We start from the raw sequence: 115,343 nt of genomic DNA on the forward strand, positions 1-115,343 counted from the left end.
GCGGTGGCAGGGTGGGGTCGTGTGGCGCTGCCGGTTGCGGCGCAGGGGCGGACGCGGTTTTGCTCAGGGTCACGGGCGCAGCGCTCGCAGACTCTGGGTGTGCGACGGGAGCGGTACTGACAGGTGGCTCGGTGGGCGTTAACGGCTTCACAGCGTCCTGCAGCGGAGCCAGAATTTTCTTGGCTTCCTCTTCCATCGACAGGATATGTTCGTTGTGCAGCTGCCGACGTATTTCGTCCGCGCCGATTTCCCGTTCAACTTCCTGTTTGATCGCATTAAAGCTGCGTTTCAGGCGCCCGATCCACAGGCCCGCCGTGCGTGCAGCACCCGGCAAGCGCTCGGGGCCGAGCACCAGCAGGGCCACCAGGCCGACGAGCAGCAGTTCACTGAAGCTGATACCGAACATTAGTTTTGGCTCACACGTCTTTGCGGGTCGGCTCTTCGACTTTTTGCGCCTGCACGTCGATGGTGTGCGGCTCGTTCAGGGTCGAAGTGGTGTGCGGCTGCGGCGCGGCGGTTGGCTGCGCAGGTGGAACCACGGGCTCGGCAGGTTTTTCGTCGTCGTTCATGGCCTTGCGAAAGCCCTTGATCGATTCGCCGACATCCGTGCCCAGGTTTTTCAGTTTTTTGGTGCCGAAGACAAGGACTACGACTACCAGAATGACGATCCAGTGTTTCCAGTCAAAAATGCCCATGATCTGTTCCTTTGCAAATAAGGGTTAGGTGGACGGCCGCGAGGCTTTTTCCACATGGCCGGAGGTGCCGATACGACGTTCCAGTTCATCCAGTACGGCCTGAGGATGCTGCCCCAGCTGGGCCAGCATGATCATGCTATGGAACCACAGATCGGCTGTTTCGTAGATGACATCGCTGCAATCACCGCTGATGGCAGCGTCCTTGGCGGCGATGATGGTCTCGATCGACTCTTCGCCGACCTTTTCCAGAATCTTGTTCAGGCCCTTGTGGTACAGACTGGCCACATAGGAGCTGTCCGGGGTTGCGCCTTTGCGCGCTTCGAGCACTTGGGCTACGCGGCTCAGAGTGTCAGTCATGGGAGTGCCCTGCTTGGTAAATGGCGTGCGGATCTTTAAGTACCGGGTCGACGATCTTCCACTCGGCGTTTTCGTACACGCGGTAGAAGCAGCTCTGACGGCCGGTATGGCAGGCGATATCACCGATTTGTTCGACCATCAGGATGATCACGTCGGCGTCGCAGTCCAGGCGCATTTCATGCAGCTTTTGCACATGGCCGGACTCTTCGCCCTTGCGCCACAGCTTGCCACGGGAACGTGACCAGTAGATGGCACGGTTCTCGGTTGCCGTCAGGCTCAGTGCCTCGCGGTTCATCCAGGCCATCATCAGTACGCGCCCGGTTTTGTGGTCCTGGGCAATCGCCGGCACCAGGCCGTCGTTGTCCCATTTGATCTCGTCCAGCCAGTCTTTCATGTTCGACTCCGACAACCTGCCTCAGCCCTGTGGCTGAGGCCTGGTGAATTAACAGTTTGCCAGCCTCGACCGGGGCTGGCTATCGGCGCACGATCAGATACAAGCCCACGGCCAGCATTATGCCGGCAGGCCAATAGCCTGCAGTGTGTAGCGGGCCAATACTGGCCAGTAATGCGCCAGCGGCCAGATGCCCGGCACCGATCAGGCGCAGGAACCAGCTGTCACGGGGTTCGCGCACGACCAATTGTTTGTTATGGGCATGGGGCTGGGACATGCGTTCGAGCAAGTCGCGGGTCATGCCGGCCAGATGCGGGATCTGCTCGACCTGGCTGTGCAGGTTGCGCAGCAGGGTCTTGGGGCTGACGCGCTCACGCATCCAGCGCTCAAGGAACGGCTGGGCGGTACTCCACAAATCCAGGTCGGGGTACAGCTGGCGGCCCAGGCCTTCGATATTGAGCAGGGTTTTTTGCAGCAGCACCAACTGTGGCTGAACTTCCATATTGAAGCGTCGCGCAGTTTGGAACAGGCGCATAAGCACCTGGCCAAAGGAAATCTCCTTCAGCGGCTTTTCGAAGATCGGCTCACAGACGGTGCGGATCGCCGCTTCAAACTCGTTGAGCTTGGTGTGCGCCGGTACCCAGCCTGAATCGATGTGCAACTGCGCCACGCGCCGGTAATCGCGCTTGAAAAAGGCGAACAGGTTGCGCGCCAGATAGTCCTGGTCCTCGGGGGTCAGGCTGCCGACAATGCCGCAGTCGATGGCGATGTATTGCGGGGCCCACGGGTTCACGGTGCTGACAAAAATGTTGCCGGGGTGCATGTCGGCATGAAAGAAGCTGTCGCGGAACACCTGGGTGAAGAAAATCTCCACGCCACGTTCGGCCAGCATTTTCATGTCGGTGCGCTGATCGGCCAGGGCCGCAAGGTCGGTGACCTGGATCCCGTAGATGCGCTCCATCACCAACACTTTCGGGCGGCACCAGTCCCAGTAGACTTGCGGCACATACATCAGCGGCGAGCCTTCGAAGTTGCGCTTGAGCTGGCTGGCATTGGCCGCTTCACGCAACAGATCGAGTTCGTCGTAAATGGTTTTTTCGTAGTCACTGACCACATCCACCGGATGCAGCAGGCGGGCGTCTGCGCTCAAACGCTCGGCAGTGCGGGCGAGGATAAACAGCCAGGCCAGGTCGGAGCCGATGATCGGCTTGAGGCCCGGGCGTACAACCTTGACCACCACTTCTTCGCCGGTCTTGAGTTTGGCCGAGTGAACCTGGGCCACCGAGGCCGAGGCCAGTGGTTCGATATCAAAACGGCTGAACACTTCACTGATCCGGGCGCCGAGCTGTTCTTCGATCAGCTTGACTGCCAACTGCGGGTCAAACGGCGGTACGCGGTCTTGCAGCAGCATCAGCTCATCGGCGATATCGGCGGGCAGCAGGTCGCGGCGGGTCGAAAGGATCTGGCCGAACTTGATGAAAATCGGCCCCAGATCCTGCAACGCCAGGCGCAGGGCGGCACCGCGGCTCAGCTCCAGTTTTTTGCGCGGGAACCAGCGCCACGGCAGTGCATAGCGCAGGGACAACATCCACCACGGCAAGGGCAGGGCGAACAGCAGGTCATCGAGCCGGTAGCGAATGACGACGCGCTGGATGCGGAACAAACGGCGTATGGCAAGCAGCTTCATGCGTTATCGCTGGAATTGAGGGATCGGCAAAGGCGCTCAAAGCGCGCTTCAAGGCGATCCAGGTCGAGTTTGAGTTGGTCCAGCTCGTCAAAGCGCGCTTGCGCCTCACGTTCTCCGACCAAAGTGCGGGCTTCTTCGCTCAGGTATTCGGCCAGGTTCTGGTTGATGCTGGCGAAACCTTGTTGATACCAGTTGGCGCGGCTGCGTACATGGCCACCGATCAATGCCGTTGCCACAGGCCCGATCCAGTTCGAAAGTTCATACTCCCAATCCAGTTCCAGGTCTTGCAGCACCGCCGCCAATTCCATCAACACAGCGCTGTCGCCTTCGAGTTCGACTTCAGGGCTGTGCAGGATGGCGCTCTTGTCCTTGCTCAGAGCAAGGCGCAACAGGCTGGAGGCAGGCGCGCGCAGGGTGCAGTCAGGCTCGGCTGCCCATTGGCTCGCCAGCATCAGGCCTTCTTCGCTGGGCAGAATAAACAGGTGCAGCGAGGGGCTGGCGCAATCGACGGCAATCAACTTGCCGGTCAAGGGGCGCAAACGCGCCAGGGCCGTGCTGTCCAGCCGCAATACGCGGTTGACGCCGTGTTCGACGCTGGCGAGAAGGCCGCGCAGCAACATCAGGGCTTGATGCCGCGATGCAGGGCGACGATACCTGAGGTCATGTTGTGATAGGTCACGCGGTCAAAACCGGCCTCGACCATCATCGACTTCAGGGTTTCCTGGTCCGGGTGCATGCGGATCGATTCTGCCAGGTAGCGATAGCTTTCCGGGTCGTTGAGGATCAGCTTGCCCACCATCGGCATGAAAGCGAACGAGTAGGTGTCGTAGACCTTGGACATCAGCGCGTTGGTCGGCTTGGAGAACTCCAGTACCAACAGGCGGCCGCCCGGCTTCAGCACGCGCAGCATGGAGCGCAGGGCGTCTTCCTTGTGGGTCACGTTGCGCAGGCCGAAAGCGATGGTCACGCAATCGAAATAGTTGTCCGGGAACGGCAGCTTTTCAGCGTCGGCCTGAACGAACTCGATATTGCCGGCTACGCCCTTGTCCAGCAGGCGGTCACGGCCGACTTTGAGCATGGACGCGTTGATATCAGCCAGCACGACCTGGCCGGTAGGGCCAACCAGATGGGAGAACTTGCGGGCCAGATCGCCGGTACCGCCAGCGATGTCCAGCACCTTGTTGCCCGGGCGTACACCGGACAGCTCGATGGTAAAACGCTTCCACAGACGGTGCATGCCGCCTGACAGAACGTCGTTCATCAGGTCATATTTGCCGGCTACAGAGTGGAAAACCTCGGCGACTTTCTCGGCCTTCTGGCTTTCCGGTACGTTTTTGAAGCCGAAGTGAGTGGTGGGTTCGGCATCGCTGCCTTTGCGCTGATCAGTCATATCGCTGTCACCAAAAGAGAATGCTGGCCATTCTAATCCCGGTGGCCGGCTTTGTCTTGGCGAGGGTGAATGTATAGTGGCGGCTTTATTTATCAGGAGCCACGCCATGGCGCGTATCAGCGTTGAACGTACCCACAGTCTGGGCCTTGAGGCCGCACGGGAAAAAGCCCGGCCTTTGGTCGAGAAACTGGCCAGCCAGTACGGCCTGACCCCTACCTGGGCGGGCGACACGGTAAAACTGAAGCGCTCGGGAGTGAATGGCACCCTGCTAATCAGCGACAACAACGTCAAGGTCGATGTGGAACTGGGCCTGTTGATGTCGGCGATGAGCGGCATGATCCAGTCGGAAATCGAACGCTCGCTGGATAAGGCGCTGGCGTAGTCGTGTTGCCGGTCTAATAGCGGCCGCGCCCTTGATACAAGGCGGTTTAACGTCTAAACCTGATGCAGGTGAGCACCTTTGTTCATCTTGATGATTCGACGATCCTGCTCACCGGCGTCGCGACATGACATTAAGGGGAACACGATGGCTGCGAAAAAACCGACTGCTAAAGACAGCAACACCTGGGTAGGCAAGGTGGAAGAGTACTCACGAAAAATCTGGCTCGCAGGTTTGGGTGTGTACTCGAAAATTGATACCGATGGCAGCAAGCTCTTCGACACCCTGGTCAAGGATGGCGAAAAGGCCGAAAAACTGGCCAAGGATGCCGGGCACAAAGTGGCCGAGGGCGTTAAATCGTCGACATCGTCTGCGCGTTCCAGGGTTGAAGATGTCAAGGATCTGGCCCTGGAAAAGTGGGGCGAGTTCGAAGAAGCTTTCGACAAGCGCCTTAATAGCGCCATTACCCGCTTGGGTGTCCCCAGCCGTGATGAGGTCAAGGCGCTGCATGCCAAGGTCGAGACCCTGACCAAGCATATCGAGAAGCTGACTGCGGCGGCTGCCAAAGTTGCGGCCAGCAAGGCGCCGGTTGCGAGCAAGGCGGCACCGGCCAAGGCTGCGGCAAAACCTGCGGTTGCCAAAGCGGCTGCCAAGCCTGCGGCCAAACCTGCAGCCAAGCCCGCTGCTGTTAAAGCTCCTGCGGCCGCGAGCAAGCCAGCAGCCGCCAAACCGGCCGCCAAAAAACCAGTAGCGCCTAAAGCGCCAGCGGTTGATGCCAAGGGAACGACTTCCACTTTGTAGCCGCTGACGAGCCGCGCGAAGCTGCGCCCGGCGGCGAAGCCGTCGTAAATCCGGTAAACGCAGTGCATCTGAATAACCGGAGTGGATGGTTCTACGACGGCTTCGCCGCCGGGCGCAGCCTCGCTACGCGCGCCTCAGCGGCTACAAAAAAGCTGCAGCCGGCTCAGAGCATCAATTTGACCACCGACACCGAAGGGTCGCGGGACTTGCCGGCTTTTTTCAGTTCCTGCAAGTAATCCGCCCACAGCTCTTGCTGGCGCACGCCGAGCTGGTAGAGGTAGTCCCAGGTAAACAGCCCGCTGTCGTGACCGTCATCGAAGGTCAGTTTCAACGCGTACTGGCCTGCGGGTTCGATCTTGCTCAAGCCGACATTGATCTTGCCAAATTGCAGAATCGGATTGCCGTGGCCCTGGACCTCGGCAGACGGCGAGTGCACGCGCAGAAACTCGGCCGGCAGGTGGTGCTCTTCGCCGGACGGGTATTTGAGGGTGAGGGTCTTAGAAGCTTTGTGCAGGTTGATGGCACTGGGGATCATGGTCATAACCTTAGGTCATTGCACAAGCGCTGTAGCCGCTGAGAGCGGCTACAGGTGCAAAGGGCTTACAAGATGTAGCGCGAGAGGTCTTCGTTCTCGGCCAGTTCGCCCAGGTGGCTGTTGACGTATTCGGCGTCGATGCGGATAGGCTCCTCATTCTGCGCACTGGCGATATCACCGGCGCTGAAGGACACCTCTTCGAGCAAACGTTCAAGCAGCGTGTGCAGGCGGCGGGCACCGATGTTCTCGGTTTTCTCGTTCACCTGCCAGGCAATTTCGGCCAGACGCTTGATGCCTTCAGGCATGAACTCGATGTTCAGGCCTTCGGTTTTCAGCAGCTCGCGGTATTGCTCGGTCAACGAAGCGTGCGGCTCGCTGAGGATGCGTTCGAAATCCTGTGGCGACAGCGCCTTGAGTTCAACGCGGATCGGCAGACGGCCTTGCAGCTCGGGCACCAGGTCGCTTGGCTTGCTCAGATGGAACGCACCGGAAGCGATAAACAGGATGTGGTCGGTCTTGACCATGCCCAGTTTGGTATTGACGGTGCAACCTTCGATCAGCGGCAGCAGGTCGCGCTGCACACCTTCGCGGGACACATCGGCGCCACCGACATTACCGCGCTTGGCCACTTTGTCGATTTCATCGATAAACACGATACCGTGCTGTTCGACCGCTTCCAGGGCCTTGGCCTTGAGTTCTTCGTCATTAACCAGGCGACCGGCTTCTTCGTCACGCACCATTTTCAGGGCTTCTTTGACTTTCAGCTTGCGGCTCTTGCGCTTGCCTTTGCCCATGTTGGCAAACAGGCTTTGCAACTGGTTGGTCATTTCTTCCATGCCAGGCGGCGCGGAGATGTCCACACCAACAGCATCGGCGACTTCGATTTCGATTTCCTTGTCGTCCAGCTGGCCTTCACGCAGACGCTTGCGGAACAGCTGGCGAGTGTTGGAATCCTGCGGTACGGCGGCTTCTTCGCCGAATGTGCGGGCAGGAGGCAGCAGGGCGTCGAGGATGCGCTCTTCGGCGGCGTCTTCGGCACGGTGGCGAACCTTTACGATTTCCTGTTCGCGCAGCAGCTTGATTGCAGCATCAGCCAGATCACGGATGATCGACTCGACGTCGCGGCCTACATAGCCAACTTCGGTGAACTTGGTCGCTTCAACCTTGATGAACGGTGCGTTGGCCAATTTGGCCAGACGACGGGCGATTTCGGTTTTACCGACACCCGTGGGGCCGATCATCAGAATGTTTTTTGGCGTCACTTCAACGCGCAGTTCTTCCGGCAGTTGCATCCGGCGCCAGCGGTTACGCAGCGCGATGGCAACGGCGCGCTTGGCGTCGTCCTGGCCGATGATGTGGCGATTGAGTTCGTGGACAATTTCGCGGGGAGTCATGGACATAATAATTGGCGTTCCTCTAGCAGAATCAAGGTTCACAAACGGGCCGTTGAAGCGGCCCGGCAGGTGACTTATTCAGCGAGGTCCTGCTCCTCAATAGTGATGTTGTGGTTGGTGAATACGCAGATATCGCCAGCAATACCGAGTGCTGTTTCAGCGATTTCGCGGGCCGACAGTTCGGTCTTCATCAGCAGGGCACGGGCCGCTGCCTGGGCGAATGCACCGCCCGAACCCATTGCGATCAAGCCGTCTTCAGGCTCAACCACGTCACCGTTGCCGGTGATGATCAAGGATGCGTCCTTGTTGGCTACGGCCAGCATGGCTTCCAGGCGGCTCAGCGAGCGGTCGGTACGCCATTCTTTGGCCAACTCGACAGCGGCGCGAACCAGATGGCCCTGGTGCTTTTCAAGCTGGCCTTCAAAGCGTTCGAACAGGGTGAATGCATCAGCGGTGGCACCGGCGAAACCGGCGATGACCTGGCCGTGGTATAGGCGACGGACTTTTTTCGCGTTGCCTTTCATCACGGTATTGCCAAGAGAAACCTGGCCGTCGCCAGCCATGACGACTTTGCCGTGGCGGCGTACTGAAACGATGGTGGTCAAGGGAGAGTCTCCACGCAGCGGGGCGAAAATGCCTGATGGAAATACATATGGGGGTTGTCGCGGATTTTTCAACAGCGGGGAGGGAATGGGGATGAACGGGGAGGCAGGATTTGGCGAAGATGCTGTGGGAGCGGGCTTGCTCGAAATGCAGACGACCCGAAGTGTCAGGCTGATCGCGGTGATGCCATCGCGAGCAAGCCCGCTCCCACAGGGTGTAGCGTAATCCCGTGGGAGCGGCTGCTGTCAGCGGCGCTGTTGCAACAACAGGTTGTTGAAACCGCCGCCCGCCAATTGCTTTTGGGCCACCGTCAACTGGTCGCGATTGCTGAACGGGCCAACCAGCACCCGGTACCAGGTTTCGTCTTTCACCGTGCCGGCTTCAACCGTAGCGGTCTGGCCCAGCAGGATGATTTGCGCGCGTACTTTTTCGGCATCGGCCTGTTTGCGGAACGAGCCCGCTTGCAGGAAGAACTTGGTAACCGGTGCCGCCTTGACGACAGGTGGCGCTGGAGGCGGAGTGATTCCGCTCAAGGCTGCCTGGGCGCGGGCGGTGTCGATTTTGGCTGCTTCAGCCGGTGTTACCGGTGCCAGCGGCGCGGTTTGTGGTGTAGGCAGGGTCTTCTCGGGCACGGCTTCTGGCGGCACGAGCACTTCAGACTCGGGCAGCAAGGTATAGAAGTCGTACTTGGGCTTGGCCGGCTGAGTCGGGCTCGGCGCGGTCTTGTTGGCTTCGGCCACTTTCGTGGCTTTCTGCTGCTCCTGCTTGACCCGTTTGACGTCATCACCCTGGCCGGGTTCGAGCTTCATCAGAAACACGATAAAGGCGCCCACGGTCAGGCCGATGGCCATCCATAGCCAGCCCGGGATCGGCTTTTTGGCGGGCGCCTGATACCGGCTGGCACCACGCTTGGGTACTGGTTTCTTCTTGGCGGCCAACTTACATGCGCTCCAGGGTTTCCAGACCCAGCAGTTCCAGGCCTTGCTTGAGGGTACGGCCTGCCAGTGCCGCCAGACGCAAGCGACTCTGTTTCTGTGCTTCGTCTTCGGCGCTCAGGATCGGGCAGTTCTCGTAAAAGCTGGAGAACAGGCCGGCCACTTCGTACAGGTAAGTACAGAGGGTATGAGGCGTGCCTTTTTCGGCCACGTTGTTCAGCACCTCGCCGAACTGCGCCAGCTTGGCAGCCAGTTCCTGTTCTTGCGGGGCTTCAAGCACGATCTGGCCCTGCACTTCTTCAAAGCCCTTGCCCAGTTTGCGGAACACGCCCGCAACGCGGGTGTAGGCGTACAGCAGGTAAGGTGCGGTATTGCCTTCAAAGTTCAGCATCAAGTCGAAGTTGAAGCTGTAGTCGCTGGTGCGGTGCTTGGACAGGTCGGCGTATTTCACCGCGCCAATGCCGACAACTTTGGCGATGGCACGCAGTTCGTCTTCAGGCAACTCCGGGTTTTTCTCTTTAACCAACGTGTAGGCACGTTCTTTGGCTTCGTTGAGCAGGTCAATGAGTTTAACCGTACCGCCATCACGGGTCTTGAATGGACGGCCATCGGCGCCGTTCATGGTGCCGAAGCCCATGTGTTCCATTTCCATCGGATGGGTGATGAAACCGGCCTTGCGCGCAACCGCAAACACCTGCTGGAAGTGCAGGGCCTGGCGCTGATCGACGAAGTACAGGGCGCGATCGGCTTTCAATACGCCGCTGCGATAGCGGATGGCTGCCAAGTCAGTGGTGGCGTATAGATAGCCGCCGTCAGCTTTGACGATGATGACGGGCAGCGGTTCGCCTTCGGCATTCTTGAACTCGTCGAGGAACACGCACTGGGCGCCGTTGCTCTCGACCAGCATGCCCTTGGCCTTGAGGTCGTTGACCACGTTGATCAGGTCGTCGTTGTAGGCGCTTTCGCCCATTACGTCAGCCATGGTCAGTTTAACGTTCAACTGCTCGTAGATTTTCTGGCAGTGCGACAGTGAGATGTCTTTGAACTTGGTCCACAGTGCCAGGCAGTCCGGGTCACCGGCTTGCAGCTTGACCACCAGGCTACGGGCACGGTCGGCGAACTCCGGGGACTCGTCAAAGCGTTTTTTCGCGGCGCGGTAGAAGTTTTCCAGATCGGACAGCTCGTCGCTGGTGATCGGGTTTTCTTCCAGATAGGCCATCAGCATGCCGAACTGGGTGCCCCAGTCGCCTACGTGGTTTTGGCGAATCACCTCGTCGCCGAGGAATTCCAGTACACGGGCCACGCCATCGCCAATGATGGTGGAGCGCAAGTGGCCCACATGCATTTCTTTGGCCAGGTTGGGCGCGGACATGTCGATCACGGTACGCATGGCCGGGGTGGCCTTGCGTACACCGATTTTCTCGTCAGCCAGGGCCGCGTCGAGGCGCGAAGCCAGGGCCTGGGTGTTCTGGAAGAAATTCAGGAAGCCAGGGCCGGCGATTTCGGTTTTGCTGATCTGCTCATCGGCGGGCAGTGCCGCGATGATTTTTTCAGCCAGATCACGGGGTTTCATACCCGCAGGCTTGGCCAGCATCATGGCGATGTTGCTGGCGAAGTCGCCGTGGGTTTTGTCACGGGCGTTTTCCACCTGAATCGCTGGCGTCAGGCCTTCAGGCAACACACCTTCTGTGACGAGTTGAGCTAGGGCTTGTTGAATAAGCTGGCGAATGGTGTCTTTCATGGTCTTCTCTTTCGACCGCAAGCGCGGTAGCGCTTCAGTGCGCAGGTGGAAAAACTGGGTATTATCCGTTGCAAGGTCGGCCTTGCCAACCTTAGCAGGCGGGTTATGGATCTGCGGTGTTCGGTTATTACGTCAAAACGGTGGGCGCGAGCTTGCTCGCGATGGCATCGCTGCGGTTTTCAAGTTGTACCGCGTCGTCTGCATCGCGAGCAAGCCCGCTCCCACGGGGTCATGAGGTGACTCAATAAAGGTCTACCGGGTCCACGTCCAGCGACCAGCGCACCTGACGACCGCTGGGCATTTGCTCAAGGACCAGCAGCCATTGGCTCAGTAAACGATGCAGCGGTGCACGGGCATTGGCCTGTAATAGTAGTTGAGCACGATAGCGTCCGGCCCTGCGCTCCATTGGCGCAGGCACGGGGCCGAGCAACTCGATACCCCCCAGGTTCAGCTCACCCAGCAGGCGTTCAGCCTCGCTGCAGGCTTCATCCAGAAAACCTTCGGCTTGTCCCGGTTTGTGGGCTTCTGCGCGCAGCAGCGCCAGATGGGCGAAAGGCGGCAGCCCTGCCGCCCGGCGTTCGCTCAGGGCCTGTTCGGCGAAGGCGAAGTAACCCTGCTCGGTCAGTTGGATCAGCAGCGGGTGGTCGGCCAGATGGGTCTGGATAATCACCTTGCCCGGCTCTTCAGCCCGGCCGGCCCGGCCCGCGACCTGAACGATCAGCTGGGCCATGCGCTCGCTGGCGCGGAAGTCGCCGGAGAACAGGCCGCCATCGGCATCCAGGATCGATACCAGCGTCACCCGGGGGAAGTGATGGCCTTTGGCGAGCATTTGTGTGCCGATCAGTATGCACGGCTGGCCCTTCTGGATCGTGGCAAACAGTTGGTTCATCGCGTCCTTGCGCGAGGTACTGTCTCGATCTACCCGCAGTACCGGGTAGTCGGGGAACAGAATCCCCAGCCGCTCTTCGGCGCGCTCAGTCCCGGCACCTACTGGCCGCAGGTCGACTTTGCCGCATTGCGGGCAGTTGCGCGGAACGCGCTCGACGTAGCCGCAGTGATGGCAGCGTAGCTCGCCAGAGCGCTGATGAACGGTCATGCGCGCATCGCAGCGCTGGCATTCAGACATCCAGCCACAGTCATGGCACAGCAATGTCGGCGCGAAGCCTCGACGGTTCAAAAACACCAGTACTTGCTGGCCTGCAGCGAGGGTTTGGCCGATGGCCTGTTGCATCGGCCCGGAAATGCCGCTGTCCAGGGGACGGCTTTTCACATCCAGGCGCAGAAAACGAGGCTGTTTGGCCCCGCCAGCACGTTCGTTCAGGCGCAGCAAGCCGTAACGGCCGGTGTAGGCGTTGTGCAGGCTTTCCAGTGATGGCGTTGCGGAGCCGAGTACGATGGGGATATTTTCCTGCCGGGCACGCACCAGTGCCAGGTCGCGGGCGTGGTAGCGCAAACCTTCCTGCTGTTTATAAGAGCCGTCGTGCTCTTCGTCGATAATGATCAGCCCCGGGTTTTTCATCGGGGTGAACAGCGCTGAACGCGTGCCAATAATAATGTCGGCTTCGCCATCACGGGCTGCCAGCCAGCTTTCCAGGCGCTCGCGGTCATTGACCGCAGAATGCACCAGCGCAATACGGGCATTGAAGCGTTGTTCGAAGCGGGCCAGGGTTTGCGGACCCAGGTTGATTTCCGGGATCAGCACCAGCGCCTGCTTGCCGGCCTGGAGGGTTTCACGGATCAATTGCAAATACACTTCGGTCTTGCCGCTGCCAGTGACCCCGGCCAGCAGGAAGGCATGGAAGTGGTCGAAACCTGCGCGAATCGCTTCGTAGGCAGCGCGTTGCTCGTCGTTGAGCGGCAACTCGGGCTGAGCCAGCCAATGTTCATGGCGCTCACTGGGTGCATGGCGGCGAATCTCGACAGTGACCAGCTCCTTGGCCAGCAGCAGGTCGAGGCTGTCCTTGCTCAGCATCAACTTGCTTAACAGTTGATGCGCCACGCCGTGGGGGTGCTGGGCGAGGGTGGCCAGTGCTTCACGCTGGCGTGGAGCGCGGGCAACACGGGGGTCGTCAAGCCGGGCGCCCGGGGCAATCTGCCAGAATCGTTCCTGGCGCGTTTCGGCCAGCTCACCCTGGCGCAGCAATACTGGCAACGCCCAGCTCAGGGTGTCGCCCAGGCTGTGCTGGTAGTACTGCGACGTCCACAGGCACAGCTTGAATAAAGAGGCGGGCAGCGGCGGCGTGGCGTCGAGCAGGGCGATGGCGGGCTTGAGCTTTTCGGCTGGTACTTCGCTGTGGTCGACCACCTCGACCAGTATGCCAATCATCTCCCGTCGTCCGAACGGTACCCGCAGGCGCATGCCGGGCTGTAATTGACTGCGCAGCACGCCAGCAGGCGCCCGGTAATCAAACAGGCGGCGCAAGGGGGAAGGCAGGGCAAGGCGCAAAATGGCGTCGGGCACGCGGGGCTCTCAAGTGATGAACGGCAAAGATGGCCCGGAGCCTAGCAGACAACGCCGCGCGGGACTAAAAGGCAGGTCAATGAACTGTGAAACTTGCAGGCGGATCATGCTTTGCCGCTTGCGTCAATGCAAAGGTCTGGTATTATCGGCGCCCTAATTTTACGTGCGGTATTCAACAATGGTGTTGAGTGGCGGCACGCTAGAGGAATACCCCATGAAAGCCGATATCCATCCAGCGTACGAAACAATCCTGGTAACTTGCAGCTGCGGCAACAAGTTCGAAACTCGTTCGAACCTGTGCAAGCCACTGGGCACCGACGTATGCAACGAGTGCCACCCGTTCTACACCGGTAAGCAGAAAACTCTGGACGTTGGCGGTCGTGTTGATCGCTTCAAAACTCGTTTCGGTGCTTTCGGCGCTACGAAAAAAGCCGCCGAGTAAGGCGCATGACCATGGGCAGGCTTTTGGGTCTGGCCAGGTTATTGAAAAAGGCGTCCCTTGCGGGCGCCTTTTTTGTGCCTGCGATTTGGCTGGCCAGTGTTTCGGCCGCGCCGCTGTGCCCGGCGCCAGGGGCTGTGGCCTACGCCACGGTGGAGCGGGTGACCGATGGCGACACCCTGCGTCTCAAGGATGGCCGCAGCGTGCGCATGATCGGCCTCAATGCCCCGGAGACGGGCAAAAAAGGCCGGCCCGCCGAGCCCTTTGCCGAGGCGGCGCGCAAGCGCCTGCAAACGCTGGTGGCGCAGAGCGATGGCCGTGTCGGGTTGCTGCCAGGTAAACAGGCCCGGGATCGTTATGGTCGCACCCTGGCCCATGTATTTGGTGCCGATGGCAGCAACCTTGAAGCCCGATTGCTGGCTGACGGCCTGGGATTTCAGGTGGCTATCGCGCCGAATGTAGCGCTGCTTGACTGTCAGCAAGCCGCCGAGCGCAGTGCGCGCAAGGCTCGTCTGGGCCTTTGGCGGCAGTCGCCGGTGCTGGCGCCGCAACAAATCCGTCGCTCGGGTTTCGCCCTGGTGAGTGGCACGGTCAGTCAGGTCCGGCGCAATCAGGGCGGGCTCTGGATCGACCTGCAAGGCGGCCTGGTGTTGAACATTGCGCTCAGGCAATTGCCCACTTTCGATCAAAAGCAACTGGCCAGGTTGCAAGGTGCGCAAGTCGAGGCCAGAGGTTGGGTTCTGGATCGTTCGCAGCGTGCAGGCGTGAAGGCCGGGCAGGCACGCTGGATGTTGCCTTTAACTCATCCGGGAATGCTTAAAGTCATTGCCCGCTAAAAATTGTAGACAATTTTAAATACAGATTGTGGACACTCCAGCCCTTATGGGGCGCGGCTCTTGGGCCAAAGTCGTAAGGTAAAGGCCTTGACACTGCTGACTGGTCAGTCTTGTCGGGACTTTGCGACACGCGTATGCTCGGCGATTCGTCTGTCCAACAGCAAAAAAAGCGGAATGCCCACATGTCTGATTTGAAAACTGCCGCTCTCGAATACCATGCCCAGCCACGTCCAGGCAAACTGAGTGTCGAGCTTACCAAACCTACCGCTACTGCCCGCGATCTAGCGCTGGCATACAGCCCGGGTGTAGCCGAACCAGTGCGCGAAATCGCCCGCGACCCTGAACTGGCCTACAAGTACACCGGCAAGGGCAACCTGGTAGCCGTGATCTCTGATGGCACCGCTATCCTGGGCCTGGGTAATCTCGGCCCATTGGCCTCCAAACCTGTTATGGAAGGCAAAGGCGTGTTGTTCAAGCGCTTTGCCGGTATCGATGTTTTCGACATCGAAGTTGATTCCGAGAGCCCACAGGCTTTCATCGACACCGTAAAACGCATCTCCATCACCTTCGGCGGCATCAACCTCGAAGACATCAAGGCACCTGAGTGCTTTGAGATCGAACGTGCTCTGATCGAGCAGTGCGATATCCCTGTATTCCATGATGACCAGCACGGCACCGCTATCGTGACCGCGGCCGGCATGATCAACGCCCTGGAAATCGCTGGCAAAACCCTGGCGCAAGCCAAGATCGTTTGCCTGGGCGCCGGTGCTGCTGCCATCTCCTGCATGAAATTGCTGGTGAGCATGGGCGCAACCATCGAAAACATCTACATGATCGACCGTACCGGTGTGATCCACTCCGGCCGTGACGACCTGAACCAGTACAAGTCGGCATTCGCCCATGCTACCGAGAAGCGCACCCTGGCTGATGCCATGGACGGCGCAGACGTGTTCGTTGGCCTGTCGGGTCCGAACCTGCTGAGCGCTGAAGACTTGCTGCGCATGGCGCCTAACCCGATCGTGTTCGCGTGCTCGAACCCGGATCCGGAAATCTCCCCGGAGCTGGCTCACGCCACCCGTAACGACGTGATCATGGCCACTGGCCGTTCGGACTACCCGAACCAGGTCAATAACGTGCTGGGCTTCCCTTTCATCTTCCGTGGTGCCCTGGACGTTCGCGCCAAGCGCATCAACGAAGAAATGAAAATCGCTGCAGCCAACGCATTGCGTGAACTGGCCAAACTGCCAGTGCCACAAGAAGTGTGTGACGCTTACGGCGGTATCAAGCTGGAATTCGGTCGTGAATACATCATCCCGAAACCAATGGATGCACGCCTGATCACTCTGATCTCCGATGCAGTGGCCAAGGCTGCCATCGAGACCGGTGTTGCAACCCTGCCATACCCGAAAAACTACCCGCTCAAAAGCGTGGATGACGTCTTCAACGGCTAAGGCTGTGTAGCGTCATAAAAAAGCCCCGGCGCTGTAAAGCGTCGGGGCTTTTTTGTTTTTTGCGAAACGGGCACGAAAGGATCTACAAAATAAGCCTAACCCTTCTACAAAATAGGAATTGTCTTACATTAATTTTTTCGAGCCTCCGTTAATTTCATTCCTTTGTTCCGAGGGGAGCCTGTTCTGAATTCTGAAGAATTCTGAAGTGTGCCCTCTGTTTTATAGGACGTTTTATAGGAATCACGGATGTTCACTCGCCTTCGTCAAAGCCGTTACAGTCAGACCCGCTTTCAACTGATTGACGACCAGGGGGTGAGTACCGCCTATGCAGGGCTGGCCTTTGAGCTGGTTGATCAGCGAGGTAGACGGCACGGCGGTCGTCTGGATGCCTCGGGGGTTGGCAGGGTGCGCAAGGGCGTTGAAGGGCCATTTGCGCTTATGTTCAGGCAGTTGCATGACGCCAGCAATGGCCTGTATTCGCGGTTGATGGGTCGAACGCATTACCCTCTCAAGATTACCGAGCTTCAGGTCAGGGCGGAGCGCACCCGCTTCCTCGACAGGAGCGGTGCGCGCCCGCAGAGCAAGCCGCCATGCATTGATCCCGACAGTGACTATTACCAGATTGAAGTGCGGCATCTGGTCGAGCATGTTTCTCATTTGCCGCCTGAGGCCGGGAGCCTGTTCCCGGTCGAGCGTGGCCCGCTCGGTGTGCATATTGCAGAGGGGCGTCATACGGTGCTGCAGGTGCGTCCCTTGCGGGCCTTGTGCCCGCTGCTGTCCACGGACCCGCAGTTTTGTGCGCTCAATCTCTATCAATTGGCGTTGATGGCCACCCTGGGCAACTGCTCATTTGCTGGGCCGGCCCGCATGTCGCGTGTGCAAGATCCCTTTGGGGAGGCAAGCATGATGGGCTGGCGGGCCAGCCCGGAACAGGCAAAGTCCTATTACCCTTTATATGAAGATGTGCCGTATTCGGCGCGTTTGGAAATTGTGCCTTTCGACCCCGTGCTGTACCCGGCCAATGACCCGCTTTGCGGAATGGCTCAGGAAACTCCGTCTTCAGTGCATTATCGCGGAGATATCCGTTTTGGGGCTCAAGGCGCAGGTGCACAAGTTTTTGTGAGCCATAACGATAAAGTTGTCTTGGTTGCCGTTCATAGCACCTGTACCTGGTCTGATTTGTCACAGGATGCAGAGGCCCCTCAAGTACCCTTTGAAGAGGGTGAGGGCCAGGTACATGGCGGTTTTTACGACGCCGCCAGGCAGGCTTACGAGCTTGTTGACAGGTACATGGACAAGTTCCACTGGGGGCAAGCCGTACTGATTTGCGGACACAGCCAGGGCGGGGCTATCGGTTTGATCCTTGCCCAAATGTTGATCCAGCTGAGGGCCTGTGAGGTGCAGCTCTACACGTACGGAGCCCCTCGCGCAGCGGACGCAACCTTTGTTCGCGCGGCACAGGGGCTGGTGCATCAGCGCATGGTTAACCATAACGATCCTGTCCCCGGGGTGCCCGGCAGCTGGATGAACCGCCCATTGTCGGCCTGTTGTGCAGGCACGGTACTCAGTTTCGTGAACGTACCCGCAGGTTTTGGCGTGTTTGTGGCGGGCCTGAGCCGTTTGCTCGCAGAGCCTTATCAGCATCACGGAACCTTGCGCCACTTTATGCCGCTGGAGTTTGCTCAGGAGATGAGGTCGCATGTCCTGTGGGATCCGCTTAGCAAGACGATCACCCAGCATGCCGTCAGCCATGCGGTACTTGAGCAAAACAGTGCAGCACCCGAATCAGAGGGTGGGCTCAAGCCACGGGTCGATGCAGGCCAGCCGTTTATGATCGACAGTTATATTCCCAGTTGCTGGGCGGTTTTGCGCCGCAGCCAGCAAGCGCTGCAGGCCCGGTGTTCACTGGTGACCGAGCGTGAGGTGTTGTTCGTGGATCAGGCGCTTGAACACGTCGCGCAGCAACTGCGGGTTAAGTACCGTGAGGTAATGACCTGTGCGGGCGGTACGTTTGAAGAGCAGGTAGAAGCCATGAACCTGCTCATGCGCGAAATGAGCAATGTCCATAAAACCCGCAAGCGCTTGTACCTGCTGAGGTTTCGGGTGCCGACCCGGGCAGATGTGTATGGGCAGTATGCGCAACAGCCCGGTGTGCTGGCTGAAAGTCTGGAGCGCTGGGAGTCTCACAGCGAGAGCACGCGTATCGATCAACTGGCGATGGCGCCGATCGATGAGCTGTTTGCAGGGGGTGTGCCTGTGGATCACCTGCTTGCTTGAGCCTGCCAGGCTGCACGTTGCAAGCGCTCGGGCGCTCTGCAACGTGCAGCCCTGTTGATCAGAACAGGTCTATTGGGGCGCCGTCATCTGCCGGCAGCGGGCTGCCCGGTGCTACGTTGTTGCCCAGTTCGCTGTTGGTGGGCGGTGTGTCTTCGCTCTTGAACAGTTCAAAGTAGGCGCCAGGCGTGCCTGGAGACGCGATACGGCCGCTGGACGGATCAATCCGCAAGCTGAGGATGCCTTCGGGTTCTGGCTGCGTATGCGCAGGCTTGTCTTTGAGCGCGCCCCCCATGTACGTCATCCAGATCGGCAGCGCGACGGTGCCGCCGTATTCGCGACGGCCCAGGCTTTCGGGCTGGTCGAAACCGGTCCAAACAGTGGTCACATAGTCGGCGTTGTATCCTGAGAACCACGCATCCTTGGATTCGTTGGTCGTACCGGTTTTACCTGCCAGATCGGTGCGGCCCAGCGCCAGGGCGCGGCGGCCGGTGCCGAGCTTGATCACGTCCTGCAGCATGCTGGTGAGGATGTACGTGGTGCGCCCGTCGACAATCCGCTCGGCTACTGCTTGCGTCTCGACAGTGGGCAGGCCCGGTGCGGCATTGATGGTGTCAACGGTCAGCGCTGCGGCTTCAGGCGGCACATCCTTGCTGTCGGCTTTAGGCACGCTTGGCGGGTTGGCCACGAACAGGGTCTCGCCATTGCGGCTTTCGATTTTGTCGATCAGATACGGCGTGATCTTGTAGCCGCCGTTGGCGAATGTACTCCAGCCGGTGGCAATCTCCATTGGCGTCAGGGTGGCAGTACCCAGGGCCAGCGACAGGTTGCGCGGCAAGTCCTGTTTGTTGAAACCGAACTTGCTGATGTAGTCGACGGTGCGGTCGACACCCAGGCTTTGCAGCAAGCGGATGGAGACCAGGTTGCGCGACTTGTACAGTGCTTCACGCACGCGGATCGGGCCGAGGAAGGTGTTGGTGTCGTTCTTCGGGCGCCAGACCTTGTCCAGATATTCATCGACAAACACGATGGGTGCGTCGTTGACCAGGGTGGCGGCGGTGTAGCCATTATCCAGTGCGGCGCTGTAGATGAACGGTTTGAAACTGGAGCCCGGTTGGCGCTTGGCCTGCATCGCCCGGTTGTAGTTGCTTTGCTCAAAGGCGAAACCGCCCACCAGCGCGCGAATGGCGCCGTTGTCCGGATCCAGGGATACCAGTGCGCCTTGCACGGTGGGCACCTGGCTGAATTTGTAGCTGCCGTCGGTCTGCGGTTGTACGCGAATCAGATCACCGACCTGGGCGACATCCGAAGGCTGTTTGGGCATCGGCCCCATGCTGTTGGTGTTGAGGAACTTGCGTGCCCATTTCATGGTGTTCCAGGCGACGTGCGCCTCACCGGTGCGAGTCAGTACTTGAATGCCGTCCTTGTCGACCTGGGTCACGATGGCCGGTTCAAGACCGCTGATCGGGCGCTGCTTGGCCAGTTCCTGAGTCCATACGGCCAGGGTCTTGCCCGGCAGGCGTGACTCGGGGCCACGGTAGCCGTGACGCTGGTCGTAGGCAATCAGGCCTTCATGAACGGCGGTGTTGGCCAGTTCCTGAAGGTCACTCGGCACCGTGGTAGTCACACGGAAGCCTTCGGTGTACGCCTCGCTGCCATAACGGCCGACCATTTCGGCACGGGCCATTTCGGCGATGTAGGGGGCGCTCACTTCCGGCGTTGGCACGTGATAGCTGGCGTTGACCGGCTCGGCGATCGCCGCTTGATAGCTGGCCTGATCGATTTTACCCAGCTTGTACATACGCCCCAGGATCCAGTCGCGGCGCTCTTTGCTGCGCACCGGGTTGGCCAGCGGGTTAAACCGTGAAGGGGCTTTGGGCAGGCCGGCGATCATCGCCATCTGCGCCAGGCTCAGGTCGCGGATCGATTTGCCGTAGTAAACCTGAGCTGCGGATTCGATACCGTAAGCGCGGTTGCCCAGGTAAATCTTGTTCACGTACAACTCAAGGATCTCGTCCTTGGTCAGCTCGCGTTCAATTTCGAGAGCCAGCAGGATTTCGTTGGTCTTGCGCGAAAAGCTTCGCTCGCTGGAGAGGAAATAGTTCTTCGCCACCTGCATGGTGATGGTGCTGCCACCTGATTGTATGTGTCCGCTTTTTACCAACTGGGTAGCGGCACGCATCAGGCTGCTGGGGTCGACCCCGTAATGATTGGCGAAATTGTCATCTTCTGCAGAAAGCAGGGCATTGATGAAATTGGGCGGAATGTCGGCGAACTTGATCGGTGAGCGGCGCATTTCGCCAAACTCTGCGATCAACTTTCCGTCGCTGGTGTAGACCCGCAAAGGAATCTGCAACTGGATGCTTCTCAACGACTCTACAGACGGCAAGCCAGGACTAAGATAGAGAAACGCGCCGCTCAACACGAGCAACAGCCCGCAGAACACGGCAACGAAAGACCACCCGAAAAACTTCAGCAGACGAATCAAGGCTTTTGGATTTCCAGATCAAGAAATGGGTTTGCACGTCAGGGTAGTGCGCAGTTGCGCCGGGTCGACGATACGGAAAAAACGCCCGGCATTATAAGCATTTTTCGCTCATGAACGTCATGAGCCGCATGTCAGAACAGGTTTTGAACGGATCTCATTTTTTACCCTCCGTAAGTTACGGATTGCATTAGGGAAAACAAAGGTGCCCGGATTATTTCCTCAAACACGTCAGCGCTGTGTCGGCGTACAAATCGGCCAGCAGTCGATCAAGCTCGTCGAGCTGAGCCGTTCACAGGGCCGGTTCAAGCTACAGTCCTATGCCATGGAACCCCTGCCAGCCGGGCTTGTGAATGATCAGACCGGCGCAGAGGCCAAAAGTGTCGTCCCAGTGCTTCTCAGGGCGCTGGAAAAGGCCCAGGTAATCGCCAGGGACGCCATTATCGCGATGCCCGATGGTCAGGTTATCTGCAAAAGCCTGGAGGTGGAGGCAGGCTTGAGCGAAGTCGAGCTTGAGTTTCATGTGCGGTTTGAGGCTGAGCAGTACATACCTTATGCACTGGATGACATGGCACTGGATTTTGAGCTCCAGGATCACCCGTCGAACCATACCGGGCCGGCCCGCGTGCTGATGGTGGCGTGCCGCCAGGAAGCGCTGGAGTGGCATTGTTCGGTCTTGACCGGTGCGGGATTGGTCCCGCGGGTGGTTGCCGTGCAGGCTCATGCCCTGGTGCGGGGCGTTGAGGCAATGACTGCAGGCCAGGCACTGAACGGGGCCGTGGCAGTGGTCGATTTTGCACCCCATACAATCCTGCTGAGCATCGTGCAGCAGGGTCAGGTCATTTACGTCCGGGAGCTGCTTTGCGGGCAGGCCACTGCAGGGGCGCAAGCATTCAAAACCACGATTGTCGAAGAGCTGGAGCGAGAGCTTGGGCTGTTTGCCGACTCCGGAGTTGATGGGCGGATCGGCCTGATCGTATTGGCCGGTGAGGCTGCCATGGATCCGCTGCTGGCTCAGCGGGTTGAATCCCGTCTTGGCACACCGACACGCATCGCCAACCCGTTTGCGCTGATGGACCTCGATCCCTCACTCACCCCTGAAGCCTTGCTTTGCGATGCCCCTGTGTTGTTGACTGCCTGCGGTCTGGCCTTGAGGGGGTTTGATTAATGGCGAGAATCAATTTGTTGCCCTGGCGCGCGTTGTTGCGTGAAAAGCGGCGCAAACGTTTTTTGATGGTGCTGGTGGCCCTGTCTTTGCTGGCGGTGGCCGGCCTGTTTGCTGCTGACCACTTTATCGACACCTTGGTAGAGGAGCAGATGGAGCGCAATGACCTGATCCGCAGTACCACGTTCCAGCTGGATGGGCGTGCGGAGCAGATCGACCAGTTGAAAGTGCGCCGGGAGCAATTGCTTGAACGCATGCAAACCATAGGCATGTTGCAGAGCAGCCGCTCGAGCAGCGGGATCATTTTGGAACAATTGGCGCGCAGCTTGCCGGAAGGTGTGCATTTCACCGACGTGAAAATGACCGAGGGCACCATTGTCATCACGGGGATTGCCCAGTCCAACAACCTTGTCGCCCAGCTGATGCGAAATCTCGATGCTTCGCACTGGCTGGATACGCCGCAACTCAATGACGTCAAGGCAGACCCTGCCCAGGCTGGCGGGCAGGAGCGCCTGTTTCAGATGACGGTGCGTGAGGCCCGACATACCCCTTCCGGGGGGGCATTGTGATACCTGCGCACTGGCTCGTTAGCCTGCGCAATTTCGACCTGCGCGAACTGGCCCCGGGTAACATGGGCGCCTGGTCGCCAGCCCGCAAAACAACCGTGGCTCTGGTGTGGCTGGGCCTGGTGCTGGTGTCGGGTCATGCGCTGCTGCTTCAACTGCCTTCTTCCCGGCTGCAACAGTTGCACGAGACTCAAACCACGCTGAAGGCGGAGTTTGAATCCAGGGTCGCACAGGTTGCCAATCTGGATGCTTATGTGATGCAAGTTCACAGGCTGGAAGCCGGGTTCAGTGCGTTGCTCAAACAACTCCCCGCTCAGGCACAAGTGCCCGAATTGCTGGATGAGATTTCGCGGTTGGGTCTGAGCAATGGTCTGCTGGTCGAGCACATTCAGTGGCTCCCTGAAGTCCTGCAAACGTTCTATGCCGAACTGCCACTACAGATGACCCTCGTCGGGGGCTATCACGAACTTGGCCTCTTCGTCAGCGCCATGGCCAGCCTGCCGCGCATTGTCACCTTGCATGACCTCAGCCTTGCGCCGAGCAACGGTACCGGTGATGGTCAACTGCGCATGACGCTGCTGGCAAAGGCCTACCGAACCACGATCAAGGACTGATCCCATGGGTGTTTGTTTGCGAGTGTTTGGCGCCGGATTGCTGGCAAGCCTGGCAGGGTGTGACAGCCCGCAGACTACCGCAGACCTGCACAGTTATTTACAGGCTACGCAGGGGCATGCGAGCAACGCCATTGAGCCGCTTCCCGTGATCAGTGTCGGGCCTGTGTTTGCCTATGGATCGATGGGTTTGCGCAATCCTTTTCAGGCTATAGGGGGGGGAGGGGACGGCAGTTGGCAGGTCAGCCTTGCCGGCGATGAACTTGACGCGGACCGGCCCCGGCAGTTTCTGGAAGGCTTTGATCTGGAGCAGTTCGAGATGGTTGGCATGCTGTCCAGTGAATCGCAGGCAAATGCCTTGCTGCGGGCCAATGGTGTTATTCATCGCTTGAAAGTGGGGGATTACCTGGGGCGCAACAATGGCCAGATTGCTTCGATCCAGGCGCACCAGATTGAAGTATTTGAACTGATTTCCGATGGTCGGGGCGGTTGGTTGGAAAGGTCCCTGACGATTCCTTTAAATCAACAGTCTTAACGGATAAACACCATGAAAAGGATTTCACCGGTCTGCGTACTGGCGCTATGGAGTGCGCTGAATTCGCAGTCAATGCTGGCGGCTGGGCAGGCCGCACCATCATCCGTCAAGCGCTCGCAGTATGTGGGCGAGCCCATGTCCCTGAGCGTGCAGAATCTTGATGTACGCACGGTACTGCAATCGCTGGCGGACTTTACCGGGTTCAACCTGATGGTCAGCGACACCGTAAAGGGCAGCATAACCCTCAGTTTGCAGGATGTGCCTTGGGATCAGGCGCTGGAGCTGGTGCTTGAGAGCAAGGGGTTGGGCAAGCGTCTTGAAGGTAATGTGTTGTTGATCGCGCCCCTGGAAGAGATCGCAGCCCGCGAGCGCCCTGAGCCTGCGCCTTTGCGTCGGGAGTTGGTGCAAGTCAATTACGCCAGGGCGGCAGATATCGTCATGCTGTTCCAGTCAGTGACCGGCGGGCAGCCCGGCATCGAGGGGCAGGGCACGATCACGGTGGATGAACGCACCAATACCATCATTGCTTATGAATCGAGTGAACGGCTGGAGGAGCTGCGGCGCATCGTGGCTCAACTGGACGTGCCAGTGCGTCAGGTGATGATCGAAGCCTGGATTGTCGAGGCAGGCGTGGACTTCGAAAAAAGCCTGGGTGTGCGTTGGGGGGGAGCGCTAAACAATGGTGGCCTCTGGAAAGCCGGTGGTATTACCCAGCCTGCGGCGTCCGGGGCTGCCCCGGGCAACGTTAGTGCGCCCTTTGTTGATTTGGGTGTTTCGCGAAATACCTCGGGCTTGGGCATCGCCTTCATCACCAACAATGTGTTGCTGGACCTGGAACTGACGGCCATGGAAAAAACCGGTAATGGGGAAATTATCTCGCAACCCAAAGTGGTTACTGCGGATAAGGAAACCGCCAAAATTCTTAAAGGCACCCAAATTCCTTACCAGCAGGCCAGCAAAACCGGGGCTACATCGGTTTCGTTCAAGGAAGCCTCATTGTCACTGGAGGTGACGCCGCAAATCACTCCGGACAACAGCGTCATCATGGCCGTCGTAGTGACCAAGGATGAGCCCGATTACATGAGCAGGCTGCAGGATGTACCGCCCATCAAGAAGAACGAGGTCAGGGCCAAGGTGCTGGTCAAGGACGGTGAAACCATCGTGATTGGGGGAGTGTTCTCAAAAACTCAAAGCAAAGTGGTAGATAAAGTGCCATTTTTAGGCGATCTGCCGTATGTTGGCCGACTTTTCCGTAGAGACGTTGTCCTGGAAAAAAAATCCGAACTGCTGGTGTTCCTGACTCCGCGTATCATGAACAACCAGGCGATTGCTGTGAGTCATTGATTCTGTGCGAAATTTGATTCTTGTTGGGCCAATGGGGGCTGGAAAAAGCACCATCGGACGTTTGCTGGCCAAAGAGCTGCACCTGCCGTTCAAAGATTCCGATAAGGAAATTGAAGTGCGCACGGGTGCCAATATCCCGTGGATCTTCGATAAAGAAGGCGAGCCGGGCTTTCGCGATCGTGAAACAGCCATGATTGTCGAGCTGTGCCATGAAAATGGCATTGTGCTGGCCACCGGTGGTGGCGCGGTCATGCGCCCGGAAAACCGGCAAGCGCTGCGCAATGGTGGGCGCGTGGTGTATTTGCACGCCTCCATCGAGCAGCAGGTGGCGCGCACCTCCCGTGATCGCAACCGGCCCTTGCTGCGCAATGCCAACCCGGAAAAAATCCTGCGCGACCTGCTGGCTGTGCGCGACCCGCTTTATCGTGAAATTGCTGACCTGGTGGTTGAAACCGATGAGCGGCCGCCGCGCATGGTGGTGCTCGATATCCTCGAGCGCCTGGCCCAGCTTCCTCCCCGGTAGTCGCTGCACAGACCATTAAAGTGCGATACGAAATGCGCTATTCTCGGCGCCGAGCATGCCTTTTTACGGCATGCCATCACTTGATAATTGCGAAGCAGGGCGCTGGCGCCGTGCTTCAACGCGGGGTTTCATGCAGACAGTGAAGGTTGATCTAGGCGAGCGTAGCTACCCGATTCATATTGGCGAAGGTTTGTTGGATCAGCCGCAGTTGCTGGCTCCGCATATCGCCGGGCGCCAGGTGGCGATTGTGACCAATACAACGGTCGCGCCACTCTATCTTGAGCGCTTGACGCGTAGCCTCGCGCAGTTCTCGGTGTTGCCGATCATCCTGCCCGATGGCGAGTCGTTCAAGAATTGGGAAACCCTGCAGCTGATTTTCGATGGCCTGCTCACAGCACGTCATGATCGACGCACCACGGTGATAGCGTTGGGTGGCGGTGTTGTCGGTGACATGGCCGGTTTTGCTGCTGCTTGTTACCAGCGCGGAGTCGATTTTATCCAGGTGCCGACCACTTTGTTGTCCCAGGTCGATTCGTCCGTGGGCGGCAAAACCGGGATCAACCACCCCTTGGGCAAGAACATGATCGGTGCCTTCTATCAGCCCAACCTTGTGCTGATCGACACCCAGACCCTCAACACCCTGCCTGCCCGCGAATTGTCCGCAGGGCTGGCTGAAGTCATCAAATATGGCCTGATATGCGATGAGCCGTTCCTGACCTGGCTTGAAGACAACATGGATGCGCTGCGATCCCTGGACCAGGCGGCCCTGACTGCCGCGATCCAGCGTTCGTGCGCGGCCAAGGCTGAAGTGGTCGGCGCCGATGAGCGCGAAGCGGGTGTGCGTGCAACGCTCAACCTGGGGCATACCTTTGGCCATGCCATCGAAACCCATATGGGCTACGGCGTGTGGCTGCATGGCGAGGCCGTCGCTGCGGGCACCGTGATGGCACTGGAAATGTCTGCCCGCCTGGGCTGGATCACCGATGCCGAGCGTGATCGAGGTATCCGGATCTTTCAGCGTGCCGGTTTGCCAGTGGTGCCGCCCGTCGAAATGACCCCGGCCGACTTTATGCAACACATGGCAGTTGATAAAAAAGTGATCGACGGTCGTATGCGTCTGGTGCTGTTGCGCCGCATGGGCGAAGCCACAGTGACTGACGATTATCCACAAGAGGTTCTACAAGCCACGCTGGGTGCGGATTACCGCGCGCTGGCTCAGCTTAAAGGTTAATAAGATCCCGATGACTAGTTTGCATGCCGACGAGGCGTTCCTCGGTCACTTCCAGCTCACCCACGACCCCTTTGCACCGCGGGTTCCGGGCTTCAAGTTTTTCCCGGCCCAGCGCAAGCCGGTTCTGGGGCAGTTGCATCACCTTGCCCGCTACAGCCAGTTGCTGCTGGTGGTCACCGGGCCTGAGGGCAGCGGCAAAACCTTGCTGCGCCAGGCGTTGGTGGCGAGTACCAACAAGCAGTCGGTGCAAAGTGTCGTGGTCTCGGCGCGTGGGGCCGGCAATGCCGCCGGTATCCTGCAGCAAGTGGCGCAAACCCTGAATGTGGCGCGCCCTGACGTGGGCTCCATTCTGGCGCAAGTGGTGCAACTGGCGCTTACGGGGCAAGAGGTCTACCTGCTGGTCGATGATGCCGAACAGCTCGATGAGTCTGCGCTGCAAGCCTTGCTGGCGCTGGCTGCGGGTACGCCAGAGGGGCGTCCGCACGTGTTCTTGTTCGGTGAGCCGTCGATGATTGCCGGTCTTGAGGAGCTGAGCGCTGATGAAGAACGCTTCCATGTGGTCGACCTGCAGCCCTATGACCTCGAAGAAACCCGCGAATATCTGGCCCAGCGCCTTGAAGGTGCCGGGCGCGGGATCGAACTCTTTAGCGCTCAGCAGATCTCAGATATACACGAGAGCTCTGAAGGCTGGCCCGGGATTATCAACCAGGTCGCCCGTGATGCAATGATCGAAGCCATGATTGCCAGCCGCTCAGCGGTCAAGCGTCCAAGTATGGGGTTCAAGATGCCGAAGAAACACGTATTGGCCATTGGTGCAGTAGTGGTAGTGGCTGTCGCTGCTGCCGTTTTGATTCCGGGCCGTGGCAAGGCGCCTGTTGCGCCGGATGCCGAACAGACACAGCTGGGGCAGGCCACACCCAATGGCGGGGCCAAGCCTTCGGTGGATTTCGCCGGTTCTTCGCAGCCGATGCCGTTGCCGTTGGTGGGGCAGTCTCAGCCGGTGATGCGTGGTCCGCTGGCTGAAGCGGCCGGTGGGATCTCCGAGGGCGACGATGGCGGTGTGCCTGCGGTCGACGGCGGCGTTGCTTCGCCACCGACCGTCACCACCACCGCGCCACCGGTTGGCGTGCCAGCGGGCCCTGCGCCCGTAGCCACGCCACGCCCGGCACCAGCACCGGCACCGGCACCTACCGTGGCCACGGCCAAGCCTGCGCCAGTGGCCAAGCCTGCCCCGGCCCCGGCAGCCAAACCAGTGGTCAAACCGGCCGAGAAGCCGGTTAGCCTGGCCAAGGCCGCACCAGGCGGTAGCTGGTACGCCAGCCAGCCTGCCAATAACTATGTGGTGCAGATCGTCGGCACCAGCTCTGAAGCGTCTGCGCAAAATGTCGCCAAAGAACTGGGCGGTGATGCTCGTTACTTCAAGAAAACCTTGAATGGCAAGCCGCTGTACGTCGTCACCTATGGCAACTTCCCAAGCCATGCTGCAGCAACTGCAGCAATCAAGAACTTGCCAGCGAAGACGCAGGCTGGTAAACCTTGGCCTCGCACTGTCGCCAGCGTCCAAAAAGAGCTGGCTGCAGCTCGCTGATGATCCGGCGACCTTACCCAGGTCGCCGTTCTAGTCCATCAAAACTCCTGCTTGTGCATGCGGCCTTAACAGCCGTGTGCCTTGTGGTGTCTGCGCCGTGTAGCAGTCAACATCAAAAATGTTTTGACTAGCACGAGCAATCGCTTTAAACCTTTCATAAATGCGACATAAATTTACGGTATAACGCCGCTTAATTTGTGGGTCTTTGTGACGGTGTGTAGAATGACCACCCTTTTGCCCCTGCCAAGCTGGCGTACGTTCAGCGCGGGAAGCAAGTGGTTGAATTAAAAGAAATTTGCCCCTTTTTGGGGCAGCCTGGTGAGAAAGTGTCTATGAAAGCAGGTCTGTACCACCCCGATGAATTCAAGGATAACTGTGGTTTCGGCCTGATTGCCCATATGCAGGGCGAACCCAGTCATACCCTTCTGCAAACCGCCATTGAAGCCCTGACCTGCATGACCCACCGCGGTGGGATCAACGCAGACGGCAAGACCGGTGACGGTTGTGGCCTGCTGATTCAAAAGCCTGACCTGTTCCTGCGTGCAACCGCCAAGGAGCAGTTCGGTACCGATTTGCCCAAGCAATACGCGGTCGGCATGGTGTTTTTCAACCAGGATCCGATCAAGGCCGAGGCGGCCCGCGACAACATGAATCGCGAGATCCTTGCCGCTGGTCTGCAGCTGGTGGGCTGGCGCAAAGTGCCCATCGATACCAGCGTTCTGGGTCGTCTGGCGCTGGAGCGTCTGCCGCAGATCGAGCAAGTGTTTATTGGTGGGGACGGCCTGAGCGATCAGGACATGGCCATCAAACTGTTCAGTGCCCGTCGCCGTTCCTCGGTGTCCAACGCGGCAGACAGCGATCACTACATCTGCAGTTTTTCCCACAAGACCATCATTTATAAAGGCCTGATGATGCCGGCGGACCTCACCGCCTTCTATCCGGACCTGAGCGATGAGCGCCTGCAAACCGCAATCTGCGTGTTCCATCAGCGCTTCTCCACCAATACCCTGCCGAAATGGCCGCTGGCTCAGCCATTCCGCTTTCTCGCCCACAACGGCGAAATCAACACCATCACCGGTAACCGCAACTGGGCCCAGGCCCGTCGCACCAAGTTTGCCAACGATCTGATCGGTGACCTCGACGAACTCGGCCCGCTGGTCAACCGCGTGGGTTCGGACTCCTCCAGCATGGACAATATGCTGGAGCTGATGGTCACCGGCGGCATCGACCTGTTCCGTGGCGTACGCATGCTGATTCCACCGGCGTGGCAGAACGTTGAAACCATGGACCCCGACCTGCGGGCGTTCTATGAGTACAACTCCATGCACATGGAACCGTGGGACGGCCCCGCCGGCGTGGTAATGACCGACGGTCGCTACGCGGTCTGCCTGCTCGATCGTAACGGCCTGCGCCCTGCGCGCTGGGTGACCACCACCAACGGCTATATCACCATTGCCTCGGAAATCGGCGTATGGGACTACAAGCCTGAGGACGTGATCGCCAAAGGCCGTGTCGGCCCTGGCCAGATCCTGGCCGTGGACACCGAAACCGGTCAGGTGCTGGACACTGACTCGATCGACAACCGCCTCAAGTCGCGCCACCCGTACAAGCAATGGCTGCGCAAGAATGCCCTGCGCATTCAGGCGACCATGGAAGACAACGACCACGGTTCGGCGTTTTACGACGTCGATCAGCTCAAGCAATACATGAAGATGTATCAGGTCACGTTCGAAGAGCGCGACCAGGTGCTGCGTCCGTTGGGCGAGCAAGGCTACGAAGCCGTAGGTTCGATGGGGGACGACACGCCAATGGCCGTGCTGTCCCAGCGTGTGCGAACACCTTACGATTACTTCCGCCAGCAGTTTGCGCAGGTCACCAACCCGCCGATCGACCCGCTGCGTGAAGCCATCGTCATGTCGCTGGAAATCTGCCTCGGTGCCGAGCGCAACATCTTCCAGGAATCCCCTGAGCACGCTTCCCGTGTGATTCTCAGTTCGCCCGTGATCTCGCCTGCAAAATGGCGCTCGCTGATGAACCTCGACCTGCCGGGCTTTGAGCGTCAGATCATTGACCTTAACTACGACGAAAGCGTCGGTCTTGAAGCGGCTGTGCGCAATATCGCCGATCAGGCCGAAGAAGCAGCGCGCGCCGGTCGCACCCAGATCGTTCTGAGCGACCGTCATATCGCACCGGGCAAGTTGCCGGTTCACGCCTCTTTGGCTGTGGGCGCCGTGCATCACCGCCTGACCGAAAAAGGCCTGCGTTGCGACAGCAACATTCTGGTTGAAACCGCTACTGCCCGTGACCCGCATCACTTTGCGGTGCTGATCGGCTTCGGTGCCTCGGCGGTCTATCCGTTCCTGGCCTACGAAGTGCTGGGCGACCTGATCCGCACCGGTGAAGTACTGGGCGACCTCTATGAGGTGTTCAAGAACTACCGCAAAGGCATCACCAAAGGTCTGCTCAAGATCCTCTCGAAAATGGGCATATCGACCATCGCTTCGTACCGTGGTGCGCAGCTGTTCGAAGCCATCGGCCTGTCCGAAGAAATTTGCGAACTGAGCTTCCGTGGCGTGCCAAGCCGCATCAAGGGCGCACGTTTCGTCGACCTTGAAGCCGAGCAAAAGCTGCTGGCAGCCGAGGCCTGGAGTGCGCGCAAGCCCATCCAGCAAGGCGGCCTGCTCAAGTACGTGCATGGTGGTGAATACCATGCCTACAACCCTGACGTGGTGGCCACTCTGCAAGCCGCCGTGCAGCAGGGCGACTACAGCAAATTCAAGGAATACACCGCACTGGTCGACCAGCGTCCAGTGTCTATGATCCGCGATCTGTTCAAGGTCAAGACCCTCGATACCCCGCTGTCGATCGACGATATCGAACCGCTGGACTCGATCCTCAAGCGTTTCGACTCGGCCGGTATTTCCCTGGGCGCCTTGTCGCCAGAGGCTCACGAAGCCCTGGCTGAAGCCATGAACCGCTTGGGCGCACGCTCCAACTCCGGTGAAGGTGGCGAAGACCCGGCGCGTTACGGCACCATCAAGAGTTCGAAGATCAAGCAAGTGGCCACTGGTCGTTTCGGTGTGACACCGGAATACCTGGTCAATGCTGAAGTGCTGCAAATCAAGGTTGCTCAAGGCGCCAAGCCGGGCGAGGGCGGGCAACTGCCGGGCGGCAAGGTCAACGGCCTGATCGCCAAACTGCGCTACGCCGTACCGGGTGTGACCCTGATTTCGCCACCGCCGCACCACGACATCTACTCCATTGAGGACTTGTCGCAGCTGATCTTTGACTTGAAACAAGTCAACCCGAAAGCACTGGTGTCGGTGAAACTGGTAGCTGAAGCGGGCGTAGGTACCATCGCCGCTGGCGTGGCCAAGGCCTATGCCGACTTGATTACCATCTCCGGTTATGACGGTGGCACCGGCGCTTCACCGCTGACCTCCATCAAGTACGCGGGCGCACCGTGGGAGCTCGGTTTGGCCGAAACCCACCAGACCCTGCGCGGCAATGACCTGCGCGGCAAAGTGCGGGTACAAACCGATGGTGGCCTGAAAACCGGTCTCGACGTGATCAAGGCAGCAATTCTGGGCGCTGAAAGCTTCGGCTTCGGCACCGCACCGATGATCGCCCTGGGCTGTAAATACCTGCGTATTTGCCACCTCAACAACTGCGCGACCGGCGTTGCGACGCAAAACGAATCGCTGCGTAAAAACCATTACATCGGCACCGTCGATATGGTGGTCAACTTCTTCACCTATGTGGCCGAAGAAACCCGCGAGTGGCTGGCCAAGCTGGGTGTGCGCACCCTGGAAGAGCTGATCGGGCGTACCGACCTGCTGGAAATTCTCCAGGGCGAGACTGCCAAACAGCACAACCTGGATCTCACGCCACTGCTGGGCAGTGACCATATCCCGGCCGACAAGCCGCAATTCTGCCAGGTAGACCGCAACCCTCCGTTCGACAAGGGCCTGCTGGCCGAGCAGATGCTCGACATGGCGCGTTCGGCGATCAACGACATGAGCGGCGCCGAGTTCGACCTCGACATCTGCAACTGCGATCGCTCCATCGGTGCGCGTATCTCGGGTGAAATCGCCCGTACCCACGGCAACCAGGGCATGGCCAAGGCACCGATCACCTTCCGCTTCAAAGGCACTGCCGGTCAGAGCTTTGGTGTGTGGAACGCCGGTGGCTTGCACATGTACCTGCAAGGCGATGCCAACGACTACGTAGGTAAAGGCATGACCGGCGGCAAGCTGGTGATAGTCCCGCCTGCAGGCAGCGTCTACAAAACTCAGGACAGCGCGATTGTCGGCAATACCTGCCTGTACGGCGCCACCGGCGGCAAGCTGTTTGCAGCGGGCACTGCGGGCGAGCGTTTCGCGGTGCGCAACTCCGGTGCCCACACCGTGGTGGAAGGCACAGGCGATCACTGCTGCGAATACATGACTGGCGGTTTTGTCTGTGTGCTGGGTAAAACCGGTTACAACTTCGGCTCGGGCATGACCGGCGGTTTCGCCTACGTGCTGGATCAGGACAACACCTTCGTCGACAAGGTTAACCACGAGCTGGTGGAAATCCAGCGGATCAGTGGCGAAGCGATGGAGGCCTACCGTAATCACCTGCAACACGTGCTGGACGAATACGTTGAGGAAACCAACAGCGAGTGGGGTCGCAACCTCTCGGAAAACCTCGATGATTACCTGCGTCGTTTCTGGATGGTCAAGCCCAAGGCTGCCAGCTTGAAGTCGTTGCTTTCCAGCATCCGTGCCAATCCGCAGTGATATGCGCCTGAAGAGTTTGATGAGGTTTTAACAATGGCTGAACGTCTGAGTAACGACTTCCAGTTCATCGATGTCGGGCGCAAAGATCCGAAGAAGAAACTGTTACGTCAACGCAAGAAAGAGTTCGTGGAAATCTACGAGCCTTTTAAACCCCAGCAGTCGGCCGAACAGGCCCACCGCTGCCTGGGTTGCGGCAACCCGTACTGTGAATGGAAATGCCCTGTGCATAACTTCATTCCCAACTGGCTCAAGCTGGTGGCCGAGGGCAATATCCTCGCCGCCGCCGAGTTGTCGCACCAGACCAACACCCTGCCCGAAGTGTGCGGGCGGGTGTGCCCGCAAGACCGTCTGTGCGAGGGCGCCTGCACCCTCAACGACGGTTTTGGCGCGGTGACCATTGGTTCGGTGGAGAAATACATCACCGATACGGCATTCGCCATGGGCTGGCGCCCGGACATGTCCAAGGTCGTGCCCACCGGCAAGCGTGTCGCCATTATCGGTGCCGGGCCTGCAGGCCTGGGCTGTGCCGACGTGCTGGTGCGTGGCGGAGTGACCCCGGTGGTGTTCGACAAGAACCCGGAAATCGGTGGTCTGCTGACCTTCGGCATCCCCGAGTTCAAGCTGGAAAAAACCGTACTGAGCCATCGCCGCGAAGTGTTTACCGGTATGGGTATCGAGTTCCGCCTCAATACCGAAATCGGCAAGGACATCAGCATGGAGCAGTTGCTGGCCGAGTACGACGCCGTGTTTATGGGCATGGGCACTTACACCTATATGAAAGGTGGTTTTGCCGGTGAAGACCTGCCGGGCGTGCACGATGCGCTGGACTTCCTGATTGCCAACGTCAACCGCAACCTGGGCTTTGAAAAGTCGCCGGAAGATTTCGTCGACATGAAAGGCAAAAAGATTGTGGTGCTCGGTGGCGGCGATACGGCCATGGACTGCAACCGGACTTCGATTCGCCAGGGCGCCAAATCAGTAACCTGTGCCTATCGTCGTGACGAAGCCAACATGCCGGGCTCGCGCAAAGAGGTGAAGAACGCCAAGGAAGAAGGCGTTAAGTTCCTCTACAACCGTCAGCCGATCGCCATTGTCGGTGAAGGCAAAGTGGAAGGCGTGAAGGTGGTCGAGACCCGTCTCGGCGAGCCGGATGCCCGTGGCCGTCGTAGCCCGGAGCCGATCCCGGGTTCTGAAGAGATCATTCCGGCAGACGCCGTGATTATCGCCTTTGGTTTCCGTCCGAGCCCGGCCTCGTGGTTCGAGCAGTTCGAGATCCAGACCGACAGCCAGGGCCGCGTGATTGCGCCAGAGCAGTCGCAGTTCAAGCATCAGACCAGCCATCCGAAGATTTTTGCCGGTGGTGACATGGTGCGTGGTTCCGACCTGGTAGTGACCGCGATCTTCGAAGGCCGTACTGCGGCTGAAGGGATCATGGATTACCTGGGCGTGTAACCCGATTCCCTGTGGGGGCGGGCTTGCCCGCGATGGGATCAACTCGGTCTGCTGATCAATCGAGTTGTCTGTATCGCGAGCAAGCCGGCTCCCACAGTTGTTTCGCGGTGTTGCCAAATAGCACGTTCCACCGCGGCAAATCGACCCGATAGATAAAAGGCACGGCACTTGCCGTGCCTTTTGCGTCCGTCTCTGAGAAAATGCCCCCACTTTTTTTCCGGATGCTGACATGACTGTTCTCAAGAATGACCGTTTCCTTCGCGCTTTGCTCAAGCAACCTGTAGACGTAACGCCTGTCTGGATGATGCGTCAGGCCGGTCGCTACCTGCCGGAGTACCGCGCCAGCCGCGCCAAGGCCGGCGATTTCATGAGCCTGTGCAAGAACGCCGAATTCGCCTGTGAAGTCACCATGCAGCCTCTGGACCGCTTCCCGCAGCTGGATGCGGCCATCCTGTTTTCTGACATCCTGACCATCCCCGATGCCATGGGCCAAGGCCTGTACTTTGAAACGGGTGAAGGCCCGCGCTTCAAAAAGGTTGTCAGCACCCTGGCCGACATCGAAGCGCTGCCCATCCCGGATCCGCAAAAAGACCTCGGCTACGTGATGAACGCCGTCAGCACCATTCGCAAAGAGCTCAATGGCCGTGTGCCATTGATTGGCTTCTCCGGCAGCCCGTGGACGCTGGCCACTTATATGGTTGAAGGCGGCTCCTCCAAGGACTTCCGTAAAACCAAGGCCATGCTCTACGACACCCCGCAAGCCATGCACTTGCTGCTCGACAAGCTGGCGCAGTCGGTCACGTCTTACCTCAACGGCCAGATCCTGGCGGGCGCGCAGGCGGTGCAGATCTTCGACACCTGGGGCGGTAACCTGTCGGCTGCGGCCTATCAGGAGTTCTCCCTGGCCTATATGCGCAAAATCGTCAGCGGCCTGATCCGCGAACACGAAGGTCGCAAGGTGCCGGTCATTCTGTTCACCAAAAACGGTGGCCTGTGGCTGGAAAGCATCGCCGATGCTGGTGCCGATGCACTGGGCCTGGACTGGACCTGTGACCTGGGCGAAGCCCGCCGTCGTGTCGGCAACAAGGTTGCCCTGCAAGGCAACATGGACCCGACCGTGCTGTACGCCAACCCGGAGGCCATCCGCACCGAAGTCAAGCGCATCCTGGCCAGCTACGGCAACGGCTCGGGCCATGTGTTCAACCTGGGCCATGGTATTACCCCGGAAGTAAAACCCGAGCACGCCGGTGCGTTTATCAGTGCGGTGCATGAGTTCTCCGGTCAATATCACCAGTAAGCTCCAGCAGATTAAAAAATGCCCCGACATGTCGGGGCATTTTCATTTATTGCGTAGTCATTACTATGACTGCCGACACTAAATGTAGGGGAGTTAGAGACAAAACCTACAGATTCAAGAGGGCTGGCCTTACATTAATAATTGTTCATGCCAGTGAAAATCAGCCTTCGCCATTGTATAAATAAGTTTGGTGTTATAAAAGGCTGCTTATTGTTATCGGGCTTGCATTCTGCGCACAACGTTCTGTTATTCAGGGCAAGGTTGTCTTTGGGTTTTTTAATAATAAATGTACCAGGGTGAGTTCTTGGTTGTTGCACTTTCAAGCGCTCGCAGTTTGAGGGTGTATTAGTGATAACCGCCCTACATTCGGACTGCTGCTTGCAATACGCTCCGTAGACCACTCATTGTGATCCGGGTGTGGCTCTTGCTGGAAAGTTACCTTGGTCTAGAAACAAGTCGCAATGATAGCTCCTGACTGTTTAAGTAAGGGGGCGCCGGGTTTTGGAGTGAAGTTGTTCGGTACTGTTTAGCTTAAGCCTGTTTTTTAGAGGGAGATTTGCGTGTTGATGTGTGTGCAGGTTGATAGTTATCCACTTGCCATCTGACGCAGCGGTGTTTTTTATCAGGGTAGAGCAATTCAGTCATGAGACAGTCATGAACAGTTCGATTCAAGTACTCAAACACTGCTTTTCATCTGTATGGGCGTCGCTGGCATTGATCTTGGTCTATGGCAGTTATTTGGTGTGGCAAGAACAAGGGTATCGCCACTCTATCCATATGCAATCGGAACTCGCACCCTTGAATGTTTCAGATCCTCCGGCTCCCGGGCTTTTCAAGCCTGAAGCGATCGCCACGTTATTCGGGCTTGTCACTCAAGACCGTCGGGTACCGAGTGCTGAGCCATTGCAGTTGCGTGCGAGCTTTGTTGCGAGCCAGGGCTCCTCTCAAGCCTTGTTGGCCGATGCACAGTCGGCACGTTTCTACTCGGAAGGTGAGCCTTTGCCGGGTGGCAGTGTCCTGCGCCGTATCGAGATGGACCATGTGGTGCTATGGCGCAATGGGCGTGAAGAGTACCTGACCCTTAAACCGCCAAACCAGTATGTATTGCCCTTATCCACTGCTCCAGCTACGACCTCGCAGGAGACCACTTTTTACCTGCGGCCATCGACCGGGAAACTTTAGAAAATGCCCATGACCAAGCCCGGTGCCTTCGTTTTCGGCCCTCTTTTTACCTGTTGTGTGCTGTGCGCAGGGTTGCTGTTGCAATCTCCGGCGTGGGCCCAGAAGCAGTACTGGAAACTGGCGATGAAAGAGGCCGAACTGCGCGACGTCGTGCAGGAAATATCATCGATACTCGGCGCCACCGTGGTTCTTGATCCCAGGGTTCAGGGCCGGGTCACGGTTATTTCCGAAAAAGAGCTGGACCGCGAAGGCGTACGTCGCTTGTTTTACTCTGTGCTCGATGCCCACGGCTTCTCGGTGATTGACCAAGGTGATCGTTTACTGATCATCCCTGCCGCCGAGGCAAAAGCACGGGCTGGCAGCGCTGATGCGAAAGCGGTTGAGGCAGAGGCCTTTGTCACACGGGTCATCGAACTGAATGGCAGCGTCGCGGCCGATCTGGCTGGCCTGTTGCGACCACTGGTGTCTAGCAGTGGCTACGTCGGGCCTTCTGCTTCGGCCAACGCGCTGATCATTACCGACACTGCAGCCAATACGCAGCGCCTTGTCGAAATGGTTCGCCAGCTGGATTCAGGTGCGCGTTCCGGCCATTCGGTGGTTGTGCTCAAACATGGTCTGGCCAGCGACATTGCCAGGATCATGGAGCAAGCGCTGGACAAAAAGGATGCGGGTTCGAACAGTCGAGTGATCGCCGACACATCGACCAATCGAGTGGTAATCATTGGCAACGAAACAGCTCGCAAGCGCTTGAGTGCACTGGCCCGCTCTCTCGATGCTCCGGGCAGCATCAAGCAGGAAAACTCACGGGTGCTGCGTCTTCGCTATGGCGATGCCAAGCAATTGGCCGCAGTACTGGAATCAGTAAGCCCGGGTTTGAAAAAGGACATGGCCCTGGAGAGCAGTACCCAGAAAGCATCAACCCGCGAAGTGATGGTAGCGGCAGATGAAAGCCAGAACGCACTGGTGATCATGGCTGAGCCTGCGCAGGTTCGTACCCTGGAAAATATCGTGCGCGAACTGGATCAGCCGCGCTCACAAGTGTTGATCCATGCCGCTATTGTTGAAGTTTCCGGGGATATTGCGAAAACCCTCGGCGTGCAATGGGGTGTCAACGCAGGCAGAGGCAGAGGCGGTATTACCTTCCCGGGCACCGGAATTCAAATTGGTGCGTTGTCCCAAAGTAATATCAAACTCCCAGAAGGTGCCGTGCTGCAGGTTGGCAACGACCGTTTCAACGTCCTGGTTTCAGCGTTGGCCAGCGATACCAACAACAATGTGTTGTCCACGCCGAGCCTTCTGACCCTGGACAATCAGGAAGCCGAGATCCTGGTGGGCCAAAACGTGCCGCTCAAAACTGGCTCCTATACAGGCTCTGGTGAAAACGCCAAGAACCCCTTTACCACGGTGACGCGTCAGGACATCGGCATCAGCCTAAAGGTCAAGCCGCATATCAATGAAGGCAGCTTGATGCGTCTGGAAGTTGCACAGGAAAACTCCGAGATAGCCCCTTCACTGCAGGGTGTCGAGTCAACCGATCTGATTACCAATAAACGCGCCTTGAAAAGCACCATCCTGGCCGAAGACGGGGAAATCATCGTGATTGGCGGGCTGATCAAGGACAGCGTTCGAACCCAGGTCAGTGGCGTTCCTTTACTTAAAGACATTCCGTACCTGGGCGCCCTGTTTCGCTGGAACAAAGACACCCGTACCAAAACCAACCTGATGGTTTTTTTGCGTCCGACCATTGTGCGCAGCAAGAATGATCTGCGTGAAATCAGCGAAAGCCGTTACAACGCTTTGCGCAAGCTCGATGAGAGCGGTCCCAAGGGCAAAAGCTCGCGGTTGTTGCCCGACAATGCACATCAAATGTTCGATACCCCTACGCAAGATAACCGTCGCCCACCTGAAGCAGGTCGACCATGACATCGCCAGGTGAGCGTTTGCCTTTCGGCTTTGCCCGGCGTTTCGGGGTGCTGCTGGACACCTCATCCACGCCTGCCACCCTGTTGCTTCGTGCCGACACACCATTGACCGCGTTGGCCGAAGCACAGCGCTGGGCAACGGCTGAATTAAAGGTCAGCACACTCACCGATGCACAATTCAGCGAGCGGCTGGCCAGCACCTATAGCGCTGGCCAAAGCGCGGCCGAGCAAGTAGCCCAAGGGCTGGACGACGAACTCGACCTGATGAGCCTGGCCGAGCAAGTACCGCAAACCGCAGATCTGCTGGAGCAGGAGGGCGATGCCCCGATCATTCGCCTGATCAATGCCCTGCTGCGAGAAGCCATGCGTGAGAAGGCTTCGGACGTACACCTCGAAACCTTTGAGCACTACCTGTCCGTGCGCATGCGCATTGATGGCCAACTGCGTGAAGTGCTCAGGCCCAAACGCGAACTGGCCAGTCTGCTGGTATCACGGATCAAGGTGATGGCGCGCCTGGATATCGCCGAGAAACGCGTGCCCCAGGATGGCCGCATCAGTTTGCGTCTGGCCGGGCATGAAGTCGATGTGCGAGTTTCTACCCTGCCTTCTGCACACGGTGAGCGGGTAGTCATGCGTCTGCTGGATAAACAGGCCGGGCACCTGGATCTCCAGTGCCTGGGCATGCCCGCCGAGACCCTGAGTCGGTTTCAACACATTCTTGCGCGCCCCCATGGGATCTTTCTGGTCACGGGCCCGACCGGCTCGGGCAAAACCACTAGCCTGTATGCTGCGCTTAGCCATTTGAATCACCAGAGCCGTAATATTCTGACTGTCGAAGATCCGGTGGAATATCACCTTCCCGGCATCGGCCAGACCCCGGTCAACACCAAGGCTGACATGACGTTTGCCCGAGGTCTGCGGGCGATTCTGCGTCAGGACCCCGACGTGGTCATGGTCGGTGAGATCCGTGACCATGAAACCGCCGAAATCGCCGTACAAGCTTCGTTGACCGGGCATCTGGTGCTGTCGACCCTGCACACCAACAGCGCCATTGGCGCCGTCACCCGGTTGGTAGACATGGGGGTGGATGCCTATCTGTTGTCGTCTTCGCTGGTGGGCATATTGGCCCAGCGGCTGCTGCGCACGCTGTGTGTGGACTGCAAAACCCCGTACGCCGCCGACCCGGTCGCCAGGGCACGGCTTGGCCTTGACCCTGAGGCCAGGCCGACCCTGTTCCGGGCTCAGGGCTGCACACACTGCCGGCAAGGTTATCGCGGTCGCACCGGTATCTACGAACTGGTCAGTATCACCCCGGCCCTGGCCGGGATGATTCATCAGGGCGCCAGCGAGCCGGAACTGATCCGCGAAGCGCGAAAGTTATCCTGCGGGCTGTTTCAAGATGGCCAACGGCGGGTGCTTGACGGTCAGACCAGCCTCGACGAACTGCTGCGTGTCACTCAGGAGGACTGAGCATGCCTGCTTTTGAGTATCGCGCGCAGGACGCCAACGGGCGCAATTGCCGGGGGCTTCAAGAGGCTGACAGTGCCCGCCATGCTCGCCAGCTTTTACGTGAGCGGGGCCTGCGCCTGAGCCATCTGGGTGAGGCCAGAAAAAATCGGCAGAAGGACAGCCATGCGCAGTCCGGCACCCGTCTGGGGGGCACGGATCTGGCGCTGCTCACCCGTCAATTAGCCACTCTGATCCATGCCGGCCTGCCCCTCGAAGAAGCCTTGAGCGCCGTCACGGCTCAAAGTGAAAAGCGTCGGGTTAGCCATTTACTGGCGGCTGTGCGCAGCCGGGTGCTGGAAGGTCATGCCTTGGCCACCACGTTGGCGGTGTTCCCCCGCGCTTTCCCCGAACTGTTCCGGGCCACGGTCGCTGCAGGCGAGCGCAGCGGGCACCTGGGGCTCGTCCTGGAGCAATTGGCCGACTACACCGAAGCCCGTCAGGCCTCGCGCCAGAAAATCCAGCTGGCGTTGGTCTATCCCCTGATCTTGCTGGTTGCTTCGTTCTCGATTGTCGGTTTCCTGCTCGGCTACGTTGTACCCGACGTGGTCAAGATCTTCATCAACAGTGGCCAGCCATTACCTGTTTTGACACAAGCCATGATCGCCATCAGCAATGGTCTGCGCAGTCATGGCGCGTTGCTTTTTATCGTGCTGCTGGTTGCCTGCGGCGCGACCCGTTGGGCACTGCGTCAGCCGCGGCTGAAGCTGCGCTGGCATGTGCTGTTGCTCAACCTTGTGCTGGTGGGCGGGGTGCTGAGGGCAATGGAAGCAGCACGGTTCGCCAGCACCCTGGCGATACTGGGCAAAAGTGCCGTACCACTGGTGGATGCCCTGGAAATTTCGGCCACGGTCATCAGCAACCTGGCCATACGCCAACGCATGCTCGACGTTGCCCGCTCAGTCCGCGAAGGCGGCACTCTGGCTCGAGGGCTGGAGCGCAGTGGTGATATCCCGCCCATGATGCTGCATCTGATTGCCAGTGGCGAACGTGCCGGCGAGCTGGACAGCATGCTGGCGCGGGCCGCCGAGCAACAGGAAAAAAACCTCGCCGCCCGTATCGCCCTGGTAGTGAGCCTGTTTGAACCGATCATGCTGGTGCTGATGGGTGGCGTGGTGCTGCTGATCGTCATGGCCATTCTCTTGCCGATTCTTGGCCTCAATCAACTGGTGAATTGACCTATGAACAGTACTTCAAAACCCAATCAACGGGGCTTCACCCTGATTGAGATCATGGTTGTGGTAGTCATCATTGGTGTGCTCGGTGCCATTGTCGTGCCTCAGTTTATGAACCGCCCGGATCAGGCCAAGGTGACCGCTGCGCGCACTGATATTCAGGCCATTGCCACAGCCCTTGAAATGTATCGCCTCGACACCTTCAGCTACCCCTCGACCCAGCAGGGCCTGGAGGCTTTGAGCAAGCACCCGGCCGGCAGCCCGATGGTAAAAAACTGGAACCCGCAGGGGTATCTCAAGCGGCTGCCACTGGATCCGTGGGGCACGCCTTATCAATACCTGAGCCCGGGTACCCGTTCGACAGATTACGATCTGTTTTCCTTGGGTTCAGACGGCGTACCCGGCGGTGAAGGGAGCGCGGCAGACATCGGCAACTGGAGCTACTGAGCCATGCGCAGGCCGGCGTCGGGCTTTACCCTGATCGAGTTGCTGGTGGTCATTGTGCTGGTGGGTGTGCTCGCTTCAATGGTGCGTATCAGCCTGGGTGACAACAACAGCCGCAACGCTCGACAGGAAGCCGATGTCCTGTTGGGCGTTATGCACGGTTTACGCGAGAAAGCGGTTCTGGATGGCCGGGAATATGGCCTGCGGCTTGAGCCCGGGGCCTATCAGGTGATGCGCTTTGAACGTGATGCCTGGAAGCCGGCTGATGCCCGGGTGAAGTTGCCTTACGGGCTGGCCCTTGCCCTGACTATGGAGGGGCGCTCGCAGCCCCTTATACCTATGGCAGAAGCACCGCAGTTAATGTGGTTGAGCAGCGATGAAAACACCGCTTTCAGTCTGCACGTCGACAGTCCGCCCCGGCGCTGGCGAAGTATCGTCAGCGACGGCCTTGGCGACGCGCTGGTTGTTGTGGCGCAGGCATCCCATGAAGGCTGATAAAGGTTTCACCCTGCTGGAAGTCATGATTGCGCTCGCCATCTTTGCCATCCTGGCGGCGGCGGTCATGTCTGCCTGCCAGTATGTGCTGGGTCAGAGTGCGAGGGTCGAGGCAAGGTTGTTGGGCGCATGGCTGGCGGACAACCACCTCAATGAAATGCAGCTGCAAACTGCTCCTCCGGCCTTGGGGCTACAAACCCTCAATGTGACCTATGCCCGGCGTGACTGGCGCCTGAGTCGACGCATCACGGCCGAGCCCGGTACAGGCCTGCTGCGGGTAGAGTTGAGTGTCAGCCCGGCGGGCAGCGAGCATGCGGTACAGTCTGTGACCCACTGGCTGGCGTTCAGCCATGAATAAGCCCCAGGCCGGCTTTACCCTGCTCGAACTGGTGATTGCCATTGCCATTTTCGCCTTGCTGGGCCTTGGCTGCTGGCGACTCTTTGACGCAGTTGTACGTGCCGAGCGCAGCAGCACGGCACAACAGCAGGCCCTGCGCAGCTTGCAGAGGGCGGTGGCGATGATCGAACGCGATGTTTTGCAGGCCCAGAGTTCAGCCCAAAGCCCGGGTGTCGTGCTGTACCCCGATAAACTCGAAGTGCGCCGCGTCAACTGGCGCAACCCGTTGGGCCTGTCGCGCAGTGAGGTGCAGGATGTCAGTTACCAGCTCAAGGACGGTGTGCTCTGGCGCTTTAGCCGCGGGCTGGAGGAGGGCGCGCAACTGCAACAACAAAAACTGCTTGGCGAAGTGCGCGAGGTGCGCTGGCGGTTGTTCAATCGCAAGACGGGTTGGCACAGTGCAGGTGCTTCTACCCCCAAAACTGCGCAGCACGCCCTGGAGTTAAACCTGTCGGTGGGTCGCTTCGACGGTGTGCGCCGTGTGCTGTTATTGCCCGGGGGCACGTGATGCGCCGCAACCAGCGAGGGATCGCCCTGATCACCGTGTTGCTGGTGATGAGCCTGGCGTTGTTGATCACCGCCGGCATGTTGCGCAGCCATCGTCTGGCCCTGAACAGCAGTGCCCAGCAGATCCACCAGTTGCAACTGCGCACCCTGGCATTTGCGGGCGAGACCTGGGCCCGTGAACACTTGCGTACCCTGATCCGCGACCCCATGGTCGCCGTTGCTTCTGGCCAGGCCTGGGCCAGCAGCCAGCCACAGTTGCGCATCGACGATGGACAAATCGACGTGGTAATTGAAGACCTCGCCGGGCGATTCAACATCAGCCCCTTATTGGCCAAAGGTCCCGCCAGCGATGTGATGGAGCAACGCTGGATGCGCCTGCAAACCCTGCTTGAATTGACCCCGCTGGATGCCAGCGTACTGCAGGGCCAGAGTTTGAGTGATATCAGCCAGTTGCGTGTGCTGCCCGGTGTCGACAGCCAGTGGTACATGCGTATGCAGCCGTGGATCGTGCTGTTGGGCAAGGATGCCGTACTGAACATAAACACTGCGCCTGCCACTCTCCTTGCGACGCTGGAAGGCGTGACGCCTGAGCTGGCGCGCGCGCTGGTAACTACCCGGCCGCTGCAAGGCTATGCCAGTGTTCAGGATTTCACGTTCACCCCGGCGCTGATCGGGTTGGGTGTTCAGGCTGCGGGTCTGGGCATCAGCAGTCGCTGGTTTCGGATCACCACCGATGTGCGCCTTGGGCAAAGTCGCTTGCGGCTTGAAAGCGATGTGGTCCGCGATCCTCATACCGGCGAATGGCACTTGTTGCAGCGACGCCTTTTAGCTCCCCGACACCGCGAGCCCTTTGTATGAACAGCTGGCTTTACCTCACCGCCAAGGGTTTTGCCCACAGTGTCGAGATTGATTATGACAACGCCCCTGTATTCGTCTGGCACGATGCTCAGTCGCCGACAGAAACCTCATTGAGCGAAGCTGCAGCCGGGCTGAAAGGCCGGAACGTCGCACTGGTCCTGCCCATGGAAATGTGCAGCTGGGTGCTGACCGAACCCTGGCCGGGCAAGCGTAGGCCCTCCGCACAGGCCCTGGCTTTTGCCGTCGAAGATCAACTGGCCGATGATCTGGACGAACTGCACTTCGCCGTCGGGCCGGTGGATACGCAGCAGCGTTATCCCTTGCTGATCACTCACAAACAGCGATTTAGAACCTTGCTGTGCCAGCTCCATGAGCGCGGTTTGACTATCGTCAGCGCGCAGGTGGATGCGGATCTGTTGCCACGCGATCAAGCATGTATGCAATGGTGGTGTGGGCGCTGGTTGGTTGGCGGGACGCTTGAATTCCGGCTGGCCGTCTCCCTGGTGGGGCTGGAGTTGGTTAAATCCGGTTTGCCCACCGCATTGACGGCGCGAAAAATTGACTGGGACGCACTCCCGGAAGATGCAATCAACTTGCTCCAAGGTGAGTTTCGGCGTCAGGTGCGGGGTTGGCCGTGGCGGCGACTCAGGGTAATGGCACTGCTGATGTTCACGCTGGCCTTGGGGTTTACCCACCTGCGCAGCAGTTTTCTGGAGGGGGAAGCGGCGCGGATTTATGTCATGAGCGAGGAGCGGTTCAAAACCCTGTACCCGGCGCAAACCCGTATTGTGGACCTGTCCGCACAACTCAAGGCAATGCAGCAGCGCGCCACGGGTGCACAAGGAGGGCATATGGCACGGTTGCTTCAACTGACCGAGCAGGTGATTGGCGCCAGCAGTGTCGAAGTGCAGCATATGGAGTGGCGGGCAAGCATCGGTTGGGTATTGAACCTCACGGTCGGCAGCTTTGCCCAGCTTGAGCAATTACGCGAGCGAGGCGTGCAAAGCGCACTGCCGATTACGCTGGGCAATGCGAGCCAGCAGGGCAGTCGGGTGCAGGCCATGCTGACCCTCAGGGATGAATCATGAAGACGTTTGTGCGTGAGCGCTGGTTGCACCTGCCGCCTCGAGACCGCCAGTTGTGCGGTGTGCTGGCGGTATTTTTACTGATTGTGTTCAGCGTCTACGGGCTGTGGTTACCGGCTCAACAACGTCTGGATGCGGCCCGGGCGCTGTACCTCAAGCAGCTGGCACTCGAAGTTGAAGTCCGGCAGGCACGCCCCGGATCCATTGCCAGGGGTGCTGAACAGCCCTTGGTCTCGCGTTTGAGCGACAGTGCCGCAGACTCCGGGTTGAGCGTTGAGCAGTTTGAAATGGATGGCGGTGTTGTACGCATCTCCCTGAACGGGGATGCGGTTGCGGTGCTGGGCTGGCTCAATCGTATTGAACTGGAAGGTGCAGGCTTCGAAAGCCTGAGTCTGGAAAAACGTGGTACCAGCCTCCAGGCACGGCTACAGATCAACAACCCGAATTGAGGTAGTGCCTGTAGCCGCAGGTGCAGGGAGTTACGTGTTCTTTGCGTTTCCCGGCAGCACTGGCAGCCGGGCCAGATGCAGCGCTACCAGCAGGGCAACCACCAGCATGCTGGAGATAAACAAGCCGATGCCGTTCCAGCCCGCCAGATGCCAGAACACACCCCCCAGGGTGCCAGCTACGCTCGACCCGGCGTAGTAACTGAACAGGTACAGCGACGACGCCTGCCCCTTGGCCTTGCTTGCCCGGCGGCCGATCCAGCTGCTGGCCACCGAATGCGCGCCGAAGAAGCCGAAGGTGAACATCAGCATGCCGATAATCACAAACGCAATGGGCGTGAGCAGGGTCAGCGCGATCCCGGCCAGCATCAGCACAATCACCGCCCACAGTACGCGACGACGGCCCAGTTTGTCGGCCAGTGCGCCAATCTGTGCCGAGCTGTAGATACCCGACAGATAGACGATCGACAGCAAGCCTACCAGTGCCTGGTTCATATTGTACGGCTCGGCCAGCAGGCGGTAGCCGATGTAGTTGAACAGGGTGACAAAACTCCCCATCAGCAGGAACGCTTCGAGAAACAGCCAGGGCAGCCCGGCATCGCGAAAATGCATGGTGAAACCGTCGAGCAGGCTGCGCGGATTCATCGAGCGCGGGCGGAAGTTGCGCGATTCGGGGAGGATTTTCACGAACACCACCGCGGCCACCAGCGCCAGCGCGCCAATCACCAACATCGCGGTGTGCCAACTGACAAAGTCGATCAATACACCGCTGATCAGACGACCGCTCATGCCGCCAATGGCGTTGCCACCGATATACAGGCCCATGGCCAGGCCGATGTGCTGCGGGTGGATTTCTTCACTCAGATAGGTCATGGCTACCGCAGCCAGCCCGCTAAGAGACAGCCCTACCAGCGCCCGTGTAATCAGTACACCTTCCCAGGTCGGCATCAGGGCACTGAGGAGGGTAAACAGCGCGGCACTAAACAACGCAAACACCATCACGGGCTTGCGCCCGAAGGCATCGGAAATGGGCCCGGTAATCAGCAGGCCAATGGCTAGCATCGCCGTGGCCACGGACAGAATCAGACTGCTTTGAGCGGCATTGATCCCGTACTCATGGGATAGCACCGGCATCATCGGCTGCACGCAATACAACAGGGCAAAGGTTGCGAACCCACCCGAGAACAGGGCCAGCACCGTGCGCATAAACATCGGCGTGCCTTTCTCGATAAATACATCATTCAGTTGGGTAACAACATCATCCAGCGCGGACGGCGGGATTTCGTGGGCCAGGGGTGCAGCGGCAGTTTTCACGGGGACCTCAAATAGGGGTAAAGCCGAACGGCAATGACAAAAGAATATAGGCGGCTAACGATTCTTTCCAATATATAATTCGACCTGTTTAATAGGTTTTACGACTTAATGGAGGTTGTATGGAACTGCGCCATTTGCGCTACTTCATTGCCGTGGCCGAAGAGCTTCACTTTGGTCGGGCGGCGCAGGTGCTGGGCATTTCCCAGCCACCGCTAAGCCAGCAAATTCAGGCGCTTGAGCAGGAATTGGGGGCACGGCTGTTCGAGCGAACCAATCGTCGGGTTGCCCTGAGCGAAGCCGGACGCTTGTTTCTGGAGGAGGCGCGGCGGGTGTTGGCCCAGGTCGACAAAGCCGCCGACGTGGCCCGGCGGGCGCAGTTGGGTGAGCTGGGTGAATTGAAAATTGGCTTTACCTCGTCGGCGCCGTTCAACTCCAGTATCCCCCAGGCCATTTTTGCCTTTCGCCAGGCGTTCCCGGCGGTGCATCTGGACCTCAAGGAAATGAGCAGCCGCGAAGTGGCCGAGGGGCTGGTGGATGAGTCCATCGAAGTCGGGATCATGCGGCCGCTGGCGTTGCCGGATTCGTTGCATGTCGTGGAACTGTTTCGCGAGCCGCTGGTGGCTGTGATTCGCGCCGATCACCCGCTGGCCGAAGGCAGCGAGGATGGTTTGCAACTGGCGGCATTGGCGGACGAACCCTTTGTATTCTTCCCGCGCAGCTATGGCAGCGGCTTGTACGCGCAATTGCTCAGCCTGGCGCGGGTGGCGGGGTTCAGCCCGCATATCTCCCAGGAGGCGGGGGAGGCCATGACCATTATCGGGCTGGTGTCGGCGGGGTTGGGGGTGTCGGTGCTGCCGGCGTCGTTCCAGCATATGCGTATCAAGGGTGTGGTTTATCGGCCGTTGCTGGATACCGATGCCAATACGGCGGTGTGGCTGGTGCAGCGCAAGGGTCACTCATCACCGATGGCGACCGCGTTTGCGCAGTTGCTGACGCGCAAGATGGTGCACCCCTCACCCTAGCCCTCTCCCGGAGGGAGAGGTTTGGGGTGAGGGCAGGGCTGATCAGCGAGCCAGCAACTTATCCACAGACGCTTTGATCTGATGGATCAGATGCACCACCGCCAGCGCCACATCGCGGTTCAGGCCTTGCAGGTTATCGGCCGACGCATAGGCCGTGGCGATGGCGCAGCGCAGCAGTTCATCGGTGTGTTCGAGGGTTTGTTCGTGATCGTGTGTAGTCATGGTGAGCCTCCATCTATACGAATTGGAAGCTGTCACCATTTGCTTGCACACAAAGAGGGTGGCAGCTGTACGCGGGTGTGCAAGACCGGTAGATAGGAGCAAAACCCGGCAGATCCGAAGACCTCCCACGTACAGCCGCCATAAAGCAGAGTTTCTGGCGGTGATACTCAAATCTCAATCGGACTTGCACGCCCGGTCAACCATGGGGGATGACGTACCGGAGGCTAGCGATCGAAAGAGACAGGCGCAAGACCCAAGGATTCTCTAGGAAGCGTCCTGCGAATGAAAGAGATATGACCCTCGGACGTCGCTGCCCGGTAAATGTTGGCGCGCAAGATTCCCTCTTGGCGAAAAATCTCTTAACAAATCGATGCCGGGAGGTGATCGCCTTTTGTGCACGTTTGTCGTTAGGTTATTAACCCCTGACATCGAGATTTGATCATGGCCCATAAAGGTTACGCAGTGCTCGCTGGCTTATGCTTGGCACTCAGCGGTTGTGGAACGACCAATACGGTATTGCGTGGTGATGAAGTAACGCGTCGTAATCTTAAAGAGTGGAAAACCTACTGTGATTCCGTGCCCCGGGTTTACAGTGGCGTGTCATACGGTCTGTGTATTCTGCACGGGCCATCCCCTACTGTTTCACAAGATATTGCAGCGTCTGCCTTGCTACCACTCAGGCTTCTGGATTTCGTGCCTTCCGCCATTGCTGACACGGTGGTGCTGCCCTACACGATTTATCGCCAAAGCACCGAAGGAAGTATCACTCTCGCCCGATAGTTGTAGCTTTGGGAGCGTGTATTACCGGGCCAGTCACTTATCCACAGACGTTTTAGCCTGATGGATCAGATGCACCATCGCCAGCGCTACATCGCGGTTCAGGCTTTGCAGGTTATGTCCTGCGAATGAAAGAGATATGGCCCGCAGGGGCTGCGGTTTGGCCGAGAATTGCGAAACGCGCAGTTATAAAACACGCTTGGAAACTTGAAAGTAATGCTGCGCAAAATCGCTTCTTTAAGCACGGGTCCAGTCAATGTCACTTCAATATCAACCGAAAGAAGGCAGCGTACTTATTTGTGATTTCAGAGGCTATGAAGTGCCGGAATGATCAAGGTCAGGGCCATCGTGGTTATTCGTAAACATCGGCTGTCCGCTGCGCTTTGAGCTTGTAAAAGAGCGGCCAGAAACGATAAGCGGGCGTCATGCTGGTTGCCTGAACGCTTAGCGCGAGTAATAGTCCATTCGTACCCGCAAGGGGCTTGTGAGACTCTGAGAATCCTGGGAAACCAGCCATTACAGAGCCGGACAGACACAGTGCTATGACAAGCCAGTCTGTTTGTGAATAAGGCGCCGAAAGGCGCCTTTGTCGTTTCTGATGGTTACAACGGTTTTACCCGCGCCGCTTCAGACAGCTGTTTGGCCGTGCGTTCGTTCTGATTGTCCTTGAGGTCGCGCACGATATCGCGATCCAGCAGGCGCACCCAGCGAATGTAATTCTTGTGAATCTTGCCGTCCTTGTAGTCCAGGCCGCTGCTGTCGCGGTACTGGATCCGGTAGTGATCGGCGCTGTACGGAATGTCGATTTCAGCGTGGTATTGCCCGCGCACGGTGATCTGCGCCTGCACCAGTTGCGGGGTGATTTTTTGCACTGTCCAGCCGCGCCCGACCAGGGCCTTGACGATGGCCTGTTGCATTTGCGCACGGTCGCTGTTGATCGAGGCATGTAATGTGCGGTCGGGGGTGAACACGGGTTTGCTGGTGCAGGACACGGTGGTCAGCAGGGCCAGGGCAATCAAGGTAATGCGCAGCAGGTAAGTCATTGCATGGGTTCCACAGGTATCAGGCCCAGCGACGGAAGATCAACGATGTGTTGACTCCGCCAAAGGCAAAGTTGTTGTTCATCACGTAGTCGTTGTGCATCACCCGGAACTCGTCACGCAGGTAATCCAGTTCGCCGCAGCGCGGGTCGACTTTATCGAGGTTAAGCGTGGGAACGTAGCGGTCGCGGTTCATCATTTCGATGCTGAACCAGGATTCCAGCGCCCCACAGGCGCCCAGGGTATGGCCAAAAAAGCTCTTCTGCGAACTGATGGGCATGTGTTTGCCGAACAGCTCGCTGGTGGCCAGTGTCTCGGCAATATCACCCTGTTCGGTGGCGGTGCCGTGGCCGTTTACATAGCCGATGGCATCCGCGCCAATACCGGCGTCTTCCAGTGCCAGTTCCATCGCCCGGCGCATGGTGCCGACTTCCGGGCGGGTGGTGTGCTGGCCGTCGGCATTGCTGCCAAAGCCGACGATTTCTGCGTGGATATGGGCGCCACGGGCCAGTGCGTGTTCCAGCTCTTCGAGTACCAGCATGCCGCTGCCTTCGCCGATCACCAGGCCGTCACGACCACTGTCGTAGGGGCGTGGGCTGGTGTGCGGGGCGTCGTTTTTCAGGCTGGTGGCGTACAGCGCGTCAAACACCATCGCTTCGGTGGGGCACAGTTCTTCGGCGCCGCCGGCGAGCATCAGCGGCAGGCGGCCGAACTTGATGGCCTCGTAGGCATAGCCGATCCCCTGGCTGCCGCTGGTGCAGGCACTGGAGGTCGGGATCAGGCGCCCGGTCAGGCCAAAGAAGATGCTGATATTGGCCGCTGTGGTGTGCGGCATCATCCGTACGTAGCTGTTGGCATTGAGGCCGTCTGCCACCGAGTTGAGCAGCATATTGCCGAACGCCATGATCTCGTCGGTGCTGCCGGTGGACGAGCCGCAGGCTACGCCCATGCGCCCGTCGCGAATGATCGGGTTGTCGAGCAGGCCGGCGTCCTGCAGGGCCTGCTCTGCAGCGCCGACGGCCAGCCGCGACACGCGGCCCATGCTGCGCAGTTGCTTGCGGGTCCAGTGGGCGGGCACCACAAAGTCATCAATGGGGCCGGCCAGTCGGGTGTTAAGTTCAGCGAACCGGTCCCACTCGTCCATGCGCCGGATACCGCTGCGCCCGACCACAAAGTTGGCTTCGATACTGGCCCAGTCACTGCCCAGCGAGGTGATACCGGCCATGCCGGTGACAACGACGCGTTTCATCAGCACAACCCTCCGTTGACGGCCAGCACCTGGCGGGTGATATAGCCCGCTTCGGCCGACATCAAAAAGTTGACCGCCCCCGCGACTTCTTCGGGGGTGCCCATGCGTTGGGCGGGGATCATTTTCATCAGTTCGTCTACCGGTACGTTTTCGTCAAGCATGGCGGTGTCGATCAGCCCCGGCGCGACGCAGTTGACGGTGATTTTGCGTTTGCCCAGCTCGATGGCCAGAGCCTTGGCGGCGCCGATCAAACCGGCCTTGGAAGCGCTGTAGTTGACCTGCCCGCGGTTGCCGATCAGGCCCGAGACCGAAGTAATGCAGACGATACGCCCGGCTGCGCGGCGGCGGATCATCGGCATCATCACCGGGTGCAGCACGTTGTAAAAGCCGTCGAGGTTGGTGCGCATCACCACGTCCCAATCGTCTTCGCTCAGCGCTGGAAAGGCGCCGTCGCGAGTCAGGCCGGCATTGAGCACTACGCCGTAGTAGGCGCCGTGGGTTTCAACGTCGGCTTCCAGAATGGCTTTGCATTGGGTGCGATCCGATACGTCGAATTGCAACACCCGGGCACTGCGACCCAAGGCGTGTACTTCGGCCATGACGGCATCGGCTTCGCTGCGGCCGCTACGGCAATGCAGGACCAGATCGAAGCCGGCTTGGGCCAGGCGCAAGGCGATGGCGCGGCCAATGCCACGGCTGGAACCTGTGACCAGAATGGACTCAGTCATGGCGGGTCTCCCGGGGTGTTTGAGCAAGGTAGGTGTCAGCCTGGGGCGGACGGAACACGTTCAGGCGGGCGCTGGCATGGATACCGGGGCCGGTGAGGTGACACTCGAATACGCCCATGCCGTTGTCGTCTTCCAGTGAGCGCAGGGCGTGGATATGCAGCGGGGCGCCGAGCGGGAAATGTTCGACGTTACATTCAAATTTACGTGTGCCCAACAAAAAGCCCAGCGCCACGGGGCGGCCCTGCAAGCGGGCGCGACAACCGGCGTAGGCCGCGACGCTTTGCGCCATCAATTCAATGCCTGTCCAGGCGGGCAGGCTACCGTCTTCGCGGTTGAACAGGCCGCCGGCTTTTACGATCAGGCGGGTTTCAATCTGCTCTTCATCAAACGCCAGGACCTGATCGATCAGGATCATGTCGCCAGCGTGGGGCAGCAGTTCGGCGAGTGGCCAGTCAATCATGGGGCCTCTCCGATAATCAGGCTGACGTTATTGCCGCCGAAGGCAAACGAATTGCTCATCAGGCAGCGCTGTGGGGCGGGTGCGAGGGTCTGGCCGGGGGTAACCCAGTTTAGCGCCGGCAGCGCCGGGTCGCCTTGGCCGTCCCAGACATGGGGCGCCAAAGCACCACCGTGGCTCAGGCTCAGCCAGCAGAAGGCAGCTTCCAGCGCGCCAGCCGCACCCAGGGTATGGCCGGTCATGGGTTTGGTCGACGAACACGGCACACCGTTGGCGAACACCTGCGACACGGCGTGGCTTTCCATCGCATCGTTGTGCTGGGTGGCGGTGCCATGCAGGTTCAGGTAACCGATCTGAGCGGGCTGTAAACCCGCGCGGCCCAAGGCTTTGTGCATGGCTTGTACGGCGCCGCGGCCGCTGGGCTCCGGGGCGGAAATATGGTGCGCGTCACTGCTGGCGCCTGCGCCGAGCAGAGCGATGGTGTGGCCGTTGGCGGGGTGCCTGCTCATCAAGAACAGCGCTGCCGCTTCGCCGATATTGATGCCTCGACGGTTGACCGAAAACGGGTTGCAGCGCTCATCCGCCACCGCTTCCAGCGCCGAAAAACCGTTGAGCGTCAATTTGCATAGCGTGTCGACACCGCCGCACAGCACTACGTCGCACAGGTTCATGTCCAGCAACCGCTGGGCGCTCATCAGCGCCCGGGCGCTGGAGGTACAGGCGGTGGAGATCACATAGGCCGGCCCGCTGATGTTCAGCCAGTCGGCCAGGAACGTGGCCGGTGCACTCAGCTCTTGTTGCTGATAGCTGTAATCAGCGGGGAACTGCTGATGCTGCAGGTAATGGGCAATGCCCTGACTGGCTTCATCAATGCCCGAGGTACTGGTGCCCAGCACGATGGCAATACGATCGCGGCCGAAAGTAGCGATTGCTTGCTCAATATCGCCCTGTATTTGCAATGCGGCTTCGAGCAACAGTCGGTTGTTGCGGCTGTTTTGCTGTTCGAGCCCCGCGGCGATCGCTGCCAGTTCGCCGCTTACCGCGCCGATGGTCGGCGAGCGTTCAGGCACCCAGCCGCTTTGCCGCTGCATGCCCGAGCAGTCACCGGCAAACAGTTTGCTCGCCACTTCGGCGGGGCCTCGGCCCAGAGAGCAGACCACGCCCAGTGCGTTGAGGTAAGCAGTCATGGGGCGGCCTCCAGCGGGCTGATTGTGTAATGCAGATCGCCCTTCATATCGATGCGAAATGCCTCGGGTTGCTGGTAGTGCACTTGCCAGCGCTGTTCAATAACTCGCAAGTCAGCCGCAGTTTTTGCTTGTGGATAATTGTCCGCCAGCTCAGTTGCCGGTGTCAGTGCAAACAATAGCGCGGCGAAGAGTTCGCGGGCCTCGGGGTTGGGCGGCAACAGACCGTCAGCCTGCCAGGTGCCGTCTTGCAGTAATTGGCGCGCCAGCGGAATACCCAGGGGGTCCATCAGCGACCAGCGTAGGGCAGGTCCTTGCTGCTGGATCACCAGCAACCAGTCTTGCCGTTGTTCGGCCTGTTCGCGCTGGATATGCAATTGCATGGGCAGGGCCAGGGTTGGCGTTTTCCTGGGCAGCGGCAAGCTGGTGCAGCTACTGAGCAGCATGCATATCACTAACCACACAAACATTATCCGTGTGGGAGCGGGCTTGCTCGCGATGCAGGCAACTCGGTTCATCTGATTCACAGCAGCGATCCTGTCGCGAGTAAACCCGCTCCCACAGGGGATTGGGGTTTGCGCGCCACCACGTTGACCAGGGTTTCATCACGCTGGCCCACCGGTTTTGGCTTTAGCAAGCCAACCCGCTCCAACAGGCCGAAGTCCTTGGAGCGACTCCACCACAGGTAAGGATAGGAGATATTCTGTGGCTCAAATTCAAAGCCCTGGTCACGGATCATCTCCAGGTATTGCGCTGCGCTTTTTTGCACATGCATGGGGTGACGGAACAGCCAGCGGATCACCCAGGTATCGATATAGGCTTCGGTGGACTCGGCAAACAGCAAGTAACCACCGGGCTTGAGCACCCGGTAGAACTCGGCCAATGCCCGGTCCTGTTGCACCAGGTGATGAAAAGTCTGGTGACAGAACAGGATGTCGATGCTGTCATCGGCCACCTTCAGCTCAGCGCAATCGCTGCCGATCAGCTCAATGTCGATGCCCTGACGCCGGGCTTCTTCGGCGCTCAAGTGCAGGCTCAGGGGATCAGCATCGAGGCCGATCAGGCGCTTCGGTGCGAAGGTTTTGTCCAGGTATTGGAACGATTTGCCCTGGCCGCAACCGGCATCGAGGATCACCGGCGCGGTTGGCAGTTCATCACTGAACAGGCTGCGCAGGTCATTGATGGCCACCCGCAGTACATGGTGCTGCCAGGTGTGGCTGCGCAAGAACCAGAACCCCAGGCGGGTTTCTTCAACGTAGGTATCGCTCAGAGGTTTCATGCGGGCTCCGTGGCGCAGATATCCGACAGCATGCGCAAACGGCGCCTTGACTCGCTGACAAAGGGGTTGCTTTCGTCCCAGGCATAACCGGCCAGGATCGAGCTGATCATGCGGCGAATATGCGGCTGGCTACCGGGGTGGTAGATCACGTCCTGGAAGGTGCCGGCGTACCAGCCTTCAACATAGCAACGGAAGGTGTCGACCCCGCGCTTGAGCGGTTCGGCAAACTCGCTTTGCCAGTCCACCGCCTCGCCTTGCAACTGACGGTGCAGCACGCCCGCCGCCATGCTCGCTGAACGCATGGCGATGGTTACGCCCGAGGAGAACACCGGGTCGAGGAACTCGGCAGCGTTGCCCAATAGTGCAAAACCAGGGCCGTGCAGGGTTTTGACGTTGGCCGAGTAACCGCCCAGGGTACGGGCCGGAGTGTCCCATACGGCATTGGCCAGCACCCGTTGCAGGCTGGGGGTTTCATCGATAAAACTACGCAGGCAGGTGTCGAGGTTTTCACTGCGGCCTTCGAAATGCCCGGCTGCCGCCACCACGCCCACCGACGTGCGGCCATTGCTGAACGGGATGCTCCAGAACCAGATGTCGCGCTGGGTCGGGTGGGTGGTAATAAGGATTTTGTTGCGATCAAAACCTGCGTAATCGATACGGTCTTCCACGTGGGTAAACACCGCCTGACGCAGCGGAAAGTTCGACGGTGCTTCAAGGTCGAGCAAGCGCGGCAATACGCGGCCGTAGCCGCTGGCGTCGAGAATGAAGTCAGCTTCAACCTGATAGCGGCTGGTGTCTTCGCGCTCAATGTGCAGGAGCGGTTTGGCACGCTCGATATCCGTGCTGATCACGGTTTCGCCATAACGGATTTCGACACCTTGCAGCGCGGCTTGATCGGCCAGCAGTTTGTCGAAGTCCGCGCGTTGCACTTGAAAGGTGGTGGGTTTGCCGTTACTGAATGTGTCACCAAAATCGAAGGCGCTGTATTGCTCGCCCCAGGCGAAGGCAGCACCGTTTTTCAGCTGGAAGCCGGCGGCCTGCACCGCGTCCAGCATGCCCGCTTCTTCGATGAAGTCGATGCAGTGCGAAAGCAGGCTTTCGCCAATCGAAAAGCGCGGGAAGTGCTGGCGCTCGATAACCAGCACATCGTGGCCCTTGCGTTTAAGTAGGGCCGAGGCAATGGCGCCGGACGGTCCTGCACCGATGACTACAACCTGACGACGTTCCATTTCTATTCCTGACACAGGCGCTCCTTGCCGGGTACCACGGCAGACTTCAAGGGGGGGTTGCTCATACCCGCCAGCGCCGGCAGCAGCGTGGCGATGAGGCTCATCAGTATCAACGCGAAGTACAACGCGGGACTGATCAGCTGTTGTTGCAGCAGCAAGTTGAGAAATACGATCTCACTCAACCCGCGAATGTTCAGCAGCAGGCTCTCACGCCATCGGCTGGCGCCTGCAAACGAGGGCGTGGCCCAGCTCAGTCCGAGCCAGTTGCCCAGCAGTTTGCTGGCCATCGGCAGAAGCAACAGGGCCGCCAGTTGCAGCGGGCTTATCTGGCCCAGGGCGCTGTGTACATCAATCTGCACAATGCCGAACGTCAGAATCAGCGGGATCGCCAGCGTGGTCTGCATGCGCTCAAGCCACACGGCCTTTAACGGCATCACCAGCGGTACCTTGAGCCATGCCATGCAGACCAGATAGCCGACGCCAAATATCAACGCATTGAGGCGGTAATGTTCGGCCACCACCAACAGTGCGAAAAAACTCAGGCTGTAGCACAGCGGCTGACGAATGCGCAGGCCGCGCATCAGCAGCGGCAATAAAGCCCCGGCCAGCGGCAGTAATACACTTCTCAGGTTCAGGCTGCCCTGGGCCAGGCCGAACAGGCTCCAACAGGTCAGGTCGATCACAATTGCGCTTTGCACCAGGCGACGGGAGGCAGCAGGCGGGTAGTCGATATGGCGCAGGTACAGGTACAGCACCGGGATGGCAGTGATGGCAAACACCAGCCCCACGGCCAGCGAATTCAGCCAGGGTTGCTCGGGCAACAGCCAGACGGCGCAGGCGAGCCCGCTGACGAAGGGCACGGCAAAGCTGGGCAGGGCGATTTTCAGGCTCTGGCGGTCCAGTCGCAGATCAATCACGTCGCTCAAAATGGTCCCCAGCAACAGGGCGAAGCTCAGGCTGTAAAGGCTTTTGAGCCAGACCGGCGCCACCAGTTGCGCACCGTTGAGCTGCCAGTGCGGCTCGATCCAGAACAGCATCAGCAACGGCAAACCGATGGACGCCAGCAACAACTGGCTGACAATCGGGATCATGCGAAAGCGCCGACCCACGTGAGTGGCCAGCGCAAACAGGACTAACGCCAGCAGCCAGAACAGACCCGTCAACACGGCTTATGCTCCTGCTTGCCCGCCCAGGGGGCGAGGATAAAGCTGAACGCCAGCCCCAGGCTCACCGACAAACCGAAATTGCTCACCGCCGGTGTACTCGACACCGCCAGCAAGCCAAACGACAGCCATGTGGTCAGGGCGGCCAGCAAGGTGCCCAGCAAGCTGACGGCCGCACCACCGATTTGCTCGCGCATCAGGATCGCGTAGTCGACGCTGATGGCGGTGACCAGCAATAAGCCGAACAAGCTGAACAAGGTTAGCGGCTGGCCCAGCCAGCCAAGGCTGGCGAGGCTGCACAGGGCGGCGAGGAGCGGCAGCGCAACGATGCGCAATGCTCCGCCAAAGCCGAACGGAGCGATCAATAGCACGACGATCAGCGCGCATGACAACAGCTTCAACTCAGCAGCGCTGATTTGTGTGGCCGCAAACACTTTGTTCAAGTCCCCCAGGCGATCCACCAGTTTCACACCGGGCAAGTCCTGCGTTTGCGCACGCAACAGGCTGGCATCATTTAAACCTTGCAGGCTGACCATCGCGGCGACGCCGTCGGTATTTTTGCCCAGCCATAGTGCTCGCCATGGTTCGGCCAACGGGCCTGCCAGCGCATCGTCGATTGACTGATCGGGCAAGGCTTGCAACTGCGCCAGCTCGGTTTGCAAGGCGCTTTCGGGTACGCCCAGCGCCAGCAGCGGCTGCCAGTGTTGAGGCAGCGCGCTGAGGGCGGCGCGCAATCGTTGTTGCTCGCCGGGCTGGCTGACCAGTTGGTTGAGGGCCAGAAAGCCTTGCAACTTGCCGCTGCCGATCAACTGTTCCAGGCGCTGGCTCAGGCTGCTCTGGCGCTCCAGTAATTGCTGTTCGTTGTCGGCGCGTACCAGAAAGAACTGGCTGGTTGGCTGATAGCCGGTGATGCGCGCAATGGCCTGGGCTTCGTTCATCAACTGTGGCGGGGCGCCGACCCATTGGCGGATGTCGTTTTTGCTGGTGAGCTGCCACAAGCCGGCGGCACAAAAGGTCAGCAGCAGTGCCAGCAGCGCAGCCGTCGGGACTTTTTCCAGCAGTGCTGCGCGTGCATCAAGCAGACTTTGCGCAATGTTCAGTGGCCATTGCGCAGGACGCAACTCGACGCCTTTGAGCAGCGCCGGCAGCAGGCACACCGCACTCAAGTAAGCGCCGATCAACCCGGCCGCGGAAAAAAGGGCGATTTGTGTCAACGCCGGGAAGGGCGTGAAAGCCAGCGCCAGATAACCGATGCAACTGGTGGCCAGGCTCAGGCTCAGACCGGGCAAGGTCAGGCGCAAGGCGGGCCAGCTGCGCCAGGGTTTCAGGCTCCAGCTTTTGGACAGGTAATGCAGGGGGTAATCCACCGCCACGCCGATCAGGCTGGAGCCCAGCACCAGTGTCATCACGTGCATGCTGCCAAACCACGCGACACAGGCCACGGCGCCAAACAGCATGCCCACCAGCACTGGAACGAAGGCCAGCAGCACGCGCCAGCGCCGGAAGGCCAGCAGCAACAGCAGCAGAATACCCACCGTTGCACCACCGCCGACCCAGGTAATTTCCCGGCTGGCTTGTTGTTGCCCGCTGGCGGCATACAGCAGGCCGCTGGCGGCGAGTAATTGCACGTCGTTTTTAGCGACCTGCTCACGGCTCTGTTCGAGCAGTTCGGCGACCCGCAGAGGCAGCTTCATATCGAATGCATTGCCTTGCGTACGGGCGCGCAACAGCACCCAGCTTTTGCCGTCGGCATCGGCAATCAGGGCGCCGCTGCCAATGTCCAGTTGCACCGCACCGCGTTGCGGCTGGCTGTTTTGAATGCGACCGGTCAGGCCCAGCCAGTCATCCTGGCTGGGCACCAGGCTAAAGCCGGTAAAGGGGTCGAACAACGCCTGCACCCGCTGCTGGATAAAGGCCTCGGGGTGTTCGATCAACTGGGTACGGTCGGCGTTCGAGAGCATCGCCAGACGCCCGCGCAGCAGTTGCTCGCGCAGGGCCGGGAGGTCGGCTTGCAGGCCCCACTGGACCTTTTCAAACAGGCCGCTGGCTTGCCATTGCTCGCCCAATTGTTGAGCGCTGGCGATCGCCTGCTGACGGTCTGCACTGGCGACCAGCACCAGCATTTCGCGGTTCAGGGGCTCTTGCATGCGCTGTTCGGCGCTGAGCTCCAGCGCATCCGGTGTGTCGCCCGGCACCAGCTCCATCAGGTTGGCCGACAGCGGCGCACCGTGGCGCCACTGCCAGCCAGCCAGTGCCATCACGGCCAGCAACAGAACCAGAAAGGCCCGTGGCAGCCAGCGCTCACTGCGCAAAGTCGTTTTGCTCCGCGTCGCTCAAGGGTTGATTGCCGACGCTGTTTGGCATTTTTAGCAGCGTGCTGTCACCTTGGGCTTCTTGCAGTTCGATACGTTGCACCAGCTCGCCGCCTTCAATATTGATCCGGGTGAACACTTGCTTGAGCAGCAGTGAACGTGGTGTCAGCGTCAGCGCCCAGCGGCTGGGTTCGCCTTGTAATTGCAGGTCGAAATCACGTTGCAGGCCGCTGCTGTCGCCTTGCAAAACAGCGAGGAACAAACGGTTCTGCTCGGCGCCCGCGCTTTTGCCCGGGAGCATCTGCCATTGCGTGCCGTCGCGTCGGGCGATGCCCTGGGCGTTGATGCGGTAATCCTGTTGCAGCGGGGTTTTCAGTTGCCAGAGCAGGCCGTGGTCCTTGGCCAGGACAAATGTGCCGGTGCTGGTGAGTGGCTTGGGCAGCGCGCGCAGGTGTTTTTCCTGGATGAAATCACCGTGGATCACCTGGGGCTTGGCCAGTTGTTCGCTCAGTTGTTGCAGGTCGAAGGCGTGGGCCAGTGGGGTGAACAGCAAGGCGGCGAACAGCAATGAGAGACGGGTGCGGCCTTTGCCCTCTCCCAGAGGGAGAGGGGGCAGAATGGCTGAGTTCTTGAGTGCGCCGCGGTCAATCCCCTCTCCCTTTGGGAGAGGGCTAGGGTGAGGGGCTTTTGATCCATTCATGACAGCACCCGCTCTACAGCCCGCACAAAACACCCAGGCGAGGCCAATTGCATCTCCCGGCTCTCAATTTCAACCGCCACCTGCACTGTAACTGCCCTAGTCAAACGCTCACCCGTGACCGCATCGCTAATTAGATAATTAATCTTCAGGCGGTTCTCCCATTCCACCAGGCTGGCGCGCACGTTGATCCGCTGGCCGAACGTGGCGCCGCGGACATAACGCAACTGCATGTCGATCACCGGCCACGCATAACCCGCTTCGAGCATCTGCGTGTAGTTGTGACCGATATGGTCAAGCAGCGCACAGCGCGCCACTTCGAGGTATTTGACGTAATGCCCGTGCCACACCACGTGCATGGTATCGATGTCGAAAAACGGCACCAACACTTCGGTATCAACGTGAAAAACCCCTTTACTACGCATGCAGCCTCCAGTGTTGTTGGGCGATGCGGCTCAGGCACAAACGCAGTTCGGCTTCCAGGGCGCGGTCTTCAACCACGGGGGCAAAATCTTTGGCCAGTTCGGCATGCATCTGCGCCAGCGCCGGCGGCAACGGGCGAGCGTCTTCGGCACGGCTGCGCAGCCAAACGCCCTGATGGGCAGCCAGCAAGGTGGCCGCTGCCACCTGCTCGGTCAACTCCAGTACGCGGATCGCATCACGAGCGGCGATGGTGCCCATGCTCACCTTGTCCTGGTTATGGCATTCCGTGGAGCGTGAGAAGACGCTGGCCGGCATGGTGTTTTTCAATGCCTCGGCAGTCCAGGCGCTGGTACCTATCTGCACCGCTTTAAAGCCGTGGTTGAGCATTGCCCGTTCTGCGCTGGCGCCCGACAGGTTGCTCGGCAGGCCGTGGTTGTAGCGTACGTCCACCAGCAGGGCGAGCTGGCGGTCGAGCAGGTCGGCGACGTTGGCCACCAAGGTCTTGAGGCTGTCCATCGCAAAGGCGATATGGCCGCCGTAGAAGTGCCCGCCGTGCAGTACGCGCTCCTCTTCGGCGTCAATGATCGGGTTGTCGTTGGCGCTGTTGAGTTCGGTCTCGATAAACCCGCGCAGCCAGCTCAGGCTGTCTGCCAGCACGCCCAGCACATGGGGCGCGCAACGCAGCGAGTAGCGGTCTTGCAGGCGATGCAACGGTGCGGTGGGGGCATCGATGGCGAGGTCCTGACGGATCCAGGCAGCGACCTGCATTTGTCCCGGGTGCGGCTTGGTGGCAAACAGGCGTTCGTCAAAGTGCTCGGGGTTGCCTTGCAGCGCCACCACGTTGAGGGCGGTGATGCGCGTGGCCAGTTTGAGCAGGTAGTCGGCGCGGGCATAGGCCAGGCAGGCGAGGCCGGTCATCACGGCGGTACCGTTCATCAGTGCCAGCGCTTCCTTGGGCCGAAGTACCAGCGGTGTCCAGCCCAGTTCCCGGTGCACATCTGCTGCAAGGCGGCGCTCGCCCTTGAACAGGACTTCGCGTTCGCCCGACAGGGTTGCGGCCACGTAAGACAGTGGCGTCAGGTCGCCACTGGCCCCCACCGAGCCTTCTTCGGGGATCAGTGGCAGGATGTCGTGGGCAATAAAAGCCTGCAATCGTTCCAGCAACTCTATGCGCACCCCCGACACGCCGTGGCACAGCGACTGCAAGCGTGCCGCAAGCACCGCGCGGGTGGCTTGCGCATCGAGCAATTTGCCCAGGCCGCAACCGTGGAAGGTATAGAGGTGGCGGGGCAAGGCTTCGACGTGCTCCAGCGGCACCGCAACCACGCAGGAGTCGCCGTAGCCGGTGGTTACGCCATAGATCACGCCTTCCTTGTCCAGCAGCGAGTCGAGAAAGCGCGCGCCCTTGGCGATGCGCTCGCGGTAGTCGGGGTCGTCCTGCAGCCGCGTTGGCGCCTGACGATTGGCCAGGGCCAGCACGTCTTCAATGCGCAACGGGGTTTGGCCGAAGGTTACTGGCTCATGCGGATGCGTCGTCATCGGTCTTCCAGAAAGGGTAAAAGTTGAACCATTGTTGCGGTGCCTGCAGGCAGTAGTAGCCCAGGCGGTCGGCGTAGAGCGTGGCCCAGTCGTCGATCACCTGCTCGCGGTTATTGCGTCGCCACACCACTTCGCGGGCAAAGGGTTCGAGGATGACTCGATAACGGCCTTTGTGTTTCAGGCAGAACATCAGATTGACCGGGCATTTGAGCAGTCCTGCCAGCAACCACGGGCCTTGGGGGAATGCTGCCGTATAGCCGAGGAAACCGACCTCTATATGGCGCCCGCCATTGAGTGGTACGCGGTCACCGGCGATGGCCAGCCATTCGCCGTTTTCCAGGCGCTGGTTGAGTTGCAGCATCACCGCCGGGTTGAGTTCACTGACCTGAATCAACCGTAAATGGCTGGCCCCGGCTTCGCCCAGCAGGCGGTTGAAGTGTTCGGCATGCCGGGTGTGAACCAGCACATTCATGGTCACCTGCTCGCCCAGTTCGGCGAGCGCACGGCAGACTTCAAGGTTCCCCAAGTGGGCGCCTACCAGCATCTGCCCGCGTTCGCCGCGCAGTTGATTGCGCAGCAGCGCGGGGTCAACGATTTCGATGTCTTCGATCTTGAGACGGCCATTCCATACATCGAGCTTGTCGAGCAGGGCGTCGGCAAACGCCATGAACTGCCCGAATACCCGCCAGCGGGTAGGGCGCAACTCGCTTTGCTCGCTCCAGTCGGCCAGGCGCTGCTGGTATTGCCAGATGCTGCGTCGTGCGCGGCCGCCGAACACAAAGAAGTACAGCACAATGGCGTAAAGCACCGGGCTGAGCACACGTCGGCCCAGCAACCTGACGCCCAGGGCGGTGAGCTTCATCAGCCGGAAACTGCCGCGCTCTTTGTGGGCAGCCCAATGCTGTTGAGGTTCATTCATGCTTTGCAGCGCCTCCAGAGGATGCCCGGCAAGCGTATCAACATGCCGAAAAACAGCTTGGTGTGCATGCTCGAAATCAGCGCATTGTCATGGAACAGGCGAAAGTGCGAGAGACCGTCCTGCGGGTAGTGGACCTGGGTCGGCAGCCAGCACATCGGCTGGTTGCGCCACGCCAGGCGAACCAGGATCTCGGGGTCGAAATCCATGCGCTTGCCCAGCGTTACCGAGTTGATCAGTGCGAGGGTCGGCGCCAGCGGGTAGACCCGAAAACCGCACATCGAGTCGGGAATCTGCAATGAAAGGCTGTTGATCCACACCCACACATGGGTCAGGTAACGCGCATACAGGCGGCCCTTGGGCACGCTGGCATCGTACTGTGGGTAACCGCAAACCAGCGCTGCAGGGTTTTGCTGTGAAACCCGCATGAAAGTAGCGACGTTGCGCAGATCGTGCTGGCCATCTGCATCCACTTGCAGGGCATGGGTAAAGCCCAGTTGCATGGCTTCACGAAGCCCGGCCATGACTGCGCCGCCTTTGCCCTGATTGACGGCCAGACGAATGAGAAAGATGTTTTCGCCACGGGCAAGCTCACCAAGAACAGCGGCGCAGGCGGGGCTGCTGGCGTCGTCGACCAGCACACAGGGCAAACCGGCGGCGCGCAGGGCCGCGACCACGCCAGGCACGGCGGTTTCGTGGTTGTACACCGGGATCACGGCGCAGGGGTTATGCACGGGACTATCACTGTTATCCACAGGGGGCCTCCAGCACGATACGACCACTGGAACAGGGTGCAGTGGCGTTGCGGTAGGCGAAGTGCAATTTTGCGCGTTCGCTGTCAAAGCGCAGGGTTAATTCAATGGCGTCCCCGGGGCGCACCAGTTGCTGGAACTTGAGTACTTCCATCCCGGCAAAACGCGGCGGCAGGTCGAGCAGTTGCTGGCCCAACACCATTGCCCAGTCCACTTGCACCACACCCGGCAACACCGGTGTTTTGGGGAAATGGCCGCTGAAGAACGCCAGGTCCGGCGGGATCGACAGGTTCAGCGTCCACTGACCGGCGTCTTCGCTTTGGCTCAACACTTCCGGCAGCTTGGGCCGGGGTGCGAGTAACAATGCATCGATCCGGGCCTGTGGCAGCTTGCCCTGGCTGTTGAGTGGTAACTGGCGCAGCAAACGCCAGCGGCGCGGCAAGGCCACGGCTTCGCAGTGCTGACTCAAGTGCTGGCGCAGGGTGTGGGTCAGGGCTCGGCGCCCCTGTTCGCGCAGGGCAAAGAGGCCACTGGCGCTGAGCACCAGCAGGGCGCCCAGTGAGGCGCGTTTGTCATGCACCACGCCCAGGCGGGCTTCGGCTACCCAGTCATGGGAGACCAGCGCCTGCTCCAGCATTGGCAGGGAAATACGTTTCTCTTCGAGTTTGACGATGCGATCCAGTCGCCCGAGCAACTCAAATCGCCCGTCGGCTTCAATACGGGCGGCATCAGCCGTGTGTTCGACATGGCCCTTGGGCAAGTAGCTAGAGGCGATGATCAAGGCGCCGTCACTGCTCTGGCTCAATTGCACATCGGCAAAGGGCTGCCACAGGTGTTGCCCCTGACGCCAGGCGATACCGCCGGTTTCGGAGCTGCCGAGGATCTCGGTCGGCCACTGGCCCAGGCGTTCGAACAGCGTCCGGGCTGCTTCTTCGGGCAGGGCGCCGCCAGAAGAAAATACTCGGCGGACCGAGCTTAACGCCGGCCAGTCGAGGTTGTCGGCCATGCGCTTGAGCAAGGCCGGGCTGGCGATCCAGGCAAAAGCAGCGTGCTCACGGCTGGCGCGTTGCATGTCTTCAGGGAAGGCCAGTTGTTTGCGTACAAAGCTGCGGCCTGCGCACAGAGGCCACAACACACGGAACAACAGCCCGTAGATGTGCTGCGCCGCCACACTGGCAATAATGCATGCATCACCCAGATCAGCACCCCACAGTTGCTCCAGTGCCTGAACCTCGTTGGCCATCTGGCGCAGGCTTTTGTCGATCCGTTTGGGTTCGCCGCTGGAGCCCGAGGTGCACAAACTGAGCTGGCACTGGTCCAGATCCAGTTGCGCTGCAGGCAGAGGATCGGCGTACAGGTCCTGCAACTCTTCGCTTTGAGTTATCCACAGGTCAACCTGGCTGTCCCATCGAAGGCGGGTTTGCGCTTGCAGGTCGGCGGGCAAGAGCACGCTGACTCCGGCCTGCCAGGCACCGAGCAAGGCCTGCGCCAGCTCGGCGGCATCTTCAAGGTGTACGGCAACGCGTCGCACGCCGCGCTGTTGCAGGCCGCCCGCCAGGCGCAGGGCCCGTTCACGCAGGGTGTCGTGGTTCAGCTCGGGGTCAACGCTGACCCGGCGATCTGCGTGCCCCTTGAGCAGCAGGTGCTCAAGATTTATCCAATTCATGCCCGGCCTCTTACCTTTTGTCGTATCAGCCATTCAATGAAAAACAGCAGCCCCATCAGCGCGTAGGCGATCAGGCCGTTGTATAACGTCCACCAGCTCAGCGGCGCCCACAGCGTCAGGGAGGCTGCGACTAATCCGTTTAGCATGAAGAACAGGCACCAGACCTTGGTCACCTGCCGCGTGTAATCAATTGCAATATCGGGCAGCACGGGCTCGCGCAACCGCGCCAGCCGCTCGATCATTGGCGGCCCGTACTTCAGGCTCAGGCCGAACAGGCAAAGCATGAACGTGCTGACCAGCACGGGGTACCAGCGCAACAGTGCCGGGCTGTTGAACAGCCCCAGCAAGGCGCAGAACATCAATGCAACCACCGCCATCAACAGACTGCCCGGGCGGCGTTCGCCGGTCAGGGCGCGGGCCAGCCACAGGCTGCCCAGCAGCAGCGCGAATTGCCACGGGGCGAAATGGGCCATGCCGAAATACACCGCAAAGGGGTACATCAGTCCGGCCAGCAACAGGCCGAGGCCAATCAGGCGGTTCATGCGTCAGCGTGAACCAGGCGGTAAACCGCCTCGACCACGTCATTGACGGTACGCACCGATTTGAATTCTTCAGCGGCGATTCGTTTGCCGGTTTTACGCTTGATATGGTCAATCAGGTCGACAGCGTCAATGCTGTCGATTTCCAGATCCTGATACAGGTTGGCGTCCAGGGTGATGCGTTCGGGTTCCAGTTCGAAAAGTTCGACCAGAGCGTCGCGCAGGGTGTTGAAAATGTCGTCACGGTTTTGCATGGTTCGGTCTCAGGCTGCCTGTTTGGCGGTGACAAAAGCCGCAAGGCTGGCCACGTTGGAAAAATGATTGCGTGTATCTTTGGCGTCGGCGTCTATTTTGATGCCGTAGGTCTTTTGAATCGCCAGGCCCAGCTCCAGTGCGTCGACCGAGTCCAGCCCCAGGCCGTCGCCAAACAGGGTTTGATCGTCGCCAATGTCGCTGACACTGATGTCTTCGAGGCCCAGGGCATCGATGATCAGCTGTTTAATATCGTTTTTCAGATCGCTCATCTGTGGCGAGCTCCTTAATAAAATAGTCATGCACGAAGTCGTTGAGCAGGCGCGAGGCTTTGGGCGGCGGGCCAAGCGCGGAAAATGTATGTGGATCTATATCGGCACCGACCCGAAAGCTGAAGTGCACGCGACGCTCGGGTATGCGATACCAGGGCTCGGCCTTGGTCAGCGTGGTGGGGCTGACCTTGATCACCACCGGCGTGAGGATCTTCGCACCCCGCAGTGCAATCGCGGCGGCCCCGCGATGAAAGGATGGCGCATGGCCTGGCCGGGTACGCGTGCCTTCCGGGAAAATCACCAGGGTCTGGCCTTGCTGCAACGCCCCCGCAGCGTTATCGAGCATGTCTACGCTGCCATCATTGCTGATGTATTGCGCCGCACGCACAGGGCTACGGGTAAACGGGTTTTGCCAAAGGCTCTGTTTGACCACGCAATTGGCGTTTCTCACCAGGCCGATCAAAAAAACCACATCGATTAGCGACGGGTGGTTGGCGATGATCATCTGCCCGGGGCGGCCTAGCCGCTCGGCACCCTGGACGTCATAGGTCAGCACGCCCATGCGCGCCATGGTGCGAATAAACAGCCAGAACAGGCGGCTGACGGTAAAACGGGCACGCTCGCGCTGACGCGTGGCATCGCCCGGCAGGCAACTCAGCACCGGAAAAATCACCAGACGCAGGCACAGGCAACCGATACCGAACAGTGCAAAGCTGATGGCAGTGGCGATCAAGCGCCAGGCATAAGCATCACGGCGGGCGCTCACAGGCTGTGCTGCCAGTTCCACACGCGGTTTTTCCAGGTGTGCTGGAATGATCTCTGCTGCTTATCGAGCAGTTGGCGCAACAGATTCAGGGCATGGGGCCATTGAGCTTGTTCTATGCCTGCGGTACCACTGGCGAGTGAAACCTGCCATTGCTCGCCCGGGGTCAGCAGCAGGCCCACGGCATAAGGGAAGGGCACGTCATTGATACAGCGTGCATAGGCCTCGGGTGGCTGCTCTTCGGTGATGATCAGCAACACGGCGGGCGCGCCTTCATTGAGCAGGGCGCAGGCTTCGATCAGGCCGTGCTCCAGGCCGTCTCCGGCGGCAGCAATAGCGGTCATTTCGCTGGTTTCGCCGCGCATGATCGACCACAGGCCAATCACGGCGTTATGCACCGAGAGGCTGAACTGCGTGGGGGACAAGGGCTGATCCGCCGCAAGGTCGCTGAGTATGTCGAATGTGCGCGGGGTTTCACCGTGACGCGAGGCAAAGACCAGCGGTAATGCTTCACGGCCTTCGGCCAATGGCCAGCCGACGCAGAATGCCATGCGAGCCAGGCGGCTGAGGCGGCGCCGTTGCATGGCGGGTAAAAATGAGACATCGGGTGCTGCGCTGTTGGCAGCAAGTACACAGGGGTGCTGGCTCCAGGCTTGCCAATCGGCCACGGTGTCGAGGCCTGGAGCCCAGGCGCGCCACGCGGCGATATTGAAATTGATCACTGGAGTTCATCCCGCCCTTGCAGGCTTCCTTGATGCGAAAGTGGACACCGATCGACGCCGCACTTGATACAGAGGGGCGATATTATCCCGGTGCAGTTGGTTCGTAGCAAATATTGCTTACAGCCCCAGTGTGGTTTTTCTGGGAATTTAGAAAAATAGGATCAATGGATTTTATTTGAGAGATTTATTCGTTTGTTTTTGTGGAGATATTCTCGATTGATGTAGGGCATTTCTTAGCAAGGTAGCTAAGCCGCGCAAAGGGCATCTACACTCGGACACTCATAGGTACACGGAGGTTTTGAAATGCGTCGCGTGGTGTTTAACCAGAAAGGCGGTGTGGGTAAATCCAGCATCGCGTGTAACCTGGCTGCGGTTAGCGCCAGCGAAGGGTATCGCACGTTGTTGGTGGATCTGGATGCCCAGGCCAACTCTACTCAATACCTGACCGGACTGACCGGCGATGATATCCCTATGGGGATTGCCGAGTTCTTTAAACACACCTTGTCAGCGGGCGTGGGCTCGAAGAAAAACCGGGTCGATATTTACGAAACACCCTTTGAAAACTTGCACGTAGTGACGGCTACGGGTGAATTGGCCGATTTGCAGCCCAAGCTTGAGGCCAAGCACAAGATCAACAAGTTGCGTAAGTTGCTGGACGAGCTGGCTGAAGACTATGACCGCATTTATGTCGACACTCCACCCGCGCTGAATTTTTACGCGGTATCGGCGTTGATTGCCTGTGATCGTGTGCTGATTCCGTTCGATTGCGACAGTTTTTCACGTCAGGCGCTCTATGGCCTGCTGGCTGAAATCGCTGAGCTAAAGGAAGACCACAATGAAGACCTGCTGGTCGAGGGCATCGTGGTCAACCAGTTTCAGGCCCGGGCCAGCCTGCCCCAGCAAATGCTTGATGAGCTGATTGCCGAGGGGTTGCCGGTGCTGCCCATGTACCTGAGCAGCTCAGTGCGCATGCGAGAGTCGCATCAGGCCTGCCAGCCTTTGATTCACTTCGACCCGAGGCACAAGCTGACCCAGCAGTTTGTGGAGTTGCACGATTACCTGGATCAGAACGCTTAAGCGCTGATGCCTTGGCTGCGCAGCCAGGCGCCAAGTTGCTGCAATGGCAACGCACCGCTCTGGCGTGCGATTTCGCGGCCATTTTTAAACAGGATCAGGCTGGGTATCGAACGGATGCCCAGTTGCCCCGCCAGGTGCTGGTTGGCCTCGCTGTCGAGCTTGGCAAGCCGACACTTGCCCAGCAGTTGGCGGGCGGCCTGCTCAAATACCGGAGCAAAGGCCTTGCAGGGCCCGCACCACTCGGCCCATACATCTATCAGTAGCGGCAGGTCGCCCTTGATCTGGCTGGCGTAATCGGTTTGCTGCAAATCGAAGGGCCTGGCCAGCAATACTTCATTTTTGCAGCGCCCGCATTTGGGGTGCTCACCCAGGCGATCGCCGGGGATGCGGTTCAGGCCGTTGCAGTGGGGGCAGGGGATCAGCAGCGGTTCGGTCATGGAGAGCTCCTTGGAAGTGGCCATTGGTGCCGCCTGTCGCAGCGACTCCAGATTGATGGCGTGCAGTTCAGCAGATGAACACCTGGGCCGCCACCCCCCATGACGTATCTGCTCACAATGTGCTCAAGCCGGCCACCAGGTCTCTATCTAGGCTGTAAAAACCCCCCGGGCTTTGCACCGCTGGTCTGGCGATCGTTATCGCAAGTTGCGATTGCCAGGGTTCGGGTTTAGCCTTCATAGCAAGATGCGATAAGGACATTGCATGCGAGTGATTACAGCAAAACGAATTTGGGAAGCCAAAGCACAATGGCCGCAATCGGCGAGCGCACTGGATGAGTGGTATCGCAAGATCAAAGTCCTAAGCCCTGAAGACTTCGCCGCGTTGAGGTCGTTTTTCCCCGCCACCGACAAGGTGGGTTCGTTTCATGTTTTCAATATAGGTGGTAACAAACTGCGGTTGATCGCCGTGGTGCGTTACCGGGTACAGCGCCTCTACATCCGTCATGTGCTGGATCACCGTGACTATGACAAGGGCAAATGGAAGGAATCAGCACCATGAACGCATTGGTCGAACAGGCAGCAGAGCATTGGCAATTCGTGGCGCCGCTGCTGCGCAAACCGAAAAACGAAGCCGATTACGACGGGCTGGTCGCCGCCCTTGATACGTTGACCGACTTGATAGGCGATGATGAGACCAACCCCTTGATGAGCCTGGTGGACATCATCGGTGACTGGGTTGAGGCTTACGACCTAGAGCATCGACCGATGCCCAAGGTCAGCGGCGTCGATGTGCTGCGCTCGGTGATGCAGGAACACGGGCTGACGCAAAGCGATTTGCCAGGTGTCGGCACCCAGTCTGTGGTGTCCGAAATCCTCAGCGGTAAACGCCAGCTCAACGTACGGCAGATTCGCTGGCTGGCCGATTACTTCAAAGTGCCTGTGGATATGTTTATCTGAGGCTGACGGCGTGCGCCACGCTGTGGCTGGTATGTGGGCCGACGACTGGCGACCAGCCTCGGTTCTGTGGGAGCGGGCAAAACCGGCAACAGTATATTTACCGGTTTTGCATCACGACGAGCAGCTGATTTCCAGATGCTTGCCCCACTCCGGCGGGCGTTCGGCGTAGCCTTCCATGCCCGGTTGTTCGGTGAACGGTTGGGTCAATACCGTGTGCAAGCGTTGCACTTCGCTGTAATCCCCGGCCTCGGCCGCATCGATGGCCTTTTGTGCCAGGTAGTTGCGCAGGATATACAGCGGGTTGACCGCGTGCATGCGCTCACGCCGGACGCTTTCATCGCTTGCGCCGTCTCGGGCAACCCGGGCCACGTACTGCGCGGCCCATTCGTCAAAACCCTTGAGATCGACAAATTCGTCTCGCAGCCGTGCTACTGCCTGTTCTGCCGGGAGGTCCCCCAGGCGCCGGAAAAACAGGTTGTAGTCGACGCTGCTGCCTTGCATCTTTTGCAGCAAGGTTTCGACCAGGTGTTGATCGGTGTCTTCGGCACTGGTCAGACCCAATCGACGGCGCATCAGGTCGAGGTAGTGGGCCTGGTACAGCGGCAAGAAAAGCCCCAGGGTTTCGCGCAAGGCTTCAACGCTGATAAACGGCGTCAATGCCTGGGCCAGGGCACTCAGATTCCACTGGCCGATCGGCACCTGGTTGCTGAAGGAGTAACGCCCTTCATGGTCGGAATGGTTGCAGATGAAGTTGGCGTCGAAGTCGTCGAGGAAGGCGAACGGACCGAAGTCAAAGGTGATGCCCAGGATCGACATGTTGTCGGTGTTCATTACACCGTGACAAAACCCGTAGGCCTGCCACTTGGCGATCAGTTCAGCGTTGCGTTCGACGATTTCGCGAAACATGGCCAGATAGGGTTCGGGTTGCTCCAGGCACTCGGGGAAGTGCATCGCCAGCACATGCTCACCCAATAGCTTTTGCTGCTCGGGGCGCTTGGTGTAGTAGAAATACTCGAAGTGCCCGAAGCGTATATGGCTGGGTGCCAGGCGCAGCACCATGGCGGCGCGCTCCTGGGTTTCGCGCCACACCGGGGTGTCGGAGGCGATCACACACAGGGCTCGGCTGCTGGGGATGCCCAGTGCATGCAGTGCCTCGCTGGCGAGAAACTCGCGGATCGAGGAGCGCAGTACGGCGCGGCCATCACCCATGCGCGAATAAGGGGTCCTGCCGGCGCCCTTGAGGTGCAGGTCCCAGTGCTCGCCCGCGTCGTTATACACCTCACCCAGCAGTAACCCGCGGCCATCGCCCAGTTGCGGATTGTAAGAACCGAACTGATGACCGGAATAGACCATCGCCCGAGGCTCGGCGTTGGCCCACAGGGTATGGCCACCAAACAGTTGCGCAAATACAGGGTCTTGGGTGACAGCGGGGTCGAGGTCGAGCAGTGCCAGGGCGGCGTCGCTGGCGACCACAACACGCGGTGCGTCGATGGGCTCAGGCAGCACATGGGTCGAGAAGGCATCACCCAGGCGGGCAAAGCGGTTATCAAAAGTCAGTTCGTCGAGGGCTTTCAATGACCGTCTCCAGTGAACAGTGGCGGATCGTGGCAGCGGGCTTGCCCGCGACGGCATCAACGGGCTTGGTTGGTTAAACCGATTCGTTTGCATCGCAGGCAAGCCAGCTCCCACAGAGGTTGCATCGGACTTGCGTCAGTCGAGCTTGCCCAACTGCGGCTTTTGCGGTGGTGGTGTCGGCTCGGGCGGGACTTCCGGCCCAACGGGCACCAGTTTGTATTCTTGCCCCTGCAGGTTCTTGAGGTACACCTCCATCTGCTGGAAGGAGATGTTGATGTGGTGGTTTTTGAACTCGCGGTTGATAAAGCGGTTGACCTCGTCGATCACCGGGTTGCGGTCGCCCAGGTCGCGTACGTGCATGCGCAGTTCGTGGTCGAGAGTGCTTTGGCCGAAGTTGAGGAAGTACACGTGGGGCTCCGGGTCTTTGAGCACCCGCGGGTTCTCTTGCGCAGCCTTGAGCAGCAACTGCTTGACCAGGTCGAGGTCGGAGCCGTAATCGACGCCCAGCTTCAGGGTCACACGGGTGATGGTGTCCGTAAGCGACCAGTTGATCAGTTGCCCGGTAATAAAGGTCTTGTTCGGGACGATGATGTCTTTGCGGTCGAAGTCGGTGATGGTGGTGGCCCGGATGCGGATCTTGCTCACGGTACCTGACAGATTGCCGATGGTGATGGTGTCGCCGATCCGTACCGGGCGTTCGAACAGGATCATGATCCCGGAAATAAAGTTGGCGAAGATTTCCTGCATGCCGAAGCCCAGGCCTACCGACAGTGCCGCAACCAGCCATTGCAACTTGTCCCAGCTCACGCCCAGTGTCGACAGGGTGGAGACAAAGCCTACGCCGATGATCACGTAGGTCAGCAGGGTCGTAGTTGCGTAAGCACTGCCCTGGCCCAGATCAAGGCGCGACAGCACCAGCACCTCCAGCAGGCCGGGCAAGTTACGCGCCAGCGCGATGCTGATGCCGATGATGACCAGCGCACCTATCACGTCGCCGATGCTGATGGGCACCATGCTCATATTGGCGCCGGTACCGCTGGTATATTCGTAGAGGGTGATGTTGTCCAGGTAGGAAAAAACCGAGATCAAGTCAGCCCACACCCAGTACAGAATGCCGATAAAGCCAGCCAGCAGGGCCAGGCGGATCAGGCGCAGGGACTGTTGGTTGACCTGTTCGATGTCCAGGGTCGGCTCTTCGATAATCGTATCGTTGCCTTCGCCTGCTTCCTTGGCGGCCTGGCGTTTGGCCAGTGCACGCTGGTAGGCCAGGCGCCGTGCCGCTACTGCCAGGCCACGGACAAACGCCGCTTCGACCACCAGCCAGAGCATCAGCAGATAGAGGGTATTGATCAGGCGGTCGCTGAGCTTGAGCGCGGTGTAGTAGTAGCCAAAACACACCGCCACAAACAGCGCCAGCGGCAGCAGGGCGAAGGCAAAACCGAGCAACTTGCGCAGGCGATAGGCTTTTGTTGCTGTTTCAAAGTCGTTGAGCAACAGGCGGCAGAGCAGCCAGGCCATGGCCGCATAGCAACTGAGCACCACCAGAATACCCAGGACATCGTCGGCCAGCGCAGCCGGTTGTTGCTCGGCAAAGGCGACGACGGCCACAAGGGCCAGGACCACAAAACCGAGTTTGCGGATCCAGTTCTGCAAGAACGCGACCAACGGTTTTTCCCAGCGAAAATGCAGTTCGGCCACGCCACCCGGCGCCAGAATCCGGTAAGCGGTGTAGAACACCAGCCAGGCCTCGGCCATCTGAATCAACGCCGCGCCCGTATTGGCATTCATGCCCCGGGCATCGGTTTGCAAGGCGTAGCCGCACAAGGCCAGCGCCAATGAAATGGGCATCGCCAGCAAGATGTTGATCAATATTGCCAGCGGCGTGTGCCATTGGCTGTCACGCTTGAAGTGACCGATGTCCTGATGGATCTTGTTCAATTTGCTGTAGAGGTAGCGACGTTTCCACAGCAGCGCCACGACCACCAGCAAAAACGGCAAGAACAGCAGGGGACGTTGCACCAGGCCTTCTGCCAGTTCACTGACGCTGGAACCCCAGGGCAGGGTGGTGATTTGCTGCTCAAGCTGGCGCGGTGCGGTTTCCAGCCATTCCAGATCCAGCGGCTTGTTGCTGGGGATCCAGAACATTTGCTCATCCAGCGTGGCGCGCAGGCTTTGGGCGGTGCTGAGCAGTTGTTTCTGGTTCAGTTGCAGGGTGATCGATTCGTTGAGCAGCGAGCTTAGTTCGCGGTTCAGGCGGTCCAGCAGATCGCTGCGGGTGTTGACCAGTTCGAGCAGGGTTTTGCGCAGTTGCGGTGTGACCTGGTCGGCAGGTTGGGTGGACAGCAGGTTGTCGACGTAAGTCGTGGGGTTGCTGATCAACTCGCGCTGCTGGTTGATTTCAAACTGGTACAGACGGATATCGGCGATTTCGTCTGCCAGATTCTTGTCCATTTTTTGCAGGCGCGGCAGGGCTTGCTTCTGCTTATAAAGTATCTTGGACAGCAACAAACTGCCCTTGAGCACGTTGATCTGCTCATCCAGGGCCTGGTCGCTCTGGGTAACGTTGTCCAGTTGTTGCTTTGTTTGCAGATTCTGCTGGGTCACCTCGTTGAGGCGATCGGTGCTGCGCAACAGGTAGTCGGAGAGCTTGAGGTTGATCGCGCTTTCGGTCGCCAGCAGGCTGCTGCTGCCGGACTTTTTAGCCTCGATGGATTGCTCGGTCACGGTCTGCTGCGACTGGGCCAGGCGCTTTTGATTGATCAGGGTTTGCAGGTCCTGGATTTCCTGGTCCTGGCGCGTGGTTTTTTCCAGCAGCAGGTCGTGCTGGCTGCCGCTCAGATCTTGCAACAGGCTGTTGCCAGCCAGTTCCTGGCGGCGCAGGGCAATCAGTGCGTTGAGCGAGGCGGCTTCGGCGTTGAGCTGGTTGCGCTGATCGGGGGTAAGCAACTTGCCATTGTCGCGTCCTGTTTTCAGGGTGGTGTTGATCTGCTGGATACGGGTCTGGCTGTTGCTGATCTCGGCCTGGGCCCGCTCGGGTCGGGTCTGCGCGGCAATGCTTTGGCTGTTGGCGATAGCCAGGGCTTTTTGCAGCTCGCCCTGTTGCGTGGTGCGTTCCGCCAGCAGTTGTTCCAGCTGCTGCACGGACAGCTCGCTGTAGCGCTGGGCTACGGGTATGGGTTTGCTGGCCTTGATTTTGGCCAGTTCGCGCTGGTTTTCGGCAGTCTGGCGAGGGGCATCGTTGATCTGTTGTTTGACGTCGTTCAGGCGCTGTTCGTAATCGGCTTTGCTGTCGAGCAGGGTCAGGGTCTGCTGGAGCACCGCCTGCAGGGCTTTTTGGTCGGCGTCCGGCAGTTTGCGCTCGGCAATTTTGTCCAGGCTTTGCTGCACCGCTTCGGCGGTAGGCGGGTCGGCAGCCTGAAGCGTGCCGACACAAAGGCTCAGGCCGAGCAGGACGGTGGCGATGAACGTGCGCAGAGTTGGCATAGATACCGGTCAGACAAGGGCGGAAAGTTGGAGTTTAGAGGAACAGCCCCGGGCCCGGTGCACTTCCTTCGGGGAATCTGACGCCCACTTTGGCGATCTTGTTCCCTTCCATCATCGCAACCGTCCAGATGGTGTTGTTCCACTCCACCTGGTCGCCGACCACCGGCGCGCCGCCGACCTTGTGGGCAATGAAGCTGCTCAGTGAGGTGTTCGGGTCGATGCCGTCCAGCTTCAGGCCGTACAAGGCGGCCACAGCGCCCAGCTGGGCGTCGCCTTCGAGCACGAAGTCGCCGAAGAAACGCAGGTCCAGGCCACGGCTCGGGGGCTGGCTGAACAGTTTGCCCAAGGCAGGCAAGTCGTGTTCGTGGCCGATGACGCAGAGCAGGTCACCCACTTCAAGCGTGGTACTACCCGACGGATGGAGCAGTTTTTTATCGCGAAACAGGGCGGCGATACGGGTGCCGTCGGGCATTTTCAGTTCACGCAGGGCCGCACCGATGCACCAGTTTTGTGCGTCGAGGCGATAAACAAAGAGTTCCCACTCGCTGGTGACATGCACTTCAAGGGCTGAACGGGACACGGGGGCCAGATCAGGCGGTACGGTCACCTTGAGCAGCTTGGCGACCCACGGCAGGCTGGTGCCTTGCACCAGAAGAGATACCAGCACGATAAAGAATGCCAGGTTGAAATACAGCTGCGCATTGGGCAGCCCGGCCATCAACGGGAACACCGCCAGAATGATCGGCACCGCACCGCGCAGGCCTACCCATGAGATAAAGGCTTTTTCGCGTCCATGGAAGGCTTTGAAAGGTAGCAGCCCCACTACCACTGACAGCGGGCGGGCAAACAGAATCATCCACAGGGCCAGTGCCAGTGCTGGAATGGCGATGGGCAACAGGTCGTGTGGCGTGACCAGCAAGCCCAGCACCAGGAACATGCCAATCTGGGCCAGCCAGGCCATGCCGTCGAGCATATGCAAAATGCCATGACGGCTGCGGATCGGACTGTTGCCAATCACCAGGCCGCACAGGTAGACCGCGAGAAAGCCGCTGCCGTGCAGGGCGTTGGTCAGGGAAAAGACCACCAGCCCGCCTGCGATCACCAGAATCGGGTACAGGCCGTTGGCCAGGTTGATACGGTTGACCATTTGCAGCATTAGCCAGCCGCCTGCCAGACCGACCGTGCCGCCGATGGCAAATTCACGCACCAGGTTGAGCAACAGGCTCCAGTGCAGGCCTGTTTCACCGCTGGCGAGCATGTCGATCAGGGTGACGGTGAGGAATACCGCCATCGGGTCGTTGCTGCCGGACTCGATTTCGAGGCTGGCTGAAACCCGCTCGTTCAGGCCTTTGCCACCCAGCAGCGAGAACACTGCGGCGGCATCGGTGGAGCCGACAATGGCGCCAACCAGCAGACCCTGGATCAAGTTGAGATTAAACAGCCAGGCGGCCATCAGCCCGGTCAGCCCCGTGGTGATCATCACCCCCACCGTGGCCAGCGATAACGCGGGCCATAACGCCACGCGAAAACTGGAAACCCGGGTGCGCAAGCCGCCGTCGAGCAAAATCACCGCCAGGGCGAGGTTGCCCACCAGATAGGCCGTGGGGTAGTTGTCAAAAATGATGCCGCCGCCATCGACACCTGCGGTCATGCCCACCGCAAGGATGATGACCAGTATCGGGATGCCCAGGCGCGAGGACAGAGAACTTACCAGGATGCTTGCGCCTACCAGCAACGCGCCGATCAAGAACAGGCTGTTGATGGTCGTCGCATTCAAAGGCAGTACTCCAGAAAGCTAAAAAAGACAGGGCGCAGACCTGGCATGCAGCCTGCGTGCCATCGATTCTAACCTGCGCCATTGGCGGGCTGTCAAAAAAGGTTTTGAATGGATTACACCCTGGAGGTGTTTGGGCCTGTCGAGTAGGACTGAAGGCCTTTCTTACAAAAAAATGGGATTTTCACTGCATTTTTATATTAGGTAAATTGTGTGTACTGCGGCCTCCCACTTGCGCACGGACATGACATGAACCCTGCTACTGAGGCTGGCAACAGGCTATCGAAGACAACACCGTGGTGTGACGACAAACGAATCAACCTTTATGTCGTGTCTGTCAGCAAGTTTCTGCTGCTGTATGGGCTTACGGCAGGCGGGTACATGGTCTATTGGTCATATCGCAACTGGGCGTCCTACAAAGCGGAAACCGGGGCGCCGATCGCGCCGTTGCTGCGCGCTGCGCTCTGGCCATTTTTTATCCTGCCGCTGTTTGAAGTGGTTCAGAACGGCCTCGACAGGACAGGGCGCTGCTATATTTGGCAACCCGAGACCAGAGGCCTGCTCATTATGCTGCTGGTCATGTTCTCGGTGCTGGTGTCCACGCTGTTTACCCGGCCCGCGGATGCGGTCTATGTGTTGTTCACCAATGCAGTACTGATCACCGGTTGTTGTGCAATGCTGGTGGCGGCCCAGCGCGCAATCAATATGCTGGCGGGTGACCCGCAGGGCAGCGTCAACAAGGCCCTGAGCTGGGCTAATTTTGCCTGGATGGTGGCCGGCACGCTGTTGATGGCCATCGTTGGCTATATGGAATTCATGAGCCAACGTTGAGTTCATGGCGTAAAAAAACCGGGCAACCCTTTCGGGTGCCCGGTTTTTTATTGCCCGATCACATCCTCAACCGATGGTCATCAGGCTTGCGTTGCCACCCGCAGCAGCGGTGTTGACGCTCAGTGCGCGCTCGATCACCAGGCGCTCCAGGGCGATATTGGTTTCGCCCTGGGACAGGCCCTGTACGCCAACGATGGCGCCTGCGCGTTGTGCCACTTGCTGGCACACGTCACGCAACTGGTCACAGTCGCCGTGGTGCAGGACGGCGTCGAAGATCACTTCGTCCTTGGTCCAGTCCGCGACCAGTGTGATGCGTGGCTGCACCTCTGCAGGCAGGCGGGCCAGCAGGGCCTTGGCCAGTTCACTTTGCGGCAGTACCGCCGAGCTGCCCACGGCCAGAACGGCAGCCAGTTGGGTCAGCAGGTCGCTTTCAACTTCAGCCAGGCACAGCACATGTTCACGCGGCAGAATGGCGTAGCTGTTGCGTTCGCCGGTCGGGCCGTTGAGCAGGCGCGTGATGCCACTTTGCGAGTGTGCAGCGTACTCGGTGCACAGCTCGGCCAGTGCTGGTTGCTGGTTGCTGGTTGCCCAGGCTTGCAGGGCGCTGAGCGGTTTGCTCATGGCCTCGCGGGCCTGGGTGTCCGGTGCGGTCACGGCATCGACCTTGGCGAACGATTGCTCGATTGCATTGCCCGGGCGGGTCGACAGCAGGCGGTACAGGTACAGCGGGCCACCGGCTTTCGGGCCGGTACCCGACAGGCCTTCACCGCCGAACGGTTGCACGCCGACCACCGCACCAACGATGTTGCGGTTGACGTAGACGTTACCGGCGTTGACGTTGTTGACCACCTTGGCAATGGTTTCGTCGATACGGGTATGCACGCCCAGTGTCAGGCCATAACCCGAAGCGTTGATCTGTGCGATCAACTGGTCGATGTCTTTGCGCTTGTAGCGCACCACGTGCAGCACCGGCCCGAAGATCTCGCGTTCCAGCTCGTCAAAGCTTTCCAGTTCAATCAGGGTCGGCATGACAAAGGTGCCGCGTTTACATTCTTCGCTATCGGCGATGGCCATCTGGTACACAGAGCGGCCCTTGTCGCGCATGCCCTGGATATGCTGCTCGATCCCGGCCTTGGCTTCGGCGTCGATCACCGGGCCGATGTCCACGTTCAAGCGCTCGGGGTTGCCCATGCGCGATTCGGCCATGGCACCTTTGAGCATTTCGATGACGCGATCTGCCGAGTCCTCTTGCAGGCACAGTACCCGCAGTGCCGAGCAACGTTGACCGGCGCTGTCGAAGGCCGAAGACACCACGTCGATAACCACTTGCTCGGTCAGGGCCGAAGAGTCGACGATCATGGCGTTCTGGCCGCCAGTTTCGGCGATCAGCGGGATAGGGCGGCCCTGGGCATCCAGGCGACCGGCAATATTGCGTTGCAGCAGGCGGGCCACTTCGGTGGAGCCGGTGAACATTACGCCTTTGACGCGATCATCACCCACCAGGCGTGCGCCGACGGTTTCGCCGCGGCCAGGCAGCAATTGCAGCACGCCTTGCGGGATGCCAGCTTCGAGCAGGATGCGTACGGCTTGTGCGGCAACCAGCGGGGTTTGCTCGGCAGGCTTGGCCAGTACCGGGTTACCGGCAGCCAATGCTGCAGCCACCTGGCCGCTGAAGATGGCCAGCGGGAAGTTCCACGGGCTGATGCAGACCACCGGGCCCAGCGGGCGGTGGGCATCGTTGGTGAAGTCGTTACGGGCCTGCACCGCGTAGTAGCGCAGGAAGTCCACTGCTTCGCGCACTTCGGCGATAGCGTTGGCGAAGGTCTTGCCAGCTTCACGGGCCAGCAGGCCCATCAGTGGCTGGATCTCGCCTTCCATCAGGTCGGCGGCGCGCTCCAGGATCGCAGCGCGCTCGGCGGGCGGGGTGGCCTGCCAGATCGGTGCGGCGCTCAGGGCACACTGGATAGCGTTATCGGCGTCTTCAACGGTGGCTTCTTGTACATGACCCACCACGTCACGCAGGTCGGCCGGGTTGAGCACCGCCGCCGGCGCTTCGTTGCTGGAGTCACAACCGAGCATCGGCGCGGCTTTCCAGTCGTTATGGGCCGTGGCCAGCAAGGCGCAGGACAACGACGCCAAGCGGTGTTCGTTGGACATGTCGATGCCGCTGGAGTTGGCGCGTTCGCTGCCATACAGATCACGCGGCAACGGGATGCGCGGGTGCGGCAAGCCGAAGCCGCCTTCGGTCGTGGCCATTTGTTCAATCTGGCTGACTGGATCGGCCACCAACTCGTGGATTGCGATAGTGTGGTCGGCGATACGGTTAACGAACGAGGTGTTCGCGCCGTTTTCCAGAAGGCGTCGCACCAGGTAAGCCAGCAGTGTTTCGTGGGTACCCACTGGGGCGTACACACGGCACGGACGGTTCAGCTTGCCTTCGGCAACCTTGCCTACAACCTGTTCGTAGAGGGGTTCACCCATGCCGTGCAGGCACTGGAACTCGTACTGACCCGGGTAGTAGTTTTGACCGGCAATGTGATAAATCGCCGACAGCGTTTGGGCGTTGTGGGTGGCGAATTGCGGGTAGATGGCTTCTGGTACGGCCAGCAGCTTTTTCGCACAAGCGAGGTAGGACACGTCGGTGTACACCTTGCGGGTGTAGACCGGATAGCCTTCCAGGCCTTCGACTTGGGCGCGTTTGATTTCGCTGTCCCAGTACGCGCCCTTCACCAGGCGGATCATCAGGCGATGACGACTGCGGCGAGCCAGGTCGATCACGTAGTCGATCACATACGGGCAGCGCTTCTGGTAAGCCTGAATCACGAAGCCGATGCCGTTCCAGCCAGCCAGCTGCGGCTCGAAGCACAGGCGCTCGAGCAGGTCGAGAGAGATTTCCAGGCGGTCTGCTTCTTCGGCGTCGATATTCAGACCGATGTCATACTTCTTGGCCAGCAAGGTCAGCGACAACAGGCGCGGGTACAGTTCGTCCATCACGCGTTCGTACTGGGCGCGGCTGTAGCGCGGGTGCAGGGCCGACAGCTTGATGGAAATGCCCGGGCCTTCATAGATGCCGCGACCGTGGGAGGCTTTGCCAATCGAGTGGATGGCTTGCTCGTAGGACGCGAGGTACTTTTGTGCGTCATGTTCGGTGAGTGCGGCTTCGCCGAGCATGTCGTAGGAATAACGGAAGCCCTTGGCTTCAAAGCGCGTGGCGTTGGCCAGGGCTTCGGCGATGGTTTCGCCGGTGACAAACTGCTCACCCATCAGGCGCATGGCCATGTCGACGCCCTTGCGGATCATCGGCTCGCCGCTCTTGCCGATAATGCGGCTCAGGGAGGAGGTCAGGCCTGCTTCGTTGTGCGTCGACACCAGCTTGCCGGTCAGCAACAGACCCCAGGTCGCAGCGTTGACGAACAGCGACGGGCTGTTGCCCAGGTGCGGGTGCCAGTTGCCAGTGCTGATCTTGTCGCGAATAAGGGCGTCGCGGGTGCCTTTGTCCGGGATACGCAGCAGCGCCTCAGCCAGGCACATCAGGGCCACGCCCTCCTGGGACGACAGGGAAAACTCCTGCAGCAAGCCCTGCACGATACCGGCACGGCCGCCGGCGCTCTTCTGGTTGCGCAATTTTTCGGCAATCGAGGCCGCCAGGGTTTGCGTGGCTTCGGCCATAGGGGCTGGCAGTCGCGCCTGCTCCAGCAGCATGGGCACTACTTCGGGTTCCGGGCGACGGTACGCCGAAGTAATGGCAGCGCGCAATACGGACTGCGGCAGGATGCTTTCTGCGAACTCCAGGAAGCATTGATGCGCGTGGTCGGCTTGTACTTCGTCGGCGTCATCGCTGGCAGAACCAGGGATACCGCTCAACTCGGTCAGGGTTGCACCACCCTCGAGTTTTTCCAGGTAATTGAAGATTGCCTGCTTGATCAGCCAGTGTGGCGTGCGATCAATCGAGGTCGCGGCGGCCTTGAGGCGCTCGCGGGTCGGGTCATCAAGTTTGACCCCAAGGGTGGTGGTAGCCATTTTTTTATCCTCATGGGTGCCACATTTGCGTGGCAGCAGCTGGCGGCAAGATTAGCGCTGCGCCGAAACGGGTGCAACTAGGTGCAACCCGTTTTTTTGTGGATTGGTCGACGCTTCGTCAGGAATATTCAGGCGGGGTGAAATCAGTGCCCTGCTGTGGTGCTTTCTGTTTGGTTTGGTAAGGTCTTTGCTCCGAAAAGGCGCAAAAACTCCGAATTGAGACGAAAAGGCGACAAGGTGCAACTTGGCTCGCAGAAACTGGTTGCACCCGATTTGCTTTGTTGCATAGCATTCGCGCCCAAGGTGCAACCTCCTACAGAAGATTGGTTCATCGGCTGATGGATTTCCTGGGGAAACATCAGTCATAAATGCGCGGCAGGGTTAATCGTCTCAAACAGGACGTTTGTGAGCGTACGGCCAGACCGCCGCTAAACATAAAAACAATGCCAGGGCTTTATCAATGAGTGTTAGTAACCCAACCCTGATCACGTTCGTGATCTATATTGCGGCAATGGTGCTGATTGGCCTGATGGCTTATCGCTCCACCAACAACCTTTCTGACTATATTCTCGGTGGCCGTAGCCTGGGCAGCGTTGTCACTGCATTGTCCGCCGGTGCCTCCGACATGAGCGGCTGGTTGTTGATGGGTTTGCCGGGTGCGATCTACATGTCCGGCTTGTCGGAAAGCTGGATCGCCATCGGTCTGGTGACCGGCGCTTACCTGAACTGGCTGTTTGTTGCCGGTCGCCTGCGGGTACAGACCGAGCACAACGGTGATGCGCTGACCTTGCCGGATTACTTCTCCAGCCGTTTTGAAGACAAAAGCGGTTTGCTGCGGATCATCTCGGCCATCGTGATTCTGGTGTTCTTCACCATCTACTGCGCTTCCGGCATTGTGGCCGGCGCCCGTCTGTTCGAAAGCACCTTCGGCATGTCTTACGAATCCGCCTTGTGGGCCGGTGCTGCGGCGACCATCGCCTATACCTTTATCGGTGGGTTCCTGGCAGTGAGCTGGACCGACACGGTTCAAGCCACCCTGATGATCTTCGCGCTGATCCTGACGCCTATCATCGTGCTGCTGGCCACGGGTGGCGTAGACACCACGTTCCTGGCCATCGAGGCCAACGACCCAAGCAACTTCGACATGCTCAAGGGCACGTCCTTCATCGGCATCATCTCGCTGATGGGCTGGGGTCTGGGTTACTTCGGTCAACCGCACATTCTGGCGCGTTTCATGGCCGCTGATTCGGTCAAGTCGATCGCCAAGGCGCGTCGCATCTCCATGACCTGGATGATCCTGTGCCTGGCCGGTACGGTCGCTGTAGGCTTTTTCGGTATCGCTTACTTCTCGGCACACCCTGAAGTGGCCGGGCCGGTGACCGAAAACCCAGAGCGCGTATTCATTGAACTGGCCAAGCTGCTGTTCAACCCGTGGATTGCCGGTGTGCTGCTGTCGGCCATTCTGGCTGCGGTCATGAGTACCCTGAGCTGCCAGTTGCTGGTGTGCTCTAGTGCCCTGACCGAAGACTTCTACAAGTCCTTCCTGCGTAAAAATGCCTCCCAGCTGGAACTGGTATGGGTTGGCCGGATCATGGTGCTGGTGGTTGCACTGATCGCCATTGCGCTGGCCTCCAACCCGGAGAACCGTGTGCTGGGTCTGGTGAGCTACGCGTGGGCAGGCTTCGGTGCTGCTTTCGGTCCAGTGGTACTGATCTCTGTACTGTGGAAAGGCATGACCCGTAATGGTGCATTGGCCGGTATTCTGGTCGGTGCCATTACCGTGATCGTGTGGAAGCATTTCGCCTTGTTTGGCCTGTACGAAATCATCCCGGGCTTTATCCTGGGCAGCCTGGCCATTGTGCTGGCAAGCCTTGCGGGCAAAGGCCCAAGCAAAGGCATGATCGAGCGTTTCGACGCTGCTGAAAAAGACTTCCAGCAAAACAGCTGATCAGAGAAGCGCTTGCGCTGACCTTGAAGTGTTCAAAAACGGCCCGTCTCCAGGTGAGACGGGCCGTTTTTTTTGCCTGGGCGTTGCTCACCGTATCTCGGAAAAAACGCCCGCGACCTGACGTCAGGTTGCGTACAAGGTAAACTTCGCCTCCTGCGCAGGAGCAACCATGAACTATCGTCACGCCTTCCACGCCGGCAACCACGCCGACGTCTTCAAACATATCGTCTTGACCCGCCTCATCGCCTTGATGTCGCGCAAAGAGCAGCCTTTTGCCTATCTCGATACCCACGCCGGTATTGGTCTGTACGACCTCAAGGGCGATCAGGCCAACCGCACGGGCGAGTACCTTGAAGGCATTGCACGGTTGTGGGGGCAGAAAGACCTGCCTGCAGTGACTGATGACTACATGCAAGTACTGCACAAGATGAACCCGGATGGCGAGTTGCGCTATTACCCGGGCTCGCCGGAGTGGGCGCGACGCCTGACCCGTTCCCAGGACCGTGTGCTGTTGAACGAGAAACACCCCGAAGACGGCGTATTGCTCAAAGACAACATGAAGGGTGATCGCCGCGTAGCGGTGCATTTGGGCGAAGGCTGGCATGTGCCGCGTGCTTTGCTGCCGGTGGCTGAAAAGCGTGGCTTGATGCTGATCGACCCGCCGTTCGAGAAACTCGACGAAATGAAGCGCTGCGCCGAATCGTTGAAAGACGCGATCAGTCGCATGCGCCAGACCGTTGTAGCGATCTGGTATCCGATCAAGGACAAGCGCCAGTTGCGTCGTTTCTATCAGGACCTGGCAGGTTCAGGTGCACCGAAGTTGCTGCAGGTGGAGTTGTTCGTGCATCCGCTGGATACGCCCAACAGCCTCAATGGTTCGGGCCTGGCGATCGCCAACCCGCCTTGGGGTCTCGAAGAAGAGCTGCGCGAACTGTTGCCGTGGCTGGCCAAAAAACTGGGTCAAACCCAGGGTGGCTGGCAGATGGAATGGTTGATTGCGGAAAATAGCTGAAAACCAATGTGAGAGCGGGCTTGCTCGCGATCGAGGCGATGCGGTGTAACAGAAACACCGAGTCGCTTGCATCGCGAGCAAGCCCGCTCCCACCGTTTTTTGTGCTACATCAAATCGGGCAGGTCACACCGGTGCCGCCGATACCGCAATAACCCTGCGGGTTTTTCGCCAGGTACTGCTGGTGGTATGCCTCGGCGAAGTACACCGTTGGCGCCTGGTCAATTTCAGTGGTGATGGTGCCCAGCCCGGCCTTGTCCAGTTCCGCCTGGAACACTTTCTTGCTTTCCAGTGCCTGCTCAAGCTGTTCAGGGGTGGTGCAGTAGATCACCGAACGATACTGGGTGCCGATGTCGTTGCCCTGGCGCATGCCCTGGGTGGGGTTGTGCAGTTCCCAGAACATGGCCAGCAATTGCTTGTAGCTGACCACTTCCGGTTCGTAGACCACCAGCACCACTTCGGTGTGGCCGGTCAGGCCCGAGCAGACTTCTTCGTAGGTCGGGTTCGGCGTGTAGCCGCCCGCATAGCCCACTACGGTGCTGACTACGCCTTCGCGCTCCCAGAACTTGCGTTCTGCGCCCCAGAAGCAACCCAGGCCAAAAATCGCGAAGTCCACGTTCATCGGGAACGGGCCCAGTAGCGGCTGGCCGGTGACGTAGTGGGTTTCCGGCAGTTGTACGTGAGTATCGCGGCCGGGCAGGGCTTGTTCTTTAGTGGGTAGCACGTTTTTATTCACCAGGATTTCCGAGCGCAAGACCATGTTTCATGTCCTCTCAGTCAGAGTGTAGGAAGTCAGGCTGCTAGTGTGCCCGAGTGTTGCGACGCTGTCAGGCCAGTGGGCCGCGAGGGTAGCGTTTGAGCTTTTCTATCAGTTCGCTGCCGGGGATAGGTCGGTCGAACAGATAGCCTTGGCCCACATCACAACGATGGCGGCGCAGAAATGCCAACTGTGCAGCGGTTTCAATACCCTCGGCAACCACTTTGAGTTTGAGGTTGTGGGCCATGGCAATGACGGCGGAGGTGATCTCCATGTCGTTCTGGTTGTCGGGAATGTCTTTGATAAAGCTGCGGTCGATCTTGATGATGTCGATCGGAAATTTTTTCAAGTAGCTGAGCGATGAGTAGCCGGTGCCGAAATCGTCCATGGCCAGGGTCAGGCCCAGTTTTTTCAGTTGGTCGAGTTGCAGGCGGGTGTCGTCGGTGGCTTCCAGCAGCAAGCCTTCGGTCAGCTCCAGCTCCAGCAGCGCAGCCGGTAACTGTTCTTCCTTGAGGATACTGGCAATCGAGGCAACCAGGTCCGGGTCGGAAAACTGCTTGGGCGACACGTTGATCGCTACTTGCAGACTGCCCAGCCCGGCCAGGCTCAGTTGCCGGCTCATCCGGCACGCCTGGCGGGCGACCCATTTGCCGATAGGGATGATCAGCCCGGTTTCTTCGGCCACGCTGATGAACTGATCGGGGCGGATCATGCCGTTTTTAGGGTGGTTCCAGCGCAGCAGGGCTTCCATGCCCAGCAGTCGTCCGGTACGCAGGCACAGCTTGGGCTGGTAGAACACCTCAAGTTCGTTCTGGGTCAGGGCACGGCGCAGGTTGTTTTCGACAAACAGTTTGTAGCTGGCTTCGGCATTCAGGGCTTCGGTGAACACCTGCACCTGGTGCTTGCCGCAGGCCTTGGCCTTGTGCAGCGCCAGGCCTGCGTTGCGCATCAGGGTTTGTGGATCCCGGCCATGCAAGGGCGCACAGGCCACTCCTACCGAGCCGGTGACGCTGATCAACTGGTTGTCGACGAACATCGGTTTGTCGAGGGTCATCAACAACTGGCTGGCAATTTGTTGCCCTGTCGTCAGGTCAGTATCGTCCAGCAATACCGCGAATTCGTTACTGGCAAAGCGCGCCAGCCCATCGCTGGCGCTCAGGCTGTTGCGCAGGCGCCGGGCCAGGCTGATCAGCAGCTTGTCGCCGGTCTGGTGGCCAAGGCTGTCATTGATGCGCTTGAAGTTGTCGATGTCCACCAGCAACAGGCACACCGGCGTGTTGCTGTTGCGGGCGAAGCGTTCATCGAGGTTGCGGATAAAGGCCGGGCGGTTGCCCAGGTTGGTCAGGTTGTCGGTGTAGGCCAGGCGTTCGATGCGCTGCTGCGCCAGCTTGGCCTCGGTGATGTCTTCATAAATACCGATGTAGTGGGTCAGCTCACGGTTGTCGCCATACACCTTGGAAATCGACATCTGCCCCCAGTAGGGTTCCAGGTTTTTGCGTCGGCTCTTGAATTCACCCTGCCAGCTGTTGCCTTTGCTCAGACTGGAGTGAGCATCGAAGAGCAGTTCGCTGAGGTTTTCCAGAGCGGGCAGCTCGGACAGTTTATGGCCCTGGACTTCCTCGGTGCTGTATTGGGTGATGGCGGTAAAGCTGGGGTTTACGTACTCCACCACGCCATCGCAGTTGACCAGCAAAAAGGCGTTGGCACTTTGTTCGACGGCGCGCTGGAACAGGTGCAGGGCGTTGGTGGCGGCGCGGCGGTTGTGGTTGTTGATGACCTGGGCAAACTGGTCGGCCAGCTCGCCGGCGAAGGCGATTTCGTCCGCTTGCCAGGCGCGGGTTCTGCCGACCTGCTCCAGGCACAGGACGCCCACCACCTGACCGTCGATGCGGATACCTGCGTCGAGCATGGCATTGGCTTCGTGCCGGCCCAGGCTGGCCACCAGTTCGCGGGTGCGCGGGTCGCGGCTGGCGTTCGGCGCGTCGATCGAACGGCTGGTGTGCAAGGCTTCCAGGTAGTCGGGGAAGTGGCTGGCATCGAAGATGTCTTGCGCGACATGGGCCTGGGTCTCGCGTTCGAACGCCGAAACAGGCAGCAACCGGTTGCCTTCAAGATTCCACAGGCTGGCACCATCGATTTGATAGATATCGCAGGCGCTGCGGGTGATCAGCTCGGCGGCTTCTTGCAGCGAATTGTGCTGGCTGTAGCGATGACGGGCGAGGCGCAGGATCAAGTCCTGCTGGGCACGCACGCGCTCCAGATGCTGAAGTTGATCCGCCTGGGTACGCTGGTTGAGCGCCAGGGCGATCTGCAGGCGGCTGTTTTGTGTTTCAAGTTCGGCCACCGGGGCGGGCGAAGGGCTGGCAGCGCTGTCTTCAATGGCCAGCAGATAGCCGCGCAAAAAATGTCGATTGTGCTGTTTATAGGCCTCGCCCAGCTCCATCAGGTTCAGTGGGCCCAGGGCGGTGTGCAGGGTGTAATGCACAACGTAGTGGTGGCTGGTCCTGAGCTGATGCTCGATTGCATCGTGCAGGTGATAGCGGGCGCGGGGTTCCATCAGACTGGCGTAAGGCGAGCCAACCAGCGCGCACAAGTCTGCCGCGGGCATGCCGAATTGGCGCTCGCAGTGCGGGTCGAGATAGAGCATGGCCCAGCTGGCTTCATTAAGCCGTTCGAAACGCAGCATGCCGAGCCTGGAAGGTACGGGGAGCTGGGTCACGACCTCGGCTGCCAGGCGCGGGGCAGCATCAGGCTGGCTTTTCATTGGGGGCACTCGCTTCACAAATGCGGATTGCGCACGGGCTGTCACCCTGTCTCTGTGGTAGACGGCAAGGTTGCATCATGCTCGGCGTGCTGACAAGTGAACATAAAGGCTAAGTGCTATAAGGGCTTATCGGCCGGTCGGGGATTTCCTGCAGGCCGATCGGCAAGGTTTGCAGCTTATTTAAGCTCAACAGTTGCGGACTCGATAATCCGGCCCTTTTTATTGTGAAAATCAACCTTGAGTTGTTGGCCGCTAATGCTCAGGCAGACGAAGTTGTCTTCGCTGACCACTCGACTGTTGAGCTTGAGTGAGTAAGTGCCTGTGCCCACGCTGGTCAGGGGGGTGTTGACGAGCAGGTCTCTGACGTTCGCGTACGGCAGCAGTCTGGTATTGCACAGGGGTGAGGACACCACGCTGTGTACGATAAAGTCCGGGCTTTTGTCGTGGGTCAGATGACAGCAGAGCGAGCCATGAATATCGCCCGACACGAACACCACGTTCTTGATGGCGTTGCTGCGAATGGTTTCGAGGATGCGGTTGCGCTGCGCCGCAAAGGCCTTCCAGCCGTCATTGTCGCGCCGTTGGTCGGGCATAAGCATGACGCTGCTGACGATGAACTTGACCCTGGCGTTGCTGTTGATCAGCCATTTGAGCAGTGCCTGTTCCTGAGTGACGCCGATCATGCGTTTGTCACGCCCCGTAAGGGTGCGCTCGGTGCGGCAATCCATGACGAGCCAGTCGATGTCAGCGTTGGCAAACCTGTACCAGTAGCGGGACAGGTTGCGGTTGATGCGCCCGTCGGGCAGCAGGTCGTGGGCCGGGCCATGGCTGCACTGGTAAGCCTCGTAAGCTCTCATGGCGTTGTTGTAGAGCGTTTTATCTCCGGTATCCCGATTGGCTGGCCAGTTATCTTCGATTTCATGGTCGTCGAGGATCATGTAGGTCGCAGTGCCTGCCATTAGCTTGCGGATATGGGGTTGTGTGAAAGCGGCGCGGTATTTTCGGGTGATGCTGGAGTAGTCGCGGTCCGGGGCCACAATATTCAGGTCATCGACATACACCTGATCGCCGGCCATCACCACAGCATCAATGCTTTGCTGGCGGGTCAGTGCATGGATGTTGCCGAAGATTTCGTCCCCTAGGTGCGGAGCAGAAGGGATGCCTGCCGTGAGCCTGAGGTAGCGGCAAGAGCCAACGACATATCGGCGAGTACGGTTGCGTGCAGTTGAGTCGGTCTTGAAGCTGTATACCGTGGCAGGCCATTGAAGCGGGATCTGCTTGACGGTTTCAGTCGTGTGCCCGGGGTTTGCGGTGGCGAACCAGCCAGCCTGGTATTCGTAGCGGGTATCACTGTGCAGAGTGTTCAAGACCAGCGTATCGGACATGTCGAACTCAGGGCTCAGTCTTGAAAACACACCGGCAGACCACTGGCTGTCGCCAGCCTTGCGATGCCGGATACCGGCGAAGACGGCGTTGTTTTTGTCGAGTTCGCCGCGGACAAAAATGCGCGCGTGCTGTGAAGTGGTAAAGCCCACTATCGGGCCAACGGTGGGTGGGATCACATCGAAATCCTTTCTGATGTTTGGGCGATGGCAATCGCGTGGTTCAATTCCTTTGGTTAACGGTAGAAAAGGTTGGGTGGTTGACCCATTCATGGATTCAGCGCTGGGTGTAGTGCTTGAAGGGCAGTGAGTGTCAGAAAAGCCCCTCTCCCTAGCCCTCTCCCAAAGGGAGAGGGGACTGAGCGCACGCAACTTCAAAAACACCGCCAATCAGCTCCCTCTCCCTCCGGGAGAGGGTTGGGGTGAGGGGCTCTTCAAATCGCAGGCAAAAAAAAGCCCCGCCAAATGGCGGGGTTGAGGTACGAGCGTGGCGCTCGGAAAACAGTGCGCTACCCCGGCCTTCAGTGACGAAGGCCGGGGCGTGGCTTACAACAGGATAGTGCGGATGTCGCCCAGCAACTGGCTCAGACGCTGGGTGAAGCGTGCAGCAGCAGCGCCGTTGATCACGCGGTGATCGTAGGACAGCGACAGTGGCAGCATCAGCTTCGGCTGGAAGGCTTTACCGTCCCAGACTGGCTGGATGGTTGCCTTGGATACGCCGAGGATCGCCACTTCCGGTGCGTTGACGATCGGCGTGAAGCCGGTGCCGCCAATGTGACCGAGGCTGGAAATGGTGAAGCACGCGCCTTGCATGTCGTCTGCGGTGAGCTTCTTGTCACGGGCCTTGGCGGCCAGTGCAGCGGCTTCAGCAGCCAGTTGCAACAGGCTCTTCTGATCAACGTTCTTGATCACAGGCACCAGCAGGCCATCCGGGGTGTCAACGGCGAAGCCGATGTTGACGTACTTCTTGCGGATGATCGCTTTGCCGCTTGGCGCCAGCGAGCTGTTGAAGTCCGGCATTTCCTTGAGCAGGTGCGCGCAGGACTTGAGCAGCAGAGGCAGTACGGTCAGTTTCACGCCGGCTTTTTCTGCGACGGCTTTTTGCGCGACGCGGAAGGCTTCCAGCTCGGTGATGTCAGCCTGGTCGAACTGAGTCACGTGCGGAATGTTCAGCCAGCTGCGGTGCAGGCTCGACGCGCCGATTTGCATCAGGCGGGTCATGGCCACTTCTTCCACTTCACCGAAACGGCTGAAGTCGACAGCAGGGATCGGCGGAATGCCAGCACCACCGGTTGCGCCGGCGGCCGGTGCTTCCTTGGCTTTTTGCATCATGGCTTTGACGTGCGCCTGCACGTCTTCCTTGATGATACGGCCGTGCGGGCCGCTCGGAGTGACTGCACTCAGCTCGACGCCGAATTCGCGGGCCAGTTGACGCACGGCAGGGCCGGCGTGAACCTTGCCACCTTTTGGCGCAGGCGCGGCGGCCGGGGCAGGAGCAGCCTCGGTTTTCGCAGCAGGTGCCGGGGCTGCAGGTGCTTCAGCTTTTGCCGGTGCTGGAGCAGCAGCGGCCTGGGCAGGAGCAGCAGGTGCCGCAGCGCCTTGAACCTTGAGCTTGAGGATAAAGTCGCCAGTGCCGACTTCGTCATCCAGCTTGACCGAAATACTCTCAACCACACCGGCGGCTGGCGATGGAATTTCCATGCTGGCCTTGTCGGACTCGAGAGTGATCAAGGATTGATCAGCCTCGACGGTATCGCCGGCCTTGACCAGGATTTCGATGATTTTAGCTTTGCCCGACGAGCCGATATCCGGGACATGAATGTCCTGGATGGTAGCAGCGGCAGGTGCAGCCGGGGCCGCAGGGGCCTCGGCAGCAGGAGCAGCAGGTTTTTCGGCCGCAGCAGGAGCTGCAGCAGGGGCCGGTGCTTCAGGCGCCGCAGCGGCGCCCTCGGCTTCCAGTTCCAGCAGTTCGTCGCCTTCTTTCAGGCGGTCGCCCAGCTTGATCTTCAGGCTCTTGACGATGCCGGCCTTGGGAGCAGGGATTTCCATGCTCGCCTTGTCCGATTCCAGGGTCAGGATGCTCTGATCGGCTTCGATACGGTCGCCGACTTTTACAAACAGCTCGATGACTTCACCGTCGCCGCTGCCGATGTCAGGTACTCGAATGAGTTCGCTCACAAATATTCTCCTCAGCAGTCCAGTGGGTTGCGTTTTTCCGGGTTGATGCCGAACTTGACGATGGCTTCTGCCACCACTTTAGGTTCGATATCGCCACGGTCAGCCAGTGCTTCCAGGGCTGCCAACACCACGAAATGACGGTCTACTTCAAAGAAGTGACGCAGTTTTTTGCGGCTGTCGCTGCGGCCGAAACCGTCAGTGCCCAGCACTTTGAATTCCTTGACCGGTACCCACTGGCGAATCTGTTCGGCGAACAGCTTCATGTAGTCGGTAGAGGCAATCACCGGACCTTTACGGCCGGTCAGGCACTCTTCAACGTAGCTCAGCTGAGGCTTCTGGCCAGGGTGCAGGCGGTTGTGACGCTCTACGGCCAGGCCGTCGCGACGCAGTTCGTTGAAGCTGGTAACGCTCCATACGTCAGCGCCGATGTTGAACTGTTCACGCAGGATGATCGCCGCTTCACGGACTTCACGCAGGATGGTGCCGGAGCCCATCAGCTGAACGTGGTGCGCCGCTTCCTTGGTGTCTTCCTCGAGCAGGTACATGCCCTTGACGATGCCTTCCTCGACACCGGCCGGCATGGCTGGCTGCTGGTAGGACTCGTTCATGACGGTGATGTAGTAGAAGACGTCCTGTTGCTCTTCGGTCATCTTCTTCATGCCGTCCTGAATGATCACCGCCAGCTCATAGCCGTAGGTCGGATCAAAGGTGCGGCAGTTCGGGATGGTACCGGCCAGGATGTGGCTGTGACCGTCTTCGTGCTGCAGGCCTTCACCGTTGAGCGTGGTACGCCCGGCGGTGCCGCCGATCAGGAAGCCACGGGTGCGGCTGTCGCCAGCGGCCCAGGCCAGGTCGCCAATACGCTGGAAGCCGAACATCGAGTAGAAGATGTAGAACGGCAGCATCGGCTGGTTGTGGTTGGAGTACGAAGTACCGGCGGCGATGAAGGAGCTCATGGCGCCTGCTTCGTTGATGCCTTCTTCGAGGATCTGACCTTTTTTGTCTTCGCGATAGAACATCACCTGGTCTTTATCGACTGGCTCGTAGAGCTGGCCGACAGAGGAGTAGATGCCCAGCTGGCGGAACATGCCTTCCATACCGAAGGTACGGGCTTCGTCCGGGATGATCGGAACGATGCGCGGGCCGATTTCCTTGTCCTTGACCAGCTGCGCGAGGATCCGCACGAAAGCCATGGTGGTGGAAATTTCACGGTCGCCGGAGCCGTCAAGGATGGCCTTGAGGGTTTCCAGTGGCGGGGTCGGAATGCTGATGCTCTGTGCGCGGCGCTGAGGTACGAAACCGCCCAGTGCGGCACGGCGCTCGCTCAGGTAACGGGCTTCGGCGCTGCCTGCTTCCGGTTTGAAGAACGGCAGGTTTTCGATTTCGTCGTCTTTGACCGGGATGTCGAAACGATCGCGGAACAGCTTCAGGCTTTCAACATCAACCTTCTTGGTGTTGTGCGCGGTGTTTTTCGCTTCGCCGGCGCCGGTGCCATAACCCTTGATGGTCTTGGCCAGGATAACGGTTGGCTGGTCTTTGTGGTTGACCGCTTCGTGGTACGCCGCGTAGACCTTGTACGGGTCGTGGCCGCCACGGTTGAGCTTCCAGATCTCGTCATCGGACAGATCGGCAACCATCGCCTTGAGTTCCGGCGTGTTGAAGAAGTGTTCACGTACGAACGCGCCGTCTTTGGCTTTGTAGTTCTGGTACTCGCCGTCGATGACTTCGTCCATGCGACGTTGCAGGATACCGTCGACGTCTTTGGCCAGCAGCGGGTCCCAGAAACGGCCCCAGATGACTTTGGTTACGTTCCACTGAGCGCCGCGGAACACTCCTTCGAGTTCCTGGATGATCTTGCCGTTGCCGCGAACCGGGCCGTCGAGGCGCTGCAGGTTGCAGTTGATGACGAAGATCAGGTTGTCGAGGTTTTCACGGCCTGCCAGGGAGATTGCGCCCAGGGATTCCGGCTCGTCGCACTCGCCGTCGCCCAGGAAGCACCAGACTTTCTGGCCAGCAGGGATGTAGCCACGGGCTTCCAGGTACTTCATGAAGCGCGCCTGGTAGATCGCCTGGATCGGGCCAAGGCCCATCGATACGGTCGGGAACTGCCAGAAATCAGGCATCAGCCAAGGGTGCGGGTAGGACGACAGGCCCTGACCGTCCACTTCCTGGCGGAAGTTGTTCATTTGTTCTTCGCTGATGCGGCCTTCCATGAACGCACGGGCGTAAACGCCTGGCGAGGTGTGACCCTGGAAGTAGATCAGGTCGCCGCCGTGTGCGTCGGTCGGGGCCTGGAAGAAGTAGTTGAAGCCGATGTCATACAGGGTTGCGCTGGAAGCGAAGCTGGAGATATGACCGCCCAGGTCAGAATCTTTCAAGTTCGTGCGCATCACCATGGCCATGGCGTTCCAGCGTACCAGCGAGCGAATGCGGCGTTCCATGAACAGGTCGCCAGGCATGCGTGCTTCGTGGGTTACGGGAATCGTGTTGCGATAAGGCGTGGTGATGGCATACGGCAGCTGCGAACCGGTGCGGGTAGCGAGCTCACCCATACGGGTCATCAGATAGTGAGCGCGGTCTTCGCCTTCTTTGTCGAGAACCGATTCCAGGGCGTCCAACCATTCCTGGGTTTCGACGGGATCGAGGTCTTGCATGGCTTGCTCCAGGGCGGATAGGCTTCCAGAATCGGTTGCCTGAGTTTGCGACTGGCCTTGTGGGCAGACGACATAAATTCTTGGATGGCCGGAGGTTGATTCCAGCGGCGTGTAGTTTTACTACAAATCGTCGGCCATTTCAGCCTTTCGAGTGTGTCATGCAGTAGTAAAACTACAGGAATGGTCCTGATGGCCACCTGTTTCGTTGTGCGAAAAATCGATATTGTTGGTGCTTTTATCTGCAATAAGCCGGTGATCTGCGGGCTTGATGCTAAACAAAATGATCTTACAGCTATTTATAACCTTTGTTCGACAGTCGGATTAAACCGCTGTTTCTTCCTGTCACCGTACTCGGCAACACCATAGCCGATCAAGGATAGACCATGAGCCTCCCGTCGCTTGCTCCAATTCCCGGTCTTTTACAGCCACTGGCCAGCCGTGCCGAGCAGTCGTGGCGCACGGCAGTCGCCGGGCTTGAGGGCGGGCACGGGCTTGATGACTGGTCGCCCGAGCGCTGGTCGGCGTTCAGCCGGATCAGTGCGGCCAGCGACTTCTTTATAGAACAGTCTTTGCGTGACCCTTTGATGTTGCTCGAACTGGTGCGCTCGGGTGAGCTGGACCGCACCTTCGCCCCCGGCGAGTTGTGCGGGCAGATTGCTGCTGCCGCGCAGGCCGCAACCAGCGATGACGAACTGGGCCGCGCACTGCGTCGTCAGCGCACCCGCCAGCAAGTGCGGATTATCTGGCGCGACATCAATCGTCAGGCCGACCTGATCGAAACCTGTCGCGATCTGTCGGACATGGCCGATGCCTGCATCGATCAGGCCTATCGCTGGCTGTATCAACGTCATTGCCAGCAGTTCGGCACACCCATTGGCAATCGCAGTGGCGAGCCGCAGGCGATGGTGATCCTGGGCATGGGCAAGCTCGGCGCCGTGGAGCTGAACCTGTCTTCGGACATCGACCTGATCTTTGCCTACCCTGAAGGCGGCGAAACCGTGGGGGCCAAGCGGGCGCTGGACAATCAGGAGTTCTTTATCCGCTTGGGCCAGCGCCTGATCAAGGCGCTGGATCCGATGACGGTCGACGGTTTTGTGTTTCGCGTCGACATGCGCCTGCGTCCTTATGGCTCATCCGGTGCGCTGGTGTTGAGCTTCAACGCGCTGGAGCAGTACTACCAGGATCAGGGCCGTGACTGGGAGCGTTATGCCATGATCAAGGCCCGGGTCGTGGCCGGTGATCAGGTGATGGGCGCGCAGTTGCTCAGCCTGTTACGCCCGTTTGTGTATCGTCGCTACCTCGATTTTTCCGCGATTGAAGCGCTGCGCACCATGAAGCAGTTGATCCAGCAGGAAGTGCGGCGCAAAGGCATGGCTGACAATATCAAGCTGGGGGCGGGCGGTATCCGCGAGGTCGAATTTATCGCCCAGGCATTCCAGCTGATTCACGGCGGCCGCGATCTGAGCCTGCAACAACGGCCGCTGCTCAAAGTCCTGACCATCCTGGAAGGCCAGGGCTACTTGCCTGCAGAGGTGGTCGGCGAACTGCGCGAAGGTTATGAGTTCCTGCGTTACACCGAGCATGCAATCCAGGCCATTGCCGACCGCCAGACTCAAATGCTGCCCGACAATCAGCAGGATCAGGCCCGCATTGCCTTTATGATGGGTTTTGACAGCTGGACCGCATTCCATGAACAGCTGATGGCGTGGCGTGGTCGTATTGACTGGCACTTCCGTCAGGTTATTGCTGACCCTGATGAAGAAGAGGTCATCGACGAAGGCGAGCTGATTGTCGGTGGTGAGTGGTTGCCGCTGTGGGAAGAGGTCCAGGACGATGCCGCAGCCTGCGCGCAGTTGGAAGAGGCCGGGTTTGTCGATGCGCCCAAAGCCCTGAAACAACTGGCGGCCCTGCGTTCCAGTCCGCAACTGCGGTCTATGCAGCGCTTGGGGCGCGAGCGTCTGGATGCTTTTATCCCGCGCTTGCTGGCGCAAGCCGTTGAGCACGCCAACCCTGATCTGGTGCTGGAGCGGGTACTGCCGCTGGTCGAGGCGGTGGCCCGGCGTTCTGCTTATTTAGTGTTGCTCACCGAAAACCCTGATGCTTTGCGCCGTTTGCTGACGCTGTGCGCGGCCAGCCCGTGGATCGCCGAGCAGATCACCCGTTTCCCGTTGCTGCTCGACGAGTTGCTCAACGAGCGCCGTTTGTTCAAGCCGCCGCTGGCCCCTGAGCTGGCCGCCGAGTTGCGTGAACGCCTGACGCGTATCCCCGAAGACGACCTTGAGCAGCAGATGGAAGCCTTGCGCAACTTCAAGCTGGCCCACCGTTTGCGGGTCGCGGCATCGGAAATCTCCGGCAGCCTGCCTTTAATGAAGGTCAGCGATTACCTGACCTGGCTGGCCGAGGCCATTCTGGAGCAGGTGCTGGCCCTGGCCTGGCGCCAGACAGTGGCCAAGTACGGCACGCCACAGCGCACCGACGGCAGCCTGTGCGATCCCGGCTTTATTATTGTCGGCTACGGCAAGGTCGGTGGCATCGAGCTGGGGCATGGCTCGGATCTGGACCTGGTGTTTATCCACGATGGCGACCCGAATGCTGAAACCGATGGCGCCAAGCCCATCGACGGTGCGCAGTTTTTCACCCGTCTGGGCCAGCGGATCATCCATTTGCTCACGGCGCAGACCAACTCCGGGCAGTTGTATGAGGTCGACATGCGCCTGCGCCCGTCAGGCGCTTCGGGGTTGCTGGTCAGCTCGCTAGGTGCTTTTGAGCGCTATCAGGAAAACGAAGCCTGGACCTGGGAGCATCAGGCACTGGTGCGCGCCCGCGTGCTGGTGGGCTGCAAGCAGGTGGGCGCGGCCTTTGAACAGGTGCGCGCGAGCGTATTGGGCCGCGAGCGGGATTTGCCGACCTTGCGTCAGGAGGTCAGCGAGATGCGGGCCAAGATGCGCGACAACCTGGGCACCCGGATTACCGCTGCCGGAACCGCAGAAAACGCCTTCGAGGCAACGGTGCCGTTCGACCTCAAGCAGGACGCCGGAGGTATCGTCGATATTGAATTTATGGTGCAATACGCGGCCCTGGCGTGGTCCAGGGAACACCCGGCGTTACTGCGCTACACCGACAATATCCGCATTCTGGAAGGGCTGGAGCAGGTCGGGCTGATGCCCGCCACCGATGCCAGCCTGTTGCGCGAGGCTTACAAGGCCTTTCGCGCCGTCGCCCACCGGCAAGCCTTGCAGAAGGAAGCCGGGGTGGTCACGGGGGATCAATTTGTGGTCGAACGCCAACACGTACGGCGCATCTGGTCCGAGCTAGGATTGAGCTGATTTGCTGGCTCACACACAGAGTTAAAGCTGTAAGAACGTATCCGGCGGGTCCATAAGGCCCGTCCAATTTGCCTGCCGCCTCGTGGTGCGGGTGCTGGATTCTTTGAGGAGCGTAATGATGTCGATGGCTGATCGTGATGGTGTGATCTGGTATGACGGCAAGCTGGTGCCGTGGCGTGATGCCACGACCCATGTGCTGACCCATACATTGCACTACGGCATGGGCGTGTTTGAAGGTGTGCGCGCTTACGAAACCCCGCAGGGCGCGGCGATTTTCCGCTTGCAGGCGCACACTGACCGTCTGTTCGATTCGGCCCACATCATGGGCATGAAGATCCCGTTCAGCAAAGACGAAATCAACGAAGCGACCCGCGTAGCGGTGCGTGAAAACAACCTCGACAGCGCCTATATCCGCCCGATGGTGTTCTACGGTTCCGAAGCCATGGGCCTGCGCGCCACCGGCCTCAAGGTGCACGTGATCATCGCCCCCTGGAGCTGGGGTGCCTACATGGGCGCCGAAGCGCTGGAAGTCGGAATCAAGGTGCGTACCAGCTCCTTTACCCGCCATCATGTGAACATCTCCATGACCCGGGCCAAGGCCAACGGCCATTACATCAACTCGATGCTGGCCCTGCAGGAAGCGATTTCCGGCGGAGCCGACGAAGCGCTGTTGCTCGATCCGGAAGGCTTTGTGGCTGAAGGCTCGGGCGAAAACGTATTCCTGGTCAAGGATGGCGTGATCTACACCCCGGACGTGACCGCGTGCCTGAACGGCATTACCCGCAGCACGATCCTGACCCTGGCCACCGAGCTGGGGTACAAGTTTGTTGAAAAACGCATCACCCGCGACGAGGTGTATATCGCCGACGAAGCGTTCTTTACCGGCACTGCCGCTGAAGTGACGCCGATTCGCGAAGTCGACGGGCGTCAAATCGGGATCGGCCGCCGTGGCCCGATCACCGAAAAACTGCAAAAGGCTTACTTTGACCTGGTGACTGGCAAGACTACGGACCATCCAGAGTGGCGTACACTGGTCAAGTAATGTCGGCATAGCATCACAGCAGGGAGGCGAATGCCTCCCTTGCTTGTTTATGGAAACTTATGAATATTTTGATCGTTGGGCCCAGCTGGGTCGGTGACATGGTGATGGCGCAGACACTGTTCCAGTGCCTCAAGCAGCGCCACCCGCAGTGCGAAATCGATGTGCTGGCCCCCGAGTGGAGCCGGCCCATCCTTGAGCGCATGCCTGAAGTTCGCAAGGCCTTGAGCTTCCCGCTCGGCCACGGCGCGCTTGAACTGGCCACGCGACGCAAGATCGGCAAGTCCCTCAAGGGCCAATACGATCAGGCAATCTTGTTGCCCAACTCGCTTAAATCGGCCCTGGTGCCATTTTTTGCGGGTATTCCCAAACGTACCGGCTGGCGCGGCGAGTTCCGCTACGGCCTGCTTAACGATGTGCGCAAGCTCGACAAAGAGCGCTACCCGCTGATGATCGAGCGCTTTATGGCCCTGGCCTATGAGCCTGGGGCCGACCTGCCCAAGCCGTACCCGCGCCCTGATTTGCAGATTGACCCGCAAAGCCGTGCCGGCGCACTGGCCAAGTTCGGCCTGGAGCTGGATCGTCCGGTGCTGGCGCTGTGTCCGGGTGCCGAATTTGGCGAGTCCAAGCGCTGGCCGTCCGAGCACTACGCCAAAGTTGCCGAACAAAAGATCCGCGAAGGTTGGCAAGTGTGGCTGTTCGGCTCCAAAAACGATCACGGGGTAGGCGAAGATATCCGTTCGCGCCTGATCCCGGGGCTGCGCGAAGAGTCGGTCAACCTCAGCGGCGAGACCTCACTGGCCGAAGCCATCGACCTGTTGTCCTGTGCAGATGCCGTGGTATCCAACGATTCCGGGCTGATGCATGTGGCCGCTGCGCTGAACCGCCCGCTGGTGGCGGTCTACGGCTCCACTTCGCCAGGTTTTACCCCGCCCTTGGCGGACAAGGTCGAAATTGTGCGGCTGGGCCTCGATTGCAGCCCCTGTTTTGACCGTACCTGCCGTTTTGGCCACTACAACTGCCTGCGCGAACTGATGCCGCAGCCGGTGATTGAAGCCTTGCAGCGCCTGCAGGGTTCACCGGTCGAGGTTAACTAGGTGCGCGTTCTGTTGGTCAAAACTTCATCCCTCGGGGATGTGATCCATGCCTTGCCGGCGCTGACCGATGCGGCGCGGGCGATTCCGGGCATCACCTTTGACTGGGTAGTGGAAGAAGGCTTTGCCGAAATCCCGACCTGGCACCCGGCGGTGGGCAAGGTGATTCCGGTGGCGATTCGCCGCTGGCGCAAAAATATCTGGCAGACCCTCAAGAGCGGCGAGTGGAGCCGCTTCAAGCAAAGCCTGCGCGCCGAAAAATACGACCTGGTGATCGACGCTCAGGGACTGGTGAAAAGTGCCTGGTTGACCCGCTACGTGAAAGCCCCGGTTGCCGGGCTGGATAAAGACTCTGCCCGTGAGCCGCTGGCCAGCCGCTTTTACCAGCGCCGCCTGGCGGTAGCCCGCGGGCAGCACGCGGTTGAGCGTCTGCGTCAGTTGTTCGCGGTCGCGCTGGGCTACGACCTGCCCAAAGGGCTGGGCGATTACGGCCTGGATGTCGAAAAACTGGTTGAGCTGCCGCGCAAAAAGCCCTTCGTGCTGTTTTTGCATGGCACCACCTGGGACACCAAGCACTGGCCCGAAGTCTATTGGCGCGATCTGGCCCAGCGCATGGGCCATCTGGGCGTCGAAGTGCGCCTGCCGTGGGGCAATCCGGCTGAAAAAGCCCGGGCCGAACGCATTGCCAATGGCTTGAATAATGCCGTGGTGCTGCCCAAATTGAATCTGGCCGGGGTCGCCAAGGTACTGGCCAGTGCCAGTGCCTGCGTGGCAGTAGACACCGGGTTAGGGCATTTGGCCGCTGCACTGGATGTGCCGACCATTTCTTTGTTCGGGCCTACCAATCCGGGCCTGACCGGGGCCTATGGCAAGGTGCAAATCCACCTGGCCAGCGATTTTCCGTGTGCGCCATGCCTGCAGAAAAAATGCACCTACACTCCGACTGCACAGGACCAGCAGCGGTTTGATCTGAAAAACGAGTGGCCACTGTGCTTCACCCGTTTGAACCCTGAGCGTGTCGCGAGTCGATTAAGCACGTTGTTACTGGCTGAGGAACTGCGCTGATGCAACTGGCTTTTGTGCTGTACAAATACTTTCCGTTTGGTGGGCTGCAACGGGATTTCATGCGCATTGCGCTGGAATGCCAGAAGCGCGGCCATCAAATCCGCGTCTACACCATGATCTGGGAAGGCGATATCCCGCCCGGATTCGAAGTGCTGGTGGCGCCGGTCAAGGCGTTCCACAACCATACCCGCAATGAAAAAATGCTCGCCTGGATGCAGGCCGATCTGGCCAAGCGCCCGGTAGACCGGCTCATCGGCTTCAACAAGATGCCGGGGCTGGACGTGTACTACGCGGCGGACGGCTGCTTTGAAGACAAGGCGCAAAACCTGCGTCATTCGTTTTATCGCTTTTTCAAGCGCTACAAGCACTTTGCCGAGTACGAGCGCGCGGTGTTCGCCAAGGACGCCAAGACTGAAATCCTGATGATTTCCGAAGTCCAGCAGCCGCTGTTCATCAAACACTACGACACCCCGCTGGAGCGTTTCCATCTGCTGCCACCGGGTATCGCCCTGGATCGCCGCGCGCCGGACAATGCCGCCGAGATTCGCGCCGAGTTCCGACGTGAATTCAATCTGGCAGACGACGACTTGCTGCTGGTGCAGATTGGCTCGGGCTTCAAGACCAAGGGTGTGGATCGCAGCCTCAAAGCGCTGGCGGCCTTGCCGGGTGAGCTCAAAAAACGTACGAAATTGTTTGTAATCGGCCAGGACGACCCCAAAGTCTTTCAATTGCAGAGTGCCACTTTGGGTTTGGGCGATCATGTGCAGTTCCTCAAGGGGCGCAGTGATATCCCGCGCTTCCTGCTGGGCGCCGATTTGCTGATTCATCCGGCCTATAACGAAAACACCGGCACTGTATTGCTTGAGGCACTGGTAGCGGGTTTGCCGGTGCTGGTCAGCGCTGTTTGCGGCTACGCCCATTACATCAGCGACGCCGATTGCGGTCGGGTCCTGGACGAGCCGTTCGAGCAGGCGCAACTCAATGAATACCTGACACACATGTTGTCCGACGACACTGCGCGCGCGGCCTGGAGCCGAAACGGCCTGGCCTACGCGCAGACGGCCGACCTCTACAGCATGCCGCAGCACGCTGCGGATGTGATTCTGGCGGAGCAACACTGATGAAACTGATTCTTGCCGAACCGTTCAAGAGCTTGTGGGCAGGGCGCGATGCGTTCACCGAAGTCGAGCGTCTGGAAGGCGAGGTTTACCGCGAACTGGAAGGCCGGCGTACCTTGCGTACCGAAGTCGACGGGCGCGGTTTCTTTGTGAAAATCCACCGTGGCATTGGCTGGGGTGAAGTGTTCAAGAACCTGCTGACGGCCAAGCTGCCAGTTCTTGGCGCCGGCCAGGAGTGGCGGGCGATCAAGCGCCTGCACGAAGTGGGTGTGCCGACCATGACGGCCGTGGCTTACGGCGAAAAGGGCAACAACCCGGCAGCCCAGCATTCCTTCATCATCACCGAAGAACTGGCGCCGACGGTCAGCCTCGAAGACTTCAGCCTCAACTGGGTCAAGCAGCCACCGCAGCCCAGGCTCAAGCATGCGCTGATCGCTGAAGTGGCACGCATGACCGGCATGATGCACCGTGCCGGGGTCAACCACCGTGACTGCTATATCTGCCATTTCTTGCTGCACACCGACAAACCGGTGACCGCAGACAACTTCCGCCTGTCGGTGATCGATCTGCACCGCGCCCAGACTCGCGCCGTGATCAGCAAACGCTGGCGCAACAAGGATCTGGCGGCACTGTATTTCTCGGCCCTGGATATCGGCCTGACCCAGCGGGACAAACTGCGCTTCCTGCGCGGTTACTTCCAGATGCCCCTGCGCCAGATCCTGCGCGAAGAAGCCCGCCTGCTGGCGTGGCTCGAAGGCAAGGCGAACAAACTCTACGAACGCAAACAGCGTTATGGAGATGCACTGTAATGGCGGGTTGGAATCTGGAACCTGCTTACAGTGCGTTGGCGTCTGATTTTGGCAGTCTGGAGGCAGTATTTGCCTTGCAGGGGGAGCATCTGACGCGCGATCCGCTATCGGAAGTCATCCGTGTGCAGCGCGATGGCGTGAATTATTACGTCAAGCGCTACACCGGGGCCGGCAAGGGCCTGCGCCGTTATCTGGGCCGCCCGCGGGTCAAGTCCGAATGGCAGAACCTCAAGCGCTTCGCCAAGTGGGGTATCCCCACGGCCGAGGTGGTGGCTTGGGGCCTTGAACGCAGTGGGTTCGCCTACTCCCGTGGCGCCATGATCACCCGCGAACTGCCCAATACCCGGGATTTGTCAGAGTTGGCGGACAACCATGATCCGCTGCTCAAGGATCGTGCCTGGGTAGATTGTGTCAGCCGTCAGTTGGCGCGTTATACCAAGACCATGCATGACCATCGCTTTACCCATAACGACCTGAAATGGCGCAATTTGCTGATCGATGAGCAGCCCAAGCTGTTTTTGATCGATTGCCCCAACGGCGATTTCTGGCGCGGCTTCTGGCTCAAATACCGCATCACCAAAGACCTGGCGTGCCTCGATAAAGTGGCCAAGTACCATTTGTCCTACACCCAGCGTTTGCGTTTCTATTTTCAATACACCGGGCGCACGACGCTCAATGCGGCGGATAAGGAACGTGTCCGTCATATCGTGCGTTTTTTCGAGGGCCGGGAATGACAGACTTTATGGCAGACGCCGACCGGGCATTGCTTGAGCGCAATGGCCTGGCTGACTTTGATGCCCTGTGGGCCGTGCAGCTGGAAGCGGTGGACGAGCCCAATACCAGTGGTGGTGGCTGGAGTAGCGTGTTTCGCATGGATCTTGAAGGTCAGGGCTATTACCTCAAGCGTCAGAGCAATTACCTTACGCGCACGCTGCACAGTCCGCTGGGCGAGCCGAGTTTTGCCCGCGAATTCCGTAATATTCAGCGCTATAAGCACATAGGTATTCCTGCGCTGGAAGCGGTGTTTTTTGGTGAGCGAAAAGTGCCGGGCGAGCGTCGTGCAGTGCTGATGACCCGTGCGCTGGACGGTTGGAATGACCTCGACTCGCTGCTCGAGCAATGGCCGCAACTGACCACAGAGCAGCAGCAGGCGATTTTGCGCGAATGCGGCCAATTGGCTCGTCGGCTTCACGCTGCGCGGCAGGTGCATGGTTGTTTTTACCCCAAGCATATCTTCCTGCAGGCCGATGGCGCGGGGGGGTATCGCGCTCAATTGATCGATCTGGAAAAAACCCGGCCCTTGTTGCTGGGCCAGCGGGACAGGGTCAAGGACATTGAGCCGTTGTTGCGTCGGGCCGATGTCTGGAGCGAAGCAGAGGTGCGCGCCTTGCTCGCTGCTTATCTGGAACAGCCCGTCGACAGTTCCTTGGTCGATGCCTGGCTGACGCGACTGTATGTGCGGCGCAATCAAAAAGGGGGGCGCTGATGCGTTTGTCCGAACTGCTGAAGGCTGGCCGTGCGCCAGGCTTGCCGCTGAGTATCGAACTGGCCGACGCAGCAGGGCCTGCGCAATTGCAACTGCTGACCTTGCTGCGGGTATTGCCGGGCCAGCGTTATGTCGGTGCCGGGGTGTGGCGCGGGCGTACCGTGCTGGCCAAGATGATGGTCGGCAACAAGGCTGCGCGCAACTTTCAGCGCGAGCTGACCGGGGTGCGTCTGCTGGCTGAACAAGGCTTGACCACGCCGCAACTGCTGGCCGATGGCTTGCAGGAAGGTGAGGGGGGCTGGTTGCTGTTCGAGTACCTGGAGGGCGCTCAGAGCTTGGGCGATGCCTGGGATGCAGTCGCGTCGTTGCCGGTGCTGGCTGATGAACAAGTGGCCGTACTTGCCGAGGCTTTGACTGCCATCGGGCAGATGCACCGCAAGGGTCTGTGGCAGGAAGACCTGCATCTGGACAACCTGTTGCGTCAGGACGGCAAGCTGTATTTGATCGATGGTGCAGGCATCTGTGTCGAAGAGGCAGGCAAACCGCTGTCGCGGCAAAAAGTGCTGGAAAACCTCGGCGTGTTTTTTGCCCAGTTGCCCAAAAGCCTTGAGCCGTTTATCGAAGAATTACTCGTGCACTACCTGCTGAGCAACGGCGAGCATGCCTTGCCGCTTGAAGCGCTGCTCAAGCAGGTCGAGAAAGTCCGTGCCTGGCGCCTGAATGACTTTTTGAACAAGGTTGGCCGTGATTGCTCGTTGTTCAGCGTGCAACACGGGGCGTTTGCCCTGCGTGCCGTGCTGCGCGAAGAAGAGCCGGCGATGTTGCCCGTTTTGGCCAGGGCTGATGCGTTGCTTGATCAGGGGCATCTGTACAAGACCGGTGGCGCGGCCAGTGTCGGCAAGGTTGAAGTGGCGGGCCGCATGCTGGTGGTCAAGCGCTATAACATCAAGGGCTTTGCCCACTGGCTCAAACGTTTCTGGCGCCCGAGCCGGGCCTGGCATTCATGGCGTGAAGGCAATCGTCTGGCGTTTTTGGGGATTGCCACGCCTAAACCGTTGGCAATGCTGGAGACCCGTTTTATGTGGTTGCGGGGCAAGGCGTATCTGGTGACGGAGTTTTTGCCGGGGCCGGATATCATCGAGCGTTTTGCGCCGTATGTTGAGCACGGAGATGCGCCCGAAGCCGAATTGATGGCTTTGGAGCGGTTGTTTGCCGATTTGATCCGCGAGCGTATCAGCCACGGTGACCTCAAGGGCCATAACGTGTTCTGGGATGACGGGCGCTGGGCGCTGATTGATCTGGATTCGATGTGCCAGCATCGCTCATCGAGCAGCTTCGCTGCAGCGTACGCCCGCGATCGTGCACGCTTTATGCGCAACTGGCCGGTGGGCAGTGCGTTGTATCAGGTGATTGACGGGCGATTGCCGACAAACCCTGACTGAAGCCTAGCCAGGACTTTCTGTGGGAGCGAGCCTGCTCGCGAATGCTCTTCGCGAGCAAGCCCGCTCCCACAGGGGCGTGCCCGTGCTGTCAGAAGCTGTACTGCGCCCCGGCTCCGGCATACCACGAGCGGCCCGGCGCAGCTTCGTAGTAGCGGCTGTTGGAGTCGCCGACAATCACCGAACCCACATACTGACGGTCCAGCAGGTTGTCCAGACGCAAGGTCTGGTGGAAGGTCCAGTGCTCGATCTTCTGTTCAAACTTCGCCCGCCAGTTGAATACGGTATAAGCAGGTGCTGCCTTGGCGGTGTTGGTGTCTTCCACATATACCTTGCTGCGGTACATGCCTTCAATAGCCGTACTGACCCAGTCGGCCGGCTTCCAGTTCACCTCGGCAAACAGCGTGGTCTGCGGTACGCCCGGCAGGTAGTTGCCTTTGTCTACGGTACCGCTGGTGCTGGCGAAGTCGCTGTCGTAGGTGGCTTGCAGGCGAGTGTAAGCGAGGGTTGAGGTCCAGTGTTCTGCGAGCTGGCTCTCTACACCCAGTTCAAAGCCCCGGCGCAAGGTGCGGCCGGCGTTCTGGTAGGTCGTACGGCCACCGGTATTACTCAGCACCACCAGTTCATCTTCTGTGGTGATCTGGAATATGGCCGCATTGATCCGCGTATTGTTGAGCTGCGCCTTGAGGCCCATTTCATATTGGGTGCTCTCGGAAGGTTTGAGGCCGAAATTGAAGCCCTGGCCGTTGGGCGAGTATGCCAGTTCGGCCTGAGTCGGCGTTTCAAAGCCTTTGCCTGCACTGATATAACCATGCAGCTCGGGGGTAAAGGCATACATCACGCTGACGGATGGCGTGGCCTTTTCGTAACGCTTGGTGCCACTGGCGTCGCCGTTGCTCAAAAATTGATCATCGACGTCCATCTCCATGGTGCTGTAGCGCAAGCCGGCCTGTACCGTCCAGTTGTCCAACGCCCAGTTGGCCTGTACATACGGGTCGAGACTGCGAGCGGTATCTACTTCATCACGCACCAGTGCGCCTTTGACCCCCAGCTCACTGCCGATAAAGTTTTGATAACCGTGGCGGCTGTCCTGGCTCTGATCGAAGTCCAGGCCGCCAATCAGGGTCAGATCGCCCGGTACACCGTAGACCGGTTGCATCCAGCGCAGGCTGCCGCCGTAGAACTTGCGATCGAATTGCACGACACCGCCGCCCTGTTTATTGCTGGCTGCTGTGGGCGGAATCGCCAAATACTGAATAACGCTGCGCGTACCGGTATAGGCATTGACCTGCAGGGTAGCGTCACCGATATAGCGCTCGTAGTTCAGGCCCAGTTGCTGATGGTCGATGCTCTTACGGGTGTTGTAGGTCAGGGCGTTTGGCGTTACCGAGCGCGGGTCGGCCTTGTAGGCTTCCCAGCTTTGGCCCAGCGGATCCTGTGTGCCGTTTTGCTCAAGGCTGCTGTAGATCAGCGCCAGCTTGCTGTCTTCGTCGGGCTTGAGATTGAGCTTGGCGAAGGTCTGGTCCCGGCGTGCGGCGCTGTGGTCGCGGTAGCCGTCGGTGTCCATGCGTGAGGCATCAAGCACAAAGCCGACGTCGTCGGTGGCGCCCTCGGCGGTCAGGTGGTTCTTGCTCATGCCGTCGCTGCCGACCAGAGTCTCGGCGCCAATGCGCGGCGGGCCCTCGCCGTCGCGGGAGAACATTTGAATCACGCCACCGGCGTTACTGCCATACAGGGTTGCCGCCGGGCCGCGCAGCACTTCAATGCGCTCGGCGGTATCGAGGTTGAAGGTTGCAGCCTGGCCCTGACCGTCGGGGGTGCTGGCCGGTATGCCGTCGGCAATCAGCTTGATGCCGCGCACCCCAAACGCCGAGCGGGCACCAAAGCCACGGGAAGATATTTGCAGGTCCTGGGCATAGTTCTGACGGTTTTGCACCACCAGCCCCGGTACACGGGACAGCACCTCGGATGCATTGATGCCCAGTTGGCCATCCTGGATTTGCTCCTGATTGATACTGTCCACCGAGTACGGCAGGTCAAAACTCGGGCTGGCGCTGCGCGAGCCGGTGATGACACTGGGATCCAGCTCCAGGGTTTCGGCGCAGACGACAGGTGCCAGGCACAGGCCTGGCAGTAACAGGGCAAGGTGAGCAGGTGTGAAATATTTCATGGGCAAATCGGGTTCCGTGTGACGCGACCCGTCCAGGGCGACGGGGGGAGGCTAGCAGAGGGCGCGCAGTTTAGCGGCTGAGGTGCGGATATCCAGCAAAACAAGTGACAAGGACGCGCTGAGCCGTCCCTGTCTTGAACGTGATGAGCGTCGGGCGCGGGGTTATTGCACTTGGGTCATGTTGATGTCTTGTAAGCCATGGATCAGGTCTTTGAGGGTGTCGTAGCGTTTTTGGTGGATGGTTGGCCAGCTTTCACGTTCGATAAAAATCTGACCATTGGCGTCGGTTCTCAAAGGGGTATGCACAATTTCGTGGTTATTTGAGCGATGTATCAACTGGGCGCCTTGAGGGGATGCGCTGTCCAGGCGGAAGAACCCCGGAGCCGGTAGCCTGTTATTGGTTTGCGATGGGGAGAGGGCTGGTAAATGGGGCTTTGTGCCTGGAATGTCGATTTGCAGCCAGTAATCGTTTTTCAAAAAGCGGTAGTTAGCATGTTTGTTATCCGCGGGGATGATTTCACCGATGTCCTGACGCAAGCCGCGGCTGGTGCCCGGGGCTGAATCCGATACCCGCACGGATATCGCCCCTTCAAGTTCGGCCAGCCCCGGTATGCCCTCAAAGGTGTTGGCATGTGAGTTGCCCGTCAGGGCTATCCATTTGCCTCCTGGGTTTTGGGCCTGATGAGCGCGAATCGTACGGGAGGCAAAGTAGCTGAACATTTCATAACGGTTTAGCCAGGGCGTTTCGCTCGGTGTGCTTTTCGGGTAGTAACTGGCCGAGCAGTCAACCGCGATAACCCTGATGCCATGCCGTCTGGCCTCGCGCACCAGTTGGCTGAAGGTATGGCGGCTGGAGGGGTTGATCTGATGACCAAAATCCTGATCCTCAAGGTATTTGTTCAACCTGAGGGGCATTTTTCCGCTTTGGAAGTAGTCATCCAGAAGGCTTTGGTGCAGGTCGCTTTGCAGGTGCTCCATGTAGAGGACCTTTACGTCGTGCCTGGCAAACTCGGCCATGTTGTCGATCAGGATCTTTTTACTCGATTGGTGAGAGTGGGTTTCACCCCACACGATGCCATCTGACTGCTCGAACAGGTGGTTGATCAACGCTTGTTCCTGCACGTTGCCAGGTAATTGCGGGCGGGTGGCCCGGGGTTTTGCAGGTTTTGTCAGGAAGTAGGCCTTGGCATCCGCGAGCAACTTGATCCGCAGCTCCTTGAATGCCCGGTGGGCAAGGCTGCGCTCGGACGCAAAATCCATAAAGTCAGTGATGCCATCGAGTACTGAACGATGGTTCTCGGTGATGTCCCGAAGTGCTTCCTGGTACTCGGCGGGCATGTCGTAGTCGCTGTATTTGAGGTGGGGCACATCGCCAGGCAACTCGGTGAGATGCCCGGTCAGAGGTACCCAGCGTTTGCTGTTGTCCGCCAGCCTGTGCTTGATTTGCCAGCGGCCTGCGGTGCGCCGGACCTTGAAGCTGGCGCTTGCGCCAGCGCTTGAACTCGATTGCGGTTGCAAGTACCAGTTGCGGCCCAGCCAGCCGCTGTAGACTTCGAACACGTCGCTGTCCTGCTTGATATATCGCATGTTGTCTATGCGATAGATGCCCTGCTCGTCAGGGGTGTAGCGGCTGAGATCGACGCCTCTGACGCGCGCGTTGTCGATTACCCTTTCAATGCCGGGCTTTTGTTTGAGCAAAGGGGTTGTTGGATCGACATCCCATTGCCCGGCCGAGAGTTCGCGCAAGGGGATGCTGTACGGTGCGTTGGGTTTGCGCTCATCCAGTGCGCGCCAGGTGTTGTCCAGGTTGTCGTACTGGCTGCGATAGAACCTGCCGTTTGTGTTTTTGGTGTAGCAGGCGGTCTGACCATTGGCAGTGGGCGCTTCATACACACCTGCACCGTATTCATCCCCCGTGCGCAGCCTGAGCCTGGCACCGGGATAATGGCTGGCAGCAGCGGGACTCAACGAGGGTACGGGCTGTTTTGCGCGTTGACGTATCGAATTGCCGAATACGGCTGAGCCGGTAAAGTCCGAGGCGCCGTCAGTCAGGTAGGTGATGGACTCCATAAAGTGCAGCAGAGCTTCGTGTTTTTCGTCGCGCTGCAGGGCATCAAGGCCTCTGATGATCTGAGCGATAAACCGCGCCAGTACGATGGGCAGCAGCACTCGGGTGGGCAATGCGAAAGACAGGATGTCGATTGCCGTCAGTACGGCCTCTTTGGCAGTGTTTACGTTGCTTTCCCAGGTAGAAGTCGACTGCTCGTCAGCATCGCGGATGGCGTGCAAGGCCTCGGTGTCGTAGGACGCTTCGAACAGGTCATGGCTGATGCCCTGCAGTTGCAGATTGGCCTCGCTCAGTCCCCGCTCCAACAGCGGCTTGATATACGGCTGTTGCGCCGGTGTCACGTGGCGCATCACATAGGCTCGCCAAATAGGCCGTGACAGGATCTGGCCCAGCTCGTTGCGTGAGTTGGCAACCAGGAACCAGCGGCTCTCAGGCCCGCCGGGGGTGTAGCACAGCAGTTGCCCGGAGCCGGTGGCGCTGAACACCAGCAAACCCGGTAGTGGTTTATAGCGCAACATCAGCAGATGGACTTTGACCTGCTCACCGTTGATTTGTGCACGGTTGTTCTCTACGGGCTGCTCAAGCGCAGCCCTGACCCATGACACCTGTTGGGTGGTCAGCGCACCCGCCAGCGTGGCTTCAAGCAAGTCCAGGTTCAGTTGTGCCTGCTTAAAAGCGACATAGCGCTCCTTGCGCCATTGGGCCTGGCTGGAGTTGACCAGCAGCTCCTTGAGATTTTTTTTGTAGCGCTCGCCAATATCCAGCTGGCGCACCAGCGTTTTCAGATAGCTGCTGGTCAGCACGGCATGTTTCTGGCCCGCTCCATCCTTGACTTGTGCAGTGAGGGCGAAAGTGACGTCCCAGATACCGACATTGGACAGCGCCAGCTCACTCAGGCTACGGCGTGTGGTGTGGTAACTGATGATCGGCCCGGTTCTGCCCAGGCTCATGCCTGCAGGAAACCCGGAACCACTGACAGGGTTGATCAAAGGGCCGGTGCGCAGGGCTTCAGTGGTCGAGATGAAGATCTCGTCCGGGTCGACGTCTATGCCGTGGTCTTTTTTGATCTGTTGCTGTAACTGAAGGCGGGCATAACCCAGCAGTGTATGTTTGCGGCCGATTTCGCTGAGGGGTTGGGCGTCATCGGATTCTGCCGCCAGGCGCTCGTGATTCAGGCGCTCAACGGCCAGCCGCCACTGGGTTTTTTGGCTGTCTGAAGCAGTCTTCAACCAGTCGGGCAATTGGCTTTCCAGCAATCGGGTATAGCGCCCGCGCAGTATGTTGGCGGGATTTAGGGGCAGGCTTGCAGCCAGGGATTGGTCGACGCAGTCGGATAGCTGATCGAGGGATGTGTCTTGCTTGAGATTGCGTGCCACCGACCAGGCATGGTGCATGTCGCTTTTTTGTTTGTTGATCAATTGATCGCTGAAGACGGTAGCTATGGCGCTGTCTGCAACCGGGCTGTAGTCGACTTGCTCATGGGCCAGGGCGCGCTCCCGATCTTCGGTGAGTACGCACGTGAGCAGTGTTTCACGCTGGTAAGGATCGTTGAGCCGGGTCGACAGTTCCTGGCTGAGGGCGGCGAGTGAATCGAACACTTCCAGGCCAGTGTTCGGCAGGTAAAGCACTGAAGGCCGCGGGGTGGGATCCAGGGCAGTGCGCTTGTCCTGCACGCTGGCTGAGATCAGGGGCAGGTGTTTCGTGGTAATCACGAAGGCGCCGTGCAGCACTGCAGTCCTTTGCATGAGACGACTGCTGAGTGCCAGCGTGTAAAAGCCGTAGGGGCCGGGCGTTTTTGGCGCGGGAGATGGGCTGGCATCAGGGAGTACCTGATTGATCATGTCCAGGGCGGTGGGGCTGAAGGTGCTGTCCTCGTGGCGCACGGAGGCTTCTGCGCGGATCAGCCTGTGGGCAAATTGCGACAGCCAGTCTTTGGGCGCTTGCCCATTGAGGTCCTTGTGGGGTGTGCGCCAGAAGTCGTTAAGGGCATCCCTCACACACAACTGCGGGGAGCGGACGACAAACTCAAGGTATTTTTCGAGTTCAGGGGCGGATACCCCGGCCGTTCGATCCTCCTCGTCAAGGCTATAGGCGTAGTTGTAGACGCGGGTGGCACCCTGTACGAAGGTCGGGATCTGGCCGGTCAGGTAGCACTGGTCTATCAGGGCAGTCACCGACTGGCTGGTGATAGTGGGGTTTTGGCCAGGCTGGGCTGCGATCTCTTCATTGATGAAAAGAAAGTCGGTGCAGGTGTCAGCGGGCAACCGCGGAAAAAATACCCGCAGGCAGTGATCCAGCGACAGATCAAGGTTGGGCAAGGCATTGCGCAGCACGAGCAGTTCGCGCTCTGCGTCTTTGAGGTTAGCGAGTGCACTGGGCATGGGGTCGTTCCTGTCTATTGACGCGTACGTCGGTGTATCCACAGGAAATCCCAAAACGTTCGGGTGTTAGGGCTACATATATGTGCCCCGGCGATTTTTTTGCAGATGAGGGCGCGCAATAGGGCGTGGCAAATCGTGCAGGGTCACTGCGGGCGTCTTTACGCTATAATCCCGCTCTTTAGCTGTTTCTCGAACTGCGAGGAACGCATCATTTTTTCAGGCGCCCGCCGCCTGCCTGCATTCAAAAGAGGCTAATCCAGTGGCATTGACGATTCTTGGCCTGTCCGGCGCCCTTAGCCATGATCCCTCCGCAGCCCTCTATATCGACGGCAAGCTGGTAGCGGCGGCTGAAGAAGAGCGCTTCGTACGCGATAAGCATGCAAAGAACCGCATGCCCTACGAGTCTGCAAAATTCTGTCTTGAACAAGCGGGTATCAAACCTTCCGACGTTGACGTGGTGGCGATCCCGTTCGCTCCGATCAGCTTGTTCGGCAAGGCTCGCTGGCACTACGCCAAGCGCTACTGGTACGCCCCGGACCGCGCCCTTGACGCGATCCTGATGGGCAACCGGCGCTACAAGCGCTACCGCAACAAGATCGTGTTCTGTCTTGAGCAACTGGGCTTCGACCCGAAGAAAATCAAGATCGAACCGGTCGAGCACCACCTGGCTCACGCATCCAGCGCCTACCACTGCTCGGGTTTCAAAGAGAAAACCGCGATCCTGGGCATCGATGGCAAGGGCGAGTACGCCACGACCTTCTTCGGCTACGGCGAAAACGGCAAGATCACCAAGATCAAGGAGTTCTTCGACCCGGACTCCCTGGGTGGCCTGTACGGTGCAATCACCGAGTTCCTCGGTTTCGAGATGCTCGATGGCGAATTCAAGGTCATGGGCATGGCGCCGTACGGCGACGCCAGCAAGTACGACTTCTCGCGTCTGGCCTCGTTCGAAAACGGCGAACTGGTGATCAACACCGAATACGCCAACGTGATCGGTCTGCGTCGCTACAAAGAGAACGGAAAGGGCTTCTACTTCTCGCCAAAACTGATCGAGTGGCTGGGGCCCAAGCGCGAAGGCGATATCGCCGACGAGCCGTACATCCACTACGCGGCCAGCATGCAGGCGCTGTTTGAAAAACTGTCGCTGCAGATGATCGACTACTACCTGGGCGACATCCTCAAGGAAACCGGCAAGATTGCCTTTGCGGGCGGCTGCGCGTTGAACGTGAAGCTGAACCAGAAAATCATTGCTCGCCCGGAAGTCAAAGAACTGTTCGTACAGCCTGCGTCCGGTGATGCCGGTACCGCAGTCGGTGCAGCGGCGTATGTATCCCACGCTCGCGGCGTGCCGGTCGAGAAGATGGAACACGTCTACCTCGGCCCTGCGTACAGCAACGAAGACGTGATCGCGGCCTGTGCCCGTCACCCTGGCAAACCTGCCTACCGCCGCATCGAAAACACCCCGGAGCGCATCGCCAAGATCATGGTCGATGGCAACCCGGTAGCGTGGTTCCAGGGGCGCATGGAGTTCGGTCCGCGTGCATTGGGCGGTCGCTCGATCATCGGTTGCCCGAGCAGCGAAGGCGTGGCAGACCGCATCAACGAACAGATCAAGTTCCGCGAGCGCTGGAGGCCTTTCTGCCCGTCGATGCTCGACACCGTAGGCCCGCAGATGATCAAGGTCGATCACCCGGCACCCTTCATGACCTTCACTTTCGAAGTGGCTGAAGAGTGGAAAACCCGCGTGCCGGAGGTTGTCCATGAAGATGGCACTTCCCGCGCCCAGGTGCTCAAGCGCGAATACAACCCGCGTTATTACGACATGATGAAGGCGCTGGAAGTGCTGACCGGTAACGGCGTTTCGCTGAACACTTCGCTTAACCGTCGTGGCGAGCCTATGGTTTGCTCGCCGACTGACGCGCTGAACATGTTCTTCGGTTCCGATCTGCAGTACCTGATCATGGAAGACATCCTGGTGGTTAAAGACGGCGCTGAGACTTATGAATCGCTCGACTGAGCGT

The 115,343-nt window shown here is 59.4% G+C and carries 96 protein-coding genes (2 of these 96 running past the window's edge); 47 read left to right on the plus strand and 49 right to left on the minus strand.

Translation table 11 applies throughout. The annotated features are described in order from the left end of the window. From tatB to ubiE, 7 genes are all read right to left on the minus strand, one after another. On the minus strand, positions 1-406 hold the 5' portion of the coding sequence (gene tatB / locus EQV96_RS18085; protein ID WP_095000831.1) for a Sec-independent protein translocase protein TatB. 11 nt of this gene lie to the left of the window's left edge; only the first 406 of its 417 coding nucleotides appear in the window; it begins with the start codon at positions 404-406; its stop codon lies beyond the left edge, outside the window. Positions 407-416: 10 nt separating this feature from the next. Then, positions 417-695 (minus strand): twin-arginine translocase TatA/TatE family subunit, encoded by a 279-nt coding sequence (locus tag EQV96_RS18090; protein ID WP_019825245.1) that lies wholly within the window; start codon positions 693-695, stop codon positions 417-419. Between the two features lie 24 nt (positions 696-719). Continuing rightward, entirely contained in the window at positions 720-1,052 is a 333-nt protein-coding gene (locus EQV96_RS18095) for a phosphoribosyl-ATP diphosphatase (protein ID WP_095000832.1), read from the minus strand. Further along, a complete protein-coding gene (gene hisI, locus EQV96_RS18100; protein ID WP_095000833.1) occupies positions 1,045-1,446 on the minus strand; it encodes a phosphoribosyl-AMP cyclohydrolase in 402 nt (133 codons plus the stop codon). Before hisI ends, EQV96_RS18095 begins: the two co-directional genes overlap by 8 nt. A gap of 79 nt (positions 1,447-1,525) precedes the next feature. After that, the gene (gene ubiB / locus EQV96_RS18105) at positions 1,526-3,130 is read right to left on the minus strand and encodes a ubiquinone biosynthesis regulatory protein kinase UbiB (protein WP_095000834.1); all 1,605 of its coding nucleotides are present in this window, start codon (positions 3,128-3,130) and stop codon (positions 1,526-1,528) included. Continuing rightward, the gene (locus EQV96_RS18110) at positions 3,127-3,750 is read right to left on the minus strand and encodes an SCP2 domain-containing protein (protein WP_095000835.1); all 624 of its coding nucleotides are present in this window, start codon (positions 3,748-3,750) and stop codon (positions 3,127-3,129) included. The genes ubiB and EQV96_RS18110 overlap by 4 nt, the downstream gene beginning before the upstream one ends. Beyond that, positions 3,750-4,520 (minus strand): bifunctional demethylmenaquinone methyltransferase/2-methoxy-6-polyprenyl-1,4-benzoquinol methylase UbiE, encoded by a 771-nt coding sequence (ubiE, locus tag EQV96_RS18115; RefSeq protein WP_095000836.1) that lies wholly within the window; start codon positions 4,518-4,520, stop codon positions 3,750-3,752. Before ubiE ends, EQV96_RS18110 begins: the two co-directional genes overlap by 1 nt. A 106-nt stretch (positions 4,521-4,626) precedes the next feature. Here ubiE and EQV96_RS18120 point away from each other — a divergent pair, with 106 nt between their 5' ends. Both EQV96_RS18120 and EQV96_RS18125 read left to right on the plus strand, forming a co-directional pair. Further along, entirely contained in the window at positions 4,627-4,902 is a 276-nt protein-coding gene (locus EQV96_RS18120) for a polyhydroxyalkanoic acid system family protein (protein WP_095000837.1), read from the plus strand. Positions 4,903-5,046: 144 nt separating this feature from the next. Further along, entirely contained in the window at positions 5,047-5,700 is a 654-nt protein-coding gene (locus tag EQV96_RS18125) for a phasin family protein (protein WP_095038730.1), read from the plus strand. Positions 5,701-5,863: 163 nt separating this feature from the next. Here EQV96_RS18125 and EQV96_RS18130 read toward each other — a convergent pair whose 3' ends face one another. From EQV96_RS18130 to EQV96_RS18155, 6 genes are all read right to left on the minus strand, one after another. Then, entirely contained in the window at positions 5,864-6,235 is a 372-nt protein-coding gene (locus EQV96_RS18130) for a DUF971 domain-containing protein (protein ID WP_169916155.1), read from the minus strand. A gap of 65 nt (positions 6,236-6,300) precedes the next feature. Then, positions 6,301-7,635, minus strand: a complete 1,335-nt coding sequence (gene hslU, locus EQV96_RS18135; RefSeq protein WP_083369675.1) for an ATP-dependent protease ATPase subunit HslU — start codon at positions 7,633-7,635, stop codon at positions 6,301-6,303. 68 nt (positions 7,636-7,703) lie between these two features. Further along, positions 7,704-8,234, minus strand: coding sequence for an ATP-dependent protease subunit HslV (hslV, locus tag EQV96_RS18140; RefSeq protein ID WP_016783176.1), 531 nt, complete (start codon positions 8,232-8,234; stop codon positions 7,704-7,706). A 243-nt stretch (positions 8,235-8,477) separates the two neighbouring features. Continuing rightward, positions 8,478-9,170 carry an SPOR domain-containing protein gene (locus tag EQV96_RS18145; protein ID WP_095000840.1) on the minus strand — a complete coding sequence of 231 codons (693 nt, stop codon included), beginning with the start codon at positions 9,168-9,170 and terminating at the stop codon, positions 8,478-8,480. A 1-nt stretch (position 9,171) separates the two neighbouring features. Continuing rightward, complete coding sequence (argS, locus tag EQV96_RS18150) at positions 9,172-10,908, minus strand: arginine--tRNA ligase (protein ID WP_095017730.1); 1,737 nt, start codon at positions 10,906-10,908, stop codon at positions 9,172-9,174. A 241-nt stretch (positions 10,909-11,149) separates the two neighbouring features. After that, complete coding sequence (locus EQV96_RS18155; RefSeq protein ID WP_095000843.1) at positions 11,150-13,369, minus strand: primosomal protein N'; 2,220 nt, start codon at positions 13,367-13,369, stop codon at positions 11,150-11,152. Positions 13,370-13,583: 214 nt separating this feature from the next. Between EQV96_RS18155 and rpmE the strand changes: the two genes are divergently transcribed. The 4 genes from rpmE (at position 13,584) to EQV96_RS18175 (ending at position 18,372) form a co-directional block, all read left to right on the plus strand. Then, positions 13,584-13,811 carry a 50S ribosomal protein L31 gene (gene rpmE / locus EQV96_RS18160; protein ID WP_016783180.1) on the plus strand — a complete coding sequence of 76 codons (228 nt, stop codon included), beginning with the start codon at positions 13,584-13,586 and terminating at the stop codon, positions 13,809-13,811. A 5-nt stretch (positions 13,812-13,816) separates the two neighbouring features. After that, positions 13,817-14,644: a thermonuclease family protein gene (locus EQV96_RS18165; RefSeq protein WP_095020158.1), complete on the plus strand. Its 828-nt coding sequence runs from the start codon at positions 13,817-13,819 to the stop codon at positions 14,642-14,644. A 182-nt stretch (positions 14,645-14,826) separates the two neighbouring features. Next, on the plus strand, positions 14,827-16,095 hold the full coding sequence (locus EQV96_RS18170) for a malic enzyme-like NAD(P)-binding protein (protein WP_095000845.1): 1,269 nt from the start codon (positions 14,827-14,829) through the stop codon (positions 16,093-16,095). 246 nt (positions 16,096-16,341) lie between these two features. Then, complete coding sequence (locus EQV96_RS18175; RefSeq protein ID WP_240882227.1) at positions 16,342-18,372, plus strand: lipase family protein; 2,031 nt, start codon at positions 16,342-16,344, stop codon at positions 18,370-18,372. A gap of 58 nt (positions 18,373-18,430) precedes the next feature. Here EQV96_RS18175 and EQV96_RS18180 read toward each other — a convergent pair whose 3' ends face one another. Beyond that, positions 18,431-20,857 (minus strand): penicillin-binding protein 1A, encoded by a 2,427-nt coding sequence (locus EQV96_RS18180; protein ID WP_095000846.1) that lies wholly within the window; start codon positions 20,855-20,857, stop codon positions 18,431-18,433. A 202-nt stretch (positions 20,858-21,059) separates the two neighbouring features. Here EQV96_RS18180 and pilM point away from each other — a divergent pair, with 202 nt between their 5' ends. The 22 genes from pilM (at position 21,060) to gspM (ending at position 45,967) form a co-directional block, all read left to right on the plus strand. Next, a complete protein-coding gene (pilM, locus tag EQV96_RS18185) occupies positions 21,060-22,022 on the plus strand; it encodes a type IV pilus assembly protein PilM (RefSeq protein WP_095000847.1) in 963 nt (320 codons plus the stop codon). Then, on the plus strand, positions 22,022-22,588 hold the full coding sequence (locus EQV96_RS18190) for a PilN domain-containing protein (RefSeq protein ID WP_095000848.1): 567 nt from the start codon (positions 22,022-22,024) through the stop codon (positions 22,586-22,588). Before pilM ends, EQV96_RS18190 begins: the two co-directional genes overlap by 1 nt. Next, positions 22,585-23,199: a type 4a pilus biogenesis protein PilO gene (pilO, locus tag EQV96_RS18195; protein WP_240055622.1), complete on the plus strand. Its 615-nt coding sequence runs from the start codon at positions 22,585-22,587 to the stop codon at positions 23,197-23,199. Before EQV96_RS18190 ends, pilO begins: the two co-directional genes overlap by 4 nt. Before the next feature lie 37 nt (positions 23,200-23,236). Next, positions 23,237-23,731, plus strand: a complete 495-nt coding sequence (locus tag EQV96_RS18200) for a pilus assembly protein PilP (RefSeq protein ID WP_232527659.1) — start codon at positions 23,237-23,239, stop codon at positions 23,729-23,731. A 12-nt stretch (positions 23,732-23,743) separates the two neighbouring features. Continuing rightward, the gene (locus EQV96_RS18205) at positions 23,744-25,075 is read left to right on the plus strand and encodes a type IV pilus secretin PilQ family protein (RefSeq protein WP_095000850.1); all 1,332 of its coding nucleotides are present in this window, start codon (positions 23,744-23,746) and stop codon (positions 25,073-25,075) included. A gap of 4 nt (positions 25,076-25,079) precedes the next feature. Then, positions 25,080-25,598, plus strand: coding sequence for a shikimate kinase AroK (gene aroK, locus EQV96_RS18210; protein WP_029611693.1), 519 nt, complete (start codon positions 25,080-25,082; stop codon positions 25,596-25,598). Between the two features lie 130 nt (positions 25,599-25,728). Then, entirely contained in the window at positions 25,729-26,829 is a 1,101-nt protein-coding gene (aroB, locus tag EQV96_RS18215; protein ID WP_095000851.1) for a 3-dehydroquinate synthase, read from the plus strand. Between the two features lie 10 nt (positions 26,830-26,839). Further along, a complete protein-coding gene (locus EQV96_RS18220; RefSeq protein ID WP_095000852.1) occupies positions 26,840-28,417 on the plus strand; it encodes an AAA family ATPase in 1,578 nt (525 codons plus the stop codon). 332 nt (positions 28,418-28,749) lie between these two features. Continuing rightward, entirely contained in the window at positions 28,750-33,198 is a 4,449-nt protein-coding gene (gene gltB, locus EQV96_RS18225; protein WP_095001092.1) for a glutamate synthase large subunit, read from the plus strand. A gap of 33 nt (positions 33,199-33,231) precedes the next feature. After that, entirely contained in the window at positions 33,232-34,650 is a 1,419-nt protein-coding gene (locus tag EQV96_RS18230) for an FAD-dependent oxidoreductase (protein WP_095000853.1), read from the plus strand. A gap of 229 nt (positions 34,651-34,879) precedes the next feature. Further along, positions 34,880-35,947 carry a uroporphyrinogen decarboxylase gene (gene hemE / locus EQV96_RS18235; RefSeq protein WP_095000854.1) on the plus strand — a complete coding sequence of 356 codons (1,068 nt, stop codon included), beginning with the start codon at positions 34,880-34,882 and terminating at the stop codon, positions 35,945-35,947. A gap of 654 nt (positions 35,948-36,601) precedes the next feature. After that, a complete protein-coding gene (locus EQV96_RS18240; protein ID WP_095000855.1) occupies positions 36,602-37,129 on the plus strand; it encodes a type II secretion system protein N in 528 nt (175 codons plus the stop codon). 9 nt (positions 37,130-37,138) lie between these two features. Continuing rightward, complete coding sequence (gspD, locus tag EQV96_RS18245) at positions 37,139-39,052, plus strand: type II secretion system secretin GspD (RefSeq protein WP_095020163.1); 1,914 nt, start codon at positions 37,139-37,141, stop codon at positions 39,050-39,052. Beyond that, a complete protein-coding gene (gene gspE / locus EQV96_RS18250) occupies positions 39,049-40,521 on the plus strand; it encodes a type II secretion system ATPase GspE (protein ID WP_240882228.1) in 1,473 nt (490 codons plus the stop codon). Before gspD ends, gspE begins: the two co-directional genes overlap by 4 nt. Positions 40,522-40,523: 2 nt before the next feature. Next, entirely contained in the window at positions 40,524-41,735 is a 1,212-nt protein-coding gene (gspF, locus tag EQV96_RS18255; RefSeq protein WP_095025222.1) for a type II secretion system inner membrane protein GspF, read from the plus strand. A gap of 3 nt (positions 41,736-41,738) precedes the next feature. Beyond that, on the plus strand, positions 41,739-42,179 hold the full coding sequence (gene gspG / locus EQV96_RS18260) for a type II secretion system major pseudopilin GspG (protein WP_095025223.1): 441 nt from the start codon (positions 41,739-41,741) through the stop codon (positions 42,177-42,179). A 3-nt stretch (positions 42,180-42,182) separates the two neighbouring features. Further along, positions 42,183-42,671 (plus strand): type II secretion system minor pseudopilin GspH, encoded by a 489-nt coding sequence (gene gspH / locus EQV96_RS18265; protein WP_240882229.1) that lies wholly within the window; start codon positions 42,183-42,185, stop codon positions 42,669-42,671. Continuing rightward, positions 42,661-43,029, plus strand: a complete 369-nt coding sequence (gene gspI / locus EQV96_RS18270; protein WP_095000861.1) for a type II secretion system minor pseudopilin GspI — start codon at positions 42,661-42,663, stop codon at positions 43,027-43,029. Before gspH ends, gspI begins: the two co-directional genes overlap by 11 nt. Continuing rightward, complete coding sequence (locus tag EQV96_RS18275) at positions 43,022-43,576, plus strand: type II secretion system protein GspJ (RefSeq protein ID WP_240882230.1); 555 nt, start codon at positions 43,022-43,024, stop codon at positions 43,574-43,576. The genes gspI and EQV96_RS18275 overlap by 8 nt, the downstream gene beginning before the upstream one ends. Next, positions 43,576-44,433 carry a type II secretion system protein GspK gene (locus EQV96_RS18280; protein WP_095017720.1) on the plus strand — a complete coding sequence of 286 codons (858 nt, stop codon included), beginning with the start codon at positions 43,576-43,578 and terminating at the stop codon, positions 44,431-44,433. The genes EQV96_RS18275 and EQV96_RS18280 overlap by 1 nt, the downstream gene beginning before the upstream one ends. Next, positions 44,430-45,521: a type II secretion system protein GspL gene (gene gspL, locus EQV96_RS18285; RefSeq protein WP_240882231.1), complete on the plus strand. Its 1,092-nt coding sequence runs from the start codon at positions 44,430-44,432 to the stop codon at positions 45,519-45,521. Before EQV96_RS18280 ends, gspL begins: the two co-directional genes overlap by 4 nt. After that, positions 45,518-45,967: a type II secretion system protein GspM gene (gene gspM, locus EQV96_RS18290; RefSeq protein WP_095031380.1), complete on the plus strand. Its 450-nt coding sequence runs from the start codon at positions 45,518-45,520 to the stop codon at positions 45,965-45,967. Before gspL ends, gspM begins: the two co-directional genes overlap by 4 nt. Positions 45,968-45,997: 30 nt before the next feature. On the opposite strand, the gene EQV96_RS18295 is transcribed toward gspM, so the two are convergent. Further along, positions 45,998-47,278 carry an MFS transporter gene (locus EQV96_RS18295; RefSeq protein ID WP_095000865.1) on the minus strand — a complete coding sequence of 427 codons (1,281 nt, stop codon included), beginning with the start codon at positions 47,276-47,278 and terminating at the stop codon, positions 45,998-46,000. A 119-nt stretch (positions 47,279-47,397) separates the two neighbouring features. Between EQV96_RS18295 and EQV96_RS18300 the strand changes: the two genes are divergently transcribed. After that, positions 47,398-48,300, plus strand: a complete 903-nt coding sequence (locus EQV96_RS18300) for a LysR family transcriptional regulator (protein ID WP_095000866.1) — start codon at positions 47,398-47,400, stop codon at positions 48,298-48,300. Between the two features lie 42 nt (positions 48,301-48,342). On the opposite strand, the gene EQV96_RS18305 is transcribed toward EQV96_RS18300, so the two are convergent. Further along, positions 48,343-48,522 carry a hypothetical protein gene (locus EQV96_RS18305; RefSeq protein WP_095017718.1) on the minus strand — a complete coding sequence of 60 codons (180 nt, stop codon included), beginning with the start codon at positions 48,520-48,522 and terminating at the stop codon, positions 48,343-48,345. Positions 48,523-48,963: 441 nt separating this feature from the next. Here EQV96_RS18305 and EQV96_RS18310 point away from each other — a divergent pair, with 441 nt between their 5' ends. Next, positions 48,964-49,302 (plus strand): YceK/YidQ family lipoprotein, encoded by a 339-nt coding sequence (locus tag EQV96_RS18310; RefSeq protein WP_095000867.1) that lies wholly within the window; start codon positions 48,964-48,966, stop codon positions 49,300-49,302. Positions 49,303-49,901: 599 nt separating this feature from the next. Here EQV96_RS18310 and EQV96_RS18315 read toward each other — a convergent pair. Genes EQV96_RS18315 through EQV96_RS18415 form a run of 21 tightly spaced genes read right to left on the minus strand, consistent with a single transcriptional unit; the run spans position 49,902 to position 68,481 of the window. After that, complete coding sequence (locus EQV96_RS18315; protein ID WP_095000868.1) at positions 49,902-50,342, minus strand: hypothetical protein; 441 nt, start codon at positions 50,340-50,342, stop codon at positions 49,902-49,904. Positions 50,343-50,361: 19 nt separating this feature from the next. Further along, the gene (locus tag EQV96_RS18320) at positions 50,362-51,588 is read right to left on the minus strand and encodes a beta-ketoacyl-ACP synthase (RefSeq protein WP_095000869.1); all 1,227 of its coding nucleotides are present in this window, start codon (positions 51,586-51,588) and stop codon (positions 50,362-50,364) included. Further along, positions 51,588-52,316 (minus strand): 3-oxoacyl-ACP reductase FabG, encoded by a 729-nt coding sequence (gene fabG / locus EQV96_RS18325; RefSeq protein WP_095000870.1) that lies wholly within the window; start codon positions 52,314-52,316, stop codon positions 51,588-51,590. The genes EQV96_RS18320 and fabG overlap by 1 nt, the downstream gene beginning before the upstream one ends. Continuing rightward, positions 52,309-52,776, minus strand: coding sequence for a hotdog family protein (locus EQV96_RS18330; protein ID WP_095017717.1), 468 nt, complete (start codon positions 52,774-52,776; stop codon positions 52,309-52,311). Before EQV96_RS18330 ends, fabG begins: the two co-directional genes overlap by 8 nt. Then, positions 52,773-53,960, minus strand: coding sequence for a beta-ketoacyl-[acyl-carrier-protein] synthase family protein (locus tag EQV96_RS18335; protein WP_095026333.1), 1,188 nt, complete (start codon positions 53,958-53,960; stop codon positions 52,773-52,775). Before EQV96_RS18335 ends, EQV96_RS18330 begins: the two co-directional genes overlap by 4 nt. After that, positions 53,957-54,475: a DUF3261 domain-containing protein gene (locus EQV96_RS18340; RefSeq protein ID WP_165484595.1), complete on the minus strand. Its 519-nt coding sequence runs from the start codon at positions 54,473-54,475 to the stop codon at positions 53,957-53,959. The genes EQV96_RS18335 and EQV96_RS18340 overlap by 4 nt, the downstream gene beginning before the upstream one ends. A 5-nt stretch (positions 54,476-54,480) precedes the next feature. Continuing rightward, entirely contained in the window at positions 54,481-55,236 is a 756-nt protein-coding gene (locus EQV96_RS18345; RefSeq protein WP_095000874.1) for a class I SAM-dependent methyltransferase, read from the minus strand. Then, positions 55,233-56,480 (minus strand): NAD(P)/FAD-dependent oxidoreductase, encoded by a 1,248-nt coding sequence (locus tag EQV96_RS18350; RefSeq protein WP_095017716.1) that lies wholly within the window; start codon positions 56,478-56,480, stop codon positions 55,233-55,235. The genes EQV96_RS18345 and EQV96_RS18350 overlap by 4 nt, the downstream gene beginning before the upstream one ends. After that, the gene (locus tag EQV96_RS18355; RefSeq protein ID WP_240882232.1) at positions 56,468-57,631 is read right to left on the minus strand and encodes a sodium:proton antiporter; all 1,164 of its coding nucleotides are present in this window, start codon (positions 57,629-57,631) and stop codon (positions 56,468-56,470) included. The genes EQV96_RS18350 and EQV96_RS18355 overlap by 13 nt, the downstream gene beginning before the upstream one ends. Continuing rightward, positions 57,625-59,940, minus strand: coding sequence for a hypothetical protein (locus tag EQV96_RS18360; RefSeq protein WP_240882233.1), 2,316 nt, complete (start codon positions 59,938-59,940; stop codon positions 57,625-57,627). The genes EQV96_RS18355 and EQV96_RS18360 overlap by 7 nt, the downstream gene beginning before the upstream one ends. Next, positions 59,930-60,640 (minus strand): outer membrane lipoprotein carrier protein LolA, encoded by a 711-nt coding sequence (locus EQV96_RS18365; protein ID WP_240882234.1) that lies wholly within the window; start codon positions 60,638-60,640, stop codon positions 59,930-59,932. The genes EQV96_RS18360 and EQV96_RS18365 overlap by 11 nt, the downstream gene beginning before the upstream one ends. Next, the gene (locus tag EQV96_RS18370; RefSeq protein ID WP_095000878.1) at positions 60,637-61,062 is read right to left on the minus strand and encodes an acyl-CoA thioesterase; all 426 of its coding nucleotides are present in this window, start codon (positions 61,060-61,062) and stop codon (positions 60,637-60,639) included. The genes EQV96_RS18365 and EQV96_RS18370 overlap by 4 nt, the downstream gene beginning before the upstream one ends. Further along, positions 61,055-62,599, minus strand: coding sequence for an aromatic amino acid ammonia-lyase (locus EQV96_RS18375; protein ID WP_130872287.1), 1,545 nt, complete (start codon positions 62,597-62,599; stop codon positions 61,055-61,057). Before EQV96_RS18375 ends, EQV96_RS18370 begins: the two co-directional genes overlap by 8 nt. Further along, entirely contained in the window at positions 62,580-63,518 is a 939-nt protein-coding gene (locus EQV96_RS18380) for a glycosyl transferase (RefSeq protein ID WP_095000880.1), read from the minus strand. The genes EQV96_RS18375 and EQV96_RS18380 overlap by 20 nt, the downstream gene beginning before the upstream one ends. After that, on the minus strand, positions 63,515-64,249 hold the full coding sequence (locus EQV96_RS18385; protein ID WP_095000881.1) for a glycosyltransferase family 2 protein: 735 nt from the start codon (positions 64,247-64,249) through the stop codon (positions 63,515-63,517). The genes EQV96_RS18380 and EQV96_RS18385 overlap by 4 nt, the downstream gene beginning before the upstream one ends. Positions 64,250-64,262: 13 nt before the next feature. Beyond that, complete coding sequence (locus EQV96_RS18390) at positions 64,263-65,933, minus strand: AMP-binding protein (RefSeq protein WP_150629081.1); 1,671 nt, start codon at positions 65,931-65,933, stop codon at positions 64,263-64,265. Beyond that, positions 65,930-66,475 (minus strand): hypothetical protein, encoded by a 546-nt coding sequence (locus tag EQV96_RS18395; RefSeq protein WP_095000883.1) that lies wholly within the window; start codon positions 66,473-66,475, stop codon positions 65,930-65,932. The genes EQV96_RS18390 and EQV96_RS18395 overlap by 4 nt, the downstream gene beginning before the upstream one ends. Continuing rightward, complete coding sequence (locus EQV96_RS18400; protein WP_095000884.1) at positions 66,472-66,726, minus strand: acyl carrier protein; 255 nt, start codon at positions 66,724-66,726, stop codon at positions 66,472-66,474. The genes EQV96_RS18395 and EQV96_RS18400 overlap by 4 nt, the downstream gene beginning before the upstream one ends. A gap of 9 nt (positions 66,727-66,735) precedes the next feature. Then, positions 66,736-66,996, minus strand: a complete 261-nt coding sequence (locus EQV96_RS18405; protein ID WP_095000885.1) for a phosphopantetheine-binding protein — start codon at positions 66,994-66,996, stop codon at positions 66,736-66,738. Then, on the minus strand, positions 66,971-67,783 hold the full coding sequence (locus EQV96_RS18410; protein WP_095000886.1) for a lysophospholipid acyltransferase family protein: 813 nt from the start codon (positions 67,781-67,783) through the stop codon (positions 66,971-66,973). The genes EQV96_RS18405 and EQV96_RS18410 overlap by 26 nt, the downstream gene beginning before the upstream one ends. Next, a complete protein-coding gene (locus EQV96_RS18415) occupies positions 67,759-68,481 on the minus strand; it encodes a beta-ketoacyl synthase chain length factor (protein WP_095017711.1) in 723 nt (240 codons plus the stop codon). Before EQV96_RS18415 ends, EQV96_RS18410 begins: the two co-directional genes overlap by 25 nt. A 303-nt stretch (positions 68,482-68,784) precedes the next feature. Here EQV96_RS18415 and EQV96_RS18420 point away from each other — a divergent pair, with 303 nt between their 5' ends. Then, positions 68,785-69,558 (plus strand): ParA family protein, encoded by a 774-nt coding sequence (locus tag EQV96_RS18420; RefSeq protein WP_095000888.1) that lies wholly within the window; start codon positions 68,785-68,787, stop codon positions 69,556-69,558. Here the strand turns inward: EQV96_RS18420 and trxC are convergent. Next, positions 69,555-69,995 carry a thioredoxin TrxC gene (trxC, locus tag EQV96_RS18425; RefSeq protein WP_095000889.1) on the minus strand — a complete coding sequence of 147 codons (441 nt, stop codon included), beginning with the start codon at positions 69,993-69,995 and terminating at the stop codon, positions 69,555-69,557. The two genes, EQV96_RS18420 and trxC, sit on opposite strands and share 4 nt — an antisense overlap. A 262-nt stretch (positions 69,996-70,257) precedes the next feature. Here trxC and EQV96_RS18430 point away from each other — a divergent pair, with 262 nt between their 5' ends. Together EQV96_RS18430 and EQV96_RS18435 are read left to right on the plus strand one after the other, a co-directional pair. Continuing rightward, positions 70,258-70,554, plus strand: a complete 297-nt coding sequence (locus EQV96_RS18430; RefSeq protein WP_095000890.1) for a type II toxin-antitoxin system HigB family toxin — start codon at positions 70,258-70,260, stop codon at positions 70,552-70,554. Next, entirely contained in the window at positions 70,551-70,952 is a 402-nt protein-coding gene (locus tag EQV96_RS18435; protein ID WP_095023804.1) for a transcriptional regulator, read from the plus strand. The genes EQV96_RS18430 and EQV96_RS18435 overlap by 4 nt, the downstream gene beginning before the upstream one ends. 111 nt (positions 70,953-71,063) lie before the next feature. Here EQV96_RS18435 and selO read toward each other — a convergent pair whose 3' ends face one another. From selO to EQV96_RS18450, 3 genes are all read right to left on the minus strand, one after another. Continuing rightward, entirely contained in the window at positions 71,064-72,527 is a 1,464-nt protein-coding gene (gene selO / locus EQV96_RS18440; protein ID WP_095026327.1) for a protein adenylyltransferase SelO, read from the minus strand. A gap of 135 nt (positions 72,528-72,662) precedes the next feature. Beyond that, on the minus strand, positions 72,663-76,010 hold the full coding sequence (gene mscK, locus EQV96_RS18445; protein WP_095017708.1) for a mechanosensitive channel MscK: 3,348 nt from the start codon (positions 76,008-76,010) through the stop codon (positions 72,663-72,665). Positions 76,011-76,044: 34 nt separating this feature from the next. Continuing rightward, positions 76,045-77,787, minus strand: a complete 1,743-nt coding sequence (locus EQV96_RS18450; RefSeq protein WP_095000894.1) for a potassium/proton antiporter — start codon at positions 77,785-77,787, stop codon at positions 76,045-76,047. Positions 77,788-78,033: 246 nt separating this feature from the next. On the opposite strand from EQV96_RS18450, the gene EQV96_RS18455 reads away from it, so the two are divergent. Further along, a complete protein-coding gene (locus tag EQV96_RS18455; protein ID WP_240882235.1) occupies positions 78,034-78,615 on the plus strand; it encodes a hypothetical protein in 582 nt (193 codons plus the stop codon). A 66-nt stretch (positions 78,616-78,681) separates the two neighbouring features. On the opposite strand, the gene putA is transcribed toward EQV96_RS18455, so the two are convergent. Continuing rightward, positions 78,682-82,635 carry a trifunctional transcriptional regulator/proline dehydrogenase/L-glutamate gamma-semialdehyde dehydrogenase gene (gene putA / locus EQV96_RS18460; RefSeq protein WP_095017706.1) on the minus strand — a complete coding sequence of 1,318 codons (3,954 nt, stop codon included), beginning with the start codon at positions 82,633-82,635 and terminating at the stop codon, positions 78,682-78,684. Positions 82,636-83,095: 460 nt separating this feature from the next. Here putA and putP point away from each other — a divergent pair, with 460 nt between their 5' ends. Both putP and rlmJ read left to right on the plus strand, forming a co-directional pair. Then, positions 83,096-84,583 carry a sodium/proline symporter PutP gene (putP, locus tag EQV96_RS18465; protein WP_095000897.1) on the plus strand — a complete coding sequence of 496 codons (1,488 nt, stop codon included), beginning with the start codon at positions 83,096-83,098 and terminating at the stop codon, positions 84,581-84,583. A 169-nt stretch (positions 84,584-84,752) separates the two neighbouring features. After that, positions 84,753-85,595 (plus strand): 23S rRNA (adenine(2030)-N(6))-methyltransferase RlmJ, encoded by an 843-nt coding sequence (rlmJ, locus tag EQV96_RS18470; RefSeq protein WP_095000898.1) that lies wholly within the window; start codon positions 84,753-84,755, stop codon positions 85,593-85,595. A 109-nt stretch (positions 85,596-85,704) separates the two neighbouring features. Here the strand turns inward: rlmJ and msrA are convergent, their stop codons facing one another. The 5 genes from msrA to aceE form a co-directional block, all read right to left on the minus strand. Next, complete coding sequence (gene msrA, locus EQV96_RS18475) at positions 85,705-86,352, minus strand: peptide-methionine (S)-S-oxide reductase MsrA (RefSeq protein WP_095000899.1); 648 nt, start codon at positions 86,350-86,352, stop codon at positions 85,705-85,707. 67 nt (positions 86,353-86,419) lie between these two features. Beyond that, positions 86,420-89,113, minus strand: a complete 2,694-nt coding sequence (locus EQV96_RS18480; protein WP_095000900.1) for an EAL domain-containing protein — start codon at positions 89,111-89,113, stop codon at positions 86,420-86,422. 176 nt (positions 89,114-89,289) lie between these two features. Further along, positions 89,290-90,675: an alkaline phosphatase D family protein gene (locus EQV96_RS18485; protein ID WP_240882236.1), complete on the minus strand. Its 1,386-nt coding sequence runs from the start codon at positions 90,673-90,675 to the stop codon at positions 89,290-89,292. A gap of 366 nt (positions 90,676-91,041) precedes the next feature. Further along, positions 91,042-92,673, minus strand: a complete 1,632-nt coding sequence (aceF, locus tag EQV96_RS18490) for a dihydrolipoyllysine-residue acetyltransferase (protein ID WP_095000902.1) — start codon at positions 92,671-92,673, stop codon at positions 91,042-91,044. 11 nt (positions 92,674-92,684) lie between these two features. After that, the gene (gene aceE / locus EQV96_RS18495) at positions 92,685-95,327 is read right to left on the minus strand and encodes a pyruvate dehydrogenase (acetyl-transferring), homodimeric type (RefSeq protein WP_095000903.1); all 2,643 of its coding nucleotides are present in this window, start codon (positions 95,325-95,327) and stop codon (positions 92,685-92,687) included. A gap of 383 nt (positions 95,328-95,710) precedes the next feature. Between aceE and glnE the strand changes: the two genes are divergently transcribed. The 9 genes from glnE to EQV96_RS18540 all read left to right on the plus strand — a co-directional run bounded on the left by glnE (position 95,711) and on the right by EQV96_RS18540 (position 106,706). Next, entirely contained in the window at positions 95,711-98,653 is a 2,943-nt protein-coding gene (gene glnE / locus EQV96_RS18500; protein WP_240882237.1) for a bifunctional [glutamate--ammonia ligase]-adenylyl-L-tyrosine phosphorylase/[glutamate--ammonia-ligase] adenylyltransferase, read from the plus strand. Between the two features lie 118 nt (positions 98,654-98,771). Beyond that, positions 98,772-99,695, plus strand: coding sequence for a branched-chain amino acid transaminase (locus tag EQV96_RS18505; protein ID WP_095000905.1), 924 nt, complete (start codon positions 98,772-98,774; stop codon positions 99,693-99,695). A gap of 59 nt (positions 99,696-99,754) precedes the next feature. Beyond that, the gene (gene waaF / locus EQV96_RS18510; protein WP_095000906.1) at positions 99,755-100,789 is read left to right on the plus strand and encodes a lipopolysaccharide heptosyltransferase II; all 1,035 of its coding nucleotides are present in this window, start codon (positions 99,755-99,757) and stop codon (positions 100,787-100,789) included. Then, positions 100,790-101,851, plus strand: a complete 1,062-nt coding sequence (gene waaC, locus EQV96_RS18515; protein WP_095000907.1) for a lipopolysaccharide heptosyltransferase I — start codon at positions 100,790-100,792, stop codon at positions 101,849-101,851. After that, positions 101,851-102,972, plus strand: coding sequence for a glycosyltransferase family 4 protein (locus EQV96_RS18520; RefSeq protein ID WP_095000908.1), 1,122 nt, complete (start codon positions 101,851-101,853; stop codon positions 102,970-102,972). The genes waaC and EQV96_RS18520 overlap by 1 nt, the downstream gene beginning before the upstream one ends. Then, the gene (gene rfaP, locus EQV96_RS18525; RefSeq protein ID WP_095000909.1) at positions 102,972-103,778 is read left to right on the plus strand and encodes a lipopolysaccharide core heptose(I) kinase RfaP; all 807 of its coding nucleotides are present in this window, start codon (positions 102,972-102,974) and stop codon (positions 103,776-103,778) included. The genes EQV96_RS18520 and rfaP overlap by 1 nt, the downstream gene beginning before the upstream one ends. Then, positions 103,778-104,512, plus strand: a complete 735-nt coding sequence (locus EQV96_RS18530) for a lipopolysaccharide kinase InaA family protein (RefSeq protein WP_095000910.1) — start codon at positions 103,778-103,780, stop codon at positions 104,510-104,512. Before rfaP ends, EQV96_RS18530 begins: the two co-directional genes overlap by 1 nt. Continuing rightward, on the plus strand, positions 104,509-105,264 hold the full coding sequence (locus EQV96_RS18535; protein ID WP_095000911.1) for a lipopolysaccharide kinase InaA family protein: 756 nt from the start codon (positions 104,509-104,511) through the stop codon (positions 105,262-105,264). Before EQV96_RS18530 ends, EQV96_RS18535 begins: the two co-directional genes overlap by 4 nt. Continuing rightward, positions 105,264-106,706, plus strand: coding sequence for a lipopolysaccharide kinase InaA family protein (locus EQV96_RS18540; protein WP_169916138.1), 1,443 nt, complete (start codon positions 105,264-105,266; stop codon positions 106,704-106,706). Before EQV96_RS18535 ends, EQV96_RS18540 begins: the two co-directional genes overlap by 1 nt. An 88-nt stretch (positions 106,707-106,794) precedes the next feature. Here EQV96_RS18540 and EQV96_RS18545 read toward each other — a convergent pair whose 3' ends face one another. Then, positions 106,795-108,873, minus strand: a complete 2,079-nt coding sequence (locus EQV96_RS18545) for a TonB-dependent receptor (protein ID WP_240882238.1) — start codon at positions 108,871-108,873, stop codon at positions 106,795-106,797. A gap of 162 nt (positions 108,874-109,035) precedes the next feature. Next, positions 109,036-113,322, minus strand: coding sequence for a membrane-targeted effector domain-containing toxin (locus tag EQV96_RS18550; RefSeq protein ID WP_240882239.1), 4,287 nt, complete (start codon positions 113,320-113,322; stop codon positions 109,036-109,038). Positions 113,323-113,581: 259 nt separating this feature from the next. On the opposite strand from EQV96_RS18550, the gene EQV96_RS18555 reads away from it, so the two are divergent. Together EQV96_RS18555 and EQV96_RS18560 are read left to right on the plus strand one after the other, a co-directional pair. Then, a complete protein-coding gene (locus EQV96_RS18555) occupies positions 113,582-115,339 on the plus strand; it encodes a carbamoyltransferase (RefSeq protein ID WP_095000915.1) in 1,758 nt (585 codons plus the stop codon). Further along, positions 115,323-115,343, plus strand: the beginning of a protein-coding gene (locus EQV96_RS18560; protein WP_095000916.1) for a glycosyltransferase. It continues 1,110 nt past the right edge of the window; 21 of the gene's 1,131 nt are visible here — the first part of the coding sequence; the start codon lies at positions 115,323-115,325; the stop codon falls past the right edge of the window. The genes EQV96_RS18555 and EQV96_RS18560 overlap by 17 nt, the downstream gene beginning before the upstream one ends.

The sequence above is a fragment of the Pseudomonas sp. TMW22080 genome, from assembly GCF_022496745.1.
Taxonomy (GTDB): Bacteria; Pseudomonadota; Gammaproteobacteria; order Pseudomonadales; family Pseudomonadaceae; genus Aquipseudomonas; species Aquipseudomonas bubulae.

Excerpts from the sequence above, each read along its gene's own strand:
- EQV96_RS18170 (WP_095000845.1), top strand. The coding sequence starts at position 14,827 with ATGTCTGATTTGAAAACTGCCGCTCTCGAATACCATGCCCAGCCACGT.
- EQV96_RS18090 (WP_019825245.1), bottom strand. The coding sequence starts at position 695 with ATGGGCATTTTTGACTGGAAACACTGGATCGTCATTCTGGTAGTCGTA.
- EQV96_RS18380 (WP_095000880.1), bottom strand. The coding sequence starts at position 63,518 with ATGAATGAACCTCAACAGCATTGGGCTGCCCACAAAGAGCGCGGCAGT.
- hslU (WP_083369675.1), bottom strand. The coding sequence starts at position 7,635 with ATGTCCATGACTCCCCGCGAAATTGTCCACGAACTCAATCGCCACATC.
- EQV96_RS18300 (WP_095000866.1), top strand. The coding sequence starts at position 47,398 with ATGGAACTGCGCCATTTGCGCTACTTCATTGCCGTGGCCGAAGAGCTT.
- EQV96_RS18315 (WP_095000868.1), bottom strand. The coding sequence starts at position 50,342 with ATGACTTACCTGCTGCGCATTACCTTGATTGCCCTGGCCCTGCTGACC.
- EQV96_RS18520 (WP_095000908.1), top strand. The coding sequence starts at position 101,851 with ATGCAACTGGCTTTTGTGCTGTACAAATACTTTCCGTTTGGTGGGCTG.
- rfaP (WP_095000909.1), top strand. The coding sequence starts at position 102,972 with ATGAAACTGATTCTTGCCGAACCGTTCAAGAGCTTGTGGGCAGGGCGC.
- EQV96_RS18190 (WP_095000848.1), top strand. The coding sequence starts at position 22,022 with ATGGCGAGAATCAATTTGTTGCCCTGGCGCGCGTTGTTGCGTGAAAAG.
- argS (WP_095017730.1), bottom strand. The coding sequence starts at position 10,908 with ATGAAAGACACCATTCGCCAGCTTATTCAACAAGCCCTAGCTCAACTC.
- gspM (WP_095031380.1), top strand. The coding sequence starts at position 45,518 with ATGAAGACGTTTGTGCGTGAGCGCTGGTTGCACCTGCCGCCTCGAGAC.
- EQV96_RS18095 (WP_095000832.1), bottom strand. The coding sequence starts at position 1,052 with ATGACTGACACTCTGAGCCGCGTAGCCCAAGTGCTCGAAGCGCGCAAA.
- hemE (WP_095000854.1), top strand. The coding sequence starts at position 34,880 with ATGACTGTTCTCAAGAATGACCGTTTCCTTCGCGCTTTGCTCAAGCAA.
- gspD (WP_095020163.1), top strand. The coding sequence starts at position 37,139 with ATGACCAAGCCCGGTGCCTTCGTTTTCGGCCCTCTTTTTACCTGTTGT.
- EQV96_RS18280 (WP_095017720.1), top strand. The coding sequence starts at position 43,576 with ATGCGCCGCAACCAGCGAGGGATCGCCCTGATCACCGTGTTGCTGGTG.
- ubiE (WP_095000836.1), bottom strand. The coding sequence starts at position 4,520 with ATGACTGATCAGCGCAAAGGCAGCGATGCCGAACCCACCACTCACTTC.
- EQV96_RS18275 (WP_240882230.1), top strand. The coding sequence starts at position 43,022 with ATGAATAAGCCCCAGGCCGGCTTTACCCTGCTCGAACTGGTGATTGCC.
- aceE (WP_095000903.1), bottom strand. The coding sequence starts at position 95,327 with ATGCAAGACCTCGATCCCGTCGAAACCCAGGAATGGTTGGACGCCCTG.
- EQV96_RS18550 (WP_240882239.1), bottom strand. The coding sequence starts at position 113,322 with ATGCCCAGTGCACTCGCTAACCTCAAAGACGCAGAGCGCGAACTGCTC.
- EQV96_RS18220 (WP_095000852.1), top strand. The coding sequence starts at position 26,840 with ATGACTAGTTTGCATGCCGACGAGGCGTTCCTCGGTCACTTCCAGCTC.
- EQV96_RS18340 (WP_165484595.1), bottom strand. The coding sequence starts at position 54,475 with ATGAACCGAGTTGCCTGCATCGCGAGCAAGCCCGCTCCCACACGGATA.
- EQV96_RS18540 (WP_169916138.1), top strand. The coding sequence starts at position 105,264 with ATGCGTTTGTCCGAACTGCTGAAGGCTGGCCGTGCGCCAGGCTTGCCG.
- rlmJ (WP_095000898.1), top strand. The coding sequence starts at position 84,753 with ATGAACTATCGTCACGCCTTCCACGCCGGCAACCACGCCGACGTCTTC.
- EQV96_RS18455 (WP_240882235.1), top strand. The coding sequence starts at position 78,034 with ATGAACCCTGCTACTGAGGCTGGCAACAGGCTATCGAAGACAACACCG.
- EQV96_RS18240 (WP_095000855.1), top strand. The coding sequence starts at position 36,602 with ATGAACAGTTCGATTCAAGTACTCAAACACTGCTTTTCATCTGTATGG.
- EQV96_RS18430 (WP_095000890.1), top strand. The coding sequence starts at position 70,258 with ATGCGAGTGATTACAGCAAAACGAATTTGGGAAGCCAAAGCACAATGG.
- EQV96_RS18130 (WP_169916155.1), bottom strand. The coding sequence starts at position 6,235 with ATGATCCCCAGTGCCATCAACCTGCACAAAGCTTCTAAGACCCTCACC.
- fabG (WP_095000870.1), bottom strand. The coding sequence starts at position 52,316 with ATGACTGAGTCCATTCTGGTCACAGGTTCCAGCCGTGGCATTGGCCGC.
- EQV96_RS18480 (WP_095000900.1), bottom strand. The coding sequence starts at position 89,113 with ATGAAAAGCCAGCCTGATGCTGCCCCGCGCCTGGCAGCCGAGGTCGTG.
- ubiB (WP_095000834.1), bottom strand. The coding sequence starts at position 3,130 with ATGAAGCTGCTTGCCATACGCCGTTTGTTCCGCATCCAGCGCGTCGTC.
- EQV96_RS18405 (WP_095000885.1), bottom strand. The coding sequence starts at position 66,996 with ATGAGCGATCTGAAAAACGATATTAAACAGCTGATCATCGATGCCCTG.
- rpmE (WP_016783180.1), top strand. The coding sequence starts at position 13,584 with ATGAAAGCCGATATCCATCCAGCGTACGAAACAATCCTGGTAACTTGC.
- EQV96_RS18395 (WP_095000883.1), bottom strand. The coding sequence starts at position 66,475 with ATGAACCGCCTGATTGGCCTCGGCCTGTTGCTGGCCGGACTGATGTAC.
- EQV96_RS18375 (WP_130872287.1), bottom strand. The coding sequence starts at position 62,599 with ATGACGACGCATCCGCATGAGCCAGTAACCTTCGGCCAAACCCCGTTG.
- gspE (WP_240882228.1), top strand. The coding sequence starts at position 39,049 with ATGACATCGCCAGGTGAGCGTTTGCCTTTCGGCTTTGCCCGGCGTTTC.
- trxC (WP_095000889.1), bottom strand. The coding sequence starts at position 69,995 with ATGACCGAACCGCTGCTGATCCCCTGCCCCCACTGCAACGGCCTGAAC.
- gspL (WP_240882231.1), top strand. The coding sequence starts at position 44,430 with ATGAACAGCTGGCTTTACCTCACCGCCAAGGGTTTTGCCCACAGTGTC.
- EQV96_RS18125 (WP_095038730.1), top strand. The coding sequence starts at position 5,047 with ATGGCTGCGAAAAAACCGACTGCTAAAGACAGCAACACCTGGGTAGGC.
- mscK (WP_095017708.1), bottom strand. The coding sequence starts at position 76,010 with ATGCCAACTCTGCGCACGTTCATCGCCACCGTCCTGCTCGGCCTGAGC.
- putP (WP_095000897.1), top strand. The coding sequence starts at position 83,096 with ATGAGTGTTAGTAACCCAACCCTGATCACGTTCGTGATCTATATTGCG.
- waaF (WP_095000906.1), top strand. The coding sequence starts at position 99,755 with ATGAATATTTTGATCGTTGGGCCCAGCTGGGTCGGTGACATGGTGATG.
- EQV96_RS18345 (WP_095000874.1), bottom strand. The coding sequence starts at position 55,236 with ATGAAACCTCTGAGCGATACCTACGTTGAAGAAACCCGCCTGGGGTTC.
- gspH (WP_240882229.1), top strand. The coding sequence starts at position 42,183 with ATGCGCAGGCCGGCGTCGGGCTTTACCCTGATCGAGTTGCTGGTGGTC.
- EQV96_RS18165 (WP_095020158.1), top strand. The coding sequence starts at position 13,817 with ATGACCATGGGCAGGCTTTTGGGTCTGGCCAGGTTATTGAAAAAGGCG.
- EQV96_RS18370 (WP_095000878.1), bottom strand. The coding sequence starts at position 61,062 with ATGCGTAGTAAAGGGGTTTTTCACGTTGATACCGAAGTGTTGGTGCCG.
- gspI (WP_095000861.1), top strand. The coding sequence starts at position 42,661 with ATGAAGGCTGATAAAGGTTTCACCCTGCTGGAAGTCATGATTGCGCTC.
- EQV96_RS18230 (WP_095000853.1), top strand. The coding sequence starts at position 33,232 with ATGGCTGAACGTCTGAGTAACGACTTCCAGTTCATCGATGTCGGGCGC.
- hisI (WP_095000833.1), bottom strand. The coding sequence starts at position 1,446 with ATGAAAGACTGGCTGGACGAGATCAAATGGGACAACGACGGCCTGGTG.
- EQV96_RS18530 (WP_095000910.1), top strand. The coding sequence starts at position 103,778 with ATGGCGGGTTGGAATCTGGAACCTGCTTACAGTGCGTTGGCGTCTGAT.
- gspG (WP_095025223.1), top strand. The coding sequence starts at position 41,739 with ATGAACAGTACTTCAAAACCCAATCAACGGGGCTTCACCCTGATTGAG.
- EQV96_RS18175 (WP_240882227.1), top strand. The coding sequence starts at position 16,342 with ATGTTCACTCGCCTTCGTCAAAGCCGTTACAGTCAGACCCGCTTTCAA.
- EQV96_RS18205 (WP_095000850.1), top strand. The coding sequence starts at position 23,744 with ATGAAAAGGATTTCACCGGTCTGCGTACTGGCGCTATGGAGTGCGCTG.
- gltB (WP_095001092.1), top strand. The coding sequence starts at position 28,750 with ATGAAAGCAGGTCTGTACCACCCCGATGAATTCAAGGATAACTGTGGT.
- EQV96_RS18420 (WP_095000888.1), top strand. The coding sequence starts at position 68,785 with ATGCGTCGCGTGGTGTTTAACCAGAAAGGCGGTGTGGGTAAATCCAGC.
- gspF (WP_095025222.1), top strand. The coding sequence starts at position 40,524 with ATGCCTGCTTTTGAGTATCGCGCGCAGGACGCCAACGGGCGCAATTGC.
- EQV96_RS18330 (WP_095017717.1), bottom strand. The coding sequence starts at position 52,776 with ATGATTGACTGGCCACTCGCCGAACTGCTGCCCCACGCTGGCGACATG.
- EQV96_RS18335 (WP_095026333.1), bottom strand. The coding sequence starts at position 53,960 with ATGACTGCTTACCTCAACGCACTGGGCGTGGTCTGCTCTCTGGGCCGA.
- EQV96_RS18110 (WP_095000835.1), bottom strand. The coding sequence starts at position 3,750 with ATGTTGCTGCGCGGCCTTCTCGCCAGCGTCGAACACGGCGTCAACCGC.
- glnE (WP_240882237.1), top strand. The coding sequence starts at position 95,711 with ATGAGCCTCCCGTCGCTTGCTCCAATTCCCGGTCTTTTACAGCCACTG.
- EQV96_RS18535 (WP_095000911.1), top strand. The coding sequence starts at position 104,509 with ATGACAGACTTTATGGCAGACGCCGACCGGGCATTGCTTGAGCGCAAT.
- EQV96_RS18545 (WP_240882238.1), bottom strand. The coding sequence starts at position 108,873 with ATGAAATATTTCACACCTGCTCACCTTGCCCTGTTACTGCCAGGCCTG.
- putA (WP_095017706.1), bottom strand. The coding sequence starts at position 82,635 with ATGGCTACCACCACCCTTGGGGTCAAACTTGATGACCCGACCCGCGAG.
- EQV96_RS18505 (WP_095000905.1), top strand. The coding sequence starts at position 98,772 with ATGTCGATGGCTGATCGTGATGGTGTGATCTGGTATGACGGCAAGCTG.
- EQV96_RS18435 (WP_095023804.1), top strand. The coding sequence starts at position 70,551 with ATGAACGCATTGGTCGAACAGGCAGCAGAGCATTGGCAATTCGTGGCG.
- EQV96_RS18365 (WP_240882234.1), bottom strand. The coding sequence starts at position 60,640 with ATGAATGGATCAAAAGCCCCTCACCCTAGCCCTCTCCCAAAGGGAGAG.
- EQV96_RS18320 (WP_095000869.1), bottom strand. The coding sequence starts at position 51,588 with ATGAAACGCGTCGTTGTCACCGGCATGGCCGGTATCACCTCGCTGGGC.
- aroB (WP_095000851.1), top strand. The coding sequence starts at position 25,729 with ATGCAGACAGTGAAGGTTGATCTAGGCGAGCGTAGCTACCCGATTCAT.
- EQV96_RS18120 (WP_095000837.1), top strand. The coding sequence starts at position 4,627 with ATGGCGCGTATCAGCGTTGAACGTACCCACAGTCTGGGCCTTGAGGCC.
- EQV96_RS18305 (WP_095017718.1), bottom strand. The coding sequence starts at position 48,522 with ATGACTACACACGATCACGAACAAACCCTCGAACACACCGATGAACTG.
- EQV96_RS18400 (WP_095000884.1), bottom strand. The coding sequence starts at position 66,726 with ATGCAAAACCGTGACGACATTTTCAACACCCTGCGCGACGCTCTGGTC.
- msrA (WP_095000899.1), bottom strand. The coding sequence starts at position 86,352 with ATGGTCTTGCGCTCGGAAATCCTGGTGAATAAAAACGTGCTACCCACT.
- EQV96_RS18310 (WP_095000867.1), top strand. The coding sequence starts at position 48,964 with ATGGCCCATAAAGGTTACGCAGTGCTCGCTGGCTTATGCTTGGCACTC.
- EQV96_RS18390 (WP_150629081.1), bottom strand. The coding sequence starts at position 65,933 with ATGAATTGGATAAATCTTGAGCACCTGCTGCTCAAGGGGCACGCAGAT.